This is a genomic window from Cellulomonas dongxiuzhuiae (assembly GCF_018623035.1).
GTDB lineage: Bacteria > Actinomycetota > Actinomycetes > Actinomycetales > Cellulomonadaceae > Cellulomonas > Cellulomonas dongxiuzhuiae.
The window spans coordinates 3373131-3488473 of sequence record NZ_CP076023.1; the positions used below are offsets into that span (position 1 = coordinate 3373131).

Genomic DNA, 115343 nt, shown 5'->3' on the forward strand with positions numbered 1-115343 from the left:
GTGCGGCGCGAACCGGCCGCTGCCGAAGAAGATGTCGTCGCCGGTGGTGAACGCCTCGGCGGACATCGCCCGGGACAGCTGCCCGGCCTCCGGGCCGGTGTGGACACGCACGTGCCCCAGGTCCGTGCCGAAGGCGGACTCCATGCGGCGTCGCACGCCCCCCGGCAGCCCGGTGCCGCCGGAGCGGGCGGCGTCGACCCGCGACGTCACGTCCGCGTCCAGCGCGCCGCCGGCCAGGCCGACGACGCCGGTCGCGCCGGCGTCGACCGACCGGCGCAGGTGCCCGCAGCCCGGGGTGTGCCGGTGCGGGTCGGTGCCGTCGAGGCGGGCCAGCGCGCGGTCCGCGAGCGCGTCGGCAGCGTGCTCGGCGCGGTCGTCCGCGGCGCCGACGGTGAGCGTCGCCGCCGCGGGGCGCAGCGCCTCGGGCGCGGCGGGCGCGGCGGTCTGCGGTGCGCCGGGGGCGGGTGCGGCCGTCCCCGGCACGGGGACGCGCGCGTGGTGTGAGCTCATCGGGGCCTCCGGTGACGGTGCGCGGACGGTGCGCGGGCACGGACGTGCCCGTGGCCCAGCCTGTCCGGGGCCGTAGCGGCGCACATCGGTAAGCACTACGCACTTTCCGGTGGGCGGCGGGTCACCACCGCGCGTCGGTGAGGCGTCGCCCGAGCTTCGCGATCTCCCGCAGGGTCGCCGCGCGCACGTGCCGCATCCCCAGGGGGGTGCCGTCGGTGACCGCGTCGTACGTGGCGCCCAGCACGACGTTGCGGATGTCGCCGCCGCACACGTCGACGGTCTCGGCCAGCAGGTCGAGGTCGACCGGGTCGTCCGGGTCCGTGCCCGGCAGCTGCGCCAGGTGGTGCTCCCACAGCGCGCGGCGCGTCGGCACGTCCGGGTCCGGGAAGTGGATCATGAAGTGCAGGCGCCGGGCGAAGGCCGGGTCGAGGTTCCCCCGCAGGTTGGTCGCGAGGATCGTCAGGCCCTCGGCGGCCTCCATGCGCTGCAGGAGGTAGGCCACCTCCTGGTTGGCGTAGCGGTCCTTGGCGTCGCTGACCGCCGACCGGGACCCGAACAGCGCGTCGGCCTCGTCGAAGAACAGCACGGCGTTGAGCGACTCGGCCTGCCCGAACACGCGCTCGAGGTTCTTCTCCGTCTCCCCGATGTACTTGTCGACCACCGAGGACAGGTCGACCTGGAACAGGTCCATGTTGAGCGTGTCGGCCACGACGTGCGCGGCGAGGGTCTTGCCGGTGCCGGGGCTCCCGGAGAACAGCGCGCTGATGCCGGTGCCCTTGCCGCCCTTGCCGTGCAGGTCGCCCAGGGCCAGGACGTCGTCGCGGTGCCGCGCCCAGGCGACCAGGCGCTCGACCTCGCGTCGCGTGTGCACGGGCAGCACGAGGTCGTCGAGCGTCGCGGACGTGCCCTGCGTGCGCACGCGCGACCCCGCCACGCCGCCGAGGCGCCGCGCGGTGCGCCGCACGTCGTCGACCTGCACGGCGCGGTGATCGCGCCCGGCGTCGGCGCGCGCCCGGCGGCCGACCTTGACGATCTCCTCCGGGGTCATGCGCAGCGACACGACGTCGGGGGTCGCGACGTCGTGCCCGGTCATGAGCGCCCACCGCTCGGCGCGCTGCGCGAGGGTGAGGCGACCGGCGGTGACGGTCGGCGGCAGGGACGGCGCCCAGCGCGGGTCCCACACGGTCGCACCGACGGCGACGACCGGCACGGCCCCGTCCGCGACGAGCCGCACGAGGTCGGGCCCGACGGTGTGCGCCCCGGCGAGGACCAGCACGCTGCGGGCCAGCACCGCCTCGAGCTGGGCCGCGCGGACCGCGGCGAGGGCCGTCGCCCGGTCCGGCCCGTCACCGCCCGCGGGCAGCCGGTCCAGGTCGACGACGACGCACCCGACGTCCAGCGCGCGGCACGCGGCCACGGCCAGGCCGGTGCCGGCGGCACCGACGGGTGCGTGCACCCACACCAGGGGCTCGTCGTCGTCCAGCGCCGCGGCGACCTCGGCGTACCCGACGACGTCGGCCGGCACCGCCTCCCCGAGCAGCCCGCGCACGCTCGGCGCCACGTCCCGACGACCCAGGAGGTGCGCGACGACCCGCGGCTGCAGGCCCACCCGCGTGGTCGCGAAGGTCCCGCCGCCGACGAGCCGCAGGAGCCCGGCCAGGCCCAGGGCCGCACCGGGCGCCAGGCGGGCGTGCGCCCCCGGGTCCAGGACGGACGCCCCCGCGAGCTCGACCGCGAGCGCGAGCGTCGGCAGGCCGGCCGCGCCGTCACCGGTGAGCAGCCCGAGCAGCAGGTGGGCGACGGGGTGCGCCTCGGCGAGCAGGGCGACGGCCACGACCCGCTGGTCGAACGGGTCGAGCGCGCACGCGTCGGCGAGGTCGTCGAGGGCGGGGGCCAGCGCGTCCAGACCGGGTGCGTCGGCGGTCAGGGCGTCGAGCGCCGCGCGTGCGGCGGGCGCGTCGGCCCAGCCGCTGCCGCGGCGTCGCACGGCCACCTCCAGCGCGTCGAGCTGCAGCGCCGGCGACGTGCCACCCACGGGACTCCCCCACCTCCCCGGGCCCCGCGCGGGGCCCCGGTGCGCACGGCCGGTCCGCACGCGCCCCCGCACCCTCGCAGCCCGCGCGAGCGCGCGTCGAGCCCCCGGCCGCAGGTTCGGTAGCGATTACCGATGCCCGGCGCGCGGGCCCGTCCGTACGGTGGAGCCACCCGACGGCAGGTCCCGCAGCTCTCTCCTGCGCGCCGGCACCGCGCGGGCGTGTCCGTGATCCGCAGCCGCCGGGAGGTGCCGTGCTCATCCCCGCCGTGCAGGACGGGCTCGAGCGGCTGCTGCGCGCCTCGCTGCCGCTGCCCACCGAGCAGGGCGACGTCGTCTTCGACGCACCCACCTCGACGTGGTCGGCCACCGTGAACCGCCTGACGGTCAACCTCTTCCTGTACGACGTGGCGCGCTCGGGCCAGCCCGCGCGCATGGACGCGCCGGTGCGGCACACGGACGGCACGGTCGTGCGCCGTCGCTTCCCCCTGCCGATGGTCGAGCTGAGCTTCCTCGTCAGCGCGTGGGCCGGGTCGACGCGCGACGAGCACCAGCTGCTCGGCGACGTCCTGACGCGCCTGCTCGCGCACCCGACCGTGCCGGCCGAGCACGCGCCGGCCGCGCTGGAGTCGTCGGTCCAGCTGGCGGTCGCGACCGACGAGCGCAACCGTCCGCGCGACCTGTGGACGTCGCTCGGCGGGCAGGTCAGGGCGTCGTTCACGCTCGTCACGACCGTGGCGGCGGACGCCTACCCGTGGCGGGACGCGCCGACGGCGGTGGCCGGCGTCGAGACGCGGCTGTCGCGCCGCATGCCCGAGCACCGATGAGGGCGGTCAGCGCACCCAGCGCCCTGGAGGTCGCGCCAGGCGGCACGGGGACGGTCCCGCTGGAGGTGCAGAACACCTCGGGCGTCATCGACGAGCTGACCGTCCAGGTCCTCGGCGTGCCCCCGGACGCGGTCGACGCGAGCCCGAGCCGTGTCGTGCTCTTCCCCGACGCGACGGCGCACGTGCAGCTCACCTTCCGCCTCCCCGAGACGTTCCCGGCGGGCACGCACGTGCTCTCGGTCGTGCTGACCGGGCGTGCCGGCGGTGCGGCGCCCGCCCCCCTGCCGGTCGAGCTGACCGTGCCCGCGCGCCCGGCCGCGCGGCTCGGCGCCGCGCCCACGCTCGCGCGCGCGCGACGGCGCGCCGCCTACACGGTGCAGGCCACCAACACCGGCAACGTGCCCTTGGACCTGGCGCTGCGGACCGTCGACACCGACCGCGCGCTCACCGTGACCCTCACACCCTCGACCCTGCACGTGCCCGTGGCCGGGGCCACCAGCAGCACGGTCGTGGTGCACGCACCGCGCCGGCTGCTCGGGTCCGACCAGGACCGCGCGGTGCGGGTCGAGGCGGTGGGCGTCGGGGACGACGCCGCGACCGGGGGCGTCCTGCTGACCCTGCGGCACCGGCCGCTGGTCGGCCGCGGCGCCGTGACCGCGCTCGTGCTGCTCGCGATCCTCGCGGCGTGGGCCGCGGCCATGTGGTTCGGCATGCGCATGGCGCTGGGCGCCGAGCCCGTCGGCAAGGTCGCCGCCGGGTCCTTCTACGCCGCGACCGTGGGTGCCGGTGCCGCACCGGACGGCGCGCTCGCCAAGGACGGCGCCGTCGCGGCGGCGGTGGGCGCGACGCTCACCGGCACGGTGACCTCCGCGGTCGACGGCCAGGGCGTCGGGCGGCTGACGGTCGACGCGCTGCGACGCTCGCGCGACGGCCTCGTCGTGGTGTCCTCGGCCGCGACGCAGGCGGACGGCACCTACACGATGTCGGGGCTGTTCCCCGGCGCCTACCTGGTGCGCGTCCAGGCGGAGGGCTACACGACCCTCTGGTACCCGGCGAGCCCGGACGAGACGGCCGCGCGCGCGGTGCAGGCGCCGGCGCAGAAGACCACCGAGGGCGTCGACCTGCGCGTCGAGGGCGACCCCGCGTCCCTGACCGGCACCGTCGACGTGGGGCAGACCACGCGCGAGGTCACCGTCGACGTCACCGCGACCGCCGCGTGGGACGGCGCCGACCCGACGCTGACGTGGACCACCACCACGCAGGGCGGCACCTACCTGTTCGAGGGCCTGCCCGCACCGGGCACCTACGCCCTGACGTTCACGGCCGAGGGCTACGCGCCGACGACCACCACCGAGCGCGTGCTCGGCGGGCAGGAGCGCATCGCGACCGCAGTGACGCTGGGCGCCGGCACGGGCCAGGTCGCGGGCGTCGTCACCGACGGCGTCAACCGCCTCGGCGGCGTGACCGTCACGACCACGGTCGACGGCGAGGAGGTGCAGGTCGGCACACCGACCGTCGGCGACGTCGGCCGCTTCGTGCTGCCCGCGCTGCCGACGCCCGCGACGTACGTGCTGACGTTCACGCGCGCCGGCTACGGCACCCAGACCCTCGTCGTCGACCTGGGCGCGGGCGAGCAGCGCGACGACGTGCGCGCCGCGCTGCCCGCGGGTGCCGGGACGGTCCGGGGCCGCGTCGTCGACCCGACGGGTGCGGGGCTCGGCGGCGTGCAGGTCGCCGCCGGCGGCGCGGCCGGCGCGACGACGACGCTCACCGCCGGTGACGTCGGCGCGTTCACGCTCGCCGGCGTGGGCGCGGGCGAGCTCACGCTGACGTTCACGAAGCCGGGGTACACCTCGACGACCGTGGCGGTCGACGCCGCGGGCGGCACGGCCGGCACGGTGACGCTGCGGCCCGCGGTCGGCACCGTGACGGGACGGGTCCTGCGCGGGAGCACCGGGGTCGCCGGGCTGACCGTGCGGGCCACCGACGGCGCCGAGGTCCGCACCACGACGTCCGCGCAGAGCGGTGCCCTCGGCGCCGGCACCTACGCGCTCGAGGGCCTGCACGCGGGCCGCTGGACCGTCTCCGTCCTCGACGCCGACGGGCGCGTGCTGGCCACGACGCTCGTGACCGTCGGCGGCGGCGCGTCCGCGCGCACCGACCTGACGGTCCCGGGGTCCTGATGCACGTCGACGTGACCCCCCGCCACCTCCCCGCCGGGGCGGGCGCCACCAGCGAGGCCGTCGTCACCCTGACGAACACGCGCGACGTCATCGCCGGGTTCGGCGTGCGCGTGCTCGGGGTCGACCCCACGTGGGTGCACGTCAGCGACCCGGAGCCCCGGCTGTTCCCCGGTGCGACCGCGAGCGTGCGCGTCGCCCTGACCCTGCCCGCCGACGCGCCCGCGGGCCGCTCGACCGTGACCGTCGAGGTCCTCGACCTGGCGGACCCGGCGGCCGTGAGCGTCCAGGAGGTCGTGCTCGAGGTCCCCGCGCTGCGCCGCACCCGCGTGGTGCTGGACCCCCCGACGGTCACCGCCGGACGCCAGGCCGTGTTCACGGCCGTGCTCCACAACGAGGGCAACACCGAGCACGTCGGCGGCCTGGCGGCCGTGGACCCCGAGGCGCGGGCCGTCTTCACGTTCGACCCGCCCGAGGTCGTCGTGCCGCCGCGCGCGTCGACGTCCGTGGTGCTGACGGCGCGCGCCCGCCGCCCGTGGGTCGGCGACCCGCTGCTGCGGCCCTTCGAGGTCCGGACCACCGGCCCGCACGCGCCCGCGACCGACGCACCGCCCGCCGCGACCGGCGTCTTCGTGCAGCGGCCGCGGTTCACGCGCGGTGCGCTCGCGCTCGTGGGCCTGCTCGCGGCGGTCACGGTGTTCGCGACCGTCATCGCGCTCGCGCTCGGCACGGTCGTGCAACGCTCGGCCGCGGACCGCGACCTCGCGCTGCAGGTCGCGCAGGCCCGTGACGCCGCGGCGACGAGCGGCACCGCGCGCATCGCGGGCACCGTCGTGGAGCTGACGACCGGTGCGACGCTCAGCGGCGTCAGCGTCGAGGTCGTCTCCGCCGACGACACGTCGGCGGCGGTCGCGACCGTCGCGACCGCGTCCGACGGCACGTTCGCGGTCGCCCGGCTCGTCGGCGGGTCGTTCCTGCTGCGCGTGCGCGGTGCCGGGTTCGCCGAGGTCTGGTACCCCGCGGCGCCGTCGCCCGACGACGCCGTCGAGGTCGAGGTCGAGGACGGTGCCGCCGCCGAGGGCCTCGTCGTGGTCGTCGGCGGCGTCCCCGCGACGCTGACGGGCACGGTCACGGGAGACGACGTGGGTGGCGCGACCGTCCAGGTGCAGATGCCGCTCGACACCGAGCCGCTGCTGGGCACCGACGTCGGGCGTGACACCGCGGAGCCCGTCGCGGGCGACGGCGTGGTCGTGCGGACCGTGCCGGTCGGTGCGGACGGGACGTTCGAGGTCGCCGACGTCCCGTCGCCCGCCGTGTACGACCTCGTCGTCGCCAAGACCGGGTTCGCGACGCACGTGCAGCGCGTCGACGTCGCCGCCGGGGAGTCCCGCAGCGGCCTGGAGCTGCCGCTGCTGCTGGGCGACGGGACCATCAGCGGCACCGTGAGCGGCGGTGGCGGCCCCCTGGGCGGGGCCAGCGTCATGGCGTCGTCCGCGACGGTGCGCGTCGAGACGGTCTCCCTCACGCAGGACGCCGTCGGCTCGTTCGTCCTGCGGGGCCTGCCGACGCCCGGCACGTACACCGTGGTGGTCGGCGCGGACGGCCGCGCGCCGTCGACGCTGACCCTGACGCTCGGCGAGGGCCAGCAGCTCACGGGCGTCGACGTGGTCCTCGGGGACGCCGAGGGGGCGCTCGGCGGTGCGGTGAGCGTGCCGGGCGGCGACCCGGGCGGCGTCGAGGTCACCGTGACCGACGGCGCGAGCACGTGGCGCACGGCCGCGCGCTCCGGATCGGGCACGTGGCGGCTGGCCGGCGTGCCGGTGCCGGGGACGTACACCGTGACGTTCGCGCGCGCGGACCTGCAGTCGCAGGTCCAGTCGGTGAGCATCGACGGGTTCGGCCGCGTCACGTCCGGTACGGCGTCCGCGGCGGGGCTCGACGTGTCGATGCGCCCGTCGACGGGGACGCTGTCCGGCACCGTGCGCCAGCAGGACGCGGCCGGGACCCCGGTGCCCGCGGGCAACGTCATGGTCCAGGTCGCGTCCGGTGCGGTGACACGCACCGTCACCACCGCGTCGACGCCGTCCGGGGCCGTGGGGCAGTACGCGGTCGAGGCGCTGCCGCCGGGCACCTACACCGTGACGTTCACGCGGGCCGGGACGCGCAGCGTCGCCCAGATCGTCGTCGTGCAGGCCGGCCAGGACGCGTCGCTCAGCCCGGTCCTCGTGCGGCCCGCGGGCGTGCGCGGCACGGTCACGCGCACCGGCAGCCCCGTCGCCGGCGCCACCGTGCGCCTCTTCCGCGCCGCCGACTACGGCATGGCGGGTGCGCAGGCCGTCGCGACGACGACGAGCGACCCGTCCGGCGAGTACGCGTTCGACGACGTCGACGCACCCCAGAACTACCTCGTGGAGGTCCGTGTCGTGGCGGGCGGCTCGGTGCTCGGCGTCTCGTCGCCGTTCACCCTGACCGCCAGCGAGCAGCGGACCGTGGACGTGACCTCGTGAACGCGCGTGCAGCAGCACGCGGGATCGGAGCACCACAGTGAGCGACGCCTCCCGGCGCAGCACCGCCACCGCCCCGACCGTCTCGGTCGACGCCGCGGCGCACGGCTCGCCCGGCCGTGACGTGGACGTCGCCGTCCGCGTCCGCAACGTCGCCGACGTGCCGCTGGACGTGCACCTGCACGCCATCGGCCTCGAGCCCGCGTGGACACCCGTCGCCGTGACGGTGCCGGGCCTGGCCCCCGGCGCCAGCGCGGGCGCCACGCTGCGGGTGACGCCGCCCCCGGGCGCCGCGGCCGGTGGCTACCCGTTCCTCGTGGTCGTCGAGTCCGACGCCGGCCGCACGGTCACCGACGCCGTCCTCACGCTCGACGTCGCCGGTGAGCTCCTCGTGAGCATCGAGCCCACCGACGCGCGCGGCCGGGCCCGGCGGCGCGTGGACGTGGTGCTCGCCAACACCGGCGCCACCGCGACGTCGGCGCTGCTGTCGGCCGTCGGCTCGGGCGTCGACGTCGACGTCCCGCTCGCACCCGTGCACGTCCCCGCCGCGGGCACGGTCCGCGTGCCCGCCGTGCTGCGGTCGAGCCACCGCTGGGTCGGCCGCGAGCAGCGCCACACGTACCGGGTGACCGCGACCGGGCGCAGCGCACCGCAGGAGGTGCCGGGGACGTTCACGTCGCGCGCGTGGCTCGGCCCGACCGTGCTCAAGGTCGCCGCGGTCGTCGTCGTGCTGGCGCTGTGGGTGGCGGGTGCGCTCGTCGGCATCCCGCGCGTCGTCACGGCCCTCGGGGAGCGGCAGGACGCCTCGGTGGCGACGGGCGACGCGCAGGACGCCGGGCAGGACGCCGGGCAGGACGGTGGGCAGGGCGGCGCGCAGGGCGACGGCCAGGACGGCGACGGCGACGCGCCCGGGCAGGACGGGTCCGACGCCCCCGCGGTCCCCACGCTGCGGGTCGCCGGGCAGGTCTCGGGCACCGATCCCGCCGGTGCGAGCGTGCAGGTCGTGCCGACGTCCGAGCTGTGGGGCTCGACCGCCCCGACGACAGTGTCGACCGTCGCGGCCGTCGTGCAGACCGTCGCACGCCCCGCGGACGCCACGTCCGCCAAGCTCCTGGGCACCGCCCTGGCCGTCGAGGGCACGGCCGCGACCGCGCAGCGCCTGCGCACCACGACCGACGAGGCCGGCACCTGGGCGTTCGCGGGCCTGTCCCCCACGACGCGCTACCTCGTGACGGTCGCCAAGCCCGGGTACGGCACGCAGCGGTACGTCCTGACGGGAGCCGAGCTGGCGGAGAACCCGCTGCAGACCGAGCTGCGCGCGGGCGACGGCGCCCTGCGCGGTGTCGTCACCGGCCCCGACGGCCCCGTCGGCGGTGTGGGCCTCACCCTCACCGACGGCACGACGACGGTCACGACCCGCACCGTCACCGAGGGCCGTGTGGGCACCTGGTCGGTCGAGGGGCTCAGCACGCCGAGCACCTACCTCGTGACGGCGTCGTCCGACCGGTGGGGCAGCACGTCGCAGCTCGTCACGCTCGGCGCCGCGGGCGAGCGCACGGTCGACCTCACGGTGGAGCCCGGCCTGGCGTCGGTCTCCGGTGTCGCGATCGGCACCGCGGCGCTCGGTGGCGTCGGCGGCATCGGCGGCCTGACCGTCACCGCGACCGACGGCACGGTCACGCGCACCGCCACGACCCTCACGGGCGACGACGCGGGCCGCTTCGTCCTCGCGGACCTGCCCACCCCCGGCACGTACACCGTGACCGTCGGAGGGCCGGGCTACGCGACCGTGACGCGCGAGCTGGCCGTCACCGCGGCGGGCATCGACGGCTGGGAGGTCGCCATGACCGCCGTCGGCGGCGCGGTCTCCGGCACGGTCCGCGGTGACGACGGCACGGGCATCACCGCCGCGGGCCTGACCCTGAGCGACGGCACCGAGACCTACAAGTCGATGTCCTCGTCGGACGGCAACGGGTCGTACCGGTTCGTCGGCGTCGCCGCCGGGACGTACGTGCTCTCGGCCGAGGCGTTCGGGTTCGTCACGGGCTTCGCGCAGGTCGAGGTCACGGCCGGCGGCACCGCGACGTCGGACCTCGTGCTGACGTCGGTCCCGGGCGACGGGCTCGTCGCGACCGCGGGGATCACGGGCCGCGTCACCGACGCGTCGACGGGCGGGCGCGTGCAGTGCCTGGCGACCACCGAGCCGTGCCTCGTCACGGTCATGACGACCGCGACCGCCCTCGACGGCACGACGCGCACGGTCGTCGCGACCGCCGCACCCGACGACGCCTACGTCCTGCCCGCCGACGGCGACGGCGGCCTCCTGCCCGGCCGGTACACGCTGAGCGTGTCGGTGCCCGGGTACGAGAGCGGCACGGTCGACGTCACCGTGCCCATGGGCGCCGTCGTCGAGGCCGCGACGGTCGCGCTGACGCCGTCACCGTCCCTCGTCGGCTCGGTGCTGCCGCGCGTCGGTGCCCTGCCCACGGACGTGTGCGTCGTCGCACGTCCCGCGGGGTCGACCACCACGTGCGTCCCCGCGACCGCCACCTGCACGGCGACCGACGCCCGCTGCGCGCGGCTCACGCAGGGCATGTACGAGCTGCGGCGCCTGCCCGCCGGGACGTGGGAGGTCGTCGTCGTGGGCCTGGCCGACGACGACTGGGTCACCCCCGAGCCCGCCGAGGTCGTGCTGCTGCCCGGTGAGACCAAGCGCTACGACGCGACGATCGAGCGGCTCGGCATCATCCGGGTCACGACGCTGCGCGCCGACGCGACCGACGCGATCGAGGTCGCGCGCGGCGCCACGGTGCGGGCCACGCACGTGGACGGCACGCCCGTGCGCACCGCCGTCAGCGACGAGAACGGCGTCGCCGAGCTCCGGGGGCTGACGCCCGGCACGTACACGATCGTCACGACGGCGGCCGACGACCCGGGCCTGGACGTCACGGTCGAGCGCGACATCTCCCTGAACCAGCAGATCGACGCCACCGTCGTGCTCGCCTCGCCCGTCGGCAACCAGGTCGTGCAGGTCGTCGTGCAGTCCGCGCACGACGCCTTCCAGGCGCGCGAGGGTGCGCGCGTCACCGTCACGGGCGTCGTCGGGTACTCCGGCACCACCCAGGTGCGCCGCAGCCAGACGTACACGACCGACGAGTTCGGCGAGGCGCTGGTGTGCACGACCGAGGCCGGTGCGTGCGCGGGCCACCCGGTGCTGGCGCTCGTGTCCGGGCAGGTGGGGCTCGTCGTGCAGGCCGACGGGTTCGACACGCTGCGTCTCGACGGCGTCGAGCTCGGCACGGTCGACCGCATCGTCCTGACGCCGTCGTACCAGCTGCTCGACGCGTCGGTCGTGCTCGTCCCCCGCGTCACGACGCTGCCCGACGTCACGTTCGAGCTGGTGTCCGCACCGCCCGGCACCGGCACGGTGCGGCTGACGCCCGCGGTGACCGGTGCGGACACGACCGTCGGCGAGGCGCCCGACGCACGTCCCGCGACGCGGGTCGCCCTGACGTTCGTCGACACCGCCATCGGCGTCGAGAACCGGATCCGCCCGGGCACCTACCGCTTCGCGGTGCGCGCCCCCGGCTGGAGCCCGGGCACGGCGGGCGCCGAGATCGTCGTCGAGGTCCCGCTCCGCACGACCGGCAGCCCCGGGACGACGCTCTCGGAGACGGTGCTGCTGCGCGACGGCGGCGTGCGCGTCACGCTCGCGCCGGACGGTGCGGCGCCCCTGGCCGCCGCACGCGTCACCCTGTCCGCCGGCGGGACGGTCCTCGTGCAGCGTGACGTGAGTGCGGCGACCGCCGTCGACCTCGGGGCCGTGCCGGTGGGCACGTACGAGGTGCAGGTGGTCGCCGCGGGGTTCCGCACGCCCGCGCCGGTCGGCGTCGAGGTCGTCGCGGGGACCGTCGCGACGCCGGCGGTCGCGCTCACCGGGCTGGGCCGGATCCGCGGCACGGTGTCCACGCGCCTCGGCGAGGAGTGGACCGTCGCGCTGGCTGGCGCCGACGTGCGCGGCGAGGGCCCCGCCGACGCGACGGGGACCGGCCGGACCGAGTTCACCGCCCGTTCCGACACGACAGGGTCGTACACGCTGGTCGGCGACCTGGACCGCGAGGGGCTCTGGGCGGGCGACTGGGACGTCACCGCGTCGGCCGAGGCCCACACGCCGGCCACCGCGGTCGCCGCCGTCACCACCGGCACGACGACCTCCCACCTCGAGCTCGACCCGCTCGGCTCGACGCTCACGGTGCGCGTCACCGACGCGACCGGGGCGCCGGTCACCGAGGGCCTCAACGTCCGCCTGGCGTACTCCGACCGCGCCGTGACGATCGATCCGCCGACCGTCGTGGACGACGAGTTCGTGTTCGGCGGGCTGCTGCCCCTGACGTACACGCTGTGGGTGGTGCCCTCGACCACCGAGTACACGACGGTGAGCACGCGCGTCACCGTCGGGCCCGGGCAGCCGGGGCGCGTCGAGGTGCCGCTCGCGACGCCGACGGGCGCCGTCCAGGGCCAGGTGACGCAGGAGACCGCCGACGGTGAGCCCGTCGCGCTGCCGGACGTCGTCGTGACCGCGACGCCGCAGGGCACGACCGACGGCGTCTCCGTCACGACCGGTCCGGACGGCCGCTACGTCCTGAGCGGGCTCGGCGGCGGCACGTACGCGCTGGCGTTCGCCGCGTCGGGGGCGACGATCACCCGCGGCGTGCAGGTCGTGCCCGGTCAGGGCACCGTGCTGGACGTGACGTTCCCGCTCGCGCGCCACGCGGTGACGGTGCAGCTCACCTCGAACATCGGCGCGGACCTGACCGGCGGGCTGGTGACCCTGACGTCGAGCACGGGCACGGTGCTCGGCCCGCAGCCGGTCGCACGTGCCGGCCTCCAGCACGTGACGACGTTCGCGCAGGTCCCGCCGGGCACCTGGACGGTGCGCGCCACGGGCCCCGCGGGGCACCTGGCGAGCGTCGAGCAGACCGTGGAGGTGACGGGGCCGCGGACGGTGCCGCTGGAGCTGCGCGAGGTCGAGGTGCGCCTGCGGGCGACGGGCGGGGCGCCGTCCGTCGTCGTCCGGGTGGCACCGACCGTCGGCAGCGCGCTCGACGTGCGGCTGATCGACGGTGCGAGCGACTCGGTGCTGTACCTGCCCGGCACGACGAGCGGGCCGGCGGCCCAGCTGACGGCGACCACGACCACCGGGTGGCTGGTCGCGCTGTCGCAGTCGACGGTCCCGGCGAACGCGCGGCAGCTGCTCGTGACCGCGACGACGACCCGGGTGCCGGCGGTCACGTCGGTGTCCGCGACGACGTCGGCACCGGTGAGGGTCGGCACCGACCTGACCGTGAACGTGACCGTGACGACCGCGTCCGGCACCCCCCTCGGGCAGGTGCAGGTCGGCGTCGGGTCGTCGCCCGACTGGGAGACGGCCGTGATCGCGACGCTGGTCGGCGGCACCGCGACCGTGACGCTGCCGACGACCGGGTGGTCACCCGGGAGCACGGCGCTGCGGGTGCGGTACGTGCCGTCGGCCGCGACGTGGGCCCCGTCGTCCAGGACGGTGAACGTGCAGGTGCAGGCCGCCATCGTCCCGACCCCGTCCGCCGTGCCGACCCCGTCCGCCGCCCCGACCCCGTCCGCCGTCCCGACCGCACCCGTCGGTCCGGACGGTCCGGACGGACCCGGCGGGCCGTGACCCGCCGGGCGGCGCACGCCCGCGTCGCGAGAGGATGGAGGGCACGCGCGGCACGCGTGCCCCGGGCGCGACGAGAGGGACACCCCAGGTGATCGAGATCCTCAGCCCCTCCGAGGTGGCACGCGCACGGGACACGGGGGCCCTGGTCGGCGAGATCCTGCAGGCGCTGCGCCGCCGCGCCACGGTGGGCACCAACCTGCTGCAGATCGACCGCTGGGCGCAGGCGATGATCCTCGACGCGGGTGCGCAGTCCTGCTACGTGGACTACGCACCGTCGTTCGGCCGCGGGCCGTTCGGCCACTACGTCTGCACGGCCGTCAACGACGCCGTCCTGCACGGCCTGCCGCACGACTACGCGCTGCGCGACGGGGACCTGCTGACGCTCGACCTCGCGGTGTCGCTGCGCGGCATCGCCGCGGACTCCGCGATCAGCTTCGTGGTGGGCGGGTCACCCGCCGCCGCCGACGTCGCGCTCATCGAGGCCACCGAGCGCGCGCTCGCCGCCGGCGTCGCCGCGGCCCGGCCCGGTGCGCGCATCGGCGACCTGTCGCACGCGATCGGCACGGTGCTCACGGGTGCCGGCTACCCCGTCAACACCGAGTTCGGCGGGCACGGAATCGGCTCAACCATGCACCAGGACCCGCACGTCGCCAACACCGGCCGCCCCGGCCGCGGCTACCCCCTGCGTCCCGGTCTGCTGCTCGCGCTCGAGCCGTGGGTCATGGCGGACACCGACCGGATCGTCACCGACGCGGACGGCTGGACCCTGCGCAGCGCGACGGGCTGCCGCACCGCGCACAGCGAGCACACGATCGCCATCACCGACGACGGCGCGGAGATCCTCACCCTCCCCCGCTGACCGACGTCAGCGGGTCCGTCAGGTCAGCACCACCATCGTCACGACGAACGCGACGCCCGCACCCAGCAGCGCGGCGACGAGCGCCACCACCCACGTGCGGGGGTGCGCGCACGGCACCGCCACGGGTACCTGGACGACCTGCGGCGCGGGCTCCGGCGCGGGGGGCGGCAGCAGCACGGGCGCCGGCCGCGGGGTCAGGTCGGAGCCGCAGCGCACGCACGGCCCGCGCGCGTGCGCGTTGTGCTCGCCGCAGACGAGGCACGCGACGACGACGCCCGCGAGCTCACCCTCGACGCCCGGCGACCGGCGCACGGGGGCCGGGTCGGCGTCCGACGCGGCCGCCCGGGCACCGCCTCGGTCGGCCCAGAACAGCGGGTAGTCGCACTGCGGGCAGAACGCGGACGCGTCACGGCGCAGCAGGTCCAGCGCCGCGCGCGTCCCGCACTCGGGGCACGTCACCGTGTCGGTCCCACCGCCCGCCGTCCGGCCCATGCCGGGCACCGGCTCGCGCATCACCTCGGTCATCAGGACTCCCCCTCCGGTCGGGGCCACACCGTGCGGCCCCCCACCACCAGCTCGACGTGCACGTGCGCCGGCACCTCGGCGCGCACCAGCTCGACCAGCTCGTCCTGCGTCAGCCGCCCGGTCGACGCGGCCTCGAGCCGCACCCACGCCGTGTCGGTCGGCTCGTCACCCAGCGCGTGCACCCCGCCGCCGTCGACCACGTGCGCCGGCCCGCCGGTGTACCCCTCGAGCAGCACGCGCAGACCGTGCGCCGTACCCCGCCACGGCAGCGCGGCCGCCCCGGCGACGAGCAGGTCGCGCTGCAGGTCCTCCGGGAGGTCGGCGTCGAGCCCGGGCAGGCCGATCCAGCGCGCCAGGTAGCGCACCATCTCGGTCGGTGCGAGCCCGGGGTCGGCCAGGTACGGCAGGTTGTCCGGGTGGGCCAGCAGCGTCTCGGCCTCCGCCTGGAAGATGCGCACGAACCGCGAGAAGAAGTCCTCCGCGACCATGCCCGCGGGCAGCTGCGCGAGCAGCCAGTCCTCAGCGCGTCCCACGTCGCGCCCCCGTCGCCGCGAACGTCATCGGACGACCACGCGGTGCTCGGCCGACAGGAGCAGCGTGTCGGGGTCGATCGCGAGGGACTCGCGGCCCTCGCCGACACGCCGGCCGTTGCGCAGGTCGTACGCGAACAGCGTGACCTCGTCGACGCCCAGGACGCCGTCGACGCCCTCGGCGACCTGCGCGACCGTGGTCGCGCTCAGCGTCTGGCCGAACGGCCAGCCCGTGCCCTGCGGCCCGCCGACCAGCGGGTGCACGAACCGGGTGAGCGCCTCGACGACGCGCTCGCGCACCGCCTGCACGGGCCGCCCCGGGACCGCGCGCACGAGCGCCGCGACGGACACCCCGTGGTAGAACGGCGCGCCCAGCCCGACGGACACACCGACGGTCCGGCGCAGGTCCAGCTCCGCCGCGACGACGTCGAGCAGCCGCGGCGAGAGCACGAAGTCGTCGATGGTGTGGGTGCGCGGGTCGCTGCGCACCTGCGGCACCAGCAGCACGTGCACGGGGCGGGCGGGGCCGTCGGGCGGCACGGGCAGGCAGCGGGCCCGGGCGACCTCGACGGACGCCTGCCGGGCGACCTGCTCGAAGTCGGACGCCGTGACCGCACGCTGCCCGGTGCGCAGCGCCAGCGGGCCGCGGACCTTGGCCTCGTCGACCGTCTCCGCGTCGACGCCGCCCGTGGCGGGCACGAGGTTGGCGACCGAGCGCACCGACGGCAGCGCGGTGCGCAGCGACGTCACGGTGCGCGCCCCGACGTTGCCGCCGGACCCACCACCGGTCCGGTAGCCCGTGACGCGCACCTGGGCGCCGTCGGGCGGCACCGCGCCGTGCTGGCGGGTGCGGCCGTCGGGCTGGCGGACGGCGGGACCGAACCGCACCTCGCCCGTCGCGGAGTCCCACACGACGTGCCGGTCGCCCGGGCCCGACGCGGAGAAGTCCGGGACCTCGTCCCACTCGGTCGCGCCCGTGCGGTCGACGACGACGACGCGCTCGTCGGCGCGCCGCGTCGCGACCGGTGCCGCGGAGACCGTGAACCGCTGGGCCGGGCGTCCGTCGGACCGCCCGAGCACCTCCGCGGGCATCGCCTGCGCGTGCTCGGCCGGCACGCTGACGCCGACCGTGCGGACGCGCACGGACCCGACCTGCGGGGACGCCTGGTACGCGGGGCGGCCGTCGGCGCGGTCGAGCAGGCGCGCGCGCAGCCAGTAGGCGGTCGTCCCGCCGATCGTCAGGGGCGTGTGCCGGTCGCCGACGAGCAGGACCACGGCACCGTCGCGGTTGAGGCCGCCCGTGGTGTCCTCGTCGACGAGCGTCGGCACCCAGGCCTCACCGCTCCACACCTCCCACGCCAGGGGCGGGCGCGTCGGGTCGACGCCGATGCCCTCGGCGTGCGCGGTCACGTCCAGGCGCAGCACGAGGTCCGCGAGCGGGTCGGCGCAGCCCAGGTAGAGCGCGTCGCCGTCGCGGATGGGCGACGACGGGAAGCAGCGGACGCTCTCGCCCGGCACCTGCAGGGCCTCCCACACGTCGCTCGACGCGGCACCGTCGGGCCCGGCGGTGCGGGCGGCGACGAGCCGCGGCGGCACCGCGACGGCCTCGGTCGACGTCGCGAACACCACGGGCTCCTGCCCGCCGACCGTCACGGTCGAGACCGCGGTGCCCTCGGGGATCACGACGGGCTCGTTCGCCGGCGCCGCGAGCCGGAACGTCAGGCGCGTGTGCGCGACCGACGGCGGGAACGGCTCGACACCGACGAGGCCCAGGAAGTGGGCGTACATCCGCTCCGGCACCTGGTTGACCCGGTACAGCACCATCTCGCCGACCCACGCGAACAGCTCGACGAGCGCCACACCGGGGTCGGACAGGTTGTGGTTGGTCCACTCGGGCGTGAAGCGCGGGATGAGGCGTTTGGTCTCGTCGACGATGTCCTGGAACCGGCGGTCGTCGAGGTTCGGCGGGTCGAGCGGCGGCATGTCAGGAGTCCTCGCGGGGGATCACGTAGAAGGGGAACACCAGGTTGCGGCGGTCGTTGGTCGACCGGACCTGGTAGTCGATCTGGATGTGGAGCAGGCCCGACTCGCCGGGGTCCTGCACGGGGCGCACGTCCTCGACGTCGACGCGCGGCTCCCACTGGGCCAGCGCGTCGCGCACGGCCTGGCGCACCAGGCCGACGAGGTTGGGGGTGATGGGCTCGAAGAGCAGGTCCCAGATGCGGCAGCCGAACGCGGGGCGCATGAGGCGCTCGCCGGGTGCCGTGAGCAGGACGACGCGCATGGCGTCCTCGACGTCGCCCGTGCCGTCGGTCATGGCGATCGAGCCGGTGTGGTCGACCGTGAACGGCCACGCGAAGCCGCGCCCGACGAAGTCCGCGGCCACCGTCATGCCGTTGTGGGTGTGCTGGAGGTCGCTCATCAGTTGATCGCCACCGGGTTGCCGACGACCTTCGTGGGGCCGGACGCCGAGATCTCGGCGGTGCCGCTGGCCTTGAGCGCGACCTGCGCGCCGGTGATCTCGACCTTCGCGGTGCCCTCGATCTTCACGGTCGTGCCCTTCAGCCGTAGCTCGTTGTCCGCCTGCAGCTCGATGTCGGTGCCGCGCACGGTGACGCGTCCCGTGCCGTCCAGCTCGATCGACGACGACCCGGCCACGATGCGCAGCGGGATCTTCCCGACCTCGAGGACGGCCTTCTGCTGCGAGATCCGCAGGCCGTGGCCCGCGGCGCCGAGCGCGAGCTCGACGTACGCCTCGTCGCCGGACTCGCCGTCGCCGAGCACGAGCCGCTGCCCGTGGCGCGAGTGCATCGAGCGCACGCGCGGCCCGCCGTCCGCGCGGACGGTCTGCGGCGGCGGGGCGGACGCCGAGTGCAGGCCCCCGAGCACCACGGGCCGGCTGACGTCGCCGCCCTCGAACGCGACGAGCACCTCGTCCCCGGGCTCGTGCTGCAGGACCATGCCGCCGGCGCTGCCCCCGCCGGGAGCGAGCACGCGCGCCCAGTCCGACGACGTGCGGTCCGACGCGGTCACGTACGTGACGCGCACGCGCCCCAGCCGGTCGGGGTCGTCGGTGCTGTTGACGGTGGCGACCACGAGGCCCGTGTGCCGCGCCGACCGCTCCCCCGCGCCGGCCGCCGCGTCGCCCAGGCGCACGGGCTCGCGGTCGCCCGCGACGAACGACGTGCGCGACGCGCGGCCGTCGAACCGGTGCTCGACCTCCTGCACGTAGTACGTGCCGTCGAGGGGGCCGCCCTCCGCGACATCGACCTCGCCGCCGGGCACGACGTCCGGCAGCAGCGCCCCGCGGCCCCGCGCCTCGACGCGCCCGTGCCGCGCGGCCAGCGCCTCCGCGCGCACCTGCGCCTCCTCGGCCGAGCGCACCTGCAGCCCCCCGACCTGGATCTGCGGGGTCGCCCCGTGCGCGTCGACGCGCGCCGTGAACCCCGCGCGCGGCGCGGGTGCGTCGGCGGTCGCGCGCACGGCCGTCGTCGTCGCGGCGTCCCAGCCCTGCACGACGTACGTCGCGTCGGGCCGGCCGACCTGCCGCGCGGACAGCTCGTCGAGGTCGACGCCGACGGTCACGCGCGTGCGGCGGGACCCCGACGCCGTTCCCGAGGCCCGCTCCCACACGCGCAGCGTCGTGCCGTCGACGACCCAGTCCAGCCCGGACGCGACGGCCAGGTCGTCGACGAGGCCCAGCGGCGAGTCCGCCTGCAGGTGCCACGGCTCGGTCCGTGACGACGGCCAGCCCTGCACGCTCAGCCGCGCCGCGCGCGCGAGCTCGGCGACCACCTGGGAGGCGTCGACGTTGGCGCGCGCGACCACGCTCGCGTCGGTGGTCAGCGCGTACGCGCCGTCGTGCGCCGTGACCGTCGTGGTGCTGCCGTGGTCGTCCGCCCGGGTGCCGAGCGCCGTGACGGTGCCGGTGAACAGGGACGTGCCGTCGGCACGCACCTCGACGTCCTGCCCGATGGCCAGGCGCGACGTGACCAGTGCGTACCCGCGGTCGACGAACGTCAGGGACGCTCGCCCGACGGTGCGCACACCCCGCTGCACGCGGACGTCGAGGAGGTCCGCGAGCTCGGTGATGCCCAGCGCGCGCCCGCCCAGGCGCACGTCGAACGACGTGTGCGCCAGCGGGTTGAGCCGGGCGGTGCCGAGGTCGGTGCTCACGCGTCACCCCGGGGGACGGACAGCACGGTGCCGGGTCGCAGGTCCAGCGGGTCCTGGATGCCGTTGGCCTCGGCGAGCGCACGCCAGCGCGTCGGGTCGCCGTAGTGCTGCGCGGCGATGCGGTCGAGCGTCTCGCCGGCCTGCACGCGGTGCACGCGGTGCGGCTGCGGCGTCCCCGACGTCGGGTTCTGCGGGCCGAACGCGCGCGACGGCTCGTACTGCCGCAGCTCGAGCGACGCCCGGGCGCGCAGCGGCGTCCCCGACGCCGAGAAGTACGTGAACGTCAGCTCGAGCGCCGCGACGACCGCCGTGAACGAGTGCAGGTCGCCCCAGTGGAACGTCACGGTCGGCGGGCGCAGGTTGCCCGTGGCCTCGTCGGCGCCCGGCAGCGACGGGTCGACCTCCATGAGCTCCAGCAGGCGCCCGGTGTGCCGGGTGACGTCGGTGCCGTCGTGCGTCGTGTCGAAGAACAGGTCGACCGAGAGCACGCCCGACGACGAGCCCGCGTACCGCAGCCGCGGCACGCCCCGCCCGGGGCGGGGGTCGCCGACCCAGTGGTTCTCGCGCGTGAGCTGCAGCTGTGCCGGGTTGAAGAGGCAGGGCACCTTCTGCCCGCCCTCGATCTCGAGGAAGGCCTTGACCGGTGCCGTCGTCGCCGCCATCAGAAGACCTCTCGCGTCTGGCGCCACGCGCGCCGCTCGTCCTGCTCGGCCAGCCGTGCCTCCACGATGCGCACGACCCGGTCGTCCAGCTCGTGCTCCAGCCAGGACGTCAGCTCGGCGCGCAGCCGCCGCTCGACGTCCGCCTGCGGGGTGCGTACCTCGTCGTGCACGGGGGTCCTCTCCTGGCCGAGCGGGGCGAGCCATCGTCGGACGACGGTCGGCCCGGAGGGCTGGGCGGATGTGACGGTGGACGGTGCGGGGCCGCCGGCCGACCGCGCGGACGACGCCGCGCCCGGCACCCCGGCCACCGCACCCGTCGACGCGGGTGCGGGCGACGGGACGGGGGCGTCGCGCCGCACGACCGTGCGCGGCGGCACCATGGTCAGGCGCCGGACGGGAACGGTCGAGGCGGCCGCGAACACGGGGGCCGCCCCGGGCGGCGTCGAGGCCGCACCGAACGGGCGCGCGGCGGCGTGCCACGAGGCAGGAGCGCCCAGCGGTGCCGCCGGCGTCGCACGACCCGGCGTCGGTGCCGGCAGCGCACCCAGGGCACCGGAGGCCCCCCGCGCGGTCCGGGCCACCGCCGGCAGCGTCGGTGCGCTGACCGCGGCGCGCAGGGCAGGTGCGCCCACGGCGGCGCGCACACCGACCGGCTGCAGGGCACGTGCGAACCCACCCGCGCCCCGCAAGGAGGCGACGGCGGGGGTCCGCCTGACAGGTCCGCCAGGGCGCCGCGTCGCCGTGGGCACCGACCCTCCGGGCACGCGACGACCGGGCGCGGCGGGCGCCCCGGTGGAGGTCGTCGCGAGGGGCGCCGCGGAGCGCGCGGGAGCGTCCTGCGCCGTGAGCCGTGCGGACGGCGTCACAGCCGGCGCCGAGGGCGTCGCCGACGAGGTCGAGGCGGTCGTCGCGGAGGTCGTCGAGGGGGTGGGTGGCGTCGTCGACGAGGCCGCGGCGGTCGCCGCTCGCGCCGCGGACGTCGGCTCCCGTCCGGCGGAGGTCGCCCCGGCCGGGGGCCCGTGGGTCGGGACGGGGCCGACCGCACGGGCCGCGGCGGCCACGGTCGGCGCCGTCGGGGCGACGGACCGGCGCACCGGTGCGGCCGGCACGTGCCGGATCTCGTGCGCAGGCGCACCGGCCGACGGGCGGGCGCCGGGGCGGGCGCCGGCGCCGTGGACCGCCGCAGCCCCGTGCCGGCCGACGGGCAGCGTCGGGGTGCTCGTGCCCAGGCCCGTGCTGCGCCGCGCGAGGCCGCGACGGTGGCCGGCACCGGGAACCTGGCCGGCGGCGTGCCGGGACCCCGGCGCGGCGGTCGCCGCGAGTCCCGCACGGGCCGGACCACGGGCGGCCGTGCCCGGCGCGGGCAGGCCGGGGCGGGGCCCGGCCGGACCGGCGGCCGGGACGACGAGGGAGGCACGGCCGGACAGCGAGGTCGCAGGGCCGGCGGTCGACGGGGTGGGGGTCGCCGGGGTCGTGGTCGTGGTCGACGAGCTCGCGGTCGACGAGTTCGCGCTCGACGCGGTCGTGGTCGACGAGTTCACGGTCGACCAGTTCGCGGTCGACGCGGTCGTGGTCGACGGCGCCGTGGTCGACGAGGTCGCGGTCGACGTGGTCGTGGTCGACGGCGCCGTGGTCGACGAGGTGGCGGACGCCGGGACGGTGGGGGGACGGCCGGTCGTCACCGGGGTGCTCGCAGGACGCGTGACCGCGCCCGGGACGGGCGCCGGGGCGGACGCAGCCCGGTGCGTCGCGCCGCGCGCGACCGACGCAGGTCCGGCGGTAGCGGCGGTCACGGTGCCCGGCGCGGTCCGCGACCCGGCGTGCACGCCGGGCGCCGCTGCCGTCGAGACGCTCGCCGGGGCGGCGGCTTCCACGGACGTGCGCCCCTGCCCGAGCGACACGCGGCGCACCGCCGCCCCCCGGGCACCGACCGGTGCACCGACAGGGGCGGCCGCGCGGCGCACGTCCAGGTCGCGGGACCCGCGCAGCGCCAGGGCGGCGCGGCGCACCGGGCCCGCCAGCGCCGTCACCGCGGACGGCAGGCCGGCCGCGGCGCGGGGCGTCCGGCCGACGAACGCGCGTCCGGGCGCCGTCGCGCGGCCTCCGGCGGGCGTGGCGCGGCCTCCGGCGGGCGTGGCGACGTGACGCCCGGTCGTCGCCAGGCGACGGACCGGACCGGCCGCCGCCGGGTCCGTGGGCGCAGCGGCAGCCGACGGTGCAGCGGCACGGATGCTCGTGGGGACGGCGGCGCCCGTGGGGACGGTCGTGCCCGTGGGGACGGCGGTGCTCGCGCGCGCGGCGCCCGTGGGCGCGGCAGCGCTCGTGGGTGCGGTGGCGCTCGTGGGTGCGGCGGCGCTCGTGGGTGCGGCGGTGCTCACGTGCGCGGCGCGGATCGTGGATCCGGCGGGGCTCACGGCTGTGCCGGCACCGGCGCCCGTCGTCGCGGGCGCGGTCCCCGCGGGGGCCACGGACGCCCCCGACGTGCCGGCAAGGGCAGCCGGTGCGGGCGTGCTGCCGGACGGCGTCACGGACCGGCGGGACGCCGGCAGGCCGCCCGGTGCGGACGGACGCACCGTCGACGCCGCGGCACGTGCGGCGGCTCGGCGGCGCAGCGCGGCCCCGGCGTGGACCTGCCGCCGCACCAGCGCACCGCCGGGTCCCGGACGCCCGGGCCCGACGGACCCGTCACCGGCGGCCGTCGTCCTCGTCGGCACCGCAGCGCCCGGCGCGGTTTGCGCGGGTGACGGCTGCTGCGGCGCCGGCGACGGCCCCGGGCGGCTCCGGGCGGCCCGCCGTCGTGGTGCGACGTCGGACGGTGTGGTCATGGTGCCGACCGCGCGGACCACGTCCGGCAGCCGCATGGGCACGACCCGCGGCGCGAGGCGCGCCTGCACGGCACCGGGCCGGTGGCCGCGCTCGTCGGGCAGCCGGTCGGCGGAGCGGGGCAGACCGCGCGGGCGGTCGCGATGCGCGGCGACGACGACGTCGTCCTGCGCCGCCCGGGCACGGCGCGTGGCCGCCAGGTCGCCGGACCACCAGCGCGGCGGGCGCACGTCGCCGGCCACGCGCGCCGCGGGGGCCGTCGCGGGCCCCGCGAGCGCACGGCGCACGGCGACCGGCCGTCCCGACCCGGCGGCGAACCGGGCCGCGGCCGACGCGAGCGAGCCGATCGCGGCCGGACGCGGCCGCCCGACGGGACCCGGCCGCCGCCACCGCTGCGCGACGGCGGCACCCAGCGGGGTCGCGGGAGCAGCCGTGTGCGCGCCCGCGGTCGTCATCGCGTCACCGCACGGAACCCGTGGTGCGCGACCTCGAGCGTCTCGGTGAGGGGCGCGTCGGAGTCCGCCGACAGGGACGGTCCCGTCCAGCTGACCGCGAACACGCCGTCGAGCTCCCAGGACCGCATGCGGTTGCCACGGTCGTCGATGACGGTCACGGCACCGGTCGCCCGCGTCAGCGTGTCGTTGTTGCCGGCGAAGCCCTGCCCGGAGGACCGCTGCACCCAGCCGAAGAGCGCGTCGGACTGCACCATGCCGCGCGTGAACACCAGGTGCGGCCAGCGCATCACGCCGGGCAGCTGGTGCACGTACCCGTTCTGGCCGCCCTCGACGTGCTCGACGACGTCGACGTCGAGGCGCAGACCCTGCACGTCGCGGAACGTGCCGATCTCCACGCCGTCGACCTCCAGCAGGAACCTGCTGGAGGTCGTCGGACCACCACCGCCCAGAGACGTCTGCTCAGACACTCTCGCGCACCGCCTCCCACGCCTGCTCGTTCATCGCCGCGACCGCCCGGACCATGCGGACCCGGTCGAGGTGCTCGAGGTCCAGCAGGTCGTCCAGCGGCCAGTGCAGGTGGTACGCCAGGTAGGCGATCTCCTGCCAGACCGCGTCGACGGGGTAGCGCAGCACGGTCCGGTCACCGGGTCTCGGCCGGGAGCTCCTCGATCGCCGAGCGCGCGGGACGCGCGTGCACGAAGCCCGCGTCCGGCACGTCGGCGACCGGGGCCGGCTCCTCGACGGCGGCCGGCGCCACGTGCGCGGCGTCGTCCTGCCCGGCGAGGAACTCCTCGACCTCGGCCGGGGTGCCGAAGTTGATGACGCCGTAGAAGTCCTGCAGGTACGCCAGGTCGGCGGCGAACAGGCCCTCGATCTCGTGCGTCGTCACCAGCTCCAGCGCACCCAGGCGCTCGACGACCCGTGCGAGCACCACGACGGTCAGCCGCGGGTCGTCCGGGCCGCTGATCGTGGGGTCGCGCAGCGGCTCCAGCTCGTCGCGAGCCGTCGCCAGGCGCATGACGCCCTCGCGGTGCAACGCCCCCTCGCGGTCGACGTAACCGCGAGGGAGCGTGAACTCGTACTGCGTGCGCAGGGTCACGTGACCCGCTCGAGCCGCTCGATGACGATCGAGACGGTCTCCTTGATGGCGTCCGACCCGTCGACCGACAGCTGGTCGGTCGAGATCTTGCTCGGCCAGCCGTTGAAGAAGTTGAACCGCGCGACCTCCTTGGCCCCGGCGTCGTACAGCACGACCGAGCCGTTCTTGCGGTTCTTCGCGCGGTCGCCGGACAGGCCGCCCTGGCGGACCGCCTTGAACCACTTCCACAGCTCGTCGTTCGCGATGTTGGCGGGTGCCACGCGGGTCAGCTGCAGGTCCGCGACCTCGACGGTCTGGCCGAGGAACTTGACCTGCTGCTTCTTGCCGTCCTTGCCGATCTGGGTGACCTTGCCGACACCCACCTCGACGTCCAGACCGGACACCGAGACGAGGGCGCTGACGACCTTCCCGTCGAGCTCGAGGAAGAAGTTCTGGGAGATGATCGGGTCGGCACTGAACAGTCCGGTGCTTGCCATGCGGTGCTCCTGTGGTAGTCGGGACGCTCAGCCGTCAGGCCGCGCTCTGCTTGTTCTGGCTGATGCGGAAGACGACGAACTCGGCGGGCTTGACGGGCGCGAGCCCGACCTCGACGATCAGCCGGCCCGCGTCGATGGACTCCGGCGGGTTGGTCGTCTCGTCGCAGCGGACGAAGAAGGCCTGGTCGGCGGTCGAGCCGAACAGCGCGCCCGTCTGCCACAGGCCGTGCAGGTACCCGGTGAGGGTGCGCTTGACGCCCTCCCACAGGGTCACGTCGTTCGGCTCGAAGACGGCCCACTGGGTGCCCTCGAGGATCGTCGACTCGACCATGTTGAACAGCCGGCGCACGTTGATGTACTGCCAGTCGGTGTCCGACGCGAGGGTGCGGGCACCCCAGATGCGGATGCCGCGGGTGCCGAACGGGCGGATCGCGTTGACGCCGATCGGGTTGAGGAAGCCCTGCTCGGTCTGCGTGACGGAGCGCTCGACGTCCAGGACGCCGCGGATCGTGTCGTTGGCCGGGGCCTTCCACACGCCGCGCGTCTCGTCCGTGCGCGCCCACACGCCGGCGACGTGGCCCGACGGCGGGATGACGATCTCGGCCGAGGCGCCCGAGCCGAGCGGGTTCTCCACCTTGATCCAGGGGTAGTACATGGTGGCGAACGCCGAGTCGTACTGCGCGACGTCGGAACGCCACTCCTTCATCTGCTGCGGGGACATCCCGGGGGGCGCGTCCAGCAGCGCCATGCGGTTCGCGTGCAGCTCGCAGTGCGCGATGAGCGCGGTCTGCACGGCCTTCCACAGGCCGAGGTCCAGGGTGCCGTCCTCGCGCGTCGCGGCGGTGACGAGGTCGGGGACGGCGACGATCGTGACGTCCTCGGCGATCGCCAGGCCGTTGATGCCGGTGCGGGCGGCCTCCGAGCCGGCGAACTTGCGGCCGGTGACGGGCACCTTCACGGGCTCCGCCTGCTGCAGCGCGTACGTGCCGGGGCGCATCAGCTCGAGCTGGCTGGACAGGTCCGTGGCGTCGTCGAGACGGATCTCGAGCTTGACCTTGGTGGACGTCTTGTTGACGACGGTCGCCGCGTCACGCGCGCCGCCCAGGCTCAGGCCGGGGAACGTCTCGACGGCCTCGTCACCCTCGACGACGGTGAGCGTGAACGTCGTCGGACCCTCGAGGTCCTCCGGGGCGTCGTCGCTCTGCACGACCACGGACAGCTTGGCGTCGGGCTCGACGGACTCGACGGCCACCGGCAGGCCGAGCGCGCGGTCGGACGCGGGCAGCTCGAGCGTCGCCGGCTTGCCGGACGGCTCCGCGTTCGGGACGCGCACGATGTAGGCCATCGTGCCGCCGTTGAGGAAGTAGCCGTAGACGGACAGCGGCAGCATCGCGCCGTCGACGAAGCTGCCGTACAGGGCCTCGTACTGGGTCCAGCTCGTCACCAGGCGCGGGGCGAGGCCCTGCGGGTCGGCCGGGTCGTCCGACGGGGCCTGGGCGGTGAAGCCCACGAAGGCCGTCACGGCGGTGGGCGCCGAGGACAGCACCTTCTGGGACGAGGGGATCTCCTCGACGTACACGCCGGGCGCGGTGTAGGTGGGCACTGGTGGGTCCTTCTCTCGATCGTGAGGTCCCCGCGCGGCGGCCGGTCGGGATCCGGCGTGCTGCGGGTCGTCGTGAGGCTAGGCAGGGGCGGTGCGGCGGGACATCGGTAATCGCTACCGAGGTTGTGCCGGCGCCCCGACGACGGGCGTTCGGGTGACCCTCGAACGGGTGAACCGCGCCACCTGGGCGATGGTTCAGGCAGCCTTCGTCGCACTTGCCCGTCTCGCTCACCGGGACGCCCTCCCACCTGCGCCCCCCGGCGGCGACGTTCGTCCTACGCACCACCGCCCGGAGCCGCTATGACCAGGTCAGACGCCCGCCCACCCGCGGGGCGCGCAGGGACGTCCGCGATCGTCCCCACGCCCCACCGGGCCCTCTCGGCCCCGGCGGCCCCTGCCACCGTCCTGCAGCCCGAGCTGGTCGACCACCTGACCGCGTCCCTCGCCGGCGGCCGCAGCGTCCTCGTCGTCGGTGACGCCGGGTCCGGCAAGACGCACGCGGTCGCCCGGACCCTCGAGCGGCTGCGTGCCCAGCACCACGACCTCCACATCGTGCACATCACCGGCACGGGCACCCACGACGGGCTGCCGCTCGGCGCGCTCGAGCCGCTGCTGGACGACCCCGCGGCGGCCTTCGGGGACCTCGCCGGGACCCTGCGCTCGCTCGCCGCGAACCTCGAGCGCCGCCGCGGCAGCGGCCGGCTCGTGCTGCGCGTCGAGGACGCCCACCGCCTCGACGACGCCTCCGCCCGCGCGCTCGACTGGCTGGTGCGGCAGGACTCCGTCCAGGTCGTCGCGACGCTGCGGCAGAGCTGGGCGGCACGCTCGCCGTGGGCCGCGCTGTGGAAGGACGACGTCGTCGAGCGGCTCGACGTCGCACCGCTGACCAGGGAGGCCGCCGAGCGGTGGCTGACCGCCGAGCTGGGCGCCCCGGTCACCGCGGACACCACGGACCGTCTGTGGCGCACGTCGGGCGGCAGCGCGACGCGCCTGCGTGAGGCGGTGCACGACGCGCGGGCGTCGGGCGCGCTGGAGCAGCGCAACGGCGCGTGGGTGTGGCGCGGCGGCCAGCAGGGCCGCTCGCGCACGCTCGACCTGGCCGAGCTGGACCTGCAGGGCGTCAGCACGCAGGGCAAGGCCGCCCTCGAGGTCTGCGCCGTCGTCTGCCCGGTCGCGCTGGACGTGCTGCTGGACCTGGTGCCCGCGGCCGCTGTCGACGAGCTCGTGCTCGCCGGTGCCGTCACCATGACGACGGCCGCGACCGTCACCGGCGGCACCGTGCGCGTCGTCGACCTCACGATGCCGGCCTACGCCGACGTGGCGCGCGCGTGGATCCCCGCGTCGCGGCAGCGCGAGCTGCTGCAGCGCGCGCTCGAGGCGCCGGTCGCCCACGGCGTGGCGGCCACCTCGCTCATCCGCTCGGTCTCGCTGGCGATCGACCTGGGCATGGACGTGCCGCCGGCGCGCGTGCAGGAGGCGCTCACGGCGGCGTTCACGATCCACCAGCACGACTCGGTCGTCATGCTGACGACCGGCGTCCTCGCCTCGTCGCCCCCCGGGGCCGCAGCGGCGCAGCTGCACGCGCTGCGCGGTGACGCGCGGGTCATGCTCACGGAGCTCGCCGAGGCCGAGCGCGACTTCTCGCGTGCGGCCGAGCTGCTGGCCGAGGGTCCGCTCGACGTCGCGAGCGCCACGCTGCTGCTGCACGTGGCCGACATGGCCGCGCTCGTGGCGCACCGGCGCCTGGGGGACGTGGACCGCGCGCTGGCGCGCCTCGACGAGATCGTGCGACCGCTGCGCGAGGCCGACCCGGTGCTGCCCGCCCTGCGCTGGCGCGACGAGGTCGAGGTGACGCGACTGACACGGCTGGGGTACGCGGGTCGCCTCGAGACGATCGACGCCGCGCTGGTCGCCCTGGAGGGCGGTGCCCACCCGGCGCGTCGCGTGTCGCTCGCCCCCCCGACCGCCATGGGGCTGGGCGAGAGCGGGCGGCTGCACGAGGCCTTCGCGCTGTGCACGCGGTTCGGCGAGATCGCCGCCGCGCACGAGGACCTGCACCGCTGGGGACGCGGCGAGGTGCTCGTCGCGACGTTCTTCACGCTGCTGTGGTCGGGCGAGGTCGAGGCGGTCCGCGCCGCGCTCGCGCCGACCGCCGCCGACGCGCCCATCGCCGTCGAGTGGGCGACCGTCCACACGGCCCTGGGCCTGCTGGCGATCGCCGACGGCTCCTGGAACGACGCCCGCACGCACCTCGCCACCGCCCGCGCGCGGTTCGACGAGACCGACCTCACCGGACTGGCGTCGTACTCGCTGACGGCCGAGGCCACGGCCGCCGCGGCCTGCGGCGACGCAGCGGCCGCGCGCGACCTGCTGGAGCAGGCGTCGCGCGCGTCGGTCGGCTCGGCCCGGGCGATGGAGGGCGACCTGCGGGTCCGTCGTCTGGACGCGCTGTCGTGGCTGCGCAGCGCCGACCTCGTGGCAGAGGCCCGTGCGGTCGCCCGCTGGGCCCGTGAGCGTGGCGCCGCACGCGTCGAGCTGGAGGCGCTGCACCGCTGGATCGACGCGAGCCGTCGCGCCGGTGGCCAGGCCGACCCGGCCCTCGTGGCCCGTGTGCGGAGCCTGGGGGCCGTCTGCGACGGTGCGCGCTCGGCGGCGCTCGTCGCGCACGTCGAGGCGCTCGCGGCGCAGGACGCGGACCTCGCCCGCATCGCCGAGCGCGAGCTCAACCGCCGCGGGCTGTGGCTGCCGCCGCTCGGCGCATCGGTCGCGCTGACCTCGCGCGAGCAGGAGATCGCGTCGCTGGCCGCGGGCGGCCTGACGAGCCGGGCGATCGCGCAGCGCCTCGTGCTGTCGACGCGTACGGTCGACTCGCACCTGTCGCGCGTGTTCGCCAAGCTCGGCGTGCACTCGCGCGAGGAGCTGGCGAACGTGCTGCGCTGACGTGCCGCCCGCCGGGTGGAACTCCGCCCGGCGTCCGGGCGTTCTGATCAGCACGACCGGGCGTTCCGGTACCGTGACCAGCACCGTCGTCGGACGGCCACACGCGCCACCAGCGCCTCCCGGGAGGACCTTCGATGACCGAGCCCACCCCGCTGCAGCCGCCCGCGTCGAGCGGGGCCTTCGCACTGGAGGCGCCGGCGCCCGTCGCGCCCGTGGCCACGCACGACGCGCCGGCGATGGCGCCCCGCGTCGACCCCGCGGCGCTGCCCGGCCTGGACGCCAAGGTCGGCGCGTACCTGAGCAGCCTCGACTCGGCGCAGGCCGGCTCGCCGGAGTTCGCCGCGAAGGCCGACGACGTGCGCCTCATGGGCGACTCGGACATCCGGCAGGCCGCGGACACGTCGAACCGCCTGCTGCAGGTGCCCGTGCGCGAGCTGCGCGAGGGCGGTGTCTCCGGCACGTCGCAGGTGTCGAAGTCGCTGCTGGACCTGCGCCGCACGGTCGAGGACCTCGACCCGTCGGAGAAGACGGTCGGGCGCAAGCTCTTGGGCTTCCTGCCGTTCGGTGACACCCTCACCGACTACTTCCGCCGCTACGAGAGCTCGCAGAAGCAGATCGACGCGATCGTCAGGGCGCTGTACCGGGGTCAGGACGAGCTGCGCAAGGACAACGCCGCGCTCAACCTGGAGAAGCAGAACCTCTGGGACACGATGGGCCGGCTCAACCAGTACATCTACGTCGCGAGCTCGCTGGACACCCAGCTGTCCGCGAAGATCGCGCAGCTCGAGGTCGCCGAGCCCGAGCGCGCGCGGGCCCTGCGCGAGGACGTGCTGTTCTACGTCCGCCAGAAGCACCAGGACCTGCTGACGCAGCTCGCCGTGTCGATCCAGGGGTACCTGGCGATCGACATCATCATCAAGAACAACATCGAGCTCATCAAGGGCGTCGACCGCGCGACGACCACGACGGTCTCGGCGCTGCGCACCGCGGTGCTGGTCGCCCAGGCGCTCAACAACCAGAAGCTCGTGCTCGACCAGATCACGGCGCTGAACACGACGACGTCGAACATGATCGCCTCGACGTCCAAGCTGCTGCGCGAGCAGTCGGTGCTCATCCAGCAGCAGGCCGCGAGCGCGACGATCGGGCTGCCGCAGCTGCAGCAGTCGTTCTCCGACATCTTCGCCGCGATGGACTCGATCGACACGTTCAAGGTGCAGGCGCTGGACTCGATGGCGCAGACCGTCGGCGTCCTGGAGACCGAGACGGCGAAGGCGAAGCAGTACCTCGACCGCGTGTCGCGCGCCGACCGCACCGAGGTCGCGAGCGGGTCGCTCGACCTGGGCCTGCGCTGACCGGGTGCCACGGACGGGGGAGGTGAGCGGCCGGTGAGTGCTCTCGGTGACCTCGTCGCGCGCCTGCTCGGCCGCCGGCCGCGGCACGTCGTCGTGCTCGAGGAGGACCCGGTCCCGACGGCCGAGCAGATCGCCACCGCCGTGCGGGACGTCGAGGCGAGCATCGAGGGGCGCGTCCCCGCCGCGGTGACCGCGCGGGTCCACCGCATCACGGGGACCGTGGAGGACATGGTGCCGCGCCTCGACCGGTTCGGGGTCGGTGACCGGCAGGCGTACACCGTGGTCGCGACGGCCACGAGCTACCTGCCCGAGGCCGTCGAGGGGTACCTGCGCCTGCCGCGCGACTTCGCCGACCGCCGCGTGGTGTCCCGCGGCAAGACCTCCCTCATGCTGCTGTGCGACCAGCTCGACCTGCTGGCGGTGACGCTGGAGAAGATCTCCGACGCCGTGTCCCGGGCCGACGCGCAGGCGCTGGTGGCGCACGGGCAGTTCCTCGCCGAGAAGTTCGGGCAGTCGTCGCTCGACGTGCCCGGGACGGGAGCACCGTGACCGGGTCCGCGACGGACGGCCTCGCCGCCGGGCTGGACGCGCTCGCCGCCGCGGGGCGCGCGGCCGGGCTGGACGCCGCCGCGGTGCGCGACGAGGGCGAGCGCCTGGCGGCGGCGGTGGCGGAGTCGGCCCCGGGCGCGGCGCAGGCGTGGCTCGCCGTGACGGGCCGCGACGGGACCGCGCTCACCGAGTTCTTCGCGGCCGCGGGGTCGGCGCGCCGGTGGCGGCACGCCCCGACGGACCTGCTGACGACGCTCGTCGCGGCGCGCTCCTCCCACGCCGCGCCCTACGCCGACGCCCTCGCGCACGTGGTGTCGGCGGCCTGCGACCAGGGCACCCCCACCCTCGAGGTCGTCGCGGCCGCCTCGGTCACCGCCGCCGTCCAGCGCGCCGCCGCCGCCATTCCTTTCTCCGCCGCCATTCCTTTCTCCCCCACCCCCCTCTCCCCCACCCACCCCCTCGCCACCCCCACCCCCCCGGGCGGGCCCCCCACCCCGGGTGCGAGAGAGCGATCCGGTGCGCCCGCACCGGGTCCGGATCACTCTCCGACCACCCCGGAGGTGCCCGAGAGGACCTTCGAGGAGCTGCTCGCCGAGCTCGACGCGCTCGTCGGGCTCGACCGGGTCAAGCGCGAGATCCGGCAGCAGGCCGAGGTGCTGCGCGTCGAGCGGCTGCGCACCGACGCCGGCCTGACACGCCCGTCGCTGACGCGGCACCTCGTGTTCGTCGGCAACCCCGGGACGGGCAAGACGACGGTCGCGCGGCTCGTCGCGGGGCTGTACCGCGCGCTCGGCCTGCTGAGCAGCGGGCACCTGGTCGAGGTCGACCGCTCCGAGCTCGTCGCCGGGTACCTGGGCCAGACGGCCACCAAGACGACCGAGGTCGTCACGAAGGCGCTCGGCGGCGTCCTGTTCATCGACGAGGCGTACTCGCTCGCCGAGGACCAGTACGGCGCCGAGGCCGTGAACACGCTGGTCAAGGACATGGAGGACCACCGCGACGAGCTCGTCGTCATCGTCGCGGGGTACCCGCTGCCGATGGCGCGGTTCCTCACCACCAACCCGGGGCTCGAGAGCCGCTTCGCCACGACCATCGCGTTCGACGACTACACCGACGCGCAGCTGCGGGAGATCTTCGCGCTCGCCGCCCGCAAGGCCGACTTCGAGCCGTCCACCGAGGCGCTCGACCTCGTCGAGCAGATCGTCGCCGCCCAGCCGCGGCACGAGGGCTTCGGCAACGGGCGACTCGCGCGCAACCTGCTCGACCGCGCGGTGCTGCGGCACGCGTGGCGGCTGCGGGACGTGCCGGCGCCCACCGTCGAGCAGCTGCGCACGCTGCTGCCCGCGGACCTCGCGACGGACGTCGAGGACGTCGCGACCGACCTGCCCGTGCCCGACGAGCCGCACGGCGACGTGCCGGCACCCGACGACCCGGGCGACCAGCCCTCCCCCGCCGACCCCGCCGGCAGCACCCCCGCCCCCCGCCCCGAGGAGCCCGCGTGACCACGACCGTCGTGTCCTCGCCGCCGAGTCCGCCGCCTACGCCGCACCCGTCCGGCGCACCCGCGCCCGCGGCGCCGTCGGCACGCCCCACGAGCGGCTGGCGCTCGACGCCGGGCGGTCTGCGCGTGTGGGGCGCCGTCGCGGCCGTCGTCACGGCGCTCACGGGCCTGCTGGGACTCCTCACCGCGACGAGCCAGAGCGCCGCCGTCGACGGGTTGCGGGACTCGGCGGCGCAGCTGGTCGGGCTGCAGGACGCGCGCAACCAGCTCGTCGCGGCCGACGCGGCCGCGACCACCGCGTTCCTCGTCGGCGGCCTGGAGCCCACGGACCTGCGCGCGAGCTACGACGCGGCCCTGGACGCCGGGGCGCTCGCCCTGACGCAGCTCGCCGGGAGCGGACCCGAGGGCGCGGACGGGCTCGCCCAGGTGTCCGCCGACCTCACGGAGTACTCGGGGCTGGTCGCGCAGGCCCGCGCCAACAACCGGCAGGGCTTCCCCGTGGCGTCGGCGTACCTCGAGGAGGCGTCGACCGTGCTGCGCGAGGACATCGTGCCCGCGCTCGACGAGCTCGTCGCCGCGGAGCAGCAGCGCGTCGACGACGAGCTGGCCGCGGTGCGGACCGCGACGCCCACGCTCCTCGTCGTCGTCCTCCTGGCGCTGGTCGCGCTGGTGGGCGTGCAGGTCTGGGTCGCGCGGCGTACGCGCCGGACCTTCAACGGCGGGCTCGTCGCCGCGACGGTCATGCTGCTGGCCGTCGCGGTCATCGGCGGGTCGACCCTGGGCAGCGCGGCGTCCCGCACGAGCCGCGTGCACGACGGGTCCTACGCGGCGACCGTCGCCACCTCGCAGGCGTTCGCGCTGGTCAACGACGCCCGCTCGATGGAGGCGTTCACGCTGATCCGACGCGGGTCGGGGGCCGCCTACGAGGAGTCCTTCGTCGCCGGCACCGAGCAGGCGCGCGACGCGCTCGCGGGTGACGGCAGCAGGCTCGACCCGTCGCTCGTCGACCGGCTCGACGCCTGGGTCGCCGCGCACCGGGACGTGCGGGCGCTCGACGACGCCGGGGACTGGGACGGCGCCGTGGCACTCGTCACGAGCGACGACCCGGCCGCGTCGCCGGCGCTGTTCGACGACCTGTCCACGAGCCTGACGGCCGCGGTCGACTCCGGCAGCGCCGAGGTCGCGGACGGCCTGCACACGGGCGGCCCCTGGGTGGGCTGGCTGCTGGCGATCTTCGCCGTGATCGGTGGCCTGCTGGCCTGGACCGGGCTGCGCGCACGACGGGAGGAGTACCGATGAGCACACGCAGGACGCACCCCGTGCGCGCCGTGCTGGCGGCGACGGCCCTGGTGGCCGTCGTGCTGGGCGGCTGCGCCACGCAGGCCCCCGACGCCGGAGCACGTGTCGCCCCCGCGCCTGCCGCGGTCGGCGCCGCGGCACCCGCCGCGGTCGAGTGCACCGACGCCACGACGTCGTACGCCCCGACCACCGGCACCGAGGTCACCGCCGGCTCGACGATGGCCGCGATCCGCGACCGCGGCCACCTCCTCGTCGGCGTCTCCGCCGACACGCTGCGCATGGGCGCGCGCAACCCCTTCACGGGCCAGATCGAGGGCTTCGACATCGACGTCGCCCGGCAGGTCGCGCAGGCGATCCTGGGCAACCCGGACGCGATCCGCTTCCGGGTGATCACGGCGGGCGACCGCCTGCCGGTGCTCCAGGAGCACGAGGTGGACCTCGTCGTGCGCGCGTTCACGATCAACTGCGAGCGCTGGCAGGACATCGCGTTCTCCGCCGAGTACTTCACCGCCGGCCAGAAGGTCCTGGTCAGCACCGAGTCCGACGCGCAGGGCATCGACGACCTGTCCGGGCAGCGCGTGTGCGCGCCCGACGGCACGACGACCCTCGAGCGGCTCGAGCAGTACGACGTCGAGGCCGTGGGCGCGCTCACGCACTCCGCGTGCCTCGCGCTGTTCCAGCAGGGCCGCGTCGACGCCATCACGGGCGACGACACCGTGCTCGCCGGGTTCGTCGCGCAGGACCCGTACGCGCGCGTCGTGGGCGAGGCGTTCAGCGCCGAGCCGTACGGCGTGGGCGTCGCGGCCGACCAGGTCGACCTCGTGCGCTTCGTCAACGCGGTCCTCGACGGCATGAAGGCCGACGGGACGTGGACGCAGGTCTACGACCGCTGGCTCGGCGAGGCCCTGGGCCCGGCGCCCGCGCCGCCGACGTCCGTGTACGGACGGTCGTGACGACGACCGCCATGGCCGCCCCGTCCGCCGACGTCGTCGCGCCCGTCGCCCCCGGGCGCCTGGGCGAGGCGATCCCCGCGCGCGACCTCATGACGTACCTCGACGGCCTGCTGACGTGGCTCGACGACCGGCGCCGGCAGCTCGACGCGCTCGACACGGCCGCGCAGGCCACCGCGGAGGCCGAGCGCTACACGCCCGACGTCGTGCTGGCCCTCACCGTGTGGCAGTCCGCCCGCGGTCGCGCCGACGAGCTGCTGGCGGTCTGGGACAACGGGCGCGTCACCGAGGTCGAGCGTGAGCGCATGTCGCAGCTCGTGTGGGGTCGCGTCGACACCCGGGCCGGTGCCTCACCGGTCTCCCTGCCGGAGGCCCTGACGCTGTGCGACGCGATGGTCTCCGCGCTGCGCACGCGCCTGGCGTTCGACCCGGACACGGCCGACGTCGTCGCCCGGCTGCGGGGCGTCCGCGCGGCGCTCGTGCGCGCCGAGGACCTCGCGGGCTCCGACACGGCCGCCCGCGCGCGCGTCACGGCGCTGCGCGAGCGCGAGCAGCGCCTGTCCACGCAGGCCGCGCGCGGCGGCGACGTGTCGGGCCCGCTGAGCGAGCTGGAGACGCGGACCGCGCAGACCGAGCGCGACCTCATGGTCGCCGTCTCGCAGCGCCGGTCCCTGGCCCGCGCCCGCGCCGACGCGCACGCGACGGCCGCCGCGCTCGAGGCGCGCGAGCCCGCGCTGCAGGAGCTCGCCGACCGCTGCCGCCGCGAGATCGCGCACCCGCCGCGGTTCGCGGTCCCGAACGTGTCGCGGCTGGGCGCCGTCCCCGAGGACCGCGACGCGCTCGACGCGTTCGTCGTGCGGCTCGACGCGGTCCGCCGGGCGCTCGACGCCGCCCAGGACGCCTACAGCAACCCGCTGCGCGAGCGCGCCGAGCTGCGCTACCGGCTCGGACGCGCCGCGTCCGCCGCCGCCGCCAACGGCCGCGCCGCGTCGCCCACGGTGCGCGCCGGTCACGACGAGGCACGCACGGCCGTCGACACCACCCCTTGCGACGTGGGCCTCGCCCGCGCCCTCGTCGAGCAGTACGAGCACCTCGCCCGGCCGCTGCCGGGCGGACCTGGAGGAGCCCGATGACCACCGCGACCGCCTGCCGCGAGCCCGGCTGCACCGGTACCTACGAGGACGGCTGGTGCGACCTGTGCGGCTCGCCCGCGCCCGCGGGTGCGACGTCCACGTCGACGGGCACCACGACGCCGCCCGCCGCGCGCGCCGCGACGGGACGCACGGCGGCCCCGGCCTCCGCGCGCACGCCGTCGGCCATGCTCGGCACGGGCATCGCGCCGGGCGTGCCGGCCCCGGCGGCGGCCGGCGGCGACCCCGACGCGGTCGGCTCGACCCGGACGGGACGCACCAGCTCGACGCGCCTGCCGACCGCCGCGCTCGGCTCGGCGCGCACCGCGGCGAGCGGGTCCCGTGCGACGCGGCGGCTCGGCACGTCGTCCACCCGGCTGCGCCGCGCACGCCTGGGCGCCGGCCTGACGACGGTCCCGCCGGCTCCCGTGGACGACCCGCTGCAGGCCGTCATGACGGACCCGCAGGTCCCCGAGCGCAAGCGGTTCTGCGCGGCCTGCGGCGAGCCGGTCGGCCGCGGGCGTGACGGCGTCCCGGCCCGCACGCAGGGCTTCTGCCCCTCGTGCGGCGCGCGGTTCGACTTCGACCCGCGCCTGACGCCCGGCGCGCTGGTCGGCGGGCAGTACGAGGTCGCCGGCTGCCTCGCGCACGGCGGCATGGGCTGGATCTACCTCGCGCGCGACCGCAACGTGTCCGGCCGCTGGGTGGTGCTCAAGGGGCTGCTGAACAGCGGCGACCCCGACGCGGTCGCCGCGGCGATCTCCGAGCGGCAGTTCCTCGCGCGCGTCGAGCACCCGCTGATCGTCGAGATCTACAACTTCGTGCAGCACGAGGGCGACGGGTACACCGTCATGGAGTTCGTCGGCGGGTGCTCCCTCAAGGAGCTGCTGACCGACCGACGCGATGCCGCCGGGCACGTCGACCCGCTGCCCGTCGACCAGGCGCTGGCGTTCGTCCTCGAGGTCCTGCCGGCGTTCGCGTACCTGCACGACGTCGGCCTGCTGTACTGCGACTTCAAGCCCGACAACGTCATCCAGGCGGGCGACGCGCTCAAGCTCATCGACATGGGCGGCGTGCGCCGTATCGACGACGACCAGTCGGCGATCTACGGCACGGTCGGCTACCAGGCGCCCGAGGTGCCCGCGGACGGCCCGTCGGTCGCGTCGGACGTCTACACGATCGGCCGCACGCTGGCCACGCTCGTCCTGGACTTCCGCGGCAACACCACGACGTACGTCGCAGCGCTGCCGCCGGTCGACCAGACGCCGGTGTTCGCGCGGTACGACTCGTTCTACCGGCTGCTGGCCAAGGCGTGCGCACCCGACCCGTCGGACCGGTTCGGCTCGGTCGACGAGATGCGCGCCCAGGTGCTGGGCGTGCTGCGCGAGGTCGTCGCGGCCGACCGTGGCGCGGGCGACCCGCCGCTCACGAGCGCGGCGTCCGTCCTCTTCGAGCCGCCGGTCACCGACCAGGTGGAGCGTCCCCTCGCGTGGGACGAGCTGCCCGCGCTCAAGGTCGACCCCGACGACGCCGCCGCCGGGTGGCTGTCGGGCATCAACGTGACCGACCCCGAGCAGCGGCTGCGCGCGCTGGCGGACGCCCCGGACGACACCGTCGAGGTCCGCCTGCTGCGCGCGACCACCGCGATCGAGGCGGGGCGTCCGGAGGCCGTGACGACCGCGGTCGAGTCGATCCTGGCCGACGACCCGTGGGAGTGGCGCGCGGTGTGGACGCAGGGGCTCGCGCAGCTCGCGGCGGGCGACGCGGTCGCGGCGCGTGCGTCGTTCAACGCGGTCTACGGGCAGGTCCCCGGGGAGCTGGCCCCCAAGCTGGCGCTCGCCGTGGCGTGCGAGCTGTCCGACGAGCCCGGCATCGCCGAGCAGCTCTACGCGACGTGCGCGTACGCCGACGCCAACTACACGGCGCCCGCGGCGTTCGGCCTCGCGCGCCTGCGCATGGCGTCGCTCCACGTGGACGGCGCCCTGGCGGCGCTCGACCTGGTGACGCCCACGCGCAGCTCCTACCCCGAGGCGCGGCTCATGCGCGCCCGGGTGCTCGCCCGGTCCCGTCACGACCTGACGTCGCTGGCCGGGGCGCTGGACTCGGTGCGGGGCGTCTCGCTCGCGCCCGCCGACCGGGCGGGGCTGCGGGTCGACGTCCTGAGCAGCGCGCTCGAGGCCGTGGAGCAGGGCCCCGCCGCGCCGGGCGTGCGGCTCGACGGCATCCCCGCCACACGGGTGGGCCTCACCGACGCGCTCGAGACGGCCTACCGCGAGCAGGCCGCACTCACCGAGGACCGCGCGACGCGGGTCGCGCTCGTCGACCGCGCCAACGAGGTGCGGCGGTGGACGGCGTGGTGAGCGCGACGGACACGGTCTGCCCGGCCTGCGGCGAGACCGCCGGCGCCGGCGCGCGGTTCTGCGAGTCGTGCGGGGCCGCGCTGGGCGTGAGGGCTGCGGGTGCCGACGTCGCGACGTCGGAGCCGTTCGAGCCCGCGGCGTCCGAGCCCGAGGCAGTCGAGCCTGAGATGGTCGAGCCTGAGGTGGTCGAGCCTGAGGTGGTCGAGCCTGCACCGGTCGACCGCCCCGCCGGCGACGCCGAGCCGTCCGTCGGTGCGTGCCCCGCGTGCGGCGGCGAGGTCGCCGCCGACGGCTACTGCACGCAGTGCGGCGCCCGCGCGCCCGTCGCGCGCGACCACGCCGAGGAGCAGCCGGCCCCGCACGTCGCGGGCGTCACCGACGTCGGCATGCGTCGACGTCGCAACGAGGACGCGATGGCGCTCGGCGTCGCGGGCGACGTCACCGTGCTCGTCGTGTGCGACGGCGTGTCCTCGGCGCCGGACTCGGACGTCGCCAGCCAGGCCGCCGCCACGGCCGCGCGTGACGTGCTCGTGGCCGGCGCCGCGGCCGTCGGGCCGGGTGACGCCGGCGGCTGGTCGCGCCTGCTCGTCGAGTCCGGGCACCGTGCCGACGACGCCGCGCGCGACGCGGTCGACGACGCGGTCGCGCGGCAGGACCCGCCGTCGTGCACGTTCGTCGCCGCGGTCGTCAGCCCCGTGCTGCTGGTCGCCGGCTGGCTGGGCGACTCGCGCGTCTACTGGCTGCCCGACGCGGGGACGCCCGAGCAGCTCACGGAGGACGACTCGGTCGCGGCCGAGCTCATGGCCGGCGGCATGTCGCGCGCGTCGGCCGAGCGCTCCCCCGACGCGCACGCGATCACGCGCTGGCTGGGTGCCGACGCCGTGGAGACCACCGCCCGCACGGTCGCGACGCGGCCCACCGGGCCCGGCTGGGTCCTCGCGTGCTCGGACGGGCTGTGGAACTACGCGTCGGCCCCCGAGGTCGTCGCGGACCTGCTGCGCGACGCGACCGGACGTCTCGGCCCCGACCCCGCGGCCCTGTCGCGCGACCTCGTCGCGTGGGCCAAGGCCGCGGGCGGGCACGACAACGTGACCGTCGCCCTGGCGCGCGTCACCGCACCGGTCACCGGCCCCGCCGCACCGCTCGCCGACACGCACACGGACGACCCGGGCACGACCCCCACGGTCCGACGCCGCCCGCCCGGTAGCCTCCCGGAAGAGCCCGACCCACCGGCGCCCTGACCGTCGCACCCGCAAGCCGCACCACCCGTCCGACGCCCCACAGCCGCACCGCCGAGGAGCAAGCGTGGCCACGTTCCGTGCCGAGGTCTTCCAGAACGAGTTCCTGCCCGACGGCGGGACCGACGTCCACGCGATCGTGACGGTCAGCGCCGAGGGCGTCGGCGGTGCGGGGACGGCGGGCGGCGGCGTCGCCGAGATCATCATGATCGACACGTCGGGGTCCATGACGGGCCCGATGCTCGCGGCCGCCAAGCACGCCGCGCAGGTGGCGGTCGACCACATCCCCGACGGCACGTGGTTCGCCATCGTCAGCGGCAGCCACGTCGCGCAGCGGGTGTTCCCCTACCCGAACGCGCCGCTCGCGATCGTGCAGATGGAGCCCGCCGCGCGCGAGGAGGCCAAGCGGGCGGTGTCCCGGCTGCCCGCGCAGGGCGGCACCGCCATGAGCACCTGGCTGCGGCTGGCCGACCAGATCTTCGCGACCCAGCCCGCCGCGACGCAGCGGCACGCCATCCTGCTGACCGACGGCAAGAACGAGTCCGAGCCGCGCGAGCAGCTCACGTCCACGATCCGCGCCGTCACCGGCCGGTTCCAGTGCGACGCGCGTGGCGTCGGGGAACGCTGGCAGGTCGACGAGCTGCGCGAGATCGCGACGGCGCTGCTCGGCACGGTCGAGCTCATCGCGAACCCCGCGGACATCGCGCGCGACTTCCAGTCGCTGCTCGCGACGTCGATGTCCCGCGGCGTGGCCGACGCGCAGCTGCGGGTGTGGACGCCGCAGGGCGGGCAGGTGCTGTTCGTCCGGCAGGTCGCCCCGACGGTCGAGGACCTCACGGCGCGGCGCACCGTGGTGACGCCCCTGATCGGCGCGTACCCGACCGGGGCCTGGGCCGACGAGTCGCGGGACTACCACGTGGCGGTGCGGGTGCCGTCGAAGAACGTGGGCGCCGAGCAGCTCGCGGCGCGCGTGCAGGTCGCCGTCGCGGGTGAGGTCGTCGCGTCGGGCCTGGTCAAGGCCGCGTGGTCCGACGACGCGTCGCTGACCGCGCGCATCAGCCCCGAGGTGGCGCACTACACGGGGCAGGCGGAGCTCGCGTCCGTCATCCAGGAGGGGCTTGCGGCCAAGGCCGCCGGCGACGAGGCGACGGCGACCGTCAAGCTGGGCCGCGCGGTCCAGCTCGCCGCCGAGACGGGCAACGACGAGGCGACGTCGAAGCTGCGGCGCGTCGTGGAGATCGACGACGAGGAGCACGGCACGGTGCGGCTCAAGCGCGGAGCGTCCCGCCTGGACGAGATGGCCCTGGACACCGCGTCGACGAAGACCTCGCGGGTGCGGCGATGAGCGTCACCTGCCCCGCGGGGCACACCAGCGAGTCGACCGACTACTGCGACGTGTGCGGCGCGCCCATCGGCTCGTCGACGGGCGCTGCCGCCCCGGCGACGCCCGCCCCGACGCTGAGCACGTGCCCGCACTGCGGGTCGCCCGCCGCGCAGGGCGCGCTGTTCTGCGAGAACTGCGGGTACGACTTCACGACCGGTGCGACGCCGGTCGCGGCCGCGTCCTCGCTGGACCTCGGAGCGGCGACGGGTGCGGTGCCGACCGTGGGCATGGCCGCCCCGCCGCACACCGCCCCCGGTGCTGTGCCGGACCCGCTCGAGCCGCCCCCGGCCGTCGCGACGCCGCCCGGCGGCGACGGGTCGACGTCCGCACCGGCGCCGGACCCCGCCGCACCGCTCGGTCCGCCGCCGCCCGGTGGCGACGCCTGGGTCGCGGAGCTGTGGGTGGACCCGGACTGGTACGCCGCCCAGCAGGCGGAGGACCCGATGCCGTCGGTGGGGCTGCCGGTGCTGATCCCGCTGCGGGAGCGCAGCGTGCTCGTCGGGCGGCCGTCCGCGTCGCGCAACATCCGGCCGCAGGTCGACGCGGGGGCCGACAGCGGCGTCTCGCGGCGGCACTGCCAGCTCAACACCGACGGTCACCGCTGGTGGGTCGAGGACCTGCAGTCGTCCAACGGCACGTTCGTCGCGCGCGTCGGCGAGCCGCTGCCGGACGACCCGATCCCCACGGGCCAGCGGCACGAGCTGCAGGACGGCGACCGGTTGTACCTGGGGTCGTGGACGCGGCTCGTCGTGCGCAAGGCGCTGCCGGGCGAGGCGTAGGGCCACCTCCCTTCCCGCGAGAGAGCAATCCAGCCCGCCTCGCACCGTTCGTCGAGAAGTGGTCACGCCGACGACCTGCCGTCGAGGAAGTGGGCCCATCTGTGACCACTTCCCACGCCTCAGCGGCTCCAGCATGCGGGGCGCGCTGCGTCCGGGTCGATGATCCGCGGCTCCGCGGTCGTGTCGAGCACCAGGCGCGCCCGCCGCCACGGCTCCGCGGCGGTGAGGTAGAGCCGTTGCGCTCCCGCGTACCGGGCGAGCGGTCCGTCCGCCGGGTCGGGGTCGACGCCGTCGCGCGCGACCATCCGCCGGGCTGCCACGTCGAAGGGCACGTGCAGGTACACCGACCAGTCCCAGCGGTCGCGCAGCTCGTCACGGTGCAGGAAGGTGCCGTCGACCAGCACGAGGGCGTCGGCGGCGGCCTGGACGGCGGGCGCGTGGGCGGTCCGGTCGGCGGCACGGTCGAAGGACGCCGGGACGTAGCGGCCGTCCCCGTCGGGGTGCAGGGGTGCCAGCGCGAGGGCGACGAGCGAGGCGTAGTCGTACGCGTCGCGCCAGAAGCCCTCCGGCGAGAACCGGCCCCGCGCGTGCCGGCGTGCCGACGGGTGGAAGAAGTCGTCGGCGTGGAGCACGACGACCGGGCGCGCTGACACCCGTGCGGCGAGCCGGGCCGTGAGGGTCGTCTTGCCGCTGGCACCGATGCCGTCGACCGCGACGAGGGCGCGACGTCCCGCGGGGACCGCCTCGAGCATGCGCGAGACGGTCGCCTCGAGCCCCTCGCCCATGCGTGCTCCCGTCGTCGCCGGCCACTGTCCCGCACACACGTCGACCCCGCCAGGGGCCCGGTCGGTCCGCCCTGCCCGGGCGACCCCGTGCGCGTCCGGGCCTCCCCCGATGTCAGAGGCCGGGAGGACGATACGGACATGACACGCATCGAGCGCATCCGTCCCGACGGGCTCGTCCGGAGCCCTGCCTTCAGCCACGTTGCGGTCGTCCCACCGGGCGCGACGACGATCTACGTCGGCGGTCAGGACGCCGTCGACGCCGACGGTCGGCTCGTCGGCGACGGCGACGTGGCCGCCCAGGCGGTCCGGGCGGTCGAGAACGTCCGCACCGCCCTCGCGGCCGCCGGTGCGACGTTCGCGGACGTCGTCCAGTGGACCGTCCTGTTCGCGGACGGCGCCGACGTCAACGCGGCCTACGGCGCGATCGCCCCGCTCATCGCGTCGGACGACCCGGGCCTCGTCATCGCCGCTCGCGTGGCGGGGCTGGCGGTCCCGGGCGCGCTGGTCGAGGTGAGCGTGATCGCCGCGGTGGTGCGCTGACGACGGTCGGCCGACGACGGCGACGCGGCTCACCCGGTGCGGCCGCCGACCGCCTCGCCGCTGCGCCACGCACCGGACGGCCGGGCGCGTGCACTGCGTCTCTCGCGGTCGTCGTCGCGCTCGTGCGCAGACCGAGCATCGTGTGAAGGTGGTCGGGTGGCACCTGCGCGAGGTGCCGGTGGCCGCTGTGGCCCTCCTCGACGCCCTGGCGTCCTGACGTGCCGGCCCGCGCGACTCGACGTGCGCCCGCGTCATAGGGTCGACGCATGGCACGCAGCATCGCGACGACCACCCCCGTCGGCCTGACCGAGCTCCTGGAGTTCGTCCGGCCGCGGCACCACCTGCTCCTCGTCACCACGCGGGCCGACGGACGCCCGCAGGTGTCACCGGTCAGCGGCGGTGTCGACGACGCGGGCCGGATCGTCATCTCGACGTACCCGGACCGCGCCAAGGTGCGCAACGTCGAGCGCGACCCGCGGGTCAGCGTGTGCGTGCTCTCGGACGACTGGGACGGGCCGTGGGTGCAGGTCGACGGGCAGGCCGAGGTGCTGCACATGCCGGCCGCCGAGGACGCGCTGGTCGACTACTACCGCTGCATCGCCGGCGAGCACCCCGACTGGGACGAGTACCGCGCGGCGATGCGCCTGCAGGGCAAGAGCCTGATCCGCGTGACGCCGGAGCGCTGGGGACCGCTCGCCACGGGCGGCTTCCCCGCCGACGTCGCGGCGCGGCTCGACGCGAGCTGACCTCCGCCGAACGCAACGGGAACGCCTCGAGCGCGGCAGAGACGCCTCGAGCACACCGGATACGACACCCGCGCTCGGCGGCCTTCTGCTCGGCGTGCGCGGGACGCCCGAGCGGCGTCAGCGACCTGCGCCCGGGTGCACGATGAGCCACGTCGCGACCGTGGTCTCGTCCGACCGGTTGCTCAGCCGGTGGGGCGTGGTGCACGCGTAGGAGATGGTGTCGCCGGCGCGCAGGACGACGCGCTCGTCGGCGAAGTCGACGGTCAGCTCACCGCGCACGACGGTCCCGATCTCGTACCCGACGTGCGTGACGAGCTCGTGCTGACGCCCCGCGACGGTGTGCGGCGGGTAGGTCGACTCGAAGAAGTCGACGTCGTGCGAGACGCCGGGTGACAGGCGCCGGTACACGACACCGCCCTCGAGCGTCACGGACTCGACCTCGACCGCGCGGCGCACGACGTACCCGTCGGGCACGGGCGTCGACAGCTCGACGTCGGGGGTGCCGGACGTCCCGCCGAAGACGTCGACGAGGGTGGCGTCGACGGCCGTGACGAGCTCGAACAGCCGGTTGACCGACGGTCGCAGCACGCCGCGCTCGATCTGGGAGACGGCGCTGGCCGAGATCCCGAGACGGCCGCCGACCTCGCGCAGCGTGAGCCCGCGGTTCTCGCGCAGCTCGCGCAGGCGCGCACCGAGCTGCTCGGCGTCGAAGGACGCCAGCAGGCTCCCGGCGTCCGGCGCGGCGCTCACGGCTGCCCTCCTCGTCGTCGTTCACATGTGAAGCGGGAAGTTCACACGGTCGAAACCCACTCGGGCTGGTGAAGTCATAGATTCACACATCGTCGAGCTCCTGCAGCCCCGGCTTCAGGTGCGCTCACGGTACGTGATCCGTCCACCCGCGGCCAGGGTGGACCCCCGGTCGGGTCACCGACCCACGGCACCCCGGTGCCCTCGTCGCACGCCACCCCTCCCGACGTCCCGAGTGCGAGGACCGCCATGACCGCTCCGCACGACCTCCCCTCCGTCGTCCCCGTGGACGCCGCGACCACCGCCGCCCCGGCCACCACGGGTGGCAAGCCGAACGACCTCGCCGAGGCCGCGGGCCTGCCCGTCGGCGCCGGCCAGATCAAGGCGACGTACGACCCGCGCCTGACCAACGAGGACCTCGCACCGCTCGCGAAGCAGACCTGGTCGTCGTACAACATCTTCGCGTTCTGGATGTCCGACGTGCACAGCGTCGGCGGCTACGTCACCGCGGGGTCGCTGTTCGCGCTCGGCATCGCCTCCTGGCAGGTGCTGGTCGCGCTCGTCGTCGGCATCGTCATCGTCCAGGTCTTCTGCAACCTCGTCGCCAAGCCCAGCCAGAAGACGGGCGTGCCGTACCCCGTCATCAACCGCGCGGTGTTCGGGGTGCTGGGCGCCAACATCCCCGCGATCATCCGCGGCCTCATCGCCGTGGCCTGGTACGGCGTCCAGACGTTCCTCGCGGCCGAGGCGCTCAACATCATCTTCCTCAAGTTCGTCCCCGGCGCGGAGGGCCTGCTCGACCCGTCGTTCCTCGGGCTCAACGCGCTCGGCTGGATCAGCTACGCCATCCTGTGGGTCGCGCAGGCGGCGCTGTTCTGGAACGGCATGGAGACGATCCGCCGGTTCATCGACTGGGCGGGCCCCGCGGTCTACGTGGTGATGATCGCGCTGGCCGTGTACCTGGTGTCCGAGGCCGGGTGGCAGAACATCTCGCTCAACCTGTCCACCGGTCCGCCGATGACCTTCGCGGCGTCGATCCCCGTCATGTTCTCGGCCATCGCGCTCGTCGTGTCGTACTTCGCCGGCCCGATGCTCAACTTCGGCGACTTCTCCCGCTACGGGCGGTCGTTCGCGGCCGTGAAGAAGGGGAACCTGCTCGGCCTGCCGATCAACTTCCTGTTCTTCTCGCTGCTCACCGTGGTGTGCGCCTCGGCGACCGTCCCGGTGTTCGGCGAGCTCATGACGGACCCCATCAAGACCGTCAAGGCGATCGACACGCCCTTCGCGATCCTGCTCGGCGGCCTGACGTTCGTCACCGCGACCGTCGGCATCAACATCGTCGCCAACTTCATCTCCCCCGCGTTCGACTTCTCCAACGTCTCCCCGCAGCGCATCTCGTGGCGCACGGGCGGCATGATCGCGGCCGTCGGCTCCGTGCTCCTCACCCCGTGGAACTGGTACAACAACGACGAGGCGATCCACTACACGCTCGGCGTGCTGGGTGCACTCATCGGCCCGCTGTTCGGCATCCTCATCGCCGGGTACTACGTCATCGGCAGGCAGCGCGTGCACGTCGACGACATGTTCACCATGGCCCCCACCGGCCGGTACTGGTACACCCGCGGGTACAACCGCAACGCGGTGGCGACCGTCATCGGGTCGGGCCTGGTCGCGGTCGCCACCGCGGTCCTGCCCAAGCTCGCGGCGTCGCTCGACCTGTTCGACGTCACGTGGATCGCGTCGTACTCGTGGTTCATCGGCTGCGGCCTCGGGTTCGCGATGTTCGTCTTCCTCGAGCGTCGCAACCCGCAGATCCCGACGCTCGACGCGTCCGACCCGCACGTGTCGGACGGCACGAGGAACGAGCCCGTGGTCGTCAGCCACCACGCCGAGCCCACGGGCTCCTGAGGCGCGTCGTGCACGACGACATCCGCATCCGGGTCGTCAACCCGAACACCACCCGGGCGATGACCGACCTCATCGGTCGGTCCGCCCGGGTGGTGGCCGGGCCCGGCGTGCATGTCGACGCCGTGCAGCCCACGACCGGGCCCGCCTCGATCGAGAGCCACTACGAGGAGGCGCTGGCCGCGGTCGGCGTCCTCGAGCAGGTCCGCCTCGGCGAGGCCGCGGGGGTCGACGCGTACGTCGTCGCGTGCTTCGGCGACCCGGGGCTCGACGCGGCTCGCGAGCTCGCGCACGGGCCGGTGCTGGGCATCGCCGAGGCGGCGTTCCACGCGGCCACGATGGTCGCGCGGCGGTTCAGCGTCGTGACGTCGCTCGGCCGGACCGCCGGGCGCGCCCACGAGCTGCTCGACCGGTACGGGTTCGCCCGTGCGTGCGCCGCGGTGCACGCGTGCGAGATCCCGGTGCTGGCGCTCGAGGACCCGACGTCAGGGGCGCTCGAGCACGTCACGGCCGCGTGCCGCGCGGCGGTCGAGGCCGACGACGTGGACGCCGTCGTGCTCGGCTGCGCCGGGATGGCCGCGTTCACCGGGCGGATCTCGGACGCGATCGGTGTCCCCGTCGTCGACGGCGTGGCGGCCGCGACGACGTTCGCGGCCGCGCTCGTCCGCGCCGGCCTGCGCACGTCGGCGCGCTCGGAGTACGCACCCCCGCCGCCCAAGCCCGTGCCCGGCCTGCTCGGCGGGTTCGCGATCCGGCAGACGTCCGCGCCGGCGCTCCCCGTCGCCTGAGGGTCGCGGCGCGGCTACCAGGCGTGCAGGTCCGGCGACCCGCCCGGGAACGCCGCGAACGTCGCGCGCTCCTCGTCCGTGAACGGCCGGGCCGTGTAGCTCGCGCCGTCCAGCTGCACCATCCGCGAGCGCGCACGCAGCGCGACCACGCCGTCGGGGTCCTCGCCGTCGATGATCTCGTACGCGAAGTCCACCGACGAGCGACCCAGCCGCGGCACCCACACCTCCACGACGACGGGCGCGGGGCGGAACCGGATCGGGGCGAGGTAGTCGATCTCGTGCTTGACGACGACCAGCAGCGACGCCGTCATCGCGCCCACCTCGTCGACACCCATGCGCGGGAACAGCGTGAACCGCGCGTCGTCGAGGTACCGCAGGAACGCGGCGTTGTTGACGTGCCCGAACAGGTCGACGTCCGACCAGCGCACCTGCATGACGACCCGCCCACGTCCCGGGCGGGGGAGTCCGGGGGCCGGGCTGGGCGCGGCGATCTGGTCCATGCACCCACGCTACGACGAGCCCGTGCGCACGGGGTGGCCGTCGGACGTCGCGCGCGTCACTGCCCGACGACGCACGACCTCAATTCCTGACCACGCTCGTCCGGGATGTGGTCACCCTCGTGGCGCACGTGCCGGCCCGCTCGCTGCGGACCGCGGGGTGGCGTCCGGTGCTGCTGTTCGGGGCCGCGACGGTGTTCAACCTCGTCGTGGGCCTGCTGCTCGCGTCGGTGCTGTTCCGCGGGTTCACCCTCTGACGGGTCGTCGACCGGCTGAACGCGCGGGCGGTCCGGAGGCTCCCGGACCGCCCGCGTCGTACGCTCGCCGGAGCCCGCCGGCCGGGCCGCACCCGACGCGAGGACCGCACCGTGCCCCACGACGCCCACCCGCCCACCGTCACGGTGCTGACGGGCGCCGGCATCTCGACCGCGTCGGGCATCCCCGACTTCCGCGGCCCGCAGGGCGTGTGGACGCGCGACCCCGCGGCGGCCGACCTGCTCGACATCGACGCGTACGCGCGCGACGCCCGGGTCCGTGAGCGCGGCTGGCGCGCGTGGGCGCAGCACGCCGTGTGGGACGCCCGGCCCACGGCGGCGCACCGCTCCCTGGTCGACCTGGAGCGGGCGGGCCTGCTCATCGCGGTGCTGACGCAGAACTTCGACGGGCTGCACCAGGCGGCGGGCAGCTCACCGGAAAGGGTCGTGGAGCTGCACGGCTCGCTGGCGACGACGTCGTGCCTGCGCTGCGGGACGACGGTGCCGACGCGGGACGTCCTCGCGCGGCTGGCCACCGAGCCCGACCCGCGCTGCCTGGTGTGCGGCGGGATCCTCAAGCCGGACGTCGTGTACTTCGGCGAGCGGCTGCCTGACGGTGCCCTGGAGCGGGCCGTCGCCGCGGCGACCGACGCGCACACCTTCGTCGCCGTCGGCACCACGATGACCGTGCATCCCGTCGCCGGGCTCGTGCCGCTCGCCGTGGACGCGGGCGCGCGGCTCGTCATCGTCAACGCCGAGCCCACCGCGTACGACCACCTCGCGGACGAGGTCGTGCGCGACCCGATCGACGAGGTGCTGCCCGCGCTGGTCGCGGACCTGGTCGCGTCCCGCTGAACCGGACGACGGGTCCTGGCTGGGACCACCGTGGTAGGAACGTCCCGTGCCGACGCCCGACGAGATCACCCGTCACCACGACGCGACCGAGGTGATCTGGGTCGACGCCCGCCCGACGGCCTGGACGCTGCGGATCGAGGAGGCGGACCCCGCATGGACGCAGCGCTACGACGAGCAGGCGGCGGAGATCGCGGCCGCCCTCGGTGAGCGCCTCCTGCACCTCCAGCACGTCGGCTCCACGTCCGTGCCGGGACTGCCGGCCAAGCCCGTCGTCGACATCGACCTCACCGTGGCCGACCCCACCGACGAGGCGGCCTACGTCCCCGACCTCGAGGCCCTGGGCTACGTGCACTGGTTCACCGAGCCCGCCTGGCACGAGCACCGCCTGCTCAAGCACCTGGACGAGCCCCGGGTGCACCTGCACGTCTTCGGGCCGGACTGCCCCGAGGTGGTCCGCCACCGGATGTTCCGCGACTGGCTGCGGGCCCACCAGGAGGACCGCGAGAGGTACGCCGAGGCGAAGCGCAGCGCCGCCGCGCGGACGACGGCCACGGGTCACGACAACGGCGCGGTCGGGTTCGGGATGCTCTACAACCAGGTCAAGGAGCCGGTCGTGCGCGAGATCTACGACCGGATGTTCCGCGCCGCCGGGCTGCTGGGCTGAGGGCCTGCGGGCGCGGTCAGGCGAGCCAGTCGCGGACCGCGTCGACGACCGGCGGGTCGGTCGGGGCGTGGGCGCCTGCGACGAGGACGAGCGTCACCGGCCCGGTCACCGCGGCGAGGTGCGCGGTCAGCTCGTCGGGGGTGCCGAACGGGTCGGCCGCGCCGCTGACGGCGAGCACGGGCACGTCGATGCGCGGCAGGTGCTCGATGCGCAGCGTCTCCGGCCTGCCGGGCGGGTGCAGGGGGTAGGACAGCAGCAGCAGACCGGCGACCGCGAGCCCGTCGGCCACGGCCATCGAGCTCATGCGCCCGCCGAACGACCGTCCGCCGACCACCAGCCGCTCGGTCGCCACGCCCAGCTCGGCGGCGAAGGCGTCGGCCTCCTCGCGGACGCGCGCCGGTGCGGCCTTCGCACCGCGCGGCAGGTCGATGCGCCGCACCGGGATCCCTGCGGCCGTCAGCGCGGTGTCGAGCGCGACGAGCGTGCGGTTGTCCCGCGTCGCCCCCGCCCCGGGCGCCAGCAGCACCCCCGCGACGTCGACCGGCCCGGACCCCGCCCGCAGCACCCGCACGTCCGCCATCCCCCCATCCTCACCCACCCCCAGGAGCGCGAGAGGGTGGGCAGGGCACGACGTGGGTGCGGGTCGCGGGACATCACCCGGTGGACGAGGCAGGAGCGCGCGACGTCGCAGGTAGCGTGCCCGCCGTGAGCCGCGACACCGTGTCCCCGTCCGACCGCACCAGGGTCGGTGCCCTGTGCGACCGCATCGACGCGGTGTTCGAGCAGCGCGTCGTCGGGCAGGCCCAGCTGCGGGCGTCGCTCGTGGTCGCGCTGATGTGCGGCGGGCACGTCCTGCTGGAGTCGGTGCCCGGGCTGGCGAAGACGACGGCCGCGCAGACGCTCGCGCACGCGGTGTCGGGCTCGTTCCACCGCATCCAGTGCACGCCGGACCTCATGCCGTCGGACATCGTCGGCACGCAGGTCTTCAACTACGGGACGTCGACGTTCACGACGCAGCTCGGGCCCGTGCACGCCAACGTCGTGCTGCTCGACGAGATCAACCGGTCCTCCGCCAAGACGCAGTCGGCGATGCTCGAGGCGATGCAGGAGCGCCAGACCACGATCGCCGGCGAGATCCACAAGGTGCCGTCACCCTTCATGGTGCTCGCGACGCAGAACCCCATCGAGGAGGAGGGCACGCACGTGCTGCCCGAGGCCCAGATGGACCGGTTCCTGCTCAAGGAGGTCCTCGACTACCCGGACGCCCAGGAGGAGGTCGAGATCCTCGAGCGCATCTCCGACGGGCGCATGACGCGCGCGCTGCGCAGCGACCGCCTGGGCCTCGACGAGATCGCGTGGCTCCAGCGCACGGTCGACCAGGTGTACGTGGACCGCTCGATCCGCCGGTACGTGGTCGACCTGGTCGCCACCACGCGCGGCCGCGGACCCGTCCCGGTGCCCGGGCTGGACCGGCTGGTCCGGATGGGCGCGAGCCCCCGCGGGTCCATCTCGCTCATGCGCGTCGCCCAGGCGGTCGCGCTGCGGGCCGGGCGCGGGCACGTCGTCCCGGAGGACGTGCACGCGATGCGCAACGCGGTGCTGCGCCACCGCATCGTGCGGTCGTTCGACGCGATCGCGGACGACGTGTCGACCGAGTCCATCATCACGTCCGTGTTCGACGCGGTCCCGGTGCCCTGACCCGTGCCCGCCCGGTCCCGTCTCGCGCTGGTGCGCGCGCGCCTGCAGCTGCCGACGCTGCGGCGCGCCACCGGCCTGCTCGACGGACGGCACCGCGCGGTGTGGAAGGGCCACGGCGACGAGGTCGACGACCTGCACGTCTACACGCCCGGGGACGACGTGGGCGACATCGACTGGCGGGCGTCGGCGCGCTCGGCGCAGCCCGTCGTCAAGCGCTACGAGGCGACCTCGAACGTCGGCCTCGTCCTGGTCGTCGACACCGGACGGCACATGTGCGCGACGTCGGCGGGCGGTGAGCCCAAGCACGAGGTCGCCCAGCTCGTCGCCGACGTGGTGGCGCACCTCGCGCACCAGCGCGGCGACCGCGTGTCGCTCGTCGCGGGCGATGCGGGCCGCGTGCTCGAGGTCCCGGCGGGCACCGGCACGACGCACCTCGAGGTGCTGCTGCGACGCGTCGAGCGCGCGTTCGACCCGGACGCCCCCGAGGGTGACCTCGCGCGGCTCCTCGACCGGGTGCTGCGCCGCACGGCACGGCGCTCGCTGGTCGTCGTCGTGACGGACGAGGCGCGGCCGGGGGTGGCCGACGAGCGCGCCCTGGCGCGCCTGCGCACCCGGCACGAGGTGATGGTCGTGCAGGTCGTCGACGCCGACCTGTTCGCGGACCGTCTGGGGGCGGCGCCGGGCACGCTCGCGGGCGGGTCGGCCGCCGCGGACCGCGGCCGGCCGGTCGTGGCGCCGGTGCGCGGGCGGCCCGTGCGGGACGTCGTCAGCGGCTGGTCCCTGCCGGCCTACCTGCGGGGCCGGCGCGGCGTGCGTGAGGCGGTGGCCGCGGCCCGCACGGCCCGGCACGCGGAGGTCGAGCGGCGCACGCGCGGCCTGGGGGTCACGTCGGTGACGGTCGAGAGCACGCACGACGTGCTGGACGAGATGGTCGCGCTGCTGGGGAGGTCGCGTCGTGCCGGGCGCTGAGCTGGTCGACCCCGTGGCGTACGCGCCGTGGTGGCCGTGGGTCTCGCTCGCGATCGCCGTCGCGGTCGTCGCGTGGTTCGTGTGGGTGGTGCGCTCGACGCGCGCGCCCGCGCCCACGGCACCGACCGCTCCGCCGGGACCCGCCACGGCTCCCCCGGCGCCGACGTCCCGGAGGGACCCGTACGCCGCCCTGCGCGGCACGACGCTCGCTCGTCTCGACGAGGTCGAGCGCCGCTACCGGGCCCGTGAGGTCGACACCCGCGCGGCGAACCTCGAGATCCGGTACGTGCTGCGCGAGTTCGCGACGGCGCGCACGGGCGTCGACACGTCCGCGATGACCGCGTCCGCGGCGCGCGCCGACCGCCGGACCCGTCCCCTCGCGTCGCTCCTGGAGGGCACGGCCGTGCCGACGTTCGCGGCGACGTCACGCGCGCGGGTCGCGCGCTCGCTGGCCGAGGCGCGCAAGCGGGTGCGGGCGTGGTGACGCGCGAGGGGCTCGAGGTGCCGTGGCTGGTGCCGGTGGTCCTGGGGGTCGTGGTCGCCGCGCTCGTCGTCGGGCTGCTGGTGCGGGACCGGCGCGGGACGACGCCCGTGGCCAACACCGACGACCTGCGGGCCGTGCCGGCGCTGCGGGCCTGGCGCGTCCGCTACCGGGCGCTGCGCGTCGGCCTCGCGCTCGCGGTCGCCGCGGCCGCGGTGGGGGCCGCGCTGCTCGCCGCGCGTCCCGTCACCGTGCAGGAGCGCACGCGCGAGCTCGCCAACCGGGACATCGTCCTGTGCCTCGACGTGTCGGGGTCGATGCTGGACTACGACGAGCGCGTCGTGGAGACGTTCGAGCAGCTCGTCGACGGCTTCACCGGCGAGCGCGTCGCGCTGTCGGTGTTCGACTCGACCTCCGCGACGGTGTTCCCCCTGACGGACGACTACGAGCTGGTCACCACGCAGCTGCGCACGGCCCGTGAGGCGTTCACCGACCTGGAGTCCGACGCGGCGACCGACGTCCTGCGGGGCACGGCCGGGCTCGAGGGGCAGGCGTCGCTCATCGGGGACGGCGTCGCGTCGTGCGCGATGCTGTTCGACCAGTACGACGCCGACCGGTCCCGCTCCGTTGTCCTCGCGACGGACAACGAGGTGTGGGGCAGCCCGGTGTACTCGCTGCCCGACGCCGCCGCGCTCGCGGCGTCCCGCGGCGTCGTCCTGCACGCGCTGTACCCCGACGAGGACCGGGACCTGGGTGCCGCGACCGCGGCCGAGCTGCGGATCGCCGCCCAGGGCACGGGCGGCACGTTCGCCGCCGCGCAGGACGCGGGCGCGGTGCCCGCGATCCTCGAGCAGGTGCAGGCCGGGCAGCTCGCGGCCATGCAGGCCGAGCCGGAGCGCGTCGTCACGGACGACGACGACCCGTGGGTGCGGCTGCTGTACGCCGCCGGGCTCGGCGTCGTGCTGCTCGCGTGGCGGGTGCGCGCATGAGCGCCCGTGCGGTCGTGCCGGTGGTCGTCGTGCTGGTCACGGCGCTGCCGGTGCTCGGCCTGTGCATCGCGCAGGCGCTGGGGCTCGGGCTGCGGCGCGGCCGGGTCCGGCGGTCCGACGCGCCACGGGCGGGCACGTGGACGTGGTGGCGACGGGCCGCTCTCGTCGTCGTCCTGGGCGTCGTGGGGCTGACGCCGACCGTCGCCGTGACGCAGGCCGGCGGCGCACGCGTGGGCGTGCAGCTGTGGTTCGTGGTCGACCGCACGGGCTCGATGGCCGCCGAGGACTGGGGCCCCGGCGACCCCGTGGTGCGCGCGCCCGGGCTGGCGCCCGTGCCGGCGGTGCAGCGCCTCGACGGCGTCCGGCACGACGTGGTCTCCCTGGCGGGCGACGTGCCCGGCGCGTTCTACTCGGTCGTCGCCTTCGCCGACGAGGCGGGCACGCAGCTGCCCCTGACGGACGACGCGACGGCCGTGCGCGCGTGGGCGCAGACCGTGACGCAGGAGGTCACGGCCGGGTCGGCGGGCACGCGCCGCGACCGCGCCCTCGAGGTGCTGGAGCGCTCGCTGCGTGACGCGCAGGACCGTGACCCGGGCATGGTGCGACTGGTGTTCTACCTCTCCGACGGCGAGCAGACCGCGGACGAGGAGCCCGGCACGTTCGCGTCGATCGCGCCGCTCGTCGACGGCGGTGCCGTGCTCGGGTACGGGACGCCGGCCGGCGCACCGATGCGCACGTACGACGGCACGGTCGACCCCGAGGCCGACTACATCCCCGACCCCGACGACCCGTCGCGCCCCGCGTTGTCGCGGGCCGACGAGCCCGCGCTGCGGCAGGTCGCGGCCGAGCTCGGCGTGCCGTACGTCCACCGCGACGGCCCGACGAGCACCGCCGACCTCGTCGCCGACGTCGACCTGGACGCGGTCGCGGCCGACGGGCGCACGGACGTCAGCGCACGGCGCGACGTCGTGTGGCCGTTCGCGCTCGCGGCCGGCGTGCTGCTCGCCGCGGAGGCCTGGACGTGGGCGCGCGCGTCGAGCCGGTGGCGGAGGCGGCGATGAGCGGCAAGCGTGACCAGGCCCGTCGGGCGCAGCAGAAGGCGGTCCGGAACCGGGCCGCCCGGGAGGCGCGCCGGCGTGCCGTGCCCGCGCACGTGCGCCGTCGGCGCCGCCTGCTGCGGTGGAGCTGGCTGCCGGCGCTCGTGCTGCTGGGCCTCGCCGTGAACCTGCTGACGATCGGGCCCGGCTACCGCGAGGCACGGGCCGCGTACGACGCGGGCGAGGAGTGGGAGGCCGTCGACCTGTTCGACCGCGTCGACGGCTGGACCTTCGTGGAGCGCTGGAAGGGCGCGTTCAACGCCGGCACGGCCCGGTACCGCGCGGGCATGTACGGCAGCGCGATCCAGCACCTCGACGAGGCGCTGGAGTCCGTGCCCGACGAGCACCGCTGCGACGTCCAGACCAACCGTGCCCTCGCGCTGCAGGCGGAGGAGCAGGACACGCGCGAGGAGGCCGAGGAGCAGCTCGCGTACGTCGAGGAGCTCGCCGCGGCCCTCGCGGCGCAGGCCGCGGGCGAGCCGTACGACGCCGAGCTCCTCGAGCCGCCGTACGAGGGCGCCGACGACCCGACCGTCGCGGACGAGCTGGGCTTCGCGGGGTTCCTGCTGCGGATGGCCGCCGACCACGCCGCGCTCGCGGCCGAGGCGCTCGCCGACCCGGCGTGCACCCCGCCGCCCTCGCAGGGCGGCGGCGGACAGGACGAGCAGGACCAGCAGGACCAGGGCGGCGGCGGGCAGGACGAGCAGGACCAGGGCGGCGGGGGCCAGGACGCGGCGCCGACGCCGCAGCAGGAGGCCGAGCAGCGCATGCAGGAGCTGCTGGACCTGGCCACCGACGTCGAGCGCCTCGCGCAGGCCGCGCAGGACGGCACCCTCGAGGGCGCACCGACCCCCGGCGCGGGCGGTCAGGAGGCACCGGACCCGGCGCAGGCCGAGGCGCAGCGTCAGGAGGCGCTCGCGGAGCGCAACCAGCAGGCCGGTGGCGGCGGTGGCGGCCAGCCCGCACCCTCGGGCGGCGACGGCACGGGCACGACCCCCGGCGGCGGTGACGGCCCCGGCACGGGCGGGAGCGGCGGCACCCGCAACTGGTGAGCCGGTGCGAGGATCAGCCCGTGCCCCCCATCCCGTTGCCCCGCCTCGCCGTCGTCCCCGACGTGCGTCTCGTCGCCGTCGACATGGACGGCTCGTTGCTCGACGACGCCAAGCGTGTCGACGCGTCGTTCTGGCCGCTGCTCGACACCCTCGTGGCGCGCGGTGTGACGGTGTGCCCGGCGAGCGGCCGGCAGTACGCGACCCTGCGCCGCCAGCTGGGGCGGGACGACCTGGTGTACGTGGCGGAGAACGGTGCGCACGTGGTGCGCGACGGCGGCACGCTGGCCGTGCACGGTCTCGAGGCGACCGTGGCCCGCGACGTCGTGCGTGCGGTCCGCCGGTCGGCCGCCGCGGGTGCGGACGTGGGCGTCGTGCTCTGCGGCCTGCGCAGCGCGTACGTCGAGCGCGTCGACGCCCCGTTCCTGGCGCAGTGCGAGCCGTACTACGCCCTGCTGGAGCAGGTGCCGGACCTGACGGCCGTGCAGGACACGGTGCTCAAGGTCGCGGTGTACGACTTCGGCCCGGCCGCGACCGGCGCGGGTCCGGCGCTCGCGCCGTTCGGTGGCGTGGCCCGCGTCCTGGTCAGCGGCGAGCACTGGGTCGACGTCATGAGCCCGGACGCGGACAAGGGCCACGCGCTGCGTGACGTGCAGCGCGCCCTGGGCGTCGGCCCGGAGCAGACGGTCGCGTTCGGCGACTACTTCAACGACGTGGGCATGCTCGAGGCCGCGCACTGGTCGTTCGCGATGGACAACGCGCACCCCGACGTCCGGGCGCGGGCGCGGTTCGTCGCACCGTCGAACAACGACAACGGCGTCGTGCGCACGCTGCGCGAGCTGCTGCGCCTGGGCTGAGCCCGCCGCGGCGGTGCGACGCGGTCAGGCTGTGCCGTCGAGCACCGGCGGCGGGGCCTGCAGGTCGATGGCGCGCAGCGTCACGGCGTGCTCGACGCCCACCACGCGGCCCTGGGCGGCGGTGAGCGCGGGGACGAGCGCCGCCGGTGCCGGGTGCCAGGGCAGCAGCGCCAGGTACTCGCGGTGCGCCTCGAGCGACGCGATGCCGCGCTGCAGCGCCTCCCCGGTGACGTCGACGCCGTGCGTGGGGTGCGGGTCACCCGCGACCAGCAGCCAGCGCACCGCGCACGGCTCGAGCCCCTCGTCCAGCAGCTCGGGGAAGACCCACCGGTTGCCGGCGTCGCGCACGGCGTCGGCGGCGGCCAGGCCCGCGGCCCGGTGGTCGGCCTGGTTGAGGCCGACCGGGGTCTCCTCGGCCCACGTGGCGGTGAGCACGGCGTCGGGGCGGAACCGGCGGATCGCGGCGGCGATGTCGCGGCGCAGCGCGAGCCCGTACTGGAGCACGCCGTCCGGGTGCTCGAGGAAGTCGACCTGCGTGACGCCGACGGCGGCCGAGCCCGCGACCTGCTCGCGCACGCGCACCTGGGCCGTGCGGGCGGGGTCGGACGCGTCCATGCCGGCCTCGCCGCGCGTGAGCAGCAGGTAGGCGACCTCGACGCCCCGTGCGGTCCACGACGCGACGGCGGCGGAGGTCCCGTACTCGAGGTCGTCGGGGTGCGCGACGACGCACAGCATCCGCGTGAGCGCGTCGTCGGGCAGCAGTGGCAGGCTCGTGGGCTCGGACATGGCCCCACGCTAGGACGGGCACCCGGCGGCGGCACCCCGAGGTCGGGAGGGGCGGCGTGCCCGCGCCGCGGTCAGCCGCGTGCGAGCGCGTCGTCGAAGGCCGCGAGCAGCGGCGGGGAGAACAGCACGAAACGGAGCGACGTCACGGTCGTCGCCGGGTGGGCGTCGAGCCACGAGCGCGCGGCACCGACCGCGACCTCGGCCACCTGGGCGGCGTCCCACCCGTAGACGCCCGCGCCGACGGCCGGCAGCGCGATGCTCGTGGCCCCGAGCCCGTCGCTGACGTCGAGGCTCGCGGTGAAGCACGACGCGAGCAGCGCCGGGTCGCGCTCGCCGCGGTGCCGGTTCGGTCCGACGGTGTGGACGACCCAGCGCGCGGGCAGGTCGAAGGCCGGCGTCGCGACCGCGTGCCCGACCGGCAGCCCGTCCGGCAGCGCGCTGCGCCGCAGCTCGCGGCACGCGGCCAGCAGCCGGGGTCCGGCGGCCGCGTGGATGGCGCCGTCGACGCCGCCGCCGCCCAGCAGCGACGAGTTGGCGGCGTTGACGACGACGTCGACCTCCTGCCGCGTGATGTCCCCGAGCACGGTCGTGATCGCCATCCCGTCATCGTCCCCGACCACGGTCGACGACGCCCACCGGCGACGACGCCCACCGGCGCGCCGCGCGTGCGCGCCACCGCGGGGCCGTCACCCGCCGAGGTCGGCGGCGGTGCGCGGGTGCGCGCTGCACGTCCGAGCGGGTGAATCCGAGGACGGCGTCCACAGCCTGCGTCCACACCCCTGTGTCTGGCCGGTGAGTTCGCAGGTGAGCCTGTGGACGAGCCTGTGGACACGGCGGTGGACGACGACCACCCGAGAGGTCCCCTTGCGACATCCCGATGACAGGGCTAGAACCCGGGTCCCTGGTCGATGGACGCCGTCCCACCTGCACGGATGCACCCGATGACCCCGTCCTCGAGGTCCCGGTCGGCGGTCGCCCGCGACCCCCGACGACGGTCCGACACCCGTTGCTCGACGGCCCCGCCCTGTGGACGACTGCGCCGCGACGACGCGGTGCCGCCGACCGCTTCCCGCGCGCGTCCAGCAGCGGGTACCGCCTGCGAGCGCCGGGGTCAGGGCACCGGAGCCGACTCGACGAGGATCGTCACGGGCCCGTCGTTGACGAGCTCGACCGCCATGTCGGCCCCGAACCGGCCGGTCGCGACCTCGAGCCCGCGCTCCCGCAGCGCCGCCACGACGGCGTCGACCAGCGGCTCGGCGACCGCACCGGGTGCGGCCGCGTTCCACGTGGGGCGCCGGCCCTTGCGCACGTCGGCGTACAGCGTGAACTGGCTGACGACGAGCACGGGCGCCCCGACCTCGACGGCCGACCGCTCGTCGCGCAGGATCCGCAGCTCCGCGATCTTGCGCGCGACCAGCTCGACCTGCGCCGGCCCGTCCCCCGGCGTCACGCCGACGAGCGCGAGCAGCCCCGGCCGGTCGATCGCGCCGACGACCTCACCGTCCACACGCACCGCGGCGCGCGTGACGCGCTGGACGACCGCCCTCATCGCCGCCGGCTCACGCGTCGGGGCCGAACGTCGCCCGGACCGCGCCGACCGGGTGCCCGTGCCCCAGCACCGGGGTGTCCCCTGCCCCGGCGACGAGCTCGGGCGGCACACCCGCGAGCGCGAGCGCGGCGGCCAGCACCGCGGCGCGCGGCCGGCCGGAGCCGTCGAGGACCTTGAGCGCGACCGCGCTGCCGTCGGGGAGCCCGGCCGCGTAGACGCCGTCGGCCCCGTCCTTGGCCACCAGCCCCGGCACGGCCGACATGAACGCCGTGACGTCGCGGCCCGTCCCGCCGACGTGCCACGGGTGCGCTGCCATCGCGCGCCCCACGCGCGCCTCCGGCGAACCGTCGTCGCGGGCCGCGGCCGCGGCGATCGTGCCGAACGCCCGCGCCAGTCCCGTCGGCGTCGTGGACAGCAACGGTGCGCCGCAGCCGTCGACGGTGACGTGCTCGACCGGCACGCCCGTCAGCTCGACGGTGGCCGCGAGCACGGCCTGCTGCAGCGGGTGCGCCGGGTCGAGGTAGCCGTCCGTCGGCCAGCCCGCCGCGCGGCAGGTCGCGAGCATGCCCGCGTGCTTGCCGGAGCAGTTCTGCGTGAGCGGCTCGGGCCCGTGCCCCGCGGCGCGACGCTGCCACGCGGCCTCGGGCGACAACGGCCAGTCCGGGGTGTTCCGCAGGTCGTCCGCCGTCAGCCCCGCCGCGGCGAGCAGCCGCTCCACGACCTCCAGGTGCCCGGGCTCGCCCGAGTGGCTCGCACACACCAGGGCGAGGTCCGCGCCGGCGGCCGGCAGCCCGTGCCGGACCATCGCGACGGCCTGCAGCGGCTTGAGCGACGACCGCGGCCAGATGACCACGTCCGGGTCGCCGGACGCGTGCACCACCGTGCCGTCGGGCGCGAGCACGACGACGTGCCCCAGGTGCACGGACTCGACGAGGTCGCCGCGGTGCACGCGCGCGAGCGGCACCGCGCCGGCAGCGACGTCGGGGGCGCTCACCACCCGCCCCGCGACGGGCCGCCCCCGCGGCGGCCCGTGTACGGCGCGACCGCGGGCCGCACGTCGACGAGGTACACGATCGCGGCGGCCGCGCTGACGAGCGCGAGGAACGACGGGAACGGCAGCCCGATGCCCAGCGGCGGCGGGATGGAGATGAACGCGACGACGGTCGCAGCCACCAGCACCCACGTCCAGAACTGGCGCGTGCGCTTGCCGGCGGAGACGAAGGCCGCGGCAGGACGACGCAGGCAGTCGACGAGCGCCCACACCGACAGCGCGAAGATCGTCACGTAGAAGACGAGGAAGAGCACGAACTGCAGCGACCCGATGATGCCCACCCCGTGAGCCTACGAGACGCGCCCGGCGCGGCGCGGCTCCGGGGGCGTCAGAGCTCGGGCAGCGCGGCCCGCGCATCGCCCGCAGGGGCGCCGGCGGCCTCGAGCAGGTCGACGACGAGCGAGCGCAGCAGCAGCACGAGCGACTGGGACTTCCAGTCGTCGGGCGCCAGGACGTACGGGTCGAGGGCCGTGGCGAGCTGCCGCAGCCGCTCGCGCGCGGGCCGGGGGTCGTGCCCGGTGCCGATCGCGGTGGCGAGGTCGTCGGTGGCCTGCGCGGCGGACTCGACCGCGTCGGCCAGGCCGGGCGCGACGTGCTCGTCCTCGACGGCCGCGACGGACCGCCGGGTCAGCACGCGCGCGTTGCGCATCGCGCGGTCGAGCAGCACGGACTCGTCCACGAGCCTGTCCAGCTCGGGGCGGTGCCGCCGGTGCGCGGGGGCCAGCCGGACGAGCTCGGCCGCGGACCGGGCGGCGTCGCGCCACTCGTCGAGCGCCGGCTGCGACGCCCGGCCCGTCAGCAGCGCGGCCTCGACGTCCTCGACCGAGCCGCGTCGCAGGCCCCGGGCCAGCAGGTGCAGGACCGCGGCCAGCTCCAGGACGGCCGCCTGCGCGAGCGTGCGCGGGTGCCGCCGCGGGTCCGTGGGCGTGAGCAGCGCGAACGCGAGCGCGACGAGGCCGCCGACGACGGCGTCGATCCACCGGCCGAACGGCCCGCCCCCGATCTGCGGCAGCCCGACGATGACGATGGCCTGCACACCTGCTTGCGTCGTGAGCATGGGCCCGCGGTCGAGGAACCGCCCGACCAGCGCCGACCCGGCCAGGACCAGGGCCATCTGCCACAGCCCGGAGCCGATGACGTGCACCACGAGGTCCCCGGCCGCGACACCGATCGCGACCCCGCCCGCGAGCTCCGCGACGCGACGCACCGACCGGTCGAGGGAGAACCCGAGGGCGAGCCACGCGGCGACGGGGGCGAAGAACGGCATCTCGTGCCCGAAGACGTACAGGCCGATGCCGTAGGCGAGACCCGCGGCGACCGAGGCCTGCAGGATCAGCGCCCACGACGACCGCACGCGCGCCCACCCGGCGCGCACGCGCGACCTCAGGTGCAGCTGCAGGGACGCGCGCGCGGGCAGCGCGCCCCCTGCGTCTGCGGCAGGGCGCCCGCCGCCCACGGGTGTCACGCCCCGAGCATCGGGTGCTGACCTAGTCCGCGGGCCAGCGGCCCGCGCGCGGCGGGACGGTCGGGCGTCACGCCCTCGCCGTCCACGACGACCTCCTGCCCGGCGGCCACCGCACCGCCGTCGCAGTCGACGAGCAGCACGGCGTCGGTGGGCACGGAGCGCTTGACGACGGCCAGCGCGATCGGGCCCAGCTCGTGGTGCCGCGCGACGGACGTCACGCGCCCCACCTGCCGCCCGGCCTCGGCCGTCTCGGCGCCACCCGCCGTGGGTGCCGAGGCACCCGGCAGCCGCACCGCCGCCCCCACCTCGGGGACGAGGTGCCCGGAGCCGTCGAGGTGCAGCATGACGAGGCGGCGCGGCGGGCGGCCCAGGTTGTGCACGCGCGCCACCGTCTCCTGGCCGCGGTAGCAGCCCTTGTTCAGGTGGACGGCGGTGCGCAGCCAGTCGAGCTCGTGCGGGATCGTGCGGTCGTCCACCTCGTGCGACGTGCGGGGGCGCCAGGCCTCGACGCGCAGCGCCTCGGAGGCCCACGTGCCGACGAGCGGCCACCCGGCCGCCTGCCGCGTGCGCACCTCCTCGACGAGACGCTCGCGCGGCACGAGCACGATCCGCCAGCGCCGGTCGGCGCCGGGGTGCTCGTCGTCGGCGGCGCCGTAGCGCGTGCCGCCCGGGGCGGTCCGCGGCCACGGGTCGCGCCACGTCACGGGCTCCCCCTCGCCGCCCTCGGCGTCGACGGGCTCCGCGAGCGCGGCCCACGCGTCGGTGACGTCGGCGACCTCGACGCGCAGCGTGAAGCGCATGCGGTCCAGCCAGGCGGCCAGCGCGGGGGCCGTCTCGGTCAGCAGCCACGCGGTGGTGCCGTCGTCGACGAGGCCCACGGCGTGCTCGACGTGCCCGTGGGGGTCGAGCACCAGCAGCTCGGTCGACGTGCGCGGCGGGAGCGCGGCGACGTCCTGCGTGGTCAGGGAGTGCAGCCACGTGAGGCGGTCCGGGCCGGTGACGGTCACGACGCCCAGGTGCGACTGGTCGACGACGGCGCCGCCGCGGGCCAGGGCCCGCTGCTCGGCCGTCGGGTCGCCGTAGTGCCAGGCCACGCCCGCGTCGGCGCCGCCGGCGGCGACGGCGCCGTGCACCGCGAGCAGAGGGCTGCGGTGGCGCGGTGCGGCGGGCGCTGCGGCGGCGGGGGCGGTCGGGACGTCGTCGGTCATGTCAGCCCTCCACCCGGCTCAGGCGCGCGGACGCGTACGACTGCATCGGCTCGCCGAAGGCGGCGATGTCGTGGGCCCACATCAGGTCGCCCTCGACCAGGCCGTAGAGGCGCTTGCCAGCGTTGACGGCGGCACCCGTCGCCGTGTGGGCGATGAGGTCGGACGCGAGGTCGACGCGACCGTTGCCGATGGACCCGACGTACACGGCGACGTACCCCGCGGGGTCGGCGACCAGCAGCTCGACGGGGTGCTGGTCCGCCGTGAGCCCGGCGGGCCGCTCGGGCGGCACGCGCCAGTACCCGGACTCCGTGGTCCACACGGGTGCGTCGACGACGTCGGGCACGTCCTGCGGCGGCGCGTCGGGGTCGTGGTCGCCCGACGCGTCGAGGTCGATCGCCGCGACGTCGTCAGGTGCGACGACGAGCCGGACGGTGGTGCGGTACGCCAGGTAGGGACCGCCGTCGTGCGTGATCTCGAGCTCCTGGGTGAAGGCGCTCTCCTCGATCCCGGGGTAGCCCACGACGCCCTCACCGCGCCAGCGGCCGACCAACCAGGCGAGCGGGTAGACCTCGGGGGCCAGACCCTCGGGCAGCACGAACGGCACGGTGCCTCCTCGGTTCGGGTGCGTCGACGGCACGCCGTCGTCCACGGGTGACGGGCGACCGACCGGTCGCCCGTGGGGGCGCAGGTCGGCGCCAGGGCTCAGCGCTGGCCCTTGTACAGCCGGTAGGCGACGAAGCCGGCGAACCACGTGATCGTCACCGTGGCCAGCACCAGCAGACCGATGAAGAACCCCTCGAGCGCAGTCATGCACCGATCCTAACGACGCGCGGCGTCAGGATCGTCCCGGGCCACGCGATCAGGCGGCGAAGACGCGCCCGGCGACGTACACCAGGACGCCGCTGACCGTGACGGGCAGCACGACGACGGCGAGCGAGGGCAGCGTCCGGGCGAGGGCGGGGAACCGGTCGAACAGCGCGTGCATGGCGGCGACGAGGATGCCCACGCCCACCCCGAGCACGACACCTGCGACGAGCTGCACCCCGGGCAGCGCCCACCCGACGAGGGCACCGCCGCCCGTCGCGACCGCGAGGGTGATGAGGTAGACGAGCCACGCGCGGCCGCGCAGCGCGACCGCCGCCGATCCGAGCGCGAGCGCCACGGCCCCCGCGACGACCAGCTCCTTGCCGCCGTCGATCCGCGCGGTGGCCACCCACCCGGTGACGCACACGGCCAGGACCGTGCCCGCGACGGTGCCGGAGACCGACTCCACCAGCCGCAGGCGGCCGTCGCGGCGCAGCAGCTCGTTGACGAACGCGAGGACCACGGCCCCGGCGAAGACCAGCGCCATGTGCTGCAGGTACGGCTGCTCGGCCGTGAACGTGACCGCCGCGACCGAGCCGATGCCCCCGAGGCCCACCACGGCGCCCGCTCCGGGGCTGAACGGCAGCCCCGCCAGCGCGGGCCACCCGACGGCCAGGACGAGCACCAGGGCCGCGCTCACGCCGGCCAGCGGCAGCACGCCGAGGTAGCCGGCGACGGCGACCACGGCGGCCAGCACGGCGGTGAGGACGGCGCGCGTCTCGAGGCTCATCGCGCGTCCCGCCGGCCGCACGGTCGCGTCATCGCGGGGTGGGGGCGGGTCGTCGGACGGTCGTCGTGGAGCACGCGGGCGATTCTCGCAGACCCGGCGCACAGGGCCGTCCGCCACCCGGACGGGGGAGCGTGCGTGGGCGGCGGCGCTGGCGTGCCGGACCACGGGGTAACGTGTGCCCACTCTCAGCCAGGAGGTGACAGGGTGGCGGACCTGCTGCTGCTCACGCCTGCGTCCGGGGGTTCGGCACAGGTGCTACCCGCCTTGGGGCTCCTGTCCCACCGGGTCAGGGTCCTTCCCGTCGAACCGTCCGCGCTCGTGGACGCCCCGGACGCGGACATCGTCGTGCTCGACGCACGCCGCGACCTCGTCACCGCACGCACCACGTGTCGCCTGCTGCGCGCCACCGGTCTGACCGTGCCGCTGGTGCTCGTGCTCACCGAGGGCGGCCTGACGGTCGTCACCGCCGAGTGGGGCGCGAACGACATCATCCTCGAGCACGCGACGCCGGCCGAGGTCGAGACGCGGTTCCGGCTCGTCATGGAGCACGCCGCGGCGTCGTCCTACGACGACGCACCACAGGAGATCTCGTCGGGCGAGCTGACGATCGACGCCGGCGGGTACACCGCCCGGCTGCGCGGCCGCCCGCTCGACCTCACGTACAAGGAGTTCGAGCTCCTCAAGTACCTCGTGCAGCACCCGGGGCGCGTGTTCACGCGCGCCCAGCTGCTGCAGGAGGTCTGGGGCTACGACTACTACGGGGGCACGCGCACGGTCGACGTCCACGTGCGCCGGCTGCGCGCCAAGCTGGGCCCCGAGCACGAGCAGCTCATCGGCACGGTGCGCAACGTGGGCTACCGGTTCGACCCGCCCAAGGAGCGCCGCGCGGTCGACGAGCGCGCCGACGTCCCGGAGCCCGCGGGCACCTGAGGGGACGCGCCGGCGCTGCGGGCACGAGGTGGTGCGCCGCGCCGACGCGCCTCCTGGGGAGCCGCCGCGCCCACGTCGGTAGAGTCGACCCTCGGTGCGCCGGGAAGTCTGGTCGGCAACGACTCACCCGACCCCTGGAGAGGTACGCCTGTGCCCACATCACCGTCCGGCAGCCCGCAGCGACCCACGCGCACCCTGTTCTCCGCTCTGAGCAAGGGCAGCGAGCGCAACCTCGCCGACACGCTGCGCGACGAGCGCACGGGCGGCCTGCTGCTGCTCGCGGGCGCGGTCGCCGCGCTCCTGTGGGCGAACCTCGCGCCCGACTCCTACCGGGCCGTCAGCGGGACCGTCGTCGGCCCGGCCGCGCTGCACCTGGACCTCGACCTCGCGCACTGGGCGGCCGACGGCCTGCTCGCGATCTTCTTCTTCGTGGTCGGGCTCGAGCTCAAGCGCGAGATCGTCGTGGGCGAGCTGCGGCACGTGGCCACGGCGGCGCTGCCCGCCGCCGCGGCCGTCGGCGGCATGGCCGTGCCCGCGGCGATCTACCTCGCCGTCAACACCGCGATGCCCGGTGGTGCACCGCAGGGGTGGGCCGTCCCCACCGCCACCGACATCGCGTTCGCCGTGGGCGTGCTCGCGGTCGTCGGGCGCGGCGTCCCGGTCGCGCTGCGCGCCTTCCTGCTGACGCTCGCGGTCGTGGACGACCTCCTCGCGATCATCATCATCGCGGTCGGCTTCACCGACACGGTGACGGTGGGGCTGCTGGTCGGGTCGCTCGCGTGCGTCGCGGTCTTCGCGCTCGCGCTGCGACGCGGCGTGCGCACGCCCTTCCTGCTCGTCCCGCTCGCGCTCGCGTCGTGGGCGCTGCTGCACGCGTCGGGCGTGCACGCGACGATCGCCGGCGTCCTGCTGGGCTTCGCGGTGCCCGCACTGCCGGGGTCCGCCTCGCCGGGCGCGCCGGCGACCGACGAGAACGCCGACCACTCCCTCGCGGAGCGGTACGAGCACCTGTGGCGCCCCCTGTCCGCCGGGTTCGCCGTGCCGGTTTTCGCGCTGTTCGCGGCGGGCGTCACGGTCGATCTGACGTCGATCGGGGCGACCTTCGCCGACCCCGTCGCGCTCGGCGTCGTCCTGGGGCTCGTGCTCGGCAAGCCGCTCGGCATCACGCTGGCGACGGTGCTGGTCGCGCGGTTCACGCGCGCGCGGCTGGCGCCCGGGCTGGGCTGGTGGGACGTGGTCGGCGTCGGCCTGCTCGGGGGCATCGGCTTCACGGTGTCGCTGCTGGTGGCCTCGCTCGCGTTCGGTGCCGGGTCGGTCAACGACGAGCACGCGGTCGTCGGCGTGCTCGCGGCGTCCCTGCTCGCCGCGCTGGTCGGCGGCGCCGTGCTGTCGTGGCGCGGCCGCGTGCACGCTGCCCGAGCCGCCGCTGCCTCCGAGGGCAGTCCGGGGACGGACGGGCCCACGGCGGGCCACGACCCGGGGGCGACCGGGTAGGTTGCACCCGATGACCTCCGTCGACTCCGCGTCGCTCCTCATCGAGGGGCCCTGGCAGCACCGGTTCGTGACAGCGAACGGCGCCCGGTTCCACGTCGCCACGGCGGGGGACCAGGACGCGCCGCTCGTGCTGCTCCTGCACGGCGTCCCGCAGCTGTGGTGGGCGTGGCGCCACCAGCTCCCCGTGCTCGCGGCCGCCGGCTACCGCGTCGCGGCGATGGACCTGCGCGGGACCGGTGGGTCCGACAAGCCCCCGCAGGGGTACGACGTGCCGACGCTCGCGGCCGACGTCGCCGGCGTCGTGCGCTCGCTCGGCGCGGGCTCGGCGGTCGTCGTCGGCTCGGGGACGGGCGGTGACGTCGCGTGGGCGACCGCGGCGTACCACCCGCAGGTCGTGCGGGCGCTGGGCGTGCTGGGCGCACCGCACCCGCTGGACGCCCTCGCGGTGCCGCGCACCCCGCCCGGCCCCGCAGCCGCGGCGGTGCTGGCGTTCGCGCAGCTGCCGTCGCTGCCGGAGCGCTCGATGGTGCGCGGCGACCTCGTGGACCGCATGCTCACGCACTGGGGCGGCGTCCCCGGGCTGCCCGGGCGCGAGGCGACCGCGACGTACCGCCGCGCCGTGCGCGTGCCGTTCGCGGCGCACAGCCAGCTCGAGCTGCTGCGGTGGCTGGTGCGCTCGACGCCCCGGCCCGACGGCCGCCGGTACCGCGCGGTGCTGCGGGCCGCACGTCCGGTCCCGGTGCTGCAGGTCCACGGCCTGCGCGACGGGCTCCGGCCCGCGTCGTCGGCGGCGCTGCGGTCGACGACGGCAGCCCGCCCCTACCGCCTGGAGCTGGTGCACGCCGCCGGGCACTACCTGACGGACCAGGCGCCCGGCCTGGTGGGAGAGCTGCTCGTGGACTGGCTGACCGAGGTCGACGCCGTCAGCCCTTGAGCATCGCCGCAGCCTTGACGGGGTCCGTCTCGCCGATGCCCGCCGACGGGCAGAGCGCCGCGACCGGGCACGCCCCGCACGCGGGGCGCCGGGCGAAGCACGTGCGCCGCCCGTGGAAGATCAGCCGGTGCGACGCCATCGTCCACTCCCGCCGCTCCAGCAGCGCCCCGAGCTCGGCCTCGATGACGACGGGGTCCTCGCTCGTGGTGTAGCCGAGCCGCTGCGACAGCCGCTGCACGTGCGTGTCGACCGCGATCCCCGGCACGCCGAACGCGTTGCCGAGCACGACGTTGGCGGTCTTGCGGCCCACGCCCGGCAGCGTCACCAGGTCCTCCATCCGGCGCGGCACCTGCCCGCCGAAGCGCTCCACCAGGGCCGTCCCGATGCCGACCACGGCCTGCGCCTTGGCACGGTAGAACCCGACGGGCTGCAGCACGTCCTCGAGGTCCCGCACGTCGGCACCGGCCATCGCGGCGGCGTCCGGCCACCGGTCGAAGACCTCGGGCGTGGTGGCGTTGACGCGGACGTCGGTGGTCTGCGCCGACAGCACCGTCGCGATCAGCAGCTCCAGCGGGTTGCGGAAGTTCAGCTCGCAGCGCGCGTCGGGGTACCGCTCGGTCAGCAGCCGGTCGACGCGACGGGCGCGTCGTGTCCGGGCGAGCTGGCTCTCCTGCACAGGTGCGTCCACGCCGTGAGCCTACGTGGCGCAGGCCACACTCCCGCCCGCGTGCGTGGTACGGACCGCGTCGTGGCCGCCTGCGCGTTGCTCCTGGCGGGTGAACAGACCGTCAGGATCACCCCGGAACGGTCAAGTGCCCGCCGCGTCGGACCGAGTCCCCTGACGTGACGTCGCCCGTCGAACCCCTGCACCACCTGCGCCTCGAGCGCCGCGCGCTGCGCGCCGAGCGCGACCGGGTGGGCTGGTGGCGCCGCGTCGTGCGGGCCCGTATGGATCTCGCCGTCGCCGGTGCAGCGGGGCCCGGCGCGCTCGGCGAGGAGGTCGCCTTCGTGCTGCCGCTCGAGGTGTCCCTGCGGGTGCCGCGACCGGGTGAGCTGCACGAGGCGCTGCCGGGCGGCGACGCGGGGCACGAGGTCGGCCGGCTCACGGCGCTGCGCTCCCTCGACCAGCGGCTGGCCGCCTACGAGGCCGGCGTCGCCGAGGCGCTCGAGCGCGCCACCGGGCGTCTGGTCGCACGGCTGGCCGACGACCCGGCGGCCGCGGCGTACCCGCGGAGGGCCGCAGCCGACGGTCTCTGACGGCCCTGCGGGACGTCGCGAGCCCGCGAACTTGCGCCCTGCACCCCTCTGCACGCGGTGCCGACGCGCGCCGTCCCCCGGATGGGGCAGACTGGCAGACGGGCGTCCGGCCCTGCTGCCGGACAGGACGCGGCCCGCGCTCGATCGCGGGAAGAGGGGAAGGAACCGCCGTGGCGGAGGACATCGTGCTGACGGCGCCACTGTTCGCGGGCATGGACGAGGAGTCGTCCCGGGCACTCATCGACTCGATGAAGGTGCTCGACGCCTCGCGGGGTGACGTGCTGTTCCACGAGGGCGAGCCGGGCGACCGGCTCTACCTGGTGCGTGACGGCAAGATCAAGCTGGGGCGTCGCTCCAACGACGGGCGCGAGAACCTCCTCGCCGTGCTCGGCCCGGGCGAGATGTTCGGCGAGCTGTCGCTGTTCGATCCCGGCCCGCGCACCGCGACCGCGACGGTCGTCGCGGACGCCGTCGTCCTCGAGCTGGGCCACCGCGACCTCATCACGTGGCTGGCGGACAAGCCGATGGTCGCCGAGCACCTGCTGCAGGCGCTCGCGCGGCGGCTGCGCCGCACCAACGAGGCCCTGGCGGACCTGGTGTTCTCCGACGTCCCGGGCCGCGTCGCCAAGGCGCTGCTCGACCTGTCGACGCGCTTCGGTCAGCAGGTCGACGAGGGCATCCGGGTGGCGCACGACCTGACGCAGGAGGAGCTCGCGCAGCTCGTTGGTGCGTCGCGCGAGACGGTCAACAAGGCGCTCGCCGACTTCGCCGCGCGCGGCTGGGTGCGGCGCGAGGGCCGCGCGGTCGTGCTGCTCGACGTCGACCGCCTGGAGCGGCGCGCACGCTGAGCACGCGGGGCCGGCCGCGACGGCCGGCCCCGGCGCGTCAGTCCGTCTCGACGACGATCTCGATCTCGAGGGGTGCGTCCATCGGCAGCACCGCGACGCCCACGGCGGAGCGTGCGTGGATGCCGGCGTCCCCGAAGACCTCGTGCAGCAGCAGGCTCGTGCCGTTGACGACGGCCGGCTGCCCGGTGAACGCCGCGTCGCTCGCGACGAAGCCGACGACCTTGACGACGCGGCGCACACGGTCGAGGGCCCGTGCGGGGTCGTCGTCCGGGCCCTCCGCGGCGAGCAGCGCACCCACGGCCGCCAGCGCGTTGAGGCCCGCGGTTCGCGCGAGCGCGACGGCCGTCTCGACGTCGACCTCGGCACCGAGCTTGCCCGTCACCGGCAGGGCACCCGCCACGAACGGCAGCTGCCCGGACGTCCAGACGTGGGCGCCGCTGCGCACGGCCGGCACGTAGGCGGCCAGGGGCGCCGCGACGTCCGGCAGGGTCAGGCCCAGCTCGGCCAGGCGTGCCGCGACGCGGCCCTCGCCCGCGCTCACGCGACCGGCTTGGGCCGCTTGAGGTAGGCCACGAGCCCGGCGTCGGGACCCTGGATCACCGTCACGAGCTCCCACCCGTCCGACCCCCACTGGTCGAGGATCGCCTTGGTGGCATGGATGATGAGCGGAACGGTCACGTACTCCCACTGGGTCGCCATGCGCCCACCCTAGTGGCGCCCCCGGCCGGTGGAAGCGCTCACACGACCCCCGCCAGAGCGACGAACGTCGGACCCGTGCCGACGAGCTCGGCGCGCCACGACACGACGTCGGGACGACGGCGCAGCAGCGCCCGCCGCTCGCGCTCGGTCATACCGCCCCAGACGCCGAAGTCGGCGCGGCTGTCGAGCGCGTCGGCCAGGCAGTCGAGCCGTACCGGGCAGCCCTGGCACACGGCGCGCGCCTCACGCTGCGCGGCGCCCTCGACGAACAGCGCGTCGGGCGCCTGCTTGCCCTGGCCGCAGGACGCCATCGCCGTCCAGTGACCCTCGTACCCCTGTGCCCCCAGGCCTGCCACGTGTTCCTCCGCGTGTCTCTCCCAGCGTGTCGCCGCCGTGACGGTATCGGCACGGAGGAGGTCCTGACGAGACCCCGGACGGGTCTTTTCCGCCGAACGGCCCCCTGAGCCGTGTGCAGGTCGCGTGGAGGACCCGCACCGGGCCACCCCGACCTCCCCCGACGAGGGCCACCCCGGGTAGCCTGGCGGGCATGCCGACCCCTGCCCGCGCGCGCGGACGCAGGGTCAGTGCCGTCCAGGCGTTGGCCCTGCTGCTCTCCTTCTGCCTCGTCGCCGGGATCGGTGGCGTCCTCGCCGCCGGCCTGGTGCTGCCCGGCGTCGCCGTCGCCAACGGCCTCACCGGCATGACCGTGACCGCGTTCGACGACCTGCCGAGCGAGCTCGAGCAGCAGCCGCTGCCGGAGAAGTCCGAGATCCTCGCGGCCGACGGCACGCTGCTCGCCACGTTCTTCGTCCAGAACCGCGTCGTGGTCCCGCTCTCCGAGATCGCGCCGATCATGCAGCAGGCGGTCATCGCCGTCGAGGACCGCCGGTTCTACGAGCACTCCGGCGTCGACCCCGCGAGCATGCTGCGCGCCGCGGTCTCGAGCGGGCTGGGTGACAAGCAGGGCGCGTCGACGCTGACGCAGCAGTACGTCAAGAACGTCTTCCTCGACGCGGCCGAGCGTGTCGAGGACCCGCAGGAGAAGATCCGGCTGCGCGCCGAGGCCAAGGTCAACAAGGGTCCCGAGGGCATCGCGCGCAAGCTGCGCGAGGCGAAGATCGCCATCACGCTCGAGAAGACGATGTCGAAGGACGAGATCCTCGAGAAGTACCTCAACATCGCCGCGTTCGGCGCCTCGGTGTACGGGGTCGAGTCCGCCGCCCAGTACTTCTTCAGCACGTCGGCGAAGGAGCTCAACTACCTCCAGGCGGCGACCATCGCCGGCATCACGCAGTCGCCGACGCGCTGGGACCCCGTGGGCCCGGCGGACGAGACGGCGGAGCAGGACGCCGCTCGGTACGCGGACGCCAAGGGGCGTCGCGACCAGGTGCTGGATGACATGCACCAGCTCGGCTACATCACCGACGAGGAGCTGCGGGTCGGCCTCGAGACGCCCGTCGAGGCCACGCTCGCCGTCTCCAAGCTGAGCCAGGGCTGCATGAGCGCCAACGCCACGGTCGCCGGCGCCGGCTTCTTCTGCGACTACGTCACCAAGGTCATCGCCAACGACCCCGCGTTCGGCGAGACGCCCAGCGCCCGCACCAACCTGCTGTACAAGGGCGGGCTCACGATCACCACGACGCTCCAGCCGGGTGAGCAGGCCGTCGCCGACGCCGAGGTCAAGAACGGCGTCCCGGTCGACGACCCCTCGACGGTCGCGAGCGCGGTCGTCACCGTGAAGCCCGGGACGGGCGAGATCACGGCCATGGCGCAGAACCGCAACTACTCGGCTCTCTCGGAGCAGGCGGCGGGCGAGACGTCGGTCAACTTCAACACGAGCTACCGGTACGGCGGCTCGGGCGGGTTCAGCCCGGGCTCCACGTACAAGGTCTTCACGCTGCTCGAGTGGCTCAAGCAGGGCAAGGCCCTGCAGGCGTCGGTCAACGGCACGCGCATGCAGTACAACATGAACGAGTTCACGGCCTCGTGCATCGGCCGCCTCACCGGACCGCCCTACAAGTTCGGCAACTCCGAGGGCGGCCGCGCCATCCAGCAGAGCGTCCTCGACGCGACGAAGAACTCGGTCAACTCCGCGTTCATGGCGATGGCCACCCAGCTCGACCTCTGCAACATCGTGAACGGCGCGGCCGCGCTCGGCGTGACCAAGGCCGGCAACCCGGCCGCGACCGACCCGACGATCGGCACGCCCGCCGGTGACGTGCCGTTCGACCCGCTGCCCGGCAACGTGCTCGGGTCGCAGTCGACGTCGCCGCTGCAGATGGCGGCCGCGTACGCGACCTTCGCCTCGGGCGGCACCTACTGCAAGCCGATCGCCATCACGAGCGTGCGGAACACGGACGGCGAGGAGCTCCCCGTCCCCACCGCGGACTGCCAGGCGGGTGCCATCGAGCCCCGGTTCGCGTCGGCCCTCAACTTCGCACTGAGCAACGTGTGGTCGGGCACCGCGAGCAGCGTCGGCGCGCCGCCGTTCCCGTCCGCAGGCAAGACCGGCACGACGTCGAACAACGAGTACAACTGGTTCGTCGGGTACACGCCGCTGCGCGCCACCGCGGTGTGGGTGGGCTACAGCGACGGCATGCGCACGATGAACCGGGCCACGATCAACGGCAAGCGGTACACCTCCGGCCCGTACGGCTCCTCGATCGCGGCGCCGACGTGGAAGCGGTACATGACGCAGATCCTCGCCGGGACGGAGAACCCCGGGTTCGCCCCGCCCACCGACCGGGAGATCAACGGCGAGCGCGTGGGCGTTCCGTCCGTCGTCGGGCAGAACGAGCAGCAGGCTCGCCAGGCCCTCGAGGGTGCCGGGTTCCGGGTCTCGGTGTCCGGTGACCGCGTGCCGTCGTCGTACCCGGACGGGACCGTCGCCGAGCAGTCGGCGTCGACGGCGACCAAGGGCGCGACGATCACGCTGAAGCTGTCCAGCGGGCAGCCGCAGCAGCAACCGCAGCCGCCGCAGCCCGGGCAGGGCGGCCTCCCGGGGCTCCCGGGCGGGCCCCCGGGGGGCGGGCAGCCCAACCCACCCGGTCCGCGCGGCTGATCGGATGACCTCCACCTCCCCCGGTGCGCACCCCGCGGTGCGCACCGTCGGCGGCCTGGCCCTCGCCGGCGCCGCGGCGCTCGCGTGGGCCTCCCTCGTCGAGGTCCGCTGGTACGCGCTGCGCGAGGTCACCGTCCCCGTGCTGCCTCCCGGTCAGGACCCCCTGCGGGTCCTGCACGTCTCCGACCTGCACCTGACGCCCGGTCAGCGCCGCAAGATCGACTGGGTCCGGGACCTGGCGACGCTCGACCCGCACCTCGTCGTCGACACGGGTGACAACTGGGCGCACCTCGACGCGATGCCGGGGCTGCTGCGGGCGCTCGAGCCGCTGCTGACCGTGCCCGGTGCGTTCGTCCTGGGGTCCAACGACTACCTGGGCCCCAGCCGCAAGAACCCCGCGCGCTACCTGCTCCCCGACGCGCGCCGCACGCCGACCCGCCCCCCGGTGGCCCTGCCGTGGCGCGAGCTGGTCGCACGGCTCACGTCGGCGGGCTGGGTCGACCTGTCGAACCGGCGCGACGCGCTCGAGGTCGACGGGCGTCGCCTGTCACTCGTCGGCACGGACGACGCACACCTGGACCGCGACGAGATGCCCCCCGCCGGCGGAGCCGACGACGTCCGCACGTCGGACGGCCGCTCCCCCGCGGTCGACCTGCACCTCGGCGTCACGCACGCCCCCTACCGGCGCGTGCTCGACGCGATGCACGCCGACGGCGTCGACCTGACGATCGCCGGCCACACGCACGGTGGCCAGCTCGCGATCCCGGGGTTCGGTGCCCTGACCACCAACTGCGACCTCGACCTGAGCCGCGCCAAGGGCCTGCACGGCTGGCCGGGCGCCCGCCCGGACCGCGTGGACGGCGCGGGGTCGTCGTGGCTGCACGTCTCCGCGGGCCTCGGCACGTCGCCGTACGCCCCCGTGCGCTTCGCGTGCCGCCCGGAGGCGACGCTCCTCACACTCGTCTCGCCGTAACGCATTTCGTCTCCGGCGACCTCGTCCGCTATCCTTGCCAGGCTCCACGGGGTGTGGCGCAGCTTGGTAGCGCGCTTCGTTCGGGACGAAGAGGTCGTGGGTTCGAATCCCGCCACCCCGACAGGTCGAAGGCCCCTGATCAGCAGAGATGCGGATCAGGGGCCTTCGTCGTGCGTGGGGGACGGGACGGTCAGCGCTCCGGCGTGCGGACCTCGTCCTGGAGGCGGTGACGCTCGTCGTGGATCTCGGCGCCGGCCGCGACGAGGGCGGACTCGTGCGCCCGGAAGTGGTGACCGCAGAAGAGCAGGACACCACCGGCGCCGGGCAGGGTCGCGCGGGCGAAGGCCTGCGCACCGCAGCGGTCGCAGCGGTCCTGGCGCGTGAGCTCGGCAGTGGCGTGGGACATCGTGGCAACGGTCATGTGGGGCGGTCCTCGTCTCGTCGTCCGGTGCTGGAGAACCCCGACGAGCTCGGGGTGCGGACACCCGTACGAACGGCGGCGGGCGCACGCGTGTTCCGGATCGGCTGTTCGCCCGTACCGAACACGCTTCGGGCGGCCGTCAGGCGCGCGCGGCGCGCGCGCGGCGGCGCCGGCCGGCTCCGGCGACCAGGGCGACGACGCCGGCGCCCGCGGCGGTCCCCAGCAGCACCAGGAGCGCTCCGACCAGCCACAGCCCGGACTCGTCGCGCGGGGCCTGGGTGGCCACCCACGCGGCCGTGAACGTCACGGTGACCGTGGCCACGGCCCGTCGGCCGCCGAGCGCGCGCACCGCCAGCACCGTCACGACGACGAGGCTGACGACGCAGCCCACGACCTGCCACGCCTCGTAGGGCCCGGTGACGTCGCCGGTGACCGGGTCCGTCCGGTACTGCGTGTCCCACCCCAGCCAGGCGAACCAGCAGGCGGCGGTCAGGACGGCGACCAGGGCGTACCGGGCTGCGGCGCGTCCGGGACGTGCGGCGGGGCGTGTCGGTGTCGGGGTCACGCCGCGGAGTCTGGCAGACCGGCCCGGTCCTGTGCACCGCGCGGGCGTGGCGCACGGGCCGGACGGTCCTCGGGGAGGGACGCTCAGCCCTCCGGGCCGAGGTACGCCACGTCGCCGTCGGACGTGCGCAGCTCGACGCGCACGTCGGCGGCGGGGTCCGTCGGCCCCTCGACGCGCTGGCGTCCGTCGGACGTGATCTGCAGCGCGACGGGGTCACCCGTCCCGTGGACCGTCACGTCGCCGTCGACCCCCTGCACCGTGACGTCGCCGCGCACCTGCGCGACCAGCACGTCGCCGTCCCGGTTGCGCGCCGTCAGCGCACCGCGCACGTCGCGCACCTCGATGTGCCCGTCGGAGGCCCGCACGTCCGCGTCGCCGGCCACGTCGGCCAGGACGACCGCGCCGTCGCGGCTGCGCACCGCGACGTCGCCGCCGGCCTCCGTGACGCGCACGTCGCCGTCGGACAGCTCCACCGCGACGTCCCCGCGCACGCCCTGCGCCGTGACCTCGCCGTCGCGGCCGCGCACGTCGAGGGCGCCGCGGGCGCCCGAGACGTGGACGTCGCCGTCGGACGCGCGCACCTCGACGTCCGCGGCGGGCCCGGCCACGCGGACCTCGCCGTCGGCGGTGCGGACCACCACGTGCGTGCCCTGCGGCACCGTGACCTCCAGCCCCGCGGAGCAGCTCATCGCCCGCAGGCCCACGCACTCGTGCCGCACGACCGTCCGGTCGCCGTCCGACGTGACCTCGTACCGGGGCCCGCCCCAGGCGAACCGCGCGACCCGCTCCACGCGCACGTCGTCCACCGCGGCCACGGTCACGAGGACCTCGTCGTCGGCGACCAGCTCGACGACGCCCGTGGCCGCGAGGGTCGCCGCGGCGGTCGTGGTCTGCGTGAACATCCACGCCAGGACCTGCACGACGCCGAGCGCCAGCAGCAGGGCCGCGAGCACGGCGCCCACCACGGTCAGCGCGCGTCCGCCGGCCGGGCGTCGCGCGGGCGCGGCCGGGGCGGCGCCCGGCGTCGTCGGCGGGACGTGGGTGGGCTGTGGGGCGGTCACGGACGTGCTCCGTTCGTCGGGCCGTCCTCGAGCCAGCGCAGCACCGCGAGGACGCGGCGGTGGTCGTCGGCGTCGGGCGGCAGGTCGAGCTTGGTGAGGATGGACGTCACGTGCTTCTCGACGGCCGGCAGCCCGACGACGAGCCGCTCGGCGATGGCCGCGTTGGACCGGCCCTCGGCCATGAGCGCGATGACCTCGCGCTCGCGGGGCGACAGCACGTCGGACAGCGTGCGCCGCGAGCGCGCGAGCACCTGCGCGACGACCTCGGGGTCGAGCGCCGTGCCGCCGCCCGCGACACGGGCCAGCGCGGCGAGGAAGTCGTCGACGTCGGCGACGCGGTCCTTCAGGACGTACCCCAGCCCCCGCGCGTCGGCCGCGAACAGCTCGCGTGCGTAGCGCTGCTCGACGTACTGCGAGAGCACCAGCACGGGCAGGCGCGGGTGCAGGCCCCGCAGGTGCACGGCCGCGCGCAGGCCCTCGTCGGTGTGCGTCGGGGGCATGCGGACGTCGGTGACGACGACGTCGGGCAGGTCGGCGGCGGGGTCGCCCAGGACGGCGACGAGCTCGTCCGCGGTGCGGTAGCCGGTGACCGCGTGCCCCTCGGCGGTCAGCAGACGGGTCAGCCCGTCGAGCAGGAGGACGGAGTCCTCGGCGATCACGATGCGCACGGCACCTCCACGGTGAGCACGGTGCCCCGACCGGCGGGACTGACGAGGTGGAACGTGCCGTCCAGCGCCTCGACGCGGCGGCGCAGGCCGTCCAGCCCGCCGCCGGGCGCGGCGTGCGCGCCGCCGGCGCCGTCGTCCGCGACCTCGATGCGCAGCCGGTCGCCCTCGACCGCTGCGCGGACCGAGCCCCGCGTCGCGGTCGCGTGCTTGGCGAGGTTGGTGAGCGCCTCGGCGACGACGAAGTACGCGGCGGCCTGCGCCTGCGACCCGACGCCGTCGCCGACGCCGTGGGCGTCGACATCGACGGGCACGGGGCAGCGGGCCGCGAGCGCCGACAGCGCGGCGTCCAGGCCGCGGTCGGTGAGCACGGCGGGGTGGACGCCCCGCACGAGGTCGCGCAGCGCGGCCAGCACCTCCTTGACCTCACCGTGGGCCGCGTCGATCGCGGCGACGGCCGCCGCGGGGTCCTGCGCGGCGGTCCGGCGTGCGACGCCCAGCTCGACGCCGAGCGCGACGAGGCGCTGCTGCGCGCCGTCGTGCAGGTCGCGCTCGATGCGGCGGCGCTCCTCGTCGGCGGCCACGACGGCGGCCGTGCGCGTCTCGCGCAGGTGCTCGGCGCGGCCCTCGGCGACGTCGGCCCGCTGCTCGGCGGCCCGCGCCGCGCGCTCGGCCTCGGCACGCGAGCGACCTCCCAGCAGCGCGCGGGTCAGGCGGACCTGCGCGAGGTTCGTGAGCTGCACGACGAGCGCCGCGAGCCACAGGGCGATCAGGGCCCCGGGGACGAGGAGGACGAGGTGCAGCCCGTTGACCCGCCCGGCGAACGGTGCGGCGGGCACGACGAGCGCGAAGGCCGCCAGGCTGAGGGCGACGGACCCGGCCGTCCACGCCAGGAGGCACGTGAGAAGCGCGTGCGCGACGGCGGCCCACGAGCGGGCGTCGCGCAGCCACGGCCACCAGGAGAGGGGGCGGTACGGGGCCTCGGGTCCGGGCGCGGGCGGCGGCACGACGACGCCGAGCTGGGCGCGCAGCCGCGCCCGCTCCCCCGTGCCGTACCCGCGGGCCACGACCAGCGTGAGGACGAGCAGCGGCACGCCGACCACGAGCACCGCCAGGCCGACCCCGAGCGCCACACCGGTGACGAGCAGGACGGACGCCGCGAGGCTCACGGCCGCCGCCAGCACGACCTGCCCCGCGCCGGCCCAGGTCGCCCCCGCGACGGGGGCGAGCGCGAGGGCGCGGCCGCCGGTGAGCATGGGCGCGACGAGGCGGACGTCGTCGGCGAGCGCGATCTCGTCCGGGCGCGGTGGCGCGGCGGCCTGGGGGGCTGTGCTCATGCCGACGACGGTAGGCGCCCCGCACGGCCGTGCGCTGCGGTGCCCGCCCACGTCGGGGGGTAGGGCCAGCCCTACCCGCCACCCGCGCGGTTGGCGCCGCGGCACCGACTCACGCCGGCGGGTAGGCCGCGCGCAGCCGCTCCCACTCGTCGCCGACCAGCGGCAGGACGCCGCCGTGCTTGGTGTCGGGCGGCATGCGGAACCGGCCCGGCGGGATCCGTTCCCACCGGCCGCGGGCGAGGTCGGTCGTCCGGAAGCCGACGTAGCCCTGGGGCCGCCGGTCGTACTGGTCGAGGAACAGGTACCAGACGTCGTCGTGGTGGTCCTTGAACAGGATCGGCGCCTCGAGCCGGTCGAACTCGTCGGCCCCGATGCGTGTCGCCACGGTGCGGTACCCGTCGGCGAGCAGCGCCGGTCCCACCTCGTGGTGCACGCGGTCGGACCCAGGCTCGAAGGACTCGTGCTTCGAGATGCGGTGCACGACGCCGTCCTGGACGAGGATCGTCGTGTCGATGACCCCCGAGCCGCGGTCGATCAGCACGTGCCGCTCCCCCAGTCGCCGGAAGTCCGGCGTCCACGCGGCCAGGACGCGGCTGTACGCGTCGCCGCGGTGCTCGACGTCGTCCGCGGCGTACAGGGCCGACGACCAGAGCAGCAGGTACTCGCCCCGGTCGGCGTCGTACACGGCCTCCGGGGCCCAGGCCATGCCCGCCTCGGGCGGCGCGACCTCGAGCGTCCACGGCTCGGACCACGTGACGAGGTCCGGCGACCGCCAGACCAGGATGCGGCGGCTGCCCCGGCGCGTCCACGCGTCCCACCCGGCGTCGTCGCCGCCGTAGATGCGCAGGTCGGTCGCGACGAGGAAGAAGCCGTCCGGGCCACGCACGACGTACGGGTCACGGATGCCCGTGGTGCCGAGCGGCGAGCGCAGCAGCGGCTGCCCCCGGTTGAGACGCACCCACGCACAGGGGTCGTCCCCGTCGCTGAGCGAGAGGTGGACCTGCTCGCCGTACCCGTCGGGGTCCTCGACGAAGTGCACGAGCAGGTACCCGAAGCCGTCACCCGGCGACACGCCGGCCCTCCCCTGCGGCTGGGCGGGTGCCGGGGTCGCCGGGTGACGGTCCACGTGCGGTCCTCTCAGGACAGCTGCAGCCGGAACATGCTCCAGGACGCCGGCGGGAGCTCCGCGCGCAGCGTCGTGCCGTCGACCGCGGCCGACGTGTGCGGCCGCGGCACGACGCGGTCGGGCTCCTGCATCGTGTTGGCCGCGAACAGGTCGTCGTCGGCGAGCACGACGGCCTCCGTGAGGCTCGCGGCGCCGAAGCCGCGCAGGTCCGTGGCGAAGGAGACGGCCTCGGTGGGGTTGCGGTTCACGACGAACACCGCGAGCTGCCCCGTCTCGGCGTCGTGCGTGGCGACCGCGTCCAGGACCGCCACCTCGCCGTGCTTGGCGGTGGTGAGCGTCGGCGCGTCCACCCGCAGGTCGAGCACCTGGCCCCGCGCGTGACGTGCCATGAGGGCGAAGGGGTGGAAGATCGACTGGCGCCACGCCGGCCCGTCGGGCTCGGAGCGGATGGGGGCGATCGTGTTGACGAGCTGCGCCTGGCACGCGATGGTCACGCGGTCGCTGTGCTGGAGCAGCGTGATGAGCAGCGAGCCGACGACGACGGCGTCGAGCACCGTGTACGCGTCCTCGCTCAGCCGCGGCGCGACCGTCCAGTCCTGCTGCCCGACGGCGCCGGCCAGGTCGCGCTGGTACCAGACGTTCCACTCGTCGAACGAGATGTCGATCTTCTTCGTCGAGGCGAGCTTGGCACCGACGTGGTCGGCCGTCGCGACGACGTCACGGATGAACCGGTCCATGTCGACCGACGAGGCGAGGAAGCCGGCGACGTCGTCGCCCTCGAGCTCGTAGTACGCGTGCGCGGAGATGTAGTCCACGAGCTCGTAGGTGTGCTCGAGGACCGTCGCCTCCCACTCGCCGAACGTCGCCATGGCCCGTCCGGACGAGCCGCACGCGACGAGCTCGAGATCCGGGTCGAGCTGCCGCATGCCGCGTGCCGTCTCGGCCGCGACGCGCCCGTACTCGGCGGCGGTCATGTGCCCGAGCTGCCACGGGCCGTCCATCTCGTTGCCCAGGCACCACAGCCGGATGCCGTGCGGCTCCTTGGCGCCGTGCTCGATCCGCAGGTCCGACAGGGCCGTGCCCTGCGGGTGGTTCGCGTACTCGAGCAGCTCCATCGCCTCCGGCAGGCCGCGGGTGCCCAGGTTGGTCGCCATGATGGGCTCGACCTCGGCCTTGCGGGCCCACGCCATGAACTCGTTGAGCCCGAACGCGTTGGTCTCGATCGTGCGCCACGCGGGGTCGAGCCGGGTCGGCCGGTCGGCCACGGGGCCCACGCCGTCCTCCCACCGGTAGCCCGAGACGAAGTTGCCGCCCGGGTAGCGCACCGCGGTGACACCGAGCTCGCGCACCAGCTCCAGGACGTCACCGCGCAGGCCGTCGTCGTCCGACGTCGCGTGGCCGGGCTCGAAGATCCCGCCGTACACGCACCGACCCATGTGCTCGACGAACGACCCGAACACCCGGCGGTTGACGGGCGCCACGACGAACGCGGGGTCGATCGACAGCTTGCCGCTCTGCATTGCTACTCCTGTGGTGGATGGACGCCCGGTCGCGGGTTGGCCGCCTGTCGGACGCGGTATGACGGACCGCCCCGGGCTCCGGCACGTGCCGGAGCCCGGGGCGGGCGGGACTACTCGCCGATCTGGTTCTCCAGGTCCTTCTGCGCCTGGTCGAGAGCCTGCTGCGGCTCCACGCCGTTCTCGTACACCTCGGTCAGCGTGGTGGTGGTGAAGACGTTGTTGAGCGCCGGCAGGTTCGGGTTGCTGAAGGCCTCGAAGTGGCCGATGCCGTCCTTGACCTCGTTGAGCACGTCGAACAGGTTCGTCCGGAAGTACTTGTTGAACTTGTTCTCCGGGTCCTTCGTGACCGCCTCGTCCTCCCACACCGACATGTTGACGGGGTCGAAGCCGAGGACCTCCCACACGGCGACGTTCGCCTCGGGCGACAGCTTGGCGAACGCGAGCCACTCCGCCGCGAAGTCCTTCTTCGGCGACGACTCGATGACCGCGGTGCCGGTGCCGCCGCCGCCGATCGTGCCGACCTCGCCACCCTCGACCACGGGGGCCGGCGCGATCGCGACGTCCCCGGCCAGGTCGGGCATGTAGTCGACGAAGCGCGAGGTGTACCAGGCGGGGTAGACGACGGCCGCGTACTCGCCGCTGTTGATGACGCCGAAGGCCTCCTCGTCGTCGGGGCTGCCGCCGGGGATGGTCGAGATGGCGCCGGCCTGCAGCATGTCCTGCTGCATGGCGAACGCCTCGACGACCTCGGGGCTGTTCACCGCGAGGCCGCCGTCCTCGTCGAAGAAGTTGCCCCCGAGCTGCGCGACCATGAGCGGCTCGACGAAGTTCACGGTGGTGCTGGCGATGCCGAAGGCCTTGCCGGTCGCGTCGTGGTACTGCACGCCCGCGGCCTTGAAGTCGTCCCAGGTCTCGATGGTCGTGTAGTCGATCCCGGCGGCCTCGAGGAGGGCCGCGTTGTAGAAGGAGACGAACGCCCCGACGTGCATCGGGAACCCGAGGACCTTGTCGTCACGGCTGTACAGATCGAGACGCGCCTGCACGATGTCGTCCTGGTAGGGGGCCGCCGCCTCGCTGAGGTCCATGAGCGGCGTGCGGCCGTCCTCGGCGACGAAGTTGGAGAACTTGTTGACCTCGATGTCGACGACGTCCGGCAGGCCGGAGCCTGCGTTCACGGCGAGCTGCAGCTTGTTGTGCATGTCCTCGTACGGGTACACGGTGACCTCGAGGTCGACCGGGCGGTCCGGGTTCTGCTCGTTCCACTCCTCGGCCATCTGGTCGTAGTAGTCCGCGTGGAGCTCGGCGAACACCCACATGTCGAGCTTGGTCGCCTCGCCGTCGGCGGGCGGCGCTGCGGACTCGTCCGAGCCGCCGCCGCATGCCGAGAGCATGAGCACGCCTGCGACGCCCACTGCTGCGAGCGGCAGGTACCTGCGTGGTCCAGCCATGGTTGTGACTCCATTCCTTGTTGGTGCGGTGGGCGTTCAGCCCTTGAGCGCCCCCGCCGTCATGCCGGCGACGAAGAACCTCTGGAAGCAGAGGAAGAGGACGAGAACGGGCAGCAGTGAGAAGAACGAGCCGATGATCAGCAGGTCGTAGTTGTTGCCGTACGGCGTGAGGAGGGTGTTGAGGCCGATCGGCAGCGTGAACTTCTCGGCCGAGCGCAGCACCAGCAGCGGCCACAGGAAGTTGTTCCACGTGACCATGCCGTTGAGGATCGCCATGGCGGCCATCGCGGGACGCGCGATGGGCAGCACGATGCGGAAGAAGATGCCGAACTCGGTGACGCCGTCGACGCGCCCGGCCTCGAGGAGCTCCTTGGGGATCCCCAGGAAGTACTGGCGGAAGAAGAAGATCGTGACGGCGGCCGCGAGGAACGGGACGACGATCACGGAGTAGGAGTCCGCGAGCCCGAGGTCGTTCACCATGACGTAGAGCGGCAGCATCATGATCTCGAACGGGACGGTCATGAGCAGCAGCACGGCGATGAACGCGGCGGTCTTGCCCTTGAAGTCGTACATCGCGAACCCGTACGCGATGAACGAGCTGACGAGCAGCGTGCCGGCGACCTGCACGACGGTCAGGCCCACCGAGTTGGCGAACCACCGGAAGTACAGGCCCGAGTCGGTGAAGAGCATCGCGTAGTTGTCGAACGAGAACGTGCTCACGTCGACGTCGAGCCGCAGGCCGTTGCGCATGATCTCGCCGCCGTCCTGGAACGTCCCGGCGAAGATCGCGAGGAGAGGCACGAGGACGATGAACGCGATGACGACGAGGAAGACGCTCTGGACCGTGACGAACAGCGCCCGCGGCAGGGGGTGCTTCGTGCGGGAGCGGGGGGCGATGACCTCGGGCCCCGTCGACGGGTCGGCCGTGGTCGACGGCGAGATCGGCGCGCTCATCGGGACTCCTCCTTCTTGAACGTGCCGGTGAGCTTCAGGTACGTGAGGTTGATCGTCATGATCACGACGAGCAGCACCACGCCGACCGCGGAGGCGTACCCGAGGTCGTTCTCCTCGATGCCGCGGCGGTACAGGTAGCCGACGACCGTCAGGCCCTGGTTGTTCGGCGAGCTGTTGCCGTTGTAGAGCATGAAGCTCTCGAGGAACATCGCCAGGCCGCCGTAGATGCTGATGGTCGTGACGTAGACCATGGTCGGCTTGATGTTCGGCAGCGTGATGGAGAAGAACTGCCGGACCTTGCCGGCACCGTCGATCGACGCCGCCTCGTAGTACTCGTCGGGGATCGACTGCAGCCCCGCGAGGAAGTAGAGGATGTTGACGCCGGTGTACCGCCAGGTTGCCAGGGCCAGCAGCGCGACGAGGCCACCCAGGTCGGTCCGCATCCAGCGCACCGGGTCGGCCCCGAACCAGGTGACGACCTCGTTGACCAGTCCCGTGCTCGCCTCGGAGAACATGAGCCGGAAGATGATGCCGGCGACGACCACGGACGTCAGCGCGGGTACGAACATCGACGCCTTGAAGAAGCCCTTGAGCCGCGCGGAGCCGAGCCGCGAGCTGATGACGGTCGCGAGGAGCAGCGGACCCGGGATGAGGATGACGAGCGTGAGCACCATGTAGCGCGCGCTGTTGTACATGGCCTGCCAGAAGACCCGGTCACGCCACAGCCGCTCGTAGTTGTCGGTGCCGATGAAGCTGGCCTCGCCGAACATCACGCTCTGCGTGCTCATGACGAACGTCCGCACGAGCGGCACGCTCCAGAACGCCAGCAGCGTGATGATGAACGGGGCGATGAAGAAGTACGGGGCGAGGCGCTGCGAGTACAGCAGCGCCTTGAGCCGGTGCCCGACCGGCGTGCCGGGGGACGCCGTTCGTTCCTGCAGCTGTGCCACTTCTGCTCCTCCTGCCTTCCAGGGAGGGCCTCGCTGCTCGACACCTGTGTCGAGCCGGGCACCCCGCCCTGGATCGGACGTTTCACCTCGTGTGGCACGGTGCTCGTCGCCTATGACGATATACACCGCTGACCTGGCGCTTTACGACGTCGTAACCGCGAGGCAACTATTGCGTCCGCGTCGGACGTCTGTCAACCTCTCGACATGAGAACGACGGGACGGCCTGGGCGGCCGGACGCAGGGGCGGACGCACGGGCGGCGGCGGGGGTACCGCAGAACGCGCGGCAGTCGTCGTGAAGGTGACGATGCAGGAGGTCGCACGGCGCGCCGGCGTCTCCAACAAGACCGTCTCGAACGTCGTCAACGACCACCCCCACGTGCGCCCCGAGACGCGGGCACGCGTACAGCAGGCCATCGCGGAGCTGGGCTACCGGCCGAACCTGTCGGCCCGCGGCCTGCGCTCCGGCAGGACCGGCGTCATCGGGCTCGCCGTGCCGCAGCTGCGGCAGCCGTACTTCGCCGAGCTCGCCGACGCGGTGATCGCGGCCGCGGAGCGGCGCGGCCTGGGGGTGATCATCGGCCAGGCCGGGGCGGACCGTGACCACGAGACCGCCGTGCTCGCGAACGGCCTGCGGCAGACCGACGGCATGCTCTTCAGCCCCGAGCACCTCGGCACCGAGGACCGTCACCTGCTCGACGACGTCACGTACCCGCTGGTCCTGCTCGGCGAGCGGATCTTCGGCGGCCCCGACGACCACGTGACCATGCACAACGTCGAGGGCGCCCGCGCGGCCGTCGAGCACCTGGTCGGCCTCGGCCGGCAGCGCATCGCCGTCCTCGGGGCCCACCCCGACCGGCGCAGCGGGCAGATGCGCCCGTCGGACCTGCGCGTGCGCGGCTACCGCGAGGCGCTCGCCGTCGCCGGCCTGCCGGAGGACCCGCGGCTCGAGCGCGCCGTCGCGCCCTGGCTCCCGCAGGACGGCGTGGACGCGACCCGCGAGCTGCTCGCGTCCGGCGTCGAGTTCGACGCGATCTTCGCGCTCAACGACAGCCTCGCCATCGGTGCCCTGCGGGCGCTCGCCCAGGCCGGGCGCCGCGTGCCCGACGACGTGGCCGTCATCGGGTTCGACAACATCGGCGACGGCCGCTTCTCGACCCCCTCGCTGTCCAGCGTGGACCCGGGCCGGGAGGAGATCGCCGAGACGGCCGTCGCGATGCTCGTCGAGCGCATCGAGGCCGGCACCCGGGACGTCCGCCCGCCCCGGCTCCACAAGGCGGCCTTCCACATCGTGGCCCGCGAGTCCACGGGCGGGCACGACGACGAGGCCTGAGGTGGCGAGCCAGGAGCGTCGCGTGCACCGGGGGACGTCGTGCAGCGTGGAGCAGGACGAGGGGCCGACCCCGGGCGAATGCCCGGAGCCGGCCCCTCACCCGTCGTGCATGGGGTCACGACGGGTCGCGGTCACCTGTCGCTAGGAGCAGGTGGCGCCGTTCAGCGTGAAGGACGTCGGCGCGTTGTTGGTCCCGGAGTGCGAACCGTTGAAGCCGATGTCCACCGAGCCACCGGCCGCCAGCGAGCCGTTCCAGGCCTCGTTGGTGACCGTCACGGCCGAGCCGGACTGCGCCCACTTGGCGCTCCAGCCCTGCTGGACCTGCTGACCGTTGGCGAAGCTGAACTTCAGGGTCCACCCGTTGAGGGCGGCGGTCCCGCGGTTCGTGATCTTCACCGAGGCCGTGAAGCCGGTGTTCCAGCTGTTCGCCGTGTAGCTCACCGAGCAGGACGCACCCGGGTTCTGCGTGGGCGTCGGGGTGACCGACGGCGTCGGGGTGACCGACGGCGTCGGCGTCACGGTCGGCGTCGGCGTCACGGTCGGCGTCGGCGTCACGGTCGGCGTCGGCGTCACGGTCGGCGTCGGCGTCACGGTCGGCGTCGGCGTGACCGTCGGCGTCGGGGTCGGCGTTGCGCCGCCCTCGAACAGGCGGGCGTAGTCCGACAGCGCACCGGCGATCGCCGTCTGCGCCCAGAACCGGTGGTACTCGAACTGCGGGTCGGCCCCGCCGTTGAGCGCCGCCTGGACCTTGGCCCACTGCGGGTCCTGCTTGTAGAACGACCGGATGTCGAGGAACGAGACGCCGGGCTTGACCTGGTCGCCGTTGGGCATGGTGCCCGTCCAGCCGGACGGGATGTACACGCCGTTGCCGCCCGCGGTGTAGACGTCGTCGAACCGCTTGTAGTCCCCACGGGTCTCGACCGAGGACACGCCCAGGGAGTCCTGGTTGTTGTCCCAGATCGCGTCGAGCAGGTTCTTGGCGGTGTCGCGCGCCTCGGTGTTGCCCGACTTGGCCGCGTAGAACAGGAGCGCACGGGCGGTGTCGCCGGCGACGCCGACGTCCTGGCCGGAGCTCTTGAGCGTGACGGTCAGACCGGAGTTGGAGCCCGGGTTGGTCGGGTTCCAGGTGTCGGGCTTGCCCGACCACGTGAGCTCCGACGGGACGGACCAGTCGGCGCCATCGGTCTCGATGTGGTCGACGACCCACGCGGCCCACTTGTCGAGGACGGTCTTCGCCTTGGCGTTGCCCGTCTCGTAGTAGAGCTCGGCGAGCCGCTGGACGCCCCACGCCTGCATGCCGAACCACTGGTTCGACGGCGGGTCGTTGTAGACGGGCGCCTCGGTGTAGGCCATGCCGTAGAACGTCGGCGTGCCGGCCGGGGGCTGCGCGTACGCACCGTCCCAGCTGTTGGTGGCGCCACCGGCGATCGGGCCGTTGGACGACTGCAGCCACTGGTAGAGCTCGACCTGACGCTCCGCGGCCTTGGTCCAGTCCGCCTTCGCCGTCGCCGACTTCGGCGTCAGCTTCGGGTCGTTGGACAGGGCCCACGCGGCGAACGGGTTCTGGTACCCGAAGTGCGCGTGCGACGAGCCGATGCGCCACGCCCAGCCGGAGCTGGTGTCGGTCGCGCCGCCCCAGGCCATGTACCAGGACAGCAGGTAGTGCGCGCTCTCCTTGCCGGACCCGGCGGGGCAGCTCGGCGACGTGCAGCCGATGGTCTTGAAGTACTTGTCGAACAGCGTGTAGCGCAGGTAGTCACCGAGCTTGGCGGCCTTCGCGACGGTCGCCGCGACGTCCGCGGCCTTGCCCTGCTCGGTCGCCCACTTGTTGGCCCAGTAGACGGCCTCGACGGCGCGCGCGTCGGCGTCGGACGCCGACGTGAACTTCCACTGCTTGGCGTACGACGCGTCACCCGTGAACAGGTCGAGGTAGCCGTTCTTGCCGCCGTACGTGAAGTCGTCGCACGTGGGGTGCGGGACGGTCTCCCACACCGACTCCTGCGGGCCGCGCTGGAAGGTGTTGACGAGCGACATGCCCTCGTAGTCCGGGCCGAGCTGGCAGCCGGGGCCGGGCGCGGCACCGAAGCCGTAGATGTTGTCGACGTCGCCCAGCCAGTGCATCTGGTAGATGTCGTTGTTGCCGTACGTCGCGCGCAGCTCGGCGGCGATCGGGTCCTTGCCGACGCTGCCGCTGCTGCCGATCTGCGACGGGTAGTTGCTCGGGTGGTTGTACTCGGAGGCGTAGCTGGCCGGGGCGTCGGCCTTGTAGAAGGAGTTCGTGGGCTGATCCGCCTGCTGGGGGATCATGTACGTCTCCATGTTGACCCAGGCCTCGTTCAGCGGGTCCCAGTCGCCCGTCGCCTGGCCGTACAGCGCCTCGAGCCACAGCCAGTAGCTGTACGCCTCGGACGTCGTCATGTGCCCGTAGTCCGGCGCCTCGACCATGAGGGTCTCGACCGCGTGGTAGGGGATGCCCTGCGGGCTGAAGTACCCGTTGGCGGGGTCCTTGATCTTGTCGTACTGCTCGAGGAACCGCTCCGCGTACTCGGAGTCGACCGCGACCGCTGCGGGCGCGACCTGCGCCGTGGGCCCGGCGAGGGCGGACGCGGCCTGCGCGCCCGCCACGGCCACGAGCGACGTGGCTGTCAGAACGGCCCAGGCCGCTCTGACGGCACGCCGTCGGGTGCTTGAGGACATCTTCCGTACCTTTCTTGGCGTCGACCACGCACGGCCTCGGTGCCGCCGTGGAACCTGCCGGCGGCCTCGGTGCCGTCGCCAGTCCTGCGAGAAGGAACGGACCGCGAGCCGGTGGCGCGTCTTCGCGCACCGCGGCGAGCGGTCTGGACGTCGCTCACTCTGTTCACGCGCGCGGGTGCCGTCCAGGTGGCGAAACGCTTAGGGGCAGCACGTCGTGGGAGCGCGACCAGACCGGCCGCATGCGGACGGCGCGCCACCCGGTGGGGGTGGCGCGCCGTCGGCACGTTCGGTCCGTCAGCTCCAGCGGAAGATGCGCACCGCCAGCGGCGTCGCGACCGCCGCCCACAGCGCCATGACGACCATCTGCTGCGTCGGGAACGGCGCACCGACCCACGCGTCGGTCATCGCCTGGGTGGCGGCGCCGAGCGGCAGGTACGTGGCGATCGTCTGGACGACCTCCGGCATGATCGGCAGCGGCATCCACACGCCCGCGAAGAACAGGCTGATGAAGTACGCCGTCATGCCCAGCCCGTTCGCCGCTCCCGTCGTCGCCGCGCGCGCAGCGATGAGCGCGCCGAGCCCGAAGACCGACAGCACCGCCAGCAGGAACGCCAGCGCGACGGTCCACGGCTGGCGCGGCAGCTCGATGTCCAGCACGACCACCGCGGAGACGAGCGCGAGCACCGCCGCGACGACGAGCGCCGCGAGGTTGACCAGCACCTGGGCGACCAGCAGCCGCGCCGGACCGACGGGTGTCGTCGACAGCCGGCGCAGCACGCCGCGCTGGCGGTAGGTGGCGACCGTGACGGGGAAGCTCGACAGCCCGATCGTCGCGATCGCCAGGCTCAGCACGATCGGCGTGTACCCCGTGATCGCGGTGATCTGCGCAAGCAGCGGGTCCTGGTCGCTGAAGGGGTCGTCGGCCCAGGGCATCACCAGCCCCAGCACCGTCAGCAGCACCACGGGGAAGCCCAGCGCGAAGAACGCCGCCGCGGGGTCCCGGACGAGCAGCCGCGCCTCCGCGACGATCATCCGGACCAGGGCACCACCACGGCGGTGCGTCGCGGCGGGTGCGGGGGCGAGGGCGCCGCGCCGGGCGGCAGCAGGAGTGGTGGTCGGGGTCGTGGTCATGTCACACCTCCGCGGCGGTCGTGGCGAGCTCGGGCCCGGTGCCCTCGGCACCGGTGAGGGAGACGAACGCGTCCTCGAGGGACGCGCGCTCCAGACGGACGTCGTGCGTGGTGACGTCGTGGTGGGCGAGCGCGACGAGCACGCCCTGGACGAGCGCACCGCCGCCGCGCACCACCAGCGCGCGGTCCTCGACGACCGCCTCGCGCACCCCGGGCACCCCCGCGAGCGCGCCCAGCAGCACGTCGTCGGCGACCGGCACGTCGGGGCGCACGCGCAGCACGTGCTCCCCCTGCGCGAGCTCGACGATCTGGTCCGGCGTCCCGACAGCGGCGACGCGCCCCGCGGCGATGAGCGCGATCCGGTCGCACAGCCGCTCCGCCTCCTCCATGAGGTGCGTGACGAGCACGATCGTGACGCCCGCGTCGCGGATCGCCTCGACGACCGCCCACGTCTCGCGGCGCGCGTGCGGGTCGAGGCCCGTCGTCAGCTCGTCGAGGATCGCCAGCTCGGGGCGGCCGACGAGCGCGAGCGCGACCGACAGGCGCTGCTTCTGCCCGCCGGACAGGTCCTTGAACGCGGCGTCCCGCTTGGCGGTGAGCCCGAGCAGGTCGAGCAGGTCCGCCGGGTCGGCGGGTGCGGAGTAGAACGACGCGTACAGCTCGAGCGCCTCGAGGACCCGCAGCCGGTCGGGCAGCGCCGACTCCTGCAGCTGCAGCCCCACCTTCTCGTGCAGCGCGGCGGCCTGCGTCGTTGGGTCGAGGCCGAGAACGCTCACCGTGCCCGCGTCGGGGCGGCGCAGGCCCGCGATCATCTCGACCGTCGTCGTCTTGCCGGCGCCGTTGCGCCCGAGGACGCCGTAGATCTCGCCGCGCTCGACGGTCAGGGACACGTCCGCGACGGCGAGCGTGCTGCCGTACGCCTTGCGCAGGTGCTCGGCCCGGACGACCGGGGTGGTGCTCATGGTGCCTCCTGGTGACGGGGTGGGACGCGGGTGTGCGGTGCCGCGGGGCCGGCCGGGGGCGGGCTCCGTGGTGACGTGGTGCGGGGCTACGGGGTGGCCGGGCGCACCGGGACGCGGGAGGTGACGGCGGCGTGCGCCCCCGCCGTCAGGGCGATGACGAGGAGGCAGGCGAGCAGCCACGGCGCGGCCGCGGCCCACGAGCCACGACCGGCGGGCGCGTCCGCGAAGCCGCCCAGCAGGGCCAGGACCAGCAGCACGGGGCCCGCCGTCAGGGGCAGCGCGAGCGTGCCCCACCACCCGCCGACGCGCTGGTACACGACGCCCACGAGCAGCCCGGAGACGTTGGCGACGACGCACGCCAGCACGAGCTCGGCCAGCAGCAGGCCCGCCGGGGACGACTCGTCCGCGAGGATCGCGTCGGCCACCCGCCAGCCCCACCCGGCGGCGTGGTGCAGCTCCCGCTCCACCGCCGCGAGTGCCGTGAGCACCACCGCGTAGGCGGCACCGGTGCCCGTGGCGACCAGCAGCGTCGCCCGGGCGAAGGTGCGGCGCGTCATGCCGGCGGCCACGTGGACCCGCAGCATCAGGCCCACGAGGATGACGGACTGCGCGAAGGGGAACCAGATCGCGCCCTGGCGCGAGTACAGGATGACGGCCGCGTCGAGCTCGCCGTCGATGCGCGCCAGCACGAACGACAGGACGACGAAGAACGGTGTGACGACCACCCAGAACCAGGCGAGCATGACGAGGTTGGCACGACCGAGCCGGCGCACGGTGTGCGCGACGGGTCCACGGCGGGGCGCGGTCGGGGTGACGGTGCTCATCGTGGCTCCTTCCTGGTGCGTGCGTTCGGGGGTCGGGTCGTGGGTCGGCTCGGAGGTCGCGTCCGCGAGGGCCGTCACGGTCGCGCGGTGACGGGCGCGCGGCGGGCGACGGCGGCGAACACCAGTGCCGTGACGAGGCAGAGCGCCGCGCCCAGGCCGACCAGGAGCAGGAGGGCCTGCGTGTCGGTCGCGGTCGTCCAGATGCCCGGCAGCTCCATCAGGCGCGCACCGCCGACGTACAGCGACGCCAGGAGCGGCCCGACGGTCAGCGGCAGCGTGAGCGTGCCCCACCACGCGCCGCCCCGGAGGTACACGACACCGACGAGCAGCCCGGACAGGTTGCCCAGGACGAACGGCACGGCCTGGTCGAGGAAGAGCGCCCAGACCGGGGACGACGCGTCGGCGAGCTGGACCTCCGTGATGACGGAGTCCCACCCGAGGGCGTCGTGCACGGCCCGCTCGACCAGGACCACCGTCGTCAGGATCGCGGCGTAGGCGAGGCCGGCCGCGACCTCGACGACGAGGACGGCCCGGACGAAGGTCCGCCGCGTCATGCCGGCGGCGACGTGCACCCGCAGGTAGGCGGCGACGAGCATGATGGCCAGCGAGAACGGGAACCACGTGGCCGCCTGCCGGGCGTAGATCGCGATCGAGACGTCGGTGGCACCGGCGACGGCCCACCCGATGACGTTGCCGGCGGCGATCGCGACGACCGCCACGCCCCAGAACCACCCGGCCATCTGCAGCAGGGCGACCGCCAGGCGGCGGGCCGTGTGCACGGTGGGCGAGACCCGCGGGGGTGCGACGGCGGCGGTCACCGGTCCACCTCCCCGCCCGCGGGCCCGACCGTCGAGCCGGTGCGCTGCGGGTCCGTGAGGTGCACGAACAGGTCCTGCAGCGGCACGGGGCCGAGATCGAGCCCGGCGTCCCGTGCGCGGCGCTCGTCGCCCTCCACGAGAGCGCCGCGCACGGTGGTCCGGACCGTCCCGCCGAGCCGCTGCGTCGCGAGCACGTCGCGCCCGGCGACGAACTGCTCGACCGCCGGGGCGGGCCCGGTGACGGCCAGCCCCTCCGCGCGCAGGGTCTCCGCGTCCTGCGCGACGAGCACGCGTCCGCGGTCGAGCACGACGACGTCCTCGAGCAGCTGCTCGATCTCGCCGATGAGGTGGCTGGAGAGGATCAGGGTGCGGGGGTGCTCGGCGTAGTCCGCGAGCAGCGTCTCGTAGAACGCGTACCGGCTGGGCGCGTCGAGGCCCAGGTGGACCTCGTCCAGGATCGTCAGCGGGGCCCGCGCGGCGAGCCCGAGGACGATGCCGAAGGCCGACTTCTTGCCGCGCGAGAGCTTCGACGGCTTGCGCCGGGGGTCGAGCTCGAACAGGTCCATGAGCTCGCCCGCGAGCTCGTGCGAGAACGTGGGGCGGGCACCCGAGACGTACGCGAGGTTGTCCTTGAGCGGGTAGTCCTCGAGGACGTCGCCCGACTCCCGCACGAAGCAGATGCCGGGCACGACGCGCTCGTTCTCCCACGGGTCCTCGCCGTCGACGAGCACGCAGCCCGCGGTCGGGCGGCGGAAGGCGGCGAGCAGGGAGCCGAGCGTCGACTTGCCGGAGCCGTTGCGGCCGAGCAGGCCGGTGATGGTGCCGGGGCGGACGGTCAGCGTGACGTCGTCGAGCGCGACGACGTCGTCGTAGCGCTGCGTGACGCCGCGCAGCTCGACGCCCCAGCCGGTGGTCGTCGTGGTCATGGGTGGTCTCCCTCGGGTGCGGGGGTGGCGGCGCGGGCGCGCAGGCGGGCGACGACGTCCTCGACGTCGATGCCGAGGACGCGCGCCGCGTCGGCGACGGGATCGACGGTGTCGGCGAAGAAGGACTCGCGCGCCTCGGCCAGCAGCCGCTCGCGGGCGCCGGGCGCGACGAACATCCCGACGCCGCGGCGCTTGTAGAGCACGCCCTCGTCGACGAGCTGCGCGAACGCCTTGGCCGCCGTCGCGGGGTTGATGCGGAAGGTCGTCGCGTACTGCGTGGTCGACATGACCTGCTCCTCGGCCTGCAGGGCGCCCGAGAGCACGTCCTGGCGGATCTGGTCGGCAATCTGCAGGTACACGGGGTCACGTCCGTCGAACACGGCTACCCCTCCCCGCTGGTTCTGTGGTTCATTACTCGACTAATGAACCACAGAACCGCGCGCACGACAAGCCTTTGACGGACGTGGTCATCCGAGCGTGCGCCCGAACGGGAAGTGGTCACGCGTGTGACCACGTCCCGTGGGGTGCGTGCGGGTCAGCGCAGGACCGGGCGCGGCCCCAGGGACGCCAGCAGGCGCAGCTTGTCGTCGTCGGGCGTCCCGGGGGTCGCTGTGAAGACCAGGAGGACCTGCGCCTGCTCGACGTCGACCAGCTTCTGGCAGTCGAGGAGCATCTCGCCGAGCTCGGGGTGCACGAGCCGCTTGCGGGGCTCGTGCCGCAGGCCCACCTCGTGCTCGGCCCACAGCCGGCCGAACTCGTCGCTGCGCGCGAGCAGCGACTCCACCACCCGGGCGGCCCGCGACCCGGGGCCCTGGCGTGCGAGCGCGGCCCGCAGGTCGGCCACGAAGACGCGTCCGCGCAGGTCGTGGTCCTCGCGCGGGTAGACGTCGCGCGACGCGGGGTCCGCGAACCAGCGGTGCACGACCGCCCGGTCCAGGCCGACGAGCCCCGCGTCGTCACCGAGCAGCGCGGCGGCGGCGGCGTTCTGCGCGAGGGTCTCCCCCAGGTCCGTCATCACCTGCGCGGGCGTGTCGTGCAGCCGGTCCAGGACCCGCATGAGCCCGGGTGCGACGTGCTCGCCGCGCCCGACGCGCTCGGGCGCGGGCCGCCCGGCCAGCCGGAAGAGGTGGTCCCGCTCGGCCAGCGAGAGCCGCAGGCCGCGCGCCATCGCCGCGAGCATCTGGTCCGACGGCTGCGGCCCGCGCGCCTGCTCCAGGCGCGACCAGTAGTCGCTCGACATGTCGCACAGCAGCGCGACCTCCTCGCGGCGCAGCCCGGGCGCGCGGCGCCGCGACCCGCGCGGCAGCCCGACGTCCTCGGGCTGCAGCGCCTCACGGCGCGTGCGCAGGAAGTCGGCCAGCTGCAGTCGGTCCACGCGCGCAGTCTTCGCCCGCACGGGGCGTGCGGCAAGGCCCGGCGGGTGCGCCACCGGCGCGTGCGGCGCGGTCGTCACAGCCGCGTGCCGCCCGACGCCTCGATCCGCTGGCCCGTCACCCAGCCGAGCGCGGGCGAGGCCACGGCCGCGACGACGGCGCCGATGTCCGCCGCCTCCCCGACGCGTCCCAGCGCGGCCTGCGTGGAGAGCGCCGCGCGGAGCCCGCCGGTGTCCCGCACCGCCCCGCCCGCGAAGTCGGTGGCCACGGGCCCCGGTGCGACGACGTTGACCGTGATGCCGCGCCCGCCGAGGTCGACCGCCCAGTAGCGGGTCAGCGCCTCGACCGCCGCCTTCATCGCGCCGTACCCGGCGTGGTCGCCGGGCTGCACGAAGCGCGCGAGCCCGCTCGACACGTTGACGACGCGACCGCCGTCGGCCACGAGCGGCGCGAGGGCCTGGGTCAGCAGGAAGACGCCGCGCACGTGCACGTCGAACAGGCTCTGCAGGTCGTCGGCCGTGGTGCCGCCCAGCGGCGTCGCGAGCGCGTGGCCCGCGTTGTTGAGCAGCACGTCGAACGACGAGCGCCCCCAGGTCTCGCGCAGCGCCGCGGTGAGGCGTGCGGCGAAGCCCTCGACGTCCGTGACGTCGCCGGTGTCGAGCCGCAGCGCGACCGCGCGCCGGCCGAGCGCGGCGACCTCCGCGACGACCGCGGCCGCCTCGTCCTCGTGCTGCCGGTACGTCAGGACGACGTCCGTGCCGTCGGCCGCCAGCGCCAGGGCGCTCGCGCGACCCAGGCCGCGGTTGCCACCCGTGACGACGGCGACCCGCGCGCCCTCGGCGGTGTCCGTGGTGTCCGTGGTGTCCGTGGCGTCCGTGGTGTGCGTGGTGTCCGCGGTGCCCGTGGCGCCTGTGGTGGTGCCGGTCATGGTGGCCTCCCGGTGCCCGGCCGCCCGGTGCGGCCTCGTGGTGCCAGGCTGGGCGCACGCGCGGGGGCGGAGAAGGCAGCGTCGATCCAGGGAGCGGCGGTCCCTGGTTGCGCGTGGCGGCTCATGGCGCCGGCGGCGCTCGTGGCGCTCGCGGTGCCGGTGGCGCCGTCAGCCGCTCACGACGGCGCAGCGGTCCTCGCCGGGCGCGGCGGTGCCGGTCGTGCGCGCGAGCAGGGTGCGCAGCGTGTCGCGCTCGCCGGCGCTCAGCCCGCGCAGCACCTCGGTCTCCGCGGCGGTCATGCGGTCCTCGACGTCGGCGAGCGCGGAGCGGCCCGCGTCGGTGGCGGCGATGCGGCGGACCCGGCGGTCGGCGGGGTCGGGGCAGCGTTCGACCAGGCCCGCGTCACAGAGGTCGTCGAGCAGGTACGTCATGACGGTGCGGTCGATGCCGAGGTGGCTCGCGAGCGCGGCCTGGGTCGGCGGGGCGGCCGCGTGCGCGGCGGCACGTAGCAGGTGGTAGCCGCGCGGGCCTGCCGGGATGCCCGCGAGAGCGTCGGCGACGCTCTCGCGCCAGCGTGCGAGCAGCGTGCCGAGCTGCCAGCCCAGGTCGTCGGCCGAGCGCTCCGGGGCGGGCGCTGCGGCGCGGGTCGTGGTGTGCGTCACGCCCTCAGCATACCCGTGTTCCACTAGATCGTCTGTCGTGCATATGATCTACCCACTACACGACCTGGAGGAGACGTCATGACCGACTACGGGCACGAGCTGCGGTTCGGCACGTTCCTCACCCCGCAGAACGCCGACCCGCAGGCGTCGGTCGAGCTGGCGGTGCTCACCGAGGACGCCGGGCTCGACCTCGTGACGTTCCAGGACCACCCGTACCAGCCGTCGTTCCTCGACACGTGGACGCTGCTCTCCTACGTCGCCGCACGGACCCGGCGCGTGCACCTGTCCGGCAACGTGCTCAACGTGCCGATGCGCCCGCCGGCCGTCCTCGCGCGGGCGGCCGCGAGCCTCGACCTGCTCTCCGGCGGGCGCGTCGAGCTGGGCCTGGGCGCGGGCGCCTTCTGGGACGCGATCGAGGCCATGGGCGTCCCGCGACTCACGCCCGGCGAGGCCGTCGACGCCCTCGACGAGGCGATCGACGTCATCCGCGCGCTGTGGGACACCGACGGGCGCGGCCCGCTGCGCGTCGACGGGGACCACCACCGGCTCGCGGGCGCCAAGCGCGGACCGGCCCCGGCGCACGACATCGGCATCTGGGTCGGCGCGTTGAAGCCGCGCATGCTGCGGCTCATCGGGCGCAAGGCCGACGGCTGGCTGCCGTCGCTGGCGTACCTCCAGCCCGGCGACCTGGGCCGCGGCAACGCGACCATCGACGAGTCCGCCGCCGGGGCCGGGCGCGACCCGCGCGAGATCCGCCGCCTGCTGAACATCGGCGGACGCTTCACGCCGGCGCCCGGCGGCGGCCTCGACGGCCCGCCCGAGCAGTGGGTCGACGCGCTCACCCGGTACGCGCTCGAGGACGGCATCGGCACGTTCGTCCTGGCCACGGACGACCCGGGGACGATCCGCACGTTCGCCGAGCAGGTCGCGCCCGCGGTGCGCGACGCGGTCGCGGCCGAGCGGGCGACGTCCGGCACCGCCGCCGGCCCGGTCCGCAGCGCGGCCGCGCTCGCGAAGCGCGCCGACGGCATCGCGTACGACACGGTCCCGGCCGACGTCACCGCCGTCGAGCCCGGCGACCGCGCGTACACGGCGCTGCGCTCGACGTACATGCGGCGCGGCGCGCCCGGCGTCGTCCTGCTCCCCCGCACGACGCCCCAGGTGGTCGACGCGCTCGGCTGGGCGCGCGAGCAGCACGGCCCGCTGGCCGTGCGCTCCGGCGGCCACGGCATCTCGGGCCGCTCGACGAACGACGGCGGCGTCCTGCTCGACGTCGGCGCGCTCGACGAGGTGACGGTCGTCGACGAGGCGACGCGACGCGTCCGGCTGGGCGCCGGCGCGACGTGGGGCAAGGTCGCCGCGACGCTCGCACCGCGCGGGTGGGCGATCTCGTCCGGGGACTACGGCGGCGTGGGCGTCGGGGGCCTGGCGACCACGGGCGGCATCGGGCTGCTCGGGCGGTCGTACGGACTGACGATCGACCACGTCGTCGCGTACGAGGTGGTCACGGCCGACGGCACCGTGCACGTGGTGGACGCGCAGCGCGAGCCCGAGCTGTTCTGGGGGCTGCGCGGTGCGGGCGGCAACCTGGGCGTCGTCACCTGGGTCGAGATCGAGGCGGCCGAGGTGCCGGACGTCGTGTACGCGACCATGACGTTCGACGCGTCGGACCCCGTCCGGCTCGTCGAGCGCTGGAGCCGCACCGTGCGGGACGCGCCGCGGCAGCTCACGAGCTTCCTGCACCTGCAGGCCGGCGGCGGCGGGCGCCAGCCGCTCGCGCAGGCCATGACCGTGTGGGCCGACGACGACACGACGTCGGCGGTCACCGTGCTCGAGGAGCTGCTCGGTGCCGGGCCCGTGCTCGACCAGCGCGCGTCGCTGACGCCGTACTCGGGCGTCGTCGGGCCCGTCGCTAAGCACCACGACGGCGGTGCGCCGCCCGTCACCCGGTCCGGGCTGCTGCCGACCATGACGCCCGCCGCCGCGGCGGACCTCGGGGCGCTGCTCGGCTCGGGCGAGGCGGGGCTCATGCAGCTGCGCGCCACGGGCGGCGCGGGCAACGACGTCGCGCCCGACGCCACGGCGTACGCGCACCGGCACCAGGAGCTCGTCGTCAGCGCCTTCGCGGGCCGCACGCGCCGCGCGGGACTCGACGACGCGTGGGACCGCCTCGCCCACCCGCACATGGACGGCCTCTACCTGTCCTTCGAGACCGACCCGCGCGCCGAGCGCCTGCTCGACGCGTTCCCGCCGCTCACGCTCGACCGGCTGCGCGCGCTCAAGCGCACGTACGACCCCGACCACGTGTTCGACCAGAACTTCCCGATCGACCCGCGGGGGTAGGCGCGGCGAACTCACCGCCGGCTCGGGCCAAGAGACTCACGGCGCAGCCCCCGGGACTACACCGTTCGGTCGCCTGGACGGCTTCCCTGTGCAGCACGAACCACCGCCGATACCTAGCGCGAAGCGTCAGAAACCTGGCAATATCCGATCAGCTCGGCCAAGCCACGGCCCGCGCGCTCACCACTGATCGGAGTAAGCCGTGATTCGAGCCTTCTTCTCATACTCGCACTCCGATGCGAAATTGGTCAACGCAGTGGCCGCGCAAGTAGGCCGACCATTCGTCTTGCTCGACACGAGGGCCTTCACGGGTGGCGACGAGTTGCTCGAGGGCATGGAGGACCTCGCCGCCGAGTCTAGCGTCTACGTGCTATTTGCTAGTCGTGACGCGCTCAAGTCGGCGTGGGTCTCCTTCGAGCAGAACGAGGCGCATTATCACGTGGCAACGCGCCGCATAAAGCGGGTGATCGTAGTCCAACTTGACCAGTCCCGAGCTATCTCAGAGTTTCCCCTGTGGCTGCGTCGCAGCAAATTTGTAACAAGTTCGTCGCCGCGTCCAATAGCCAGGGCAATCCGGGCTGCAATAGATGAGCTCGTGCAGGAAGAGCAGCATCGAATCTTTGTTGGCCGCGCCCATGAGACCTCAAGCCTCCAGTCTGCGGTCGTGCCTATCGATCACGATGCATCGGTGCCGATTGTCGCCATCCGAGGACTCCCCGGCATTGGCCGGCGGACGCTGCTGGAGCGCGTGGCGCGCGACTCGCTCTCTTTTGCGCGGATACTGACGCTGCGAATTGAGTCGGGCGACACCATAAACTCGATCGCCATTAAGTGTGCCGACCTAGTTGACGGATACGCGTCGGCCGCGGATGCCGTCGCTGCCGCAAGACGCTACGAGGAAATCAGCGCGGATGAAGCCCTTGCAGAAACCACACGACTGATCGAGAAGGCCGCAGGGCTTGGCGAGTTGGTGGTTCTATACGACGATGGAGGCCTTCTCGACAACTCTGGCCGCCCATCTCCGGCCGTGCACCAACTGCTATCCGCACTTGCGCTGCAACCAGACCTTACCGCCGCAATCATCACGAATAGACGCCCTCGCCTTGACTCGATATCTATCGCGCCTCCGCCGATCGTTGACGTGGCACCGCTAAGCACGCACGAAACACGCCAACTGATCGCTCTGCTGGCGCGCGATAAGAATGTTGATCTGCGAACTACCGACGCTGCTCGCCTCGCGGACCAGGTTGCTGGATATCCGCCGGCCGCGACTGCCGCAGTCAGCATGGCCGCCACATATGGCCCGGCCATTGCAGGCGCATCTGTTTCATCACAGTATCAACCGCGACCTCTCCACCGATATCTGGCGCAGATTAAGTTGGAGCAGGACGAGGCTCGACTCCTCCGGTTTCTCGCTGCGAACAGCCCACTGCCGATTAGCGTCCTTCTCGCTGTGACCGGACCGAGCGCCGAGCTCAACACCGCCCTAGCGAAATTGATCGACGCGTCACTGGTTTCCCCGGTCCGCGGGACCGACTGGTACGAGATCAGTGAGCCCGTAGTGGACTTCGTTAGTCGCGAGTACCCAGCACTCAGTATCGCGGAGTACAGAGCCGTGGCAGAAGCGCTAGGGAAATCGCTAGAACTATCCGGCGAGCCCGGCCCATACATCGATCTCTCACGTGTCTACTATCGCGCGTTGGCTCGCGCAGGCGAGGAGTCGCGCCCGCTCGCGTTGGCGCTTGTCTCGGACTGGCTTAGCCTGGCAGAGCAGTTCTACCACGACCGAGACTACGAACGGGCGCGAGCGCACGCGGCTCTCGCTGACGTGGCGAACCGCTCGTTGGAGTCTCTGACTTGGCTGGTAAAGAGTGACGTCAAGCTTGGCGAGTTCGCCCCCGCGCAGGAGTCGATAAATGAGTTAAAGAAACTGGGCGAACTCAAGGAGGCGCTGTTCCTTGCCGGATTTCTTGAGCGACACCGAGGTCAACACCGCGAGGCAATAAAGCAGTATGAAGCGGCGCGCCGGGCGGGCCGGGGCGGGCTAGCCCTCGAACGCGACTTGGCAGAGTGCTACCTGCATGTCGGGGACCTCGATAATGCGGCAAAGCGAATTGCCGCAGCCCAAGAGAAACAACCAGACAACGCATACGTGGTCAGCCTGAGAATCAAGATCGCCTGCCTGACGCGTGACGAGACTACCGCGAGGGGCCTTCTAGATCTCTTGCATGCGGTGGATGCGCCAGCGTTTGCGAACCACAGGCAATCACGGGTTGAACTCGCCTTTGGAGACAAAGAGGCTGCATACAGATATGCACGCCTTGCGGTTGACGGGGCTGATCGGCCCCCAATTGAGGCCTTCTCAAATCTGGCGCTCTGCGAACTGCGCACGGATCGTGTCAGCGATGCATCTGTGACGATTCAGAGGATCGGTAAGGTGTATCGCGGCCTTCGAGCGGATGTGCAGCACGGTTTGCAGGCGCGGCTAGCCATCGCGGAAGGAAGGCACGACGACGCACTGGGAATCACCACCAAACTCATAAAATCTGGAGGCCTGACCAGTTTTGCCCTGCGTCGGGATGCGCTTCGGGCTTCACTGATTGGGTCACACGTGGGCGCTGAAGAGCGCGACCAGCGAGAGAAGGAGATATCTGCGCTCGAGGTGAAGCTCAATTCCACCCGTTGGGACTCCACCGAATGGGACTTGGATGATTGATGGCGCCGCGTGGGTAGGCGAGGGAGTCGAAAGACTTGTGGGTCATGGCGCTACCGGGGTCATCTGGGCATCTGCGGCGGGCCCCGCCGAGCCGCACGCCCGCCTGGGGCTCGTGCTCGCTGAAGACGCCGACCAGCACGTCGAGTTCCTCATCTGGATGAAATCGACGACCGGCGCGTCGTAGACCACCGACCACTGCCCGCACCAGGGAGTCGTCCGGGTCAGCTAATCGCGGAGAAAGGCGCGCGCCGAGTCCTCGGCAGGCGTGCGCCAGGGTAAGGCGCGGCACGCGACGAACAGGTCGGTCGCCCGCGCGAGTACGACGCTGCGCGCATCAACCGTCGCGACGTCCACTGCTGCCCTCCGGCCCGGCCGTGTCCCCGGCCCCTCCGACAGGTATCCAGCGGTCTCGGTGGAGCCTTGGGGTGCCCTGCTGTGTTCCTCCGAATGCGGTTGCTCGACGCGAGCGCTACTCCCACCAGCTGTCGGCGTCGGCCACTACCCTCCAGTCATGGCGACCGACAACCCCGCTGGGCGGCTGCACGCGCTCCTGACCGAGTTCCAGGAGCATGCGCACGAGAACCGATCGATCACCCATACGTGGGCGCTAACGCTGGATTGCGACCCGAGCGAGGTCGTTGTCGCGCTCGGCGAGGTGGCAGGGCTCCTGGCGGACATACGTCGCGTAGTTGGGCGGATCGATTCGCCCGGTGCGACAGAACTCCTGCTGCACTTTGGGGAGAAGTGGGCTGGCGTGATCTTCACCCCCGATCGCAACATGACGCAGGGCTCCCACGGCCTGGTGACTCACGCAGAATTAGCCGCCCTCGCAGGCCTGTCGGCGCTGCTGTCCAGCACAGCGTCCGAAGGTGCCGTGGTCGATATGAAGGTCACCGCCGAACTGCGCTCAACTCTGCTTGACGTCCTGCAGGAAGTACGAGCCGACTCAGGACTTCCCGCTGACCTACGCGCTATCCTGGTGGCTCGCATTCACGACATGCTGTGGGCCATCGACCATCTGGCGACCGTCGGGGCGGATGGCGTCAAAGCGGCCGCAGAACGGCTAGCCGGGGCGCTCGCCATCCGACCCAACTCCGCAGATAAGCAGCACCCGATTGTGGCCAAGGTTCTGTCCGCCGCGGGGAAGGCTTGGACTTTCTTCACGATGGGCCCGAAGGTGCAGCAGTCCCTGGAGGGATGGAACGGAATCGTCGGCCAGATCGGGCCCGGAAGCGCATGAACGGTCGTCATCTCACAGTGGCGCTGGTGACATTGCGCGTCACCTGGTGGACCTCTATCGCATCATGAGGGCCGCAGGTTACCTAAGCAGGAGTTCAAGAGACCCGGGATCCCTCCGTGGAGGCGTACACGTGAGTGTCCCTCTCAGGTGAGGATTAATCGCCGCGCCACCGTGACGTCCTCAACGCTCCCGTCGAGCCTTGCCCGCGCTTCCGGGCGGTCAGCGCAGGACCCGTCGCGCGAGGATCTCGGCCCACTCCACATCCGGCGTGGTCGCAGAGGTAGTCAGGAGGCACGCAGTGCTACGCGTCGGCCAGCTTTAGCCCCAGGAGCGCGCGGGGCAGATGGTCCTCGACGGGGAGGCGCTGCATATCCCCCCGGGCACGGCCGGGACCGGCGCGCTGCACGCCGCGCTGTGGGGCGCCGGGTACGTGTGAGGACGTCGAGGCGCTCAGCGCGCTGCGGGACCTCGAGCCTGGGGAGACGAAGAGCCGCGCGGGACAGATGATCCTCGACGGCGAGACGCTCCCCCGTCGCCCCGGGGGGTCCGGCCGCGACGCCGCCGAGCGGAGGGTGACGCCGGTCGGAGCCTGCCCCTCGGCTCACGGAGGTGGGTCCACCTGTCCCGGGGACTGACCCCGGAGCATCTGCGACGAAGCCCGCGGCAGCCGGCCAGGGCCCGACCAACGGGAGGGGTGGTGCGACACGAGCGGACGGGCAGCCACGGCTCGGCCACGGACGGGGCGGAGCCGCGGGCCTGGACGGACGTGCCCGGGTCGGGCGCGCGGACGGCACGCATCGACTCCTCGGCGCGGCTCGCGACGGTACTCGCCGTCGGTGGCGCCGCGTGGGCGCTGCTGACCCTTCCCCTCGTCGCCACGGGGTGGTCGTGACCCGTCGTCGACACCCTCGCCGGGGTCGAGCCGTACTGCAGCGTCGGGGCGTGGGTGGGCGGCCCGTACGCCGTCGTCGGCGCGCTGGCCGCGTTGTCGTTCCTCGCCATCGCCGTGACCCTGCTCGTGGGGCCCTGGCCGTCGCGACGCTCACCGACGCCGTTGTGATACCCGTGAGCTACCTCGGCGCCGACGAGGCCTCACCGCTGCACGCGTGGTGGGGCGCCGAGGCCGTCGTGCTCGGTGCTGTGGCGGTCGTCGCCGCATTCACCGCGGGCCCCGGGAGTCGGCGCCGCGTGCGGGCGCTGCTCGCGTGCTCGCCGGCCGTCTTGTTTGCGGGGATGCTCGCGCTCGGGTATTAGCCGCACGGGTGCCTGGCGGCGTTCGGCGTCGCCGTGCTGGCGCGCTGGGACCGGGCGTCAGCCGCCGGGCTGCCGCGCGTACGTGAGGGGCTCCCCGGAACCACCTGCCCGGGTCGTCCGTGACGACCGGTCGCCCGACGAGGCCGGCCCGGCCCCGACATCGCGGGGACGGACCGGCCTCATGGAGCGGTCAGGCGGGGGTGATCGCGAAGCGGCGGGTGGCCAGGACCTCGGCGATCTGGACCGCGTTGAGCGCGGCGCCCTTGCGCAGGTTGTCGTTGCTGATGAACAGCGCGAGGCCGCGGCCCTCGGGGGCACCCTCGTCCTGCCGGATGCGGCCGACGAACGACGGGTCCTGACCGGCGGCGACCAGCGGCGTCGGGACCTCGGCGAGCTGCACGCCCGGTGCCGTCGCCAGCAGCTCGGTCGCGCGCTCGACGGAGATCGAGCGCTCGAACTCCGCGTTGACGCTCAGCGAGTGACCCGTGAAGACCGGCACGCGCACGCACGTGCCCGAGACCAGCAGGTCCGGGACGTCGAGGATCTTGCGCGACTCGTGCCGCAGCTTCTGCTCCTCGTCGGTCTCGTGCAGGCCGTCCTCGACGATCGACCCCGCGAGCGGGATGACGTCGAACGCGATCGGCGCGACGTACTTCACGGGCGACGGGAACGCGACGGCCCCGCCGTCCTGCACGAGCGCCAGCGTGTCCTGCTCGACCGCCGCACGGACCTGGGAGTCGAGCTCCTGGGCACCGGCCAGGCCGGAGCCCGACACCGCCTGGTACGTCGAGACGACGAGCCGGCGCAGACCCGCCTCGTCGTGCAGCACCTTGAGGACCGGCATCGCGGCCATCGTCGTGCAGTTGGGGTTCGCGACGATCCCGATCTCGATGTCGTCGAGCGCCTCGGGGTTCACCTCGGACACCACGAGCGGCACCCGCGGGTCCCGGCGCCACGCCGAGGAGTTGTCGACGACGATCGCACCGGCGGCGGCGAACCGCGGCGCGTGCTCCTTGGACGTCGCGCCGCCCGCGGAGAACAGGGCGATGTCGATGCCGGACAGGTCCGCCGTCACGACGTCCTCGACGACGACGTCGTCACCGCGCCACGGCAGCGTCGTCCCCGCCGAGCGGGCCGACGCGAAGTAGCGGATGGACGCGACGGGGAAGTCCCGCTCGTCCAGCAGGCGGCGCATCACGGCGCCGACCTGACCGGTCGCCCCGACGACCGCGATCCTCAGACCCTGCGCCACGTCAGCGCCCCGTCCCGCCGTACACGACGGCCTCGGTGTCCTCGGCGTCCAGGTCGAACGCCGTGTGCACGGCCCGCACCGCGTCGTCGAGCGAGTCGGCGCGGGTGACGACGGAGATGCGGATCTCCGACGTCGAGATCATCTCGATGTTGATGCCGGCCTCCGACAGCGCGGCGAAGAGCTTCGCGGACACGCCCGGGTGCGACTTCATGCCGGCGCCGACGAGCGACAGCTTGCCGATCGTGTCGTCGAACTGCAGCGACTGGAAGCCGATCGTCGGCTGGTCCGTCGTCAGCGCGGACGTCGCACGGGCGCCGTCGCTCGCGGGCAGCGTGAAGGAGATGTCCGTCTGGCCGGTCGCCGCGATGGACACGTTCTGCACGATCATGTCGATGTTCACGCCGGCGTTGGCGATGACCTCGAAGATGCGCGCGGCCTTGCCGGGCACGTCGGGCACGCCGACGACGGTGATCTTGGCCTCGCTGCGGTCGTGCGCGACGCCCGCGATGATCGGCTGCTCCATGGTGGGGTCCTCCTGGTTCGTGACGAGCGTGCCGGTGTGCGTCGAGAACGACGAGCGCACGTGCACGGGCACGTCGTACCGGCGGGCGTACTCGACGCAACGGGGCATGAGCACCTTCGCGCCGCTCGCCGCCATCTCGAGCATCTCGTCGTAGCCGATGCGGTCCAGCTTGCGGGCCGTCGGCACGATGCGGGGGTCGGCGGTGAACACGCCGTCGACGTCGGTGTAGATCTCGCACACGTCGGCCTTGAGCGCGGCGGCGAGCGCCACCGCGGTCGTGTCCGAGCCGCCGCGGCCGAGGGTCGTGACGTCGTTGGTCGTCGGGTTGACGCCCTGGAAGCCCGCGACGATCGCGACCTCACCGCGCGCGACGGTGTCCTTGATGCGGCTGGGCGACACGTCGATGATGTGCGCCTTGCCGTACACCTCGTCCGTGATGACGCCGGCCTGCTGGCCCGTGAACGACTTCGCCTCGACGCCCAGGTTGTGGATCGCCATCGCGAGCAGCGACATCGAGATGCGCTCGCCCGCGGTCAGCAGGATGTCCATCTCGCGGACCGGCGGCAGCGGTGTGACCTGCTGCGCGAGGTCGATGAGCTCGTCGGTGGTGTCACCCATGGCCGAGACGACGACCACGACGTCGTGCCCGGCCTTGCGCGTCTCGACCACCCGCTTCGCGACGCGCTTGATGCTGGCGGCGTCGGCGACGGACGAGCCACCGAACTTCTGGACGATGAGGGCCACGGCGCGAGGACTCCCGGGAGTGCGGGCAGGGACCCCGAGAGTCTAGGCCTTGCCCAGGATGCGGACCGCCGATATTCCGGATGATGGACGACGGGGCCGGCTGCAGGACAGCCCCCCACCCGCCCCGGCCGCGCTCAGGTCGCAGGCCCGTGCAGGTCGATCCGCAGCCCCAGGCCCGCCGCGCGCGCGGCCCGCGCGACATGGTGACCGGCGGTGACGTCCGCCGCCGCGAACCCGGCGCTCTTGAACACGCGGATGCCGGACCGGGGCAGCTCGCGCTCGCCGAGCTCACCGAGCTCCAGCACGTCCTGCCGCCGCAGCAGGCCGTCGGCGATCGGCCGCGAGATGTCACCAGCGCCGTCGATCCCCCCGGCACGCGTGTCGACGGCGACGACCTCGGCCGCCGCGACCGTCCGCGGGTCCAGCTCGGCAGCGCCCGGCGCGTGGCTGCCGACGCCGCAGACGAGCACGTCCGCGCCGAGCCACTCCTGGCGCACCACCGGGGACGACGACGTGGTGGCGGCGACCACGACGTCCGCACCTCGGCACGCCATTGCGGTGTCGTCGACGCCGACCACCTCGATCCCGTAGGGCGCCAGCTCACGCGTCAGGGCCGCCACGAGGGCGTCGCGACGCGGGGCCGTGCGGGACGTCACCCGCAGGGTCGTCAGCCCGGGCAGCGCCACGGCGAGCGCGAGCGCCTGCGTGCGCGCCTGGGCGCCGGCACCGATGACCGTCGCCACCGACGCGTCCGGCGGCGCCAGGTGGGTCGCGGCGATGCCCGTCATCGCCCCCGTGCGCAGATCGGTGATCACGGAGCCGTCCATGAGCACCTCGTCCCCGGTCTCGGGATCCAGGACGAGCACCAGCGCCCGGGTCGACCAGGCTCCACCGTGCGAGGCCGTGTACCAGGTCTTCACGCCGAAGCGGTCGTCACCGACCGTGCCCGGCATCACCAGGTACTCCCCTGCGGGCGCCGCGGTGGACAGCGCGACCCGCCCGGACGCGCTCGTCCGGCCCGCGACGTGCGCGCGAGCAGCCTCCAGGGTCGTCTCCATCGCCGTCGGCATGTCGAGGACGGCGCGGACGTCCGCCGCGGTGAGGACGAGCACGCGATCTCCTCGGTCGGCCGTGAGTGGCTGCGCCTGGCACCCGCCGCGTGGCTGTTCCCCGCCGCGCGAGCCGGACGGCAGCGCGTGACCGACCGGCCCTGGGGACGTTACCTGAAGCGTTTGGGCCCCTGGTCACCGGCCGTGCGCGCGAGCACTGTGACCCCGGCGCCCCCGGACGGGGTCGCGCCCGCACCATGCCGAACCACCGGCCCAGGGGGACCCCAGATGACCACACGCACCACCGCGCGGTTCCGCGCCCTCGTCGCCGGGCTCGCCGCCGCGGCGCTGGCCGCCACCGGCCTGGTGGCCGCGCTGACGCCGCCCGCGACGGCGCTCTCGCCCATCTACCAGTGCTCCGTGCAGGAGGAGAGGACGAACACCTGGTCCGGTGGGTTCGTCTCCGAGCTGACCATCATGATGTACGTCCCCGTGTCCGAGTGGACCGTGGAGTGGACGAACAGCCCCACGCAGCGCGTGACGAACACGTGGAACGCGCAGGTGTCCGGCGAGAACGGCGTCTACAGCTTCCGGAACGTCGCCTGGAACGGCAATGTCGCGGCGCAAGGCACGTTCAGCTTCGGCTTCCAGGGCACCTCGAGCGGGGCCTGGACGCGGCCGACGAACATCACGGTGAACGGCATCTACTGCATCGAGTACATGCCACCCTTCCCCAGCATGACGCCGACGTACACGACACCGGCGCCCGAGCCGACGACTCCGACGCCGACCCCCACCCGGGAGCCGACGCCCACGCCCACGCGCACGCCCACGCCCACTCCCAGCGTGACGCCGACGCCGACACCCACCCCGACGCCAAACCCCGACCCGGGCGGCTGCTCGGGCGCGTTCTGCGACGGCTTCGAGTCCCAGACCGGCACGGCCCCCGCCGCGCCGTGGACGGTCGTGCACCCGGACTGCTCGGGCACCGGCACCGCGAGCATCGACTCGTCCGTCGCCCACAGCGGCAACCGCTCGCTGCGCGTGAACGGCGCGGTCGGCTACTGCAACCACGTGTTCGTCCAGGCGTCGGGCGCCGTGTCCGGCACGGCCGGCCAGCCGACGTACGTGCGGTTCTGGGTGCGTCACACCACGGCGCTGCCGGCGTCCCACGTGACGTTCCTGGCCATGAAGGACGCCAACGACGGCAACAAGGACCTGCGCATGGGCGGCCAGAACGGCGCGCTGCAGTGGAACCGGTCGTCCGACGACGCGACCCTGCCGGAGCAGAGCCCGTCGGGCGTCGCACTGAGCAAGCCGCTGCCCACGGGTCAGTGGGCGTGCATCGAGGCGCTGGTCGACCCCGCCGGGCGTCTGACGACGTGGCTCGACGGCTCGCAGGTCACGGGCCTGGTGGCCGACGGCACTCCCACGCACGACATCGACAGCCAGTGGCACAACAAGGCGTGGACCCCCCGCCTCGTCGACCTCAGGCTCGGCTGGGAGAGCTACGGCGACGGCGCCGACACGCTCTGGTACGACGACGTCGTCGTGGCGTCGTCGCGCACGGGCTGCTGACGGCGGACCGACGAGAGGCCGACCCGGTCCCGCCGAGCGGGGCCGGGTCGACCTGCGTCGGCGTCCGGGCCCGGGTCAGACGCCGGGTCGGGCCCCGCGGGTGCGCACGCGCAGGCCCAGGAGGTAGAGCTCGCAGCCCAGGCACAGGCCGAACACCGCGTTGAGGAAGGCCGCGACGAGCGCGACCGCGGCCGCGCCGGGGACGGCCCAGGTCACGCCCAGCAGGCCCAGGACCAGGCCCAGCGCGGTGATGACGAGGCCGACGAGCTGGGCGAAGCGCGGCGGGCGGGGGTCCTCCAGGGCGGCCGGCGGTGCGAGGCGCGGGCGGACGAGGCGCTCGAACAGCCACGCCTGCCACGTCGCGCCGACGCCGCCCGACGCTCCGCGCGCGAAGCTCGCGGCGACGAGGGCGAGCAGCGCCGTGGCGAGCCGGCTGTCGCCGAGCAGCAGGACGACGACGAGCAGGACGGCGGTGAGCGCGGCGCCGACGCGCGGACCGCGCGGGTCGATGCCGGTGACGCGGGGCGTCAGGGGTGCGGACATGGGGGGGCCTCCGGGAGGACGGTTGGGGGGACGTGCGCGACCGGGGGCCCGCGGCGGGCCCGGTCGTCAGACCGCGGGGATGCCCGGACAGGTCTCGGGCGTGCCGCACGACGCGAGCGCGGCGAGCGCCTGACGGCGGTCGGTCGCGCCGGACATGCGCCCGACCAGCGCGCCGTCGTGCCCCACGACGAGGGTCGTGGGGGTGCGCATGACGCCGAACCGGCGCACGAGCTCGAGGTGCTCCGCCACGTCGAGCTCGACGTGGACGACGCCCGGCTCGTCGGCGGCGACGCCCGCGAGCACGGTGCTCGTGGCGCGGCACGCGGCGCAGACCTCGCTCGAGAGCTGCACGAACGTCGCGCGCTCGCCCAGCGCGACGCCCAGGTCGCGGGCCGTGACGACGTCCCGGCCGGTGTCGACGGAGGCGGCCGCGGAGCGCGGCCCTGGGACGGGCGCGGCGCCTGCGCGCGGCGCGCCCGTAGGGCGGAAGCGGCCGTTGCGCCCGCGCCACGCGAGGCCGAGCACGGTCGCGAGCGCGAGGACGACGAGGACGAGCAGGGCTCCCCTCATCGCGACCTCCTGCCGTACGTGCGTGGAGCGGCAGGATATCCCGACCGAGCCGGTCGGCCGGACGCCCGTCCGGCTGACGTCAGCCCGCGGTGCGACGGCCCCCGCGCCCCTGTCCCCCTGCAGGTGGACCCGCCCGCAGCGCCCGGCTCCTAGCGTGGCGCCATGCCACCCGACGCCAGCCCCGAGCAGCCCGGCGGCCCCGCACCCGCCCCCGACGCCCCGACGCCACCCGGCACCACGGGTGCGGCCCTCGCCGCCCGGGCGCACGGCATCGAGGTCACCGGCCTGCGCCGCGCGTTCGGGACCGTCAAGGCCCTCGACGGCGCGGACCTGGTCGCCCGCGCCGGTGCCGTGACCGCGCTCGTCGGGCCGAACGGCTCGGGCAAGACGACGCTGCTGCTCGTCCTCGCAGGGTTGCTCGTGCCCGACTCCGGGCAGGTGCGCATCGCCGGTCACGACCCCGTCACCGACAACGCCGGCGCCCGGGCCCGCACCGGCTGGATGCCCGACGCGTTCGGCACCTGGGACTCCCTGACGGCCCGCGAGGTCCTCGCGACCTTCGCCGACGCGTACCGCGTCGACCGCGCGACGGCCGCGGCCCGCGTCGACGAGCTCCTGGCGACCGTGCACCTGGACGAGTACGCCGACCAGCCCGCCGCCGTCCTGTCCCGCGGGCAGAAGCAGCGCCTCGGGCTGGCGCGGGCGCTCGTGCACGACCCGCAGGTGCTGCTGCTCGACGAGCCCGCGAGCGGCCTCGACCCGCGCTCGCGCGTCGACCTGCGGATCCTGCTGCGCCGGCTGGCCGACGAGGGCCGTACGGTCCTCGTGTCGTCGCACGTGCTGTCCGAGCTGGACGAGATGGCCGACGACGCCGTGTTCCTCTCGCGGGGACGCACCGTCGTCGGCATGTCGGGGGCGCAGGTCGCCGGCGGACGGCGGACGTGGCACGTGCGGTCGCTCTCGCTCGCGGCCCTGACGTCCTGGCTGGACTCGACCGGCACCGCCTACCGACCCGACGGTGCCGCGCGCGTCACCGCCGGCGACCCCGCCCCTGCGGGCGGCGTGCTCGTCGACGTCGAGGGCGAGGCGGGCGCAGCCGCGCTGCTGCGCGACGCCGTCGCCGCCGGCGTCCCCGTCGTCTCGTCGGCACCCGCCGCCGGTGCGCTCGAGCAGGCGTACCTCGCACTGGAGGAGGAGCGACGATGACCGCGACCACGAGCACCACCCCGGCCCCGGCGGCCGGTCCGTCCCCGCGCACGACCCCGGCCGTCGGCACCTGGACGCTGACCTGGCACGGCGTGCGCACCGTGGCCGCGCTCGAGCTGCGGCAGCGCGTGCGCTCGTCGCGGTGGAAGACCGCGCTGGTCGTGTGGTTCGTCGTCGTCGGCGCGATCACGCTCCTGGCCGGTGGCGTCCTGACGCTGTTCAGCGAGTCCGCCACCACCACCGACGAGGCCGGCGCCGTGCTGTTCGCCGTCGTCACGGGGCTCGTGCTGGGCCTGGGCCTGCTCGTGACGCCGACCCTGACCTCGACCGCCGTCAACGGCGACCGGGCCGCGGGGACGCTCGCGACGCTGCAGGTCACCCTCCTGTCACCGACGGAGATCGCGGCCGGCAAGCTGCTCGCCGCGTGGCTCAGCGCGTGCGCGTTCCTCGTCGTGAGCCTGCCGTTCTTCGCCATCGCCCTGGCCATGGGCGGCGTGCCCGTCGCGACGCTGCCGCGGGTCGTGGTGCTCATCGCGCTGCTGCTGGCGGCCGTGTGCGGCATGGGCCTCGGCTGGTCGACGCTCGCCGCCCGCCCGGCCGGGTCGACCGTCCTGACCTTCGTCACCGTCGCGGCGCTCACGGTGTTCACGCCCATCTTCTTCGGCCTGACCTACCCGTTCCTCAGCACCACGCAGGAGGTGCAGGTCTACGGCCCGCCGGACTCCTACTGGGAGGACCTGCAGGACGGGACGGGGAGCGCGGCCGCCGACCCCGTCTGCGAGCTGTCGGTGCAGGAGCGGTCCGTGGCCCGCACCGAGTGGACGTGGTGGCTGCTGGCCGTCAACCCGTTCGTGGTCGTCGCCGACGGCGCCGTGCCCGGGTCCGCCGCCGTCGACGAGCAGTCGATCGCGGGGATCGTCGTCACCGGTACGCTGACCGTGCGCGACCTGCGACTCGGGCAGCCGGTCCCCGTCGACGAGTGCTGGAGCGCGCAGGACCCGGGCGTGCCCGCGCGGGACGGCGCGGGGCCCGTGTGGCCGCTGGGGCTGGCGGTGAACCTGATGCTCGGGGCCACCGGGTTCGTCGTCGCCGTCCGTCGCCTGCGCACCCCGCAGCGCACCCTGCCACGCGGCACCCGCGTGGCCTGACCCCCGGCACCGCGCCGGGCCACCCACGCCGCGCGCCGGTCGCCCTCGTCCCCGCCTCCCGGTCCACTCCCCTCCGGTCGGCGGCCCGGACGTCGGCGGCCGGCGGGCGGACCAGCCTCAGGGCTGCAGCGCGTCGTACTCCGCCTCGGCCGCGACGTCGTCCTCCACGTCGAGGCGCACGTGCGCGAGGATCGTCTGGATGGCGCGCAGCGTGCTCGCAGCCCGCTCGCCCCAGTCGGACAGGTAGCTGAACTGCCACCACCACAGCGCCTCGAGGACGTGCCCGCGGTCGTGGTGCGCCAGCCCCTGGGACAGCGCGCCGACGATCGCGACGAGGTCGCCGGAGATCGTCGACTCCTCGACCTCGGGACCCAGCAGCGGGTCGACGACCTCGACGTACTCGTCGATGCCGTCGAACAGGTTCGACAGGTTGACACGCAGCGGCTCGAGGTCGGCGTCCGGGCCGACGTCGGGCTCGAAGCGCGACGGCGGCACGACGTCCGTGGTCGCACCCAGGCGCGCACCCGCCGCGAGCAGGTCGGACAGCGCGAGCAGCAGCAGCGGCAGCGATGCCTCCGGCGCGGAGCCGGCCGCGACCTCCGTGACCGTCGTGAGGAACCCGCGGGCCTCGGACGCGACCGAGTCCGCGATGTCCCGCAGGTCCGCGTCCACCGTCGGACGCCCGTCGTCGGTGCTCATGCGCTCCCCCTCGTCGTCGTGCACGTCATGCGCTCAGGCGACGACGGCCCTCGAACGCGCGGCCGAGGGTCACCTCGTCCGCGTACTCCAGGTCGCCGCCCACGGGCAGGCCGGACGCGAGCCGGCTGACCGTCAGGCCCATCGGCACGAGCAGGCGTGCCAGGTAGGTGGCCGTGGCCTCGCCCTCGACGTTCGGGTCGGTGGCGAGGATGACCTCGGTGACCGTGCCGTCGGCCAGCCGCGTCATGAGCTGGGCGATGCGCAGGTCGTCGGGCCCGACGCCGCCGATCGGGTTGATGGCGCCGCCGAGCACGTGGTACCGGCCGCGGAACTCCCGCGTCCGCTCGATCGCGACGACGTCCTTCGCCTCCTCGACGACGCAGATCGTCGTCAGCGACCGGCGCGGGTCGCGGCAGATGCGGCACTGCGGCTCCTGGGCGACGTTGCCGCAGATCTCGCAGAACTGGACGCGCAGCTTGACCTCGGTGAGGGCGTCCGCGAGGCGGCGCACGTCGCCCGGGTCCGCCGCCAGGATGTGGAACGCGATGCGCTGGGCGCTCTTGGGGCCGACCCCGGGCAGCCGCCCGAGCTCGTCGACCAGGTCCTGGATCGCGCCTTCGTACACGCCGTCAGCCTAGCCGTGCGCGGCGGTCGGACCGACGGGCCCGGCCGGTGTCGAGCCGCGCGGCGGTCAGACGTCGATCTGCTCGTCGATGACGCGCCCACCGAGCACCTGCGCCACCAGCGGGACACCCAGGAGACCGGACTGCCCGATCGTCGGGTCGTCGGGCGACGGCTCGTCGGGCTCGGCGGCGCGGCCGCGCGACTCGGCGGCCGCCGCGCGGGCGGCTGCGACACCGCGCTCGCGGGCCGTGCCGCCGGGACGGGCCGTGGCGGCAGGACGCGCGGCGGTCCCGGCCGCGGGAGCGGCCGAGCCTCGCGGGCCCTGACCGGCACCCGGACCCGACGGCCCGGAGCCCGGCCGGCGTGCGGACGGCGGTCCGTCGCGCCACGGGTCGTCCGGCTCGTCGCCGGGCGGGATGTCGTCGTCGGGGTGGACGACGACCGCCGGCGCGCCGTGACCGGAGCCGGCTGCGGTCTCCCGCTGCGCGGCACCGGACGCACCCGACGTCGTCGGGCCGTCGCCCGGCTCGGGCTCCCACGGCGGGACGGGCCGCGGCGCGGCCTCGCCGCCGGGTGCCGCGGCGGACGCCCCGCGGTCACCGCCTCGTCCTGCGGTCCCCTGCTCGGCGCTCCCGTGCCCGGTCGTCGCGTGCCCGGTCGTCGCGTGCCCGTCGGCGGTGGGTCCCCCGGCCGGACGTCCGCCGTCCGGGGTCGTGCCGTCGCCGCGGCGTCCGGGACCACGGTCACCGGCAGCGGGCCTCGGCTCGTCGCGCGGCGCGGCGGGCGCCGGCTCGTCCCAGGAGGCCGCGGCGCGCTCGCGCGACATGGTCCCGGGGGCGTGCGACGTCTGCGGCGCGTCGGACGCCGGTGCCGACGCGTGCCCGACCGCGCCGCCGGGCTCGTCGAGCACGGCCTCGACGCGTGCCGTCACCCCGAGCGTCTCGGACAGC

General features: G+C 74.7%; 105 protein-coding genes and 1 tRNA gene (2 of these 106 cut by a window edge). 47 read left to right on the forward strand and 59 right to left on the reverse strand.

Annotation, left to right across the window (positions count from 1 at the left end; translation table 11 throughout):
* Both KKR89_RS15225 and KKR89_RS15230 read right to left on the reverse strand, forming a co-directional pair.
* Positions 1-510: the start of an eCIS core domain-containing protein gene (locus KKR89_RS15225; protein ID WP_208196184.1), read on the reverse strand. It extends 2607 nt beyond the left edge of the window; only the first 510 of its 3117 coding nucleotides appear in the window; the start codon lies at positions 508-510; its stop codon lies off the left edge, out of view.
* Positions 511-631: 121 nt separating this feature from the next.
* Positions 632-2545 (reverse strand): ATP-binding protein, encoded by a 1914-nt coding sequence (locus tag KKR89_RS15230; protein WP_208196185.1) that lies wholly within the window; start codon positions 2543-2545, stop codon positions 632-634.
* Positions 2546-2796: 251 nt separating this feature from the next.
* Here KKR89_RS15230 and KKR89_RS15235 point away from each other — a divergent pair, with 251 nt between their 5' ends.
* The 5 genes from KKR89_RS15235 to map all read left to right on the forward strand — a co-directional run bounded on the left by KKR89_RS15235 (position 2797) and on the right by map (position 14607).
* Entirely contained in the window at positions 2797-3369 is a 573-nt protein-coding gene (locus KKR89_RS15235) for a DUF4255 domain-containing protein (RefSeq protein WP_208196186.1), read from the forward strand.
* Positions 3366-5552, forward strand: a complete 2187-nt coding sequence (locus KKR89_RS15240; protein WP_208196187.1) for a carboxypeptidase-like regulatory domain-containing protein — start codon at positions 3366-3368, stop codon at positions 5550-5552. Before KKR89_RS15235 ends, KKR89_RS15240 begins: the two co-directional genes overlap by 4 nt.
* Positions 5553-5563: 11 nt before the next feature.
* Complete coding sequence (locus KKR89_RS15245; RefSeq protein ID WP_208196188.1) at positions 5564-8056, forward strand: carboxypeptidase-like regulatory domain-containing protein; 2493 nt, start codon at positions 5564-5566, stop codon at positions 8054-8056.
* Between the two features lie 37 nt (positions 8057-8093).
* Positions 8094-13748 (forward strand): carboxypeptidase regulatory-like domain-containing protein, encoded by a 5655-nt coding sequence (locus KKR89_RS15250; protein ID WP_208196189.1) that lies wholly within the window; start codon positions 8094-8096, stop codon positions 13746-13748.
* An 88-nt stretch (positions 13749-13836) separates the two neighbouring features.
* Positions 13837-14607 (forward strand): type I methionyl aminopeptidase, encoded by a 771-nt coding sequence (gene map / locus KKR89_RS15255; RefSeq protein WP_208196190.1) that lies wholly within the window; start codon positions 13837-13839, stop codon positions 14605-14607.
* A gap of 18 nt (positions 14608-14625) precedes the next feature.
* Here the strand turns inward: map and KKR89_RS15260 are convergent, their stop codons facing one another.
* Genes KKR89_RS15260 through KKR89_RS15315 form a run of 12 tightly spaced genes read right to left on the reverse strand, consistent with a single transcriptional unit; the run spans position 14626 to position 26956 of the window.
* Positions 14626-15132, reverse strand: a complete 507-nt coding sequence (locus KKR89_RS15260; RefSeq protein WP_208196191.1) for a hypothetical protein — start codon at positions 15130-15132, stop codon at positions 14626-14628.
* Positions 15132-15665, reverse strand: coding sequence for a phage tail protein (locus KKR89_RS15265; protein ID WP_251140915.1), 534 nt, complete (start codon positions 15663-15665; stop codon positions 15132-15134). The genes KKR89_RS15260 and KKR89_RS15265 overlap by 1 nt, the downstream gene beginning before the upstream one ends.
* Positions 15666-15689: 24 nt before the next feature.
* Entirely contained in the window at positions 15690-17645 is a 1956-nt protein-coding gene (locus tag KKR89_RS15270; RefSeq protein ID WP_208196192.1) for a putative baseplate assembly protein, read from the reverse strand.
* Position 17646: 1 nt separating this feature from the next.
* Positions 17647-18084 carry a GPW/gp25 family protein gene (locus KKR89_RS15275; protein WP_243882641.1) on the reverse strand — a complete coding sequence of 146 codons (438 nt, stop codon included), beginning with the start codon at positions 18082-18084 and terminating at the stop codon, positions 17647-17649.
* Positions 18084-19838 (reverse strand): phage baseplate assembly protein V, encoded by a 1755-nt coding sequence (locus KKR89_RS15280; protein ID WP_208196193.1) that lies wholly within the window; start codon positions 19836-19838, stop codon positions 18084-18086. The genes KKR89_RS15275 and KKR89_RS15280 overlap by 1 nt, the downstream gene beginning before the upstream one ends.
* A complete protein-coding gene (locus tag KKR89_RS15285; protein ID WP_208196194.1) occupies positions 19835-20500 on the reverse strand; it encodes a CIS tube protein in 666 nt (221 codons plus the stop codon). Before KKR89_RS15285 ends, KKR89_RS15280 begins: the two co-directional genes overlap by 4 nt.
* Positions 20500-23778, reverse strand: a complete 3279-nt coding sequence (locus KKR89_RS15290; RefSeq protein WP_208196195.1) for a hypothetical protein — start codon at positions 23776-23778, stop codon at positions 20500-20502. The genes KKR89_RS15285 and KKR89_RS15290 overlap by 1 nt, the downstream gene beginning before the upstream one ends.
* The gene (locus tag KKR89_RS15295) at positions 23775-24245 is read right to left on the reverse strand and encodes a phage tail protein (RefSeq protein WP_251140916.1); all 471 of its coding nucleotides are present in this window, start codon (positions 24243-24245) and stop codon (positions 23775-23777) included. Before KKR89_RS15295 ends, KKR89_RS15290 begins: the two co-directional genes overlap by 4 nt.
* Positions 24238-24411: a DUF6760 family protein gene (locus KKR89_RS15300; RefSeq protein ID WP_177199566.1), complete on the reverse strand. Its 174-nt coding sequence runs from the start codon at positions 24409-24411 to the stop codon at positions 24238-24240. The genes KKR89_RS15295 and KKR89_RS15300 overlap by 8 nt, the downstream gene beginning before the upstream one ends.
* Before the next feature lie 7 nt (positions 24412-24418).
* The gene (locus KKR89_RS15305; protein ID WP_208196196.1) at positions 24419-24877 is read right to left on the reverse strand and encodes a hypothetical protein; all 459 of its coding nucleotides are present in this window, start codon (positions 24875-24877) and stop codon (positions 24419-24421) included.
* Positions 24874-25353 carry a phage tail protein gene (locus KKR89_RS15310; protein ID WP_208196197.1) on the reverse strand — a complete coding sequence of 160 codons (480 nt, stop codon included), beginning with the start codon at positions 25351-25353 and terminating at the stop codon, positions 24874-24876. Before KKR89_RS15310 ends, KKR89_RS15305 begins: the two co-directional genes overlap by 4 nt.
* A gap of 34 nt (positions 25354-25387) precedes the next feature.
* Positions 25388-26956, reverse strand: coding sequence for a phage tail sheath family protein (locus KKR89_RS15315; protein WP_208196198.1), 1569 nt, complete (start codon positions 26954-26956; stop codon positions 25388-25390).
* Positions 26957-27256: 300 nt separating this feature from the next.
* Between KKR89_RS15315 and KKR89_RS15320 the strand changes: the two genes are divergently transcribed.
* The 11 genes from KKR89_RS15320 to KKR89_RS15370 all read left to right on the forward strand — a co-directional run bounded on the left by KKR89_RS15320 (position 27257) and on the right by KKR89_RS15370 (position 42438).
* Positions 27257-29896, forward strand: coding sequence for a helix-turn-helix transcriptional regulator (locus tag KKR89_RS15320; RefSeq protein ID WP_208196199.1), 2640 nt, complete (start codon positions 27257-27259; stop codon positions 29894-29896).
* A gap of 134 nt (positions 29897-30030) precedes the next feature.
* On the forward strand, positions 30031-31248 hold the full coding sequence (locus KKR89_RS15325) for a toxic anion resistance protein (protein ID WP_208196200.1): 1218 nt from the start codon (positions 30031-30033) through the stop codon (positions 31246-31248).
* Between the two features lie 33 nt (positions 31249-31281).
* Positions 31282-31797, forward strand: a complete 516-nt coding sequence (locus KKR89_RS15330; RefSeq protein ID WP_208196201.1) for a hypothetical protein — start codon at positions 31282-31284, stop codon at positions 31795-31797.
* Entirely contained in the window at positions 31794-33299 is a 1506-nt protein-coding gene (locus KKR89_RS15335; protein ID WP_208196202.1) for an AAA family ATPase, read from the forward strand. Before KKR89_RS15330 ends, KKR89_RS15335 begins: the two co-directional genes overlap by 4 nt.
* Positions 33296-34597 carry a hypothetical protein gene (locus KKR89_RS15340; RefSeq protein ID WP_208196203.1) on the forward strand — a complete coding sequence of 434 codons (1302 nt, stop codon included), beginning with the start codon at positions 33296-33298 and terminating at the stop codon, positions 34595-34597. Before KKR89_RS15335 ends, KKR89_RS15340 begins: the two co-directional genes overlap by 4 nt.
* Positions 34594-35550 carry a glutamate ABC transporter substrate-binding protein gene (locus tag KKR89_RS15345; protein WP_208196204.1) on the forward strand — a complete coding sequence of 319 codons (957 nt, stop codon included), beginning with the start codon at positions 34594-34596 and terminating at the stop codon, positions 35548-35550. Before KKR89_RS15340 ends, KKR89_RS15345 begins: the two co-directional genes overlap by 4 nt.
* Complete coding sequence (locus tag KKR89_RS15350) at positions 35547-36680, forward strand: hypothetical protein (protein WP_208196205.1); 1134 nt, start codon at positions 35547-35549, stop codon at positions 36678-36680. Before KKR89_RS15345 ends, KKR89_RS15350 begins: the two co-directional genes overlap by 4 nt.
* Positions 36677-39037: a serine/threonine-protein kinase gene (locus tag KKR89_RS15355; RefSeq protein WP_208196206.1), complete on the forward strand. Its 2361-nt coding sequence runs from the start codon at positions 36677-36679 to the stop codon at positions 39035-39037. Before KKR89_RS15350 ends, KKR89_RS15355 begins: the two co-directional genes overlap by 4 nt.
* Positions 39034-40278, forward strand: coding sequence for a protein phosphatase 2C domain-containing protein (locus KKR89_RS15360; protein WP_214765504.1), 1245 nt, complete (start codon positions 39034-39036; stop codon positions 40276-40278). Before KKR89_RS15355 ends, KKR89_RS15360 begins: the two co-directional genes overlap by 4 nt.
* Before the next feature lie 64 nt (positions 40279-40342).
* Positions 40343-41620: a VWA domain-containing protein gene (locus KKR89_RS15365; RefSeq protein WP_208196208.1), complete on the forward strand. Its 1278-nt coding sequence runs from the start codon at positions 40343-40345 to the stop codon at positions 41618-41620.
* Positions 41617-42438 (forward strand): FHA domain-containing protein, encoded by an 822-nt coding sequence (locus KKR89_RS15370; protein ID WP_208196209.1) that lies wholly within the window; start codon positions 41617-41619, stop codon positions 42436-42438. The genes KKR89_RS15365 and KKR89_RS15370 overlap by 4 nt, the downstream gene beginning before the upstream one ends.
* Before the next feature lie 119 nt (positions 42439-42557).
* Here the strand turns inward: KKR89_RS15370 and KKR89_RS15375 are convergent, their stop codons facing one another.
* Positions 42558-43223 (reverse strand): AAA family ATPase, encoded by a 666-nt coding sequence (locus KKR89_RS15375; protein ID WP_208196210.1) that lies wholly within the window; start codon positions 43221-43223, stop codon positions 42558-42560.
* A gap of 138 nt (positions 43224-43361) precedes the next feature.
* Between KKR89_RS15375 and KKR89_RS15380 the strand changes: the two genes are divergently transcribed.
* Both KKR89_RS15380 and KKR89_RS15385 read left to right on the forward strand, forming a co-directional pair.
* On the forward strand, positions 43362-43763 hold the full coding sequence (locus KKR89_RS15380) for a RidA family protein (RefSeq protein WP_208196211.1): 402 nt from the start codon (positions 43362-43364) through the stop codon (positions 43761-43763).
* A 266-nt stretch (positions 43764-44029) separates the two neighbouring features.
* Entirely contained in the window at positions 44030-44509 is a 480-nt protein-coding gene (locus KKR89_RS15385; RefSeq protein ID WP_208196212.1) for a PPOX class F420-dependent oxidoreductase, read from the forward strand.
* Between the two features lie 117 nt (positions 44510-44626).
* Here the strand turns inward: KKR89_RS15385 and KKR89_RS15390 are convergent, their stop codons facing one another.
* On the reverse strand, positions 44627-45259 hold the full coding sequence (locus KKR89_RS15390; RefSeq protein ID WP_208196213.1) for a helix-turn-helix domain-containing protein: 633 nt from the start codon (positions 45257-45259) through the stop codon (positions 44627-44629).
* Positions 45260-45505: 246 nt separating this feature from the next.
* On the opposite strand from KKR89_RS15390, the gene KKR89_RS15395 reads away from it, so the two are divergent.
* Together KKR89_RS15395 and KKR89_RS15400 are read left to right on the forward strand one after the other, a co-directional pair.
* Positions 45506-47164, forward strand: coding sequence for an NCS1 family nucleobase:cation symporter-1 (locus KKR89_RS15395; RefSeq protein ID WP_208196214.1), 1659 nt, complete (start codon positions 45506-45508; stop codon positions 47162-47164).
* Positions 47165-47172: 8 nt separating this feature from the next.
* Entirely contained in the window at positions 47173-47949 is a 777-nt protein-coding gene (locus KKR89_RS15400; RefSeq protein ID WP_251140917.1) for an aspartate/glutamate racemase family protein, read from the forward strand.
* Positions 47950-47963: 14 nt separating this feature from the next.
* Here KKR89_RS15400 and KKR89_RS15405 read toward each other — a convergent pair whose 3' ends face one another.
* Complete coding sequence (locus KKR89_RS15405) at positions 47964-48449, reverse strand: acyl-CoA thioesterase (RefSeq protein WP_208196215.1); 486 nt, start codon at positions 48447-48449, stop codon at positions 47964-47966.
* 107 nt (positions 48450-48556) lie between these two features.
* Here KKR89_RS15405 and KKR89_RS15410 point away from each other — a divergent pair, with 107 nt between their 5' ends.
* The 3 genes from KKR89_RS15410 (at position 48557) to KKR89_RS15420 (ending at position 50219) form a co-directional block, all read left to right on the forward strand.
* Positions 48557-48703: a hypothetical protein gene (locus tag KKR89_RS15410; protein ID WP_208196216.1), complete on the forward strand. Its 147-nt coding sequence runs from the start codon at positions 48557-48559 to the stop codon at positions 48701-48703.
* A gap of 111 nt (positions 48704-48814) precedes the next feature.
* Complete coding sequence (locus KKR89_RS15415) at positions 48815-49555, forward strand: SIR2 family NAD-dependent protein deacylase (RefSeq protein ID WP_208196217.1); 741 nt, start codon at positions 48815-48817, stop codon at positions 49553-49555.
* A gap of 46 nt (positions 49556-49601) precedes the next feature.
* Positions 49602-50219 (forward strand): GrpB family protein, encoded by a 618-nt coding sequence (locus tag KKR89_RS15420; RefSeq protein ID WP_208196218.1) that lies wholly within the window; start codon positions 49602-49604, stop codon positions 50217-50219.
* Positions 50220-50235: 16 nt separating this feature from the next.
* Here the strand turns inward: KKR89_RS15420 and KKR89_RS15425 are convergent, their stop codons facing one another.
* Positions 50236-50799, reverse strand: coding sequence for an alpha/beta hydrolase family protein (locus tag KKR89_RS15425; RefSeq protein ID WP_208196219.1), 564 nt, complete (start codon positions 50797-50799; stop codon positions 50236-50238).
* A 125-nt stretch (positions 50800-50924) separates the two neighbouring features.
* Between KKR89_RS15425 and KKR89_RS15430 the strand changes: the two genes are divergently transcribed.
* The 7 genes from KKR89_RS15430 to KKR89_RS15460 are packed head-to-tail and all read left to right on the forward strand — an operon-like array spanning position 50925 to position 57359.
* Positions 50925-51917, forward strand: coding sequence for an AAA family ATPase (locus KKR89_RS15430; RefSeq protein ID WP_372438573.1), 993 nt, complete (start codon positions 50925-50927; stop codon positions 51915-51917).
* Positions 51918-51920: 3 nt separating this feature from the next.
* Positions 51921-52886: a DUF58 domain-containing protein gene (locus KKR89_RS15435; RefSeq protein ID WP_208196220.1), complete on the forward strand. Its 966-nt coding sequence runs from the start codon at positions 51921-51923 to the stop codon at positions 52884-52886.
* Positions 52873-53370 carry a hypothetical protein gene (locus KKR89_RS15440; RefSeq protein ID WP_208196221.1) on the forward strand — a complete coding sequence of 166 codons (498 nt, stop codon included), beginning with the start codon at positions 52873-52875 and terminating at the stop codon, positions 53368-53370. Before KKR89_RS15435 ends, KKR89_RS15440 begins: the two co-directional genes overlap by 14 nt.
* The gene (locus KKR89_RS15445; protein ID WP_208196222.1) at positions 53364-54356 is read left to right on the forward strand and encodes a VWA domain-containing protein; all 993 of its coding nucleotides are present in this window, start codon (positions 53364-53366) and stop codon (positions 54354-54356) included. Before KKR89_RS15440 ends, KKR89_RS15445 begins: the two co-directional genes overlap by 7 nt.
* Positions 54353-55417: a VWA domain-containing protein gene (locus tag KKR89_RS15450; RefSeq protein ID WP_208196223.1), complete on the forward strand. Its 1065-nt coding sequence runs from the start codon at positions 54353-54355 to the stop codon at positions 55415-55417. The genes KKR89_RS15445 and KKR89_RS15450 overlap by 4 nt, the downstream gene beginning before the upstream one ends.
* The gene (locus KKR89_RS15455) at positions 55414-56505 is read left to right on the forward strand and encodes a hypothetical protein (protein ID WP_208196224.1); all 1092 of its coding nucleotides are present in this window, start codon (positions 55414-55416) and stop codon (positions 56503-56505) included. The genes KKR89_RS15450 and KKR89_RS15455 overlap by 4 nt, the downstream gene beginning before the upstream one ends.
* A 29-nt stretch (positions 56506-56534) precedes the next feature.
* Positions 56535-57359 (forward strand): Cof-type HAD-IIB family hydrolase, encoded by an 825-nt coding sequence (locus tag KKR89_RS15460; RefSeq protein WP_372438575.1) that lies wholly within the window; start codon positions 56535-56537, stop codon positions 57357-57359.
* Between the two features lie 24 nt (positions 57360-57383).
* Here the strand turns inward: KKR89_RS15460 and KKR89_RS15465 are convergent, their stop codons facing one another.
* The 9 genes from KKR89_RS15465 to KKR89_RS15505 all read right to left on the reverse strand — a co-directional run bounded on the left by KKR89_RS15465 (position 57384) and on the right by KKR89_RS15505 (position 65012).
* The gene (locus tag KKR89_RS15465) at positions 57384-58145 is read right to left on the reverse strand and encodes a PIG-L deacetylase family protein (protein ID WP_208196225.1); all 762 of its coding nucleotides are present in this window, start codon (positions 58143-58145) and stop codon (positions 57384-57386) included.
* A gap of 71 nt (positions 58146-58216) precedes the next feature.
* Positions 58217-58744 (reverse strand): O-acetyl-ADP-ribose deacetylase, encoded by a 528-nt coding sequence (locus tag KKR89_RS15470; RefSeq protein WP_208196226.1) that lies wholly within the window; start codon positions 58742-58744, stop codon positions 58217-58219.
* 512 nt (positions 58745-59256) lie between these two features.
* Positions 59257-59694 carry a D-aminoacyl-tRNA deacylase gene (dtd, locus tag KKR89_RS15475; protein ID WP_208196227.1) on the reverse strand — a complete coding sequence of 146 codons (438 nt, stop codon included), beginning with the start codon at positions 59692-59694 and terminating at the stop codon, positions 59257-59259.
* 10 nt (positions 59695-59704) lie between these two features.
* Positions 59705-60688, reverse strand: coding sequence for an asparaginase (locus tag KKR89_RS15480; RefSeq protein ID WP_208196228.1), 984 nt, complete (start codon positions 60686-60688; stop codon positions 59705-59707).
* A complete protein-coding gene (locus KKR89_RS15485; protein WP_208196229.1) occupies positions 60685-61026 on the reverse strand; it encodes a DUF2516 family protein in 342 nt (113 codons plus the stop codon). Before KKR89_RS15485 ends, KKR89_RS15480 begins: the two co-directional genes overlap by 4 nt.
* Positions 61027-61073: 47 nt before the next feature.
* Positions 61074-62210 (reverse strand): FUSC family protein, encoded by a 1137-nt coding sequence (locus KKR89_RS15490; RefSeq protein ID WP_251140918.1) that lies wholly within the window; start codon positions 62208-62210, stop codon positions 61074-61076.
* On the reverse strand, positions 62207-63418 hold the full coding sequence (gene ygfZ, locus KKR89_RS15495) for a CAF17-like 4Fe-4S cluster assembly/insertion protein YgfZ (RefSeq protein ID WP_208196230.1): 1212 nt from the start codon (positions 63416-63418) through the stop codon (positions 62207-62209). Before ygfZ ends, KKR89_RS15490 begins: the two co-directional genes overlap by 4 nt.
* Position 63419: 1 nt before the next feature.
* Complete coding sequence (locus tag KKR89_RS15500) at positions 63420-64022, reverse strand: FABP family protein (protein WP_208196231.1); 603 nt, start codon at positions 64020-64022, stop codon at positions 63420-63422.
* 255 nt (positions 64023-64277) lie between these two features.
* On the reverse strand, positions 64278-65012 hold the full coding sequence (locus KKR89_RS15505; protein ID WP_208196232.1) for a hypothetical protein: 735 nt from the start codon (positions 65010-65012) through the stop codon (positions 64278-64280).
* Positions 65013-65216: 204 nt separating this feature from the next.
* On the opposite strand from KKR89_RS15505, the gene KKR89_RS15510 reads away from it, so the two are divergent.
* From KKR89_RS15510 to KKR89_RS15520, 3 genes are all read left to right on the forward strand, one after another.
* The gene (locus tag KKR89_RS15510; RefSeq protein WP_191784674.1) at positions 65217-65942 is read left to right on the forward strand and encodes a winged helix-turn-helix transcriptional regulator; all 726 of its coding nucleotides are present in this window, start codon (positions 65217-65219) and stop codon (positions 65940-65942) included.
* A gap of 150 nt (positions 65943-66092) precedes the next feature.
* Positions 66093-67436 (forward strand): Na+/H+ antiporter NhaA, encoded by a 1344-nt coding sequence (nhaA, locus tag KKR89_RS15515; protein ID WP_208196233.1) that lies wholly within the window; start codon positions 66093-66095, stop codon positions 67434-67436.
* Between the two features lie 10 nt (positions 67437-67446).
* Complete coding sequence (locus KKR89_RS15520; protein WP_208196234.1) at positions 67447-68370, forward strand: alpha/beta fold hydrolase; 924 nt, start codon at positions 67447-67449, stop codon at positions 68368-68370.
* On the opposite strand, the gene nth is transcribed toward KKR89_RS15520, so the two are convergent.
* A complete protein-coding gene (gene nth / locus KKR89_RS15525) occupies positions 68360-69058 on the reverse strand; it encodes an endonuclease III (protein ID WP_251140919.1) in 699 nt (232 codons plus the stop codon). The genes KKR89_RS15520 and nth overlap by 11 nt on opposite strands.
* Before the next feature lie 155 nt (positions 69059-69213).
* Between nth and KKR89_RS15530 the strand changes: the two genes are divergently transcribed.
* On the forward strand, positions 69214-69627 hold the full coding sequence (locus KKR89_RS15530; protein ID WP_208196235.1) for a hypothetical protein: 414 nt from the start codon (positions 69214-69216) through the stop codon (positions 69625-69627).
* Positions 69628-69797: 170 nt separating this feature from the next.
* Positions 69798-70475: a Crp/Fnr family transcriptional regulator gene (locus tag KKR89_RS15535; RefSeq protein WP_307802219.1), complete on the forward strand. Its 678-nt coding sequence runs from the start codon at positions 69798-69800 to the stop codon at positions 70473-70475.
* Positions 70476-70512: 37 nt separating this feature from the next.
* Here the strand turns inward: KKR89_RS15535 and KKR89_RS15540 are convergent, their stop codons facing one another.
* Genes KKR89_RS15540 through KKR89_RS15550 form a run of 3 tightly spaced genes read right to left on the reverse strand, consistent with a single transcriptional unit; the run spans position 70513 to position 71485 of the window.
* Positions 70513-71016 carry a RidA family protein gene (locus KKR89_RS15540; RefSeq protein ID WP_208196236.1) on the reverse strand — a complete coding sequence of 168 codons (504 nt, stop codon included), beginning with the start codon at positions 71014-71016 and terminating at the stop codon, positions 70513-70515.
* Positions 71013-71174: a hypothetical protein gene (locus tag KKR89_RS15545; protein WP_208196237.1), complete on the reverse strand. Its 162-nt coding sequence runs from the start codon at positions 71172-71174 to the stop codon at positions 71013-71015. Before KKR89_RS15545 ends, KKR89_RS15540 begins: the two co-directional genes overlap by 4 nt.
* A 38-nt stretch (positions 71175-71212) precedes the next feature.
* Positions 71213-71485 carry a WhiB family transcriptional regulator gene (locus tag KKR89_RS15550; protein WP_208196403.1) on the reverse strand — a complete coding sequence of 91 codons (273 nt, stop codon included), beginning with the start codon at positions 71483-71485 and terminating at the stop codon, positions 71213-71215.
* A gap of 236 nt (positions 71486-71721) precedes the next feature.
* Here KKR89_RS15550 and KKR89_RS15555 point away from each other — a divergent pair, with 236 nt between their 5' ends.
* The 3 genes from KKR89_RS15555 (at position 71722) to KKR89_RS15565 (ending at position 75329) form a co-directional block, all read left to right on the forward strand.
* Positions 71722-74235 carry a penicillin-binding protein gene (locus tag KKR89_RS15555; RefSeq protein ID WP_208196238.1) on the forward strand — a complete coding sequence of 838 codons (2514 nt, stop codon included), beginning with the start codon at positions 71722-71724 and terminating at the stop codon, positions 74233-74235.
* Positions 74236-74239: 4 nt separating this feature from the next.
* Positions 74240-75208 carry a metallophosphoesterase gene (locus KKR89_RS15560; protein WP_208196239.1) on the forward strand — a complete coding sequence of 323 codons (969 nt, stop codon included), beginning with the start codon at positions 74240-74242 and terminating at the stop codon, positions 75206-75208.
* Positions 75209-75255: 47 nt separating this feature from the next.
* Positions 75256-75329, forward strand: a tRNA-Pro gene (locus KKR89_RS15565).
* Positions 75330-75398: 69 nt separating this feature from the next.
* Here KKR89_RS15565 and KKR89_RS15570 read toward each other — a convergent pair.
* The 10 genes from KKR89_RS15570 to KKR89_RS15615 form a co-directional block, all read right to left on the reverse strand.
* Positions 75399-75614, reverse strand: coding sequence for a DUF7455 domain-containing protein (locus tag KKR89_RS15570; protein ID WP_225215561.1), 216 nt, complete (start codon positions 75612-75614; stop codon positions 75399-75401).
* Between the two features lie 154 nt (positions 75615-75768).
* Positions 75769-76194, reverse strand: coding sequence for a hypothetical protein (locus KKR89_RS15575; RefSeq protein WP_208196240.1), 426 nt, complete (start codon positions 76192-76194; stop codon positions 75769-75771).
* Between the two features lie 83 nt (positions 76195-76277).
* Positions 76278-77255, reverse strand: a complete 978-nt coding sequence (locus KKR89_RS15580) for a DUF4097 family beta strand repeat-containing protein (RefSeq protein ID WP_208196241.1) — start codon at positions 77253-77255, stop codon at positions 76278-76280.
* The gene (locus tag KKR89_RS15585) at positions 77252-77923 is read right to left on the reverse strand and encodes a response regulator transcription factor (RefSeq protein ID WP_208196242.1); all 672 of its coding nucleotides are present in this window, start codon (positions 77921-77923) and stop codon (positions 77252-77254) included. The genes KKR89_RS15580 and KKR89_RS15585 overlap by 4 nt, the downstream gene beginning before the upstream one ends.
* Positions 77911-79257, reverse strand: a complete 1347-nt coding sequence (locus KKR89_RS15590; protein WP_208196243.1) for a sensor histidine kinase — start codon at positions 79255-79257, stop codon at positions 77911-77913. The genes KKR89_RS15585 and KKR89_RS15590 overlap by 13 nt, the downstream gene beginning before the upstream one ends.
* 109 nt (positions 79258-79366) lie before the next feature.
* Positions 79367-80383 (reverse strand): glycoside hydrolase family 43 protein, encoded by a 1017-nt coding sequence (locus KKR89_RS15595; protein WP_208196244.1) that lies wholly within the window; start codon positions 80381-80383, stop codon positions 79367-79369.
* Between the two features lie 11 nt (positions 80384-80394).
* A complete protein-coding gene (gene arfA / locus KKR89_RS15600; RefSeq protein ID WP_208196245.1) occupies positions 80395-81903 on the reverse strand; it encodes an arabinosylfuranosidase ArfA in 1509 nt (502 codons plus the stop codon).
* A gap of 110 nt (positions 81904-82013) precedes the next feature.
* The gene (locus tag KKR89_RS15605; RefSeq protein ID WP_208196246.1) at positions 82014-83351 is read right to left on the reverse strand and encodes an ABC transporter substrate-binding protein; all 1338 of its coding nucleotides are present in this window, start codon (positions 83349-83351) and stop codon (positions 82014-82016) included.
* A 36-nt stretch (positions 83352-83387) separates the two neighbouring features.
* Positions 83388-84305 (reverse strand): carbohydrate ABC transporter permease, encoded by a 918-nt coding sequence (locus KKR89_RS15610; protein ID WP_208196247.1) that lies wholly within the window; start codon positions 84303-84305, stop codon positions 83388-83390.
* Positions 84302-85255, reverse strand: a complete 954-nt coding sequence (locus KKR89_RS15615; protein WP_251140920.1) for a carbohydrate ABC transporter permease — start codon at positions 85253-85255, stop codon at positions 84302-84304. Before KKR89_RS15615 ends, KKR89_RS15610 begins: the two co-directional genes overlap by 4 nt.
* Before the next feature lie 305 nt (positions 85256-85560).
* On the opposite strand from KKR89_RS15615, the gene KKR89_RS15620 reads away from it, so the two are divergent.
* The gene (locus tag KKR89_RS15620) at positions 85561-86586 is read left to right on the forward strand and encodes a LacI family DNA-binding transcriptional regulator (protein ID WP_243882644.1); all 1026 of its coding nucleotides are present in this window, start codon (positions 85561-85563) and stop codon (positions 86584-86586) included.
* A 141-nt stretch (positions 86587-86727) separates the two neighbouring features.
* On the opposite strand, the gene KKR89_RS15625 is transcribed toward KKR89_RS15620, so the two are convergent.
* From KKR89_RS15625 to KKR89_RS15670, 10 genes are all read right to left on the reverse strand, one after another.
* Entirely contained in the window at positions 86728-89283 is a 2556-nt protein-coding gene (locus KKR89_RS15625; protein WP_208196249.1) for a glycoside hydrolase family 48 protein, read from the reverse strand.
* A 294-nt stretch (positions 89284-89577) separates the two neighbouring features.
* Positions 89578-90414, reverse strand: a complete 837-nt coding sequence (locus KKR89_RS15630; RefSeq protein ID WP_208196250.1) for an ABC transporter permease — start codon at positions 90412-90414, stop codon at positions 89578-89580.
* Between the two features lies 1 nt (position 90415).
* Positions 90416-91375 carry an ABC transporter ATP-binding protein gene (locus KKR89_RS15635; protein WP_208196251.1) on the reverse strand — a complete coding sequence of 320 codons (960 nt, stop codon included), beginning with the start codon at positions 91373-91375 and terminating at the stop codon, positions 90416-90418.
* A gap of 86 nt (positions 91376-91461) precedes the next feature.
* Positions 91462-92199, reverse strand: coding sequence for a hypothetical protein (locus KKR89_RS15640; protein WP_208196252.1), 738 nt, complete (start codon positions 92197-92199; stop codon positions 91462-91464).
* A gap of 74 nt (positions 92200-92273) precedes the next feature.
* Positions 92274-93017: a hypothetical protein gene (locus tag KKR89_RS15645; protein WP_208196253.1), complete on the reverse strand. Its 744-nt coding sequence runs from the start codon at positions 93015-93017 to the stop codon at positions 92274-92276.
* The gene (locus KKR89_RS15650) at positions 93014-93943 is read right to left on the reverse strand and encodes an ABC transporter ATP-binding protein (protein WP_208196254.1); all 930 of its coding nucleotides are present in this window, start codon (positions 93941-93943) and stop codon (positions 93014-93016) included. The genes KKR89_RS15645 and KKR89_RS15650 overlap by 4 nt, the downstream gene beginning before the upstream one ends.
* A complete protein-coding gene (locus KKR89_RS15655) occupies positions 93940-94323 on the reverse strand; it encodes a GntR family transcriptional regulator (protein WP_208196255.1) in 384 nt (127 codons plus the stop codon). Before KKR89_RS15655 ends, KKR89_RS15650 begins: the two co-directional genes overlap by 4 nt.
* 155 nt (positions 94324-94478) lie before the next feature.
* Positions 94479-95318: a helix-turn-helix transcriptional regulator gene (locus KKR89_RS15660; RefSeq protein WP_208196256.1), complete on the reverse strand. Its 840-nt coding sequence runs from the start codon at positions 95316-95318 to the stop codon at positions 94479-94481.
* A gap of 74 nt (positions 95319-95392) precedes the next feature.
* Positions 95393-96244 (reverse strand): SDR family NAD(P)-dependent oxidoreductase, encoded by an 852-nt coding sequence (locus KKR89_RS15665; RefSeq protein ID WP_208196257.1) that lies wholly within the window; start codon positions 96242-96244, stop codon positions 95393-95395.
* 168 nt (positions 96245-96412) lie between these two features.
* Positions 96413-96907 carry a MarR family winged helix-turn-helix transcriptional regulator gene (locus KKR89_RS15670; protein ID WP_208196258.1) on the reverse strand — a complete coding sequence of 165 codons (495 nt, stop codon included), beginning with the start codon at positions 96905-96907 and terminating at the stop codon, positions 96413-96415.
* A gap of 78 nt (positions 96908-96985) precedes the next feature.
* Between KKR89_RS15670 and KKR89_RS15675 the strand changes: the two genes are divergently transcribed.
* The 5 genes from KKR89_RS15675 to KKR89_RS15695 all read left to right on the forward strand — a co-directional run bounded on the left by KKR89_RS15675 (position 96986) and on the right by KKR89_RS15695 (position 104457).
* Complete coding sequence (locus tag KKR89_RS15675) at positions 96986-99250, forward strand: LLM class flavin-dependent oxidoreductase (RefSeq protein WP_208196259.1); 2265 nt, start codon at positions 96986-96988, stop codon at positions 99248-99250.
* A gap of 199 nt (positions 99251-99449) precedes the next feature.
* A complete protein-coding gene (locus KKR89_RS15680; RefSeq protein WP_208196260.1) occupies positions 99450-101963 on the forward strand; it encodes a TIR domain-containing protein in 2514 nt (837 codons plus the stop codon).
* 511 nt (positions 101964-102474) lie between these two features.
* Positions 102475-103203, forward strand: a complete 729-nt coding sequence (locus KKR89_RS15685) for a hypothetical protein (protein ID WP_208196261.1) — start codon at positions 102475-102477, stop codon at positions 103201-103203.
* A gap of 697 nt (positions 103204-103900) precedes the next feature.
* Positions 103901-104095, forward strand: a complete 195-nt coding sequence (locus KKR89_RS15690; RefSeq protein WP_208196262.1) for a hypothetical protein — start codon at positions 103901-103903, stop codon at positions 104093-104095.
* 173 nt (positions 104096-104268) lie between these two features.
* On the forward strand, positions 104269-104457 hold the full coding sequence (locus KKR89_RS15695) for a hypothetical protein (RefSeq protein WP_208196263.1): 189 nt from the start codon (positions 104269-104271) through the stop codon (positions 104455-104457).
* Positions 104458-104647: 190 nt separating this feature from the next.
* On the opposite strand, the gene KKR89_RS15700 is transcribed toward KKR89_RS15695, so the two are convergent.
* The 3 genes from KKR89_RS15700 to KKR89_RS15710 form a co-directional block, all read right to left on the reverse strand.
* Positions 104648-105709, reverse strand: coding sequence for an aspartate-semialdehyde dehydrogenase (locus KKR89_RS15700; protein ID WP_208196264.1), 1062 nt, complete (start codon positions 105707-105709; stop codon positions 104648-104650).
* A gap of 1 nt (position 105710) precedes the next feature.
* Positions 105711-106976, reverse strand: a complete 1266-nt coding sequence (locus tag KKR89_RS15705) for an aspartate kinase (protein ID WP_208196265.1) — start codon at positions 106974-106976, stop codon at positions 105711-105713.
* 134 nt (positions 106977-107110) lie between these two features.
* Positions 107111-108088: an ornithine cyclodeaminase family protein gene (locus KKR89_RS15710; RefSeq protein ID WP_208196266.1), complete on the reverse strand. Its 978-nt coding sequence runs from the start codon at positions 108086-108088 to the stop codon at positions 107111-107113.
* 225 nt (positions 108089-108313) lie between these two features.
* Between KKR89_RS15710 and KKR89_RS15715 the strand changes: the two genes are divergently transcribed.
* Positions 108314-109603 carry a cellulose binding domain-containing protein gene (locus KKR89_RS15715; RefSeq protein WP_208196267.1) on the forward strand — a complete coding sequence of 430 codons (1290 nt, stop codon included), beginning with the start codon at positions 108314-108316 and terminating at the stop codon, positions 109601-109603.
* Positions 109604-109678: 75 nt separating this feature from the next.
* Here the strand turns inward: KKR89_RS15715 and KKR89_RS15720 are convergent, their stop codons facing one another.
* A complete protein-coding gene (locus KKR89_RS15720; RefSeq protein WP_208196268.1) occupies positions 109679-110146 on the reverse strand; it encodes a DUF4395 domain-containing protein in 468 nt (155 codons plus the stop codon).
* A 66-nt stretch (positions 110147-110212) separates the two neighbouring features.
* On the reverse strand, positions 110213-110716 hold the full coding sequence (locus KKR89_RS15725; protein ID WP_208196269.1) for a thioredoxin family protein: 504 nt from the start codon (positions 110714-110716) through the stop codon (positions 110213-110215).
* Between the two features lie 162 nt (positions 110717-110878).
* Between KKR89_RS15725 and KKR89_RS15730 the strand changes: the two genes are divergently transcribed.
* The gene (locus KKR89_RS15730) at positions 110879-111922 is read left to right on the forward strand and encodes an ABC transporter ATP-binding protein (RefSeq protein WP_208196270.1); all 1044 of its coding nucleotides are present in this window, start codon (positions 110879-110881) and stop codon (positions 111920-111922) included.
* Positions 111919-113070, forward strand: a complete 1152-nt coding sequence (locus KKR89_RS15735) for an ABC transporter permease (protein ID WP_208196271.1) — start codon at positions 111919-111921, stop codon at positions 113068-113070. Before KKR89_RS15730 ends, KKR89_RS15735 begins: the two co-directional genes overlap by 4 nt.
* A gap of 117 nt (positions 113071-113187) precedes the next feature.
* On the opposite strand, the gene KKR89_RS15740 is transcribed toward KKR89_RS15735, so the two are convergent.
* From KKR89_RS15740 to KKR89_RS15750, 3 genes are all read right to left on the reverse strand, one after another.
* Positions 113188-113769 (reverse strand): DUF5063 domain-containing protein, encoded by a 582-nt coding sequence (locus KKR89_RS15740; protein WP_208196272.1) that lies wholly within the window; start codon positions 113767-113769, stop codon positions 113188-113190.
* A 25-nt stretch (positions 113770-113794) separates the two neighbouring features.
* A complete protein-coding gene (recR, locus tag KKR89_RS15745) occupies positions 113795-114394 on the reverse strand; it encodes a recombination mediator RecR (protein WP_208196273.1) in 600 nt (199 codons plus the stop codon).
* 66 nt (positions 114395-114460) lie between these two features.
* Positions 114461-115343: the 3' portion of a DNA polymerase III subunit gamma and tau gene (locus tag KKR89_RS15750; RefSeq protein ID WP_208196274.1), read on the reverse strand. Its footprint extends 1895 nt past the window's final position; only the last 883 of its 2778 coding nucleotides appear in the window; the start codon falls outside the window, past its right edge — the gene reads right to left on this strand; it ends in the stop codon at positions 114461-114463.

What these genes read in the sequence shown, in the direction of transcription:
- KKR89_RS15270 (WP_208196192.1), bottom strand. Translation starts at nt 17,645, where the DNA reads ATGCCGCCGCTCGACCCGCCGAACCTCGACGACCGCCGGTTCCAGGAC.
- KKR89_RS15455 (WP_208196224.1), top strand. Translation starts at nt 55,414, where the DNA reads ATGAGCGGCAAGCGTGACCAGGCCCGTCGGGCGCAGCAGAAGGCGGTC.
- KKR89_RS15555 (WP_208196238.1), top strand. Translation starts at nt 71,722, where the DNA reads ATGCCGACCCCTGCCCGCGCGCGCGGACGCAGGGTCAGTGCCGTCCAG.
- KKR89_RS15375 (WP_208196210.1), bottom strand. Translation starts at nt 43,223, where the DNA reads ATGGGCGAGGGGCTCGAGGCGACCGTCTCGCGCATGCTCGAGGCGGTC.
- KKR89_RS15570 (WP_225215561.1), bottom strand. Translation starts at nt 75,614, where the DNA reads ATGTCCCACGCCACTGCCGAGCTCACGCGCCAGGACCGCTGCGACCGC.
- KKR89_RS15405 (WP_208196215.1), bottom strand. Translation starts at nt 48,449, where the DNA reads ATGGACCAGATCGCCGCGCCCAGCCCGGCCCCCGGACTCCCCCGCCCG.
- KKR89_RS15720 (WP_208196268.1), bottom strand. Translation starts at nt 110,146, where the DNA reads ATGTCCGCACCCCTGACGCCCCGCGTCACCGGCATCGACCCGCGCGGT.
- KKR89_RS15520 (WP_208196234.1), top strand. Translation starts at nt 67,447, where the DNA reads ATGACCTCCGTCGACTCCGCGTCGCTCCTCATCGAGGGGCCCTGGCAG.
- KKR89_RS15545 (WP_208196237.1), bottom strand. Translation starts at nt 71,174, where the DNA reads ATGGCGACCCAGTGGGAGTACGTGACCGTTCCGCTCATCATCCATGCC.
- KKR89_RS15320 (WP_208196199.1), top strand. Translation starts at nt 27,257, where the DNA reads ATGACCAGGTCAGACGCCCGCCCACCCGCGGGGCGCGCAGGGACGTCC.
- KKR89_RS15590 (WP_208196243.1), bottom strand. Translation starts at nt 79,257, where the DNA reads ATGAGCACAGCCCCCCAGGCCGCCGCGCCACCGCGCCCGGACGAGATC.
- KKR89_RS15715 (WP_208196267.1), top strand. Translation starts at nt 108,314, where the DNA reads ATGACCACACGCACCACCGCGCGGTTCCGCGCCCTCGTCGCCGGGCTC.
- KKR89_RS15625 (WP_208196249.1), bottom strand. Translation starts at nt 89,283, where the DNA reads ATGTCCTCAAGCACCCGACGGCGTGCCGTCAGAGCGGCCTGGGCCGTT.
- KKR89_RS15675 (WP_208196259.1), top strand. Translation starts at nt 96,986, where the DNA reads ATGACCGACTACGGGCACGAGCTGCGGTTCGGCACGTTCCTCACCCCG.
- KKR89_RS15560 (WP_208196239.1), top strand. Translation starts at nt 74,240, where the DNA reads ATGACCTCCACCTCCCCCGGTGCGCACCCCGCGGTGCGCACCGTCGGC.
- KKR89_RS15505 (WP_208196232.1), bottom strand. Translation starts at nt 65,012, where the DNA reads ATGAGCCTCGAGACGCGCGCCGTCCTCACCGCCGTGCTGGCCGCCGTG.
- KKR89_RS15725 (WP_208196269.1), bottom strand. Translation starts at nt 110,716, where the DNA reads ATGAGGGGAGCCCTGCTCGTCCTCGTCGTCCTCGCGCTCGCGACCGTG.
- KKR89_RS15650 (WP_208196254.1), bottom strand. Translation starts at nt 93,943, where the DNA reads ATGACCACGACGACCACCGGCTGGGGCGTCGAGCTGCGCGGCGTCACG.
- KKR89_RS15395 (WP_208196214.1), top strand. Translation starts at nt 45,506, where the DNA reads ATGACCGCTCCGCACGACCTCCCCTCCGTCGTCCCCGTGGACGCCGCG.
- KKR89_RS15465 (WP_208196225.1), bottom strand. Translation starts at nt 58,145, where the DNA reads ATGTCCGAGCCCACGAGCCTGCCACTGCTGCCCGACGACGCGCTCACG.
- KKR89_RS15605 (WP_208196246.1), bottom strand. Translation starts at nt 83,351, where the DNA reads ATGGCTGGACCACGCAGGTACCTGCCGCTCGCAGCAGTGGGCGTCGCA.
- KKR89_RS15630 (WP_208196250.1), bottom strand. Translation starts at nt 90,414, where the DNA reads ATGACCACGACCCCGACCACCACTCCTGCTGCCGCCCGGCGCGGCGCC.
- KKR89_RS15735 (WP_208196271.1), top strand. Translation starts at nt 111,919, where the DNA reads ATGACCGCGACCACGAGCACCACCCCGGCCCCGGCGGCCGGTCCGTCC.
- KKR89_RS15640 (WP_208196252.1), bottom strand. Translation starts at nt 92,199, where the DNA reads ATGAGCACCGTCACCCCGACCGCGCCCCGCCGTGGACCCGTCGCGCAC.
- KKR89_RS15385 (WP_208196212.1), top strand. Translation starts at nt 44,030, where the DNA reads ATGGCACGCAGCATCGCGACGACCACCCCCGTCGGCCTGACCGAGCTC.
- ygfZ (WP_208196230.1), bottom strand. Translation starts at nt 63,418, where the DNA reads ATGACCGACGACGTCCCGACCGCCCCCGCCGCCGCAGCGCCCGCCGCA.
- KKR89_RS15635 (WP_208196251.1), bottom strand. Translation starts at nt 91,375, where the DNA reads ATGAGCACCACCCCGGTCGTCCGGGCCGAGCACCTGCGCAAGGCGTAC.
- KKR89_RS15275 (WP_243882641.1), bottom strand. Translation starts at nt 18,084, where the DNA reads ATGAGCGACCTCCAGCACACCCACAACGGCATGACGGTGGCCGCGGAC.
- dtd (WP_208196227.1), bottom strand. Translation starts at nt 59,694, where the DNA reads ATGAGGGCGGTCGTCCAGCGCGTCACGCGCGCCGCGGTGCGTGTGGAC.
- KKR89_RS15380 (WP_208196211.1), top strand. Translation starts at nt 43,362, where the DNA reads ATGACACGCATCGAGCGCATCCGTCCCGACGGGCTCGTCCGGAGCCCT.
- KKR89_RS15740 (WP_208196272.1), bottom strand. Translation starts at nt 113,769, where the DNA reads ATGAGCACCGACGACGGGCGTCCGACGGTGGACGCGGACCTGCGGGAC.
- KKR89_RS15260 (WP_208196191.1), bottom strand. Translation starts at nt 15,132, where the DNA reads ATGACCGAGGTGATGCGCGAGCCGGTGCCCGGCATGGGCCGGACGGCG.
- KKR89_RS15450 (WP_208196223.1), top strand. Translation starts at nt 54,353, where the DNA reads ATGAGCGCCCGTGCGGTCGTGCCGGTGGTCGTCGTGCTGGTCACGGCG.
- KKR89_RS15345 (WP_208196204.1), top strand. Translation starts at nt 34,594, where the DNA reads ATGAGCACACGCAGGACGCACCCCGTGCGCGCCGTGCTGGCGGCGACG.
- KKR89_RS15685 (WP_208196261.1), top strand. Translation starts at nt 102,475, where the DNA reads ATGGCGACCGACAACCCCGCTGGGCGGCTGCACGCGCTCCTGACCGAG.
- KKR89_RS15610 (WP_208196247.1), bottom strand. Translation starts at nt 84,305, where the DNA reads ATGAGCGCGCCGATCTCGCCGTCGACCACGGCCGACCCGTCGACGGGG.
- KKR89_RS15730 (WP_208196270.1), top strand. Translation starts at nt 110,879, where the DNA reads ATGCCACCCGACGCCAGCCCCGAGCAGCCCGGCGGCCCCGCACCCGCC.
- KKR89_RS15665 (WP_208196257.1), bottom strand. Translation starts at nt 96,244, where the DNA reads ATGACCGGCACCACCACAGGCGCCACGGGCACCGCGGACACCACGCAC.
- KKR89_RS15355 (WP_208196206.1), top strand. Translation starts at nt 36,677, where the DNA reads ATGACCACCGCGACCGCCTGCCGCGAGCCCGGCTGCACCGGTACCTAC.
- KKR89_RS15290 (WP_208196195.1), bottom strand. Translation starts at nt 23,778, where the DNA reads ATGACGACCGCGGGCGCGCACACGGCTGCTCCCGCGACCCCGCTGGGT.
- KKR89_RS15470 (WP_208196226.1), bottom strand. Translation starts at nt 58,744, where the DNA reads ATGGCGATCACGACCGTGCTCGGGGACATCACGCGGCAGGAGGTCGAC.
- KKR89_RS15620 (WP_243882644.1), top strand. Translation starts at nt 85,561, where the DNA reads ATGCAGGAGGTCGCACGGCGCGCCGGCGTCTCCAACAAGACCGTCTCG.
- KKR89_RS15285 (WP_208196194.1), bottom strand. Translation starts at nt 20,500, where the DNA reads ATGGCGGCGACGACGGCACCGGTCAAGGCCTTCCTCGAGATCGAGGGC.
- KKR89_RS15240 (WP_208196187.1), top strand. Translation starts at nt 3,366, where the DNA reads ATGAGGGCGGTCAGCGCACCCAGCGCCCTGGAGGTCGCGCCAGGCGGC.
- KKR89_RS15550 (WP_208196403.1), bottom strand. Translation starts at nt 71,485, where the DNA reads ATGGCGTCCTGCGGCCAGGGCAAGCAGGCGCCCGACGCGCTGTTCGTC.
- KKR89_RS15370 (WP_208196209.1), top strand. Translation starts at nt 41,617, where the DNA reads ATGAGCGTCACCTGCCCCGCGGGGCACACCAGCGAGTCGACCGACTAC.
- KKR89_RS15325 (WP_208196200.1), top strand. Translation starts at nt 30,031, where the DNA reads ATGACCGAGCCCACCCCGCTGCAGCCGCCCGCGTCGAGCGGGGCCTTC.
- KKR89_RS15310 (WP_208196197.1), bottom strand. Translation starts at nt 25,353, where the DNA reads ATGGCAAGCACCGGACTGTTCAGTGCCGACCCGATCATCTCCCAGAAC.
- KKR89_RS15425 (WP_208196219.1), bottom strand. Translation starts at nt 50,799, where the DNA reads ATGGCGGACGTGCGGGTGCTGCGGGCGGGGTCCGGGCCGGTCGACGTC.
- arfA (WP_208196245.1), bottom strand. Translation starts at nt 81,903, where the DNA reads ATGCAGAGCGGCAAGCTGTCGATCGACCCCGCGTTCGTCGTGGCGCCC.